Raw genomic sequence first — 105,723 nt, forward strand, 5'->3', positions numbered from 1 at the left:
CAGGCGAGCTGCCCGGCCCGCTCCCGCCACATCGCCTCCTCGGCGGGCGTGGACGCCCCGGCCGCCGCGTCCGACAGCGCGGCCGCCGCGTCCTCGCGCCGGCCACGGTCCCGGTAGACGCCGGCGGCCCGCCCCAGCACCGCGGATCCGGAGCGCAGCCGCAGCATCCGGCCCAGGGCGGCCTGGGCCTTCTTGTACTCGCCGAGCCCGGTGTAGGCGTCGATGAGCTGCGCGTACGTCGTCCACCGCTTCGGCGCCAGCTTGCGCGCGGCCTCCCCCCGGGCCCGGGCCGCCCGGAAGTCCCGGCGGGCGTTGGCGAGGGCGGCCATGCCGTCGAGGGCCTCGACGTTGCGCCGGGGACGCACTTCGAGGGAGGTGCGCAGCGCCCGCTCGGCCTTGGGGTAGGAGGCGGCGTCGGCGGTGCGCCGGCCCCGCTCGACGTAGGCGGCCCCGAGGACCGCCCAGGCCCGGGCGTCCCGGGGACTTTCGCGGACATGGCCTTCGTGCTGGTGGATCAGCCGGGCCAGTTCGGGCAGCGCGACCGCCACCCCGGTGGTGACCGCCGTGCGCGCCGGCGACCCCGGCAGCGGTCCGGGCGGCCGCTTCTCGGGCAGTAGCACCAGCACCCCGCCCAGCACCAGGCATCCGGCGGCCAGCGAACCGCCGAGCACCCGGAGGCGGCGTCGGCCACGGGCCGGGCGGGCCCCGTCCCGGAGGCCGGACGTCCCCGGCTGCCCGCCGTCGTCTTCGGTCTTCGTGGCGCTGTCCATGGCGCTCACTGTGCGCCAGTGCGCCGAGCGGGCACCGGCATTCCGCCGGGTGCCGCAGACGGGGTTCACACCGATGGCCCCGGGTGCGACGCTGTGATCATGAGCCGTATCGAAGCTCCTCGGGACGAAGCGACCGGCAACCTCCTGGACCGCCTCCTCGACGGCCTGCCCGCCGACGCGGTCCTCACCGACCCCGACGTCACGGCCTCGTACGCCAACGACATGGCGAGCTTCTGCCCGGCCGGCTCCCCGGCCGTGGTCGTGCTGCCGCGCACGGTCGAACAGGTCCAGCACGTCATGCGCACCGCCACCGCGCTGCGCGTCCCGGTCGTCCCCCAGGGCGCCCGCACCGGCCTGTCGGGCGCCGCCAACGCCTCCGACGGCTGCGTCGTGCTGTCCCTGACGAAGATGGACCGGATCCTGGAGATCAACCCGGTCGACCGCATCGCCGTCGTCGAGCCGGGTGTCGTCAACGCGGTGCTCTCCCGCGCGGTGGGCGAGCACGGCCTGTACTACCCTCCGGACCCCTCCAGCTGGGAGATGTGCACGATCGGCGGCAACATCGGCACCGCCTCCGGCGGCCTGTGCTGCGTGAAGTACGGCGTGACGGCCGAGTACGTCCTCGGCCTCGACGTCGTCCTCGCCGACGGGCGTCTGATGTCCACCGGCCGCCGCACCGCCAAGGGCGTCGCCGGATACGACCTCACCCGCCTCTTCGTCGGCTCCGAGGGATCGCTCGGCATCGTCGTACGGGCCGTCCTCGCGCTGAAGCCGCAGCCGCCCGCCCAGCTGGTCCTGGCCGCCGAGTTCGCGTCGGGCGCCGCCGCCTGCGACGCGGTCTGCCGGATCATGGCCGGCGGCCATGTGCCGTCCCTGCTCGAACTGATGGACCGTACGACGGTGAAGGCCGTCAACGACCTCACCCACATGGGCCTGCCCGAGACCACCGAGGCCCTGCTGCTCGCCGCCTTCGACACCACCGACCCGGCCGCCGACCTCGCCGCCGTCGGCGCGCTGTGCGAGGCGGCCGGCGCCACCCAGGTCGTCCCGGCCGAGGACGCGGCCGAGTCCGAACTGCTCCTGCAGGCACGGCGGTCGTCGCTCGTCGCGCTGGAGGCCGTCAAGGGCACGACGATGATCGACGACGTGTGCGTGCCCCGCTCGCGGCTCGGGGACATGCTCGACGGCGTCGAGCGCATCGCCGAGAAGCACCGGCTCACCATCGGGATCGTCGCCCACGCGGGCGACGGCAACACCCACCCGACGGTCTGCTTCGACGCGACGGACCCCGACGAGTGCCGGCGCGCCCGCGAGTCCTTCGACGCGATCATGGCCCTCGGCCTGGAACTAGGCGGCACGATCACCGGCGAGCACGGCGTGGGCGTCCTGAAGAAGGAGTGGCTGGCGCGCGAGATCGGGCCGGTGGGCCTGGAGATGCAGCGGGCGGTCAAGGCGGCCTTCGACCCGCTGGGCATCCTCAACCCGGGCAAGCTCTTCTGACCCGCCGCGCCGGCTCACTCCCCGTCCGTGGGCTCCTCCGCCGGCCGCGGGTCGCACAGCCACAGGTCGTCCGCCGGGGTCGGGGCGAGCAGGTCGGCCAGGGCGCCCTCGATGCCGAGCCGGTCGCCCTCGGTCCCCGGGGGCACCACCCGCAGCGTCCGCTCCACCCACGCCGAGACCTGGGCGGCGGGCGCCTCCAGCAGCGCGTCACCGTCGGGTGAACTCAGCGCCATCAGCACGACACCGCGCCCGTTCGCCTTCGCCGGCCACACCCGCACGTCCCCGTGCCCGCACGGCCGGAACACCCCCTCCACCAGGAGTTCCCGGGCGAAGGTCCAGTCGACGGGGTGCTCGGAGTTGATGTGGAAGGTGACGTGCACGGCGAAGGGGTCGTCGCTGCGGTAGCCGAGCCGGGCCGGGACGGGGATCGCGCGTTCCGGCGACAGGATGAGCCTGAGCTCGAGCTCGCGCTCCACCACGGTGGGGTTCATGTCCGTTTCTCCTCTCGGGACGGGTCCGTACGCGTCCGTACGGAAGGGAGAGCGGGCGCGGGCCGGAGCATTACGCGGGTTCGGAGAACTTTCTTCGCCCGGCGGTCCGAACGTGTGAAGGGCGTGCACGCGGTTGCCCGGAAAGGGGTGGGTACGGCGGGACAGGCGGTGGGGGTTGCGCTCGTCTGATAGATGTGGAGGCCCCCATCCCACCCCCGAGCAGATACGGGACGACGGACATGAGCGCCCCAACTCCGGCCCCCGGCGACGACAGGCCCCGCGAAGGGTATTACCCGGACCCGTCCATCCCTGGATACGTCCGGTACTGGAACGGCGCCTCCTGGGTGCCCGGAACCAGCCGTCCGGCGCCGTCCGACGGCGAGCCGCTCACGCCCCCGGCCGGCGCGCAGCCGGCGCCTTCCCCGGCGTCTCCGGCCCCTGTGGCCCCCGCCGCCTCGGTCGAGGAGACCGGCCCGCACTTCTTCGACGAGGACCCGGAACCCGCCGGGCAGTACGGCAGCACGCCGGAACCGGCGTCCGCGTGGGGCGCCGACCGCTCCCAGCAGTCCGGCTTCGGCGGCGACCAGGACCGCAGGGTGTCCTGGGGCGGTCCGCAGGGCCAGGACCCGCGGGTGGACGCGGCCCCGCAGGACGGACGTCCGGCGAGCGCCGAGGGCGCGGCCCCGATCCCTGCGGCGGGGCAGGATCCCGATGCCGGCGCGGGCGACGTCGGTTCCCCGGGCACGTTCGTCTTCCGCCGCCCGACGGCCGGATCCGCTCCCGCCGGCTCCCCGCCGGCGGCGTCCGGCCCCGGAGGTCCCGCCGCCGACGACGGCACCATGACCTTCCGCGCGGCCGTCCCGCGCCCGGGGGCGCAGCCCGGAGGCACGGGCGCACCCGCAGGGGCGGGACAGGCGGCGCCGGGGACACCGCAGGCCCGGGCGGCCACCGGGTTCGGCGCGCCGGACTCCGCCGGTCCGGGCGGGTCGGCGCAGGGCACGGCCGGGGCCGGTGGCGGTCCCGGTGCGGCGGGTGCGGGCGGTCCGGCCGCGGCCGGTTTCGCCGCTCAGGGTCCGGTCGGCGCGTCGGGCTCAGCGGGCGCCGGTGCCGCCGGCGGTGGTCACGGTGCTCCGGGTGCCGGTTTCGCCGCTCAGGGTCCGGTCGGCGCGGCGGGCCCCGGCGGTGCCCCTGCCTCCGGCCCCGGCCCCGGTTTCGGCGCCCAGGGGCCCGTCGGCGCGCCGGGTGCCGGTGCGGCCGCGGCTTCCGGTGCCGGTCTCGGCGCCCAGGCCTCCGCCGGCACGGCCGCCCCGGCCGCGAAGCCCGGCTTCGGTGCGGGCAAGGCCGCGGCCGAGCGGACCGCGGCGGCCCAGGCGGCCGCCCAGGCCCCGCAGAGCCCCGCGGGACTGCAGACGGCCCCGCCCGTCGCCCAGCCCGCGGCCCAGGGGCCCGCACCCGGCTCGGCCGGCCCCCAGCCCGCCCCGGTCGTCCCCCAGCAGCCCGCCGGCCCGCAGCCGGCCGCGGCCCCCGTGCAGGCCGCCACGCCCATGAGTGCCGGGCCCGGCGGGGGCCAGCCCTCCTGGGCGCAGCAGGTGCACCGGCTGGCGGGGTCCGGGGACGACCAGCCGGTCGCCCCGTGGAAGCCGCCGGTCGACGACCCCTTCCAGGCGGCCGCCCGCCGTCAGGCGGCGGCCCGTCCGGCGGGCCTCGGCAAGCGGCTGGCCGCGCGCCTCGTCGACACGCTCGTCCTCGGCGCCGTCACCGCGGCCGCCGCCGTCCCGCTCGGCACGAAGGCCGTCGAGCACGTCAACGGCAAGATCGACGCGGCCAAGCTCAGCGGGGAGACCGTCACCGTCTGGCTGCTGGACGGCACGACGTCCGCGTACCTCGGCATCGTCCTCGCCGTCCTGCTGGTCTTCGGGATCGTGTACGAGGCGCTGCCGACCGCCAAGTGGGGGCGCACGCTGGGCAAGAAGCTGCTCGGCCTGGAGGTGCGCGACATCGAGGGCCACGAGCCGCCGTCCTTCGGCGCGAGTCTGCGCCGCTGGCTCGTCTACAGCGTGCCGGGTCTGCTGGCCGTCGGTGTCGTCGGCGTCCTGTGGTGCCTGTTCGACCGGCCGTGGCGGCAGTGCTGGCACGACAAGGCGGCGCACACGTTCGTGGCGGGCTGACCGGCCAGCGCGCCCTACCGCGGGCGGCGCAGGGAATCTCGTACCCCGGACGGCCGCTCGCCGGATGCGGAGCCGCGGGGTTCGCGGTCGACTCGGGCCATGACGACCGAACCGCCCCACGGTTCCGGCGGCGAGCCGCCGGAGGACGACCCGTTCCGGAAGCAGCCCCCGCAGCAGCCCCCGTACGGTCAGGGGCAGGGCCCGCAGGGCTCGCCGTACGACAGCCCGTACGGCGGTGCGGGGCAGCCGCCGCCCCCCGGCGGGCAGCAGCCCCCGCCTCCGTACGGCGGCGGTCCCTACGGCGGCGACCCGTACGGCGGCTACCCGGCCGATCCGCTCGCGGGGATGCCCCCGTTGGCCGACAGCGGCAAGCGGACGCTTGCGCGGATCATCGACATGGTGCTGGTGGCGGTCGTCGTCTGGCTGCTGACGTGGGCGCTGCGGGTCAACGAGTACACGATGGACGGCGACCGCGTCGAGGTCGGCAAGTCGCTCGCGCAGTCCCTCGTGGCCGCCGTGCTCTACATCGCCTACGACACCGTCCTGATCGCGCGGACCGGGCAGACGCTGGGCAAGAAGTGGCTGGGCATGCGGGTGGCCAACCTGGACGACGGCTCGACGCCCTCCGTGCAGACCTCGCTGGTCCGGGCACTGGTGCTGTGGGTGCCGTTCGCGTTCTGCTGCGCCTGTCTGTGGACGGTGATCTGCGGCGGCTGGAGCTTCTTCGACAAGCCCTACAAGCAGGGCCTGCACGACAAGGCAGCCAAGACGGTGGTGGTCAGCACCACCTGACGGGAAGACAGCACGACCGAGGGCCCGCGCCGGTGCAGGCGCGGGCCCTCGGTCGTGGAGTTCAGCGTGCCGACGGCTCCCGGACGGGCTCGGGCACCGAGGCGACGGCGGCGACCGAGGGGACCGGGGCGGTCGAGGCGGGTACGGGCTCGTCCACGGTGGAGCGTGCCACGACGACGGGGATCCGCCGGGGGACCGGGACCGTCATGGCGACGAGTACGCCGAGGGCGACCGCGGTGATGGAGATGACCGCGATGAGGGAGCCCGAACTCGTCTGTGACAGCGCCAGCATGGCGAGCGCCGAGAGGATCACGGTGCAGGAACCGTACGTGAGCTGTGCGACAGTCGGACGAGGCATGGCAATCGTGTCCTCGGAAACGGGGGCGGTCTCGACTCTATTCGCCTGCATGCCCGAACGGAACGGGCGGTAAGCGTGACCTGACCCACGGTGCCGGTGCACAGGGGGCGCACGGAGTCATGACGTCCAGTCAACGGACGGGCACGCGCGCCCGTCCCGTCGCGGTCATGTGTCCGCAATGCGAACGTCGCCTCCCAATAATGCAGTTGACCTGTCCAAGTCAAGGTCTGTCTTTTCTGCAGAACCAGTAGTCAAATGACGGCACTTGGCTACACGCGTATAACCGCGCGCGGACTTCCCTTGACATGGATCCCCCTTCCGCGCTGCCGGCACGCGTTAGGGGAGGCTTCAAGTGACCAGTAGATCCTGGACGTTCAGGACGGCCGCCACGGTCGTCGCCCTCGCGGCGGCCTCGGCGACGTTCTCGACGTTCGCCGTGGCTCAGGCGGCCGACGACGCGCCGGTGAAGGCCCCGGCGGTGGACCGGCAGGACCCGCAGCCGGCCGAGGCCCACGAACACGACTTCGACGGGCCGCTCAGCAAGACGCAGGAGGCCCAGCGCGAGGAGGCCCTCAAGCAGGTCATATCCGGCGAGGCCACGGTGAAGGAGAAGGACGGCTCCAAGGTCGTCCAGCTCGACAGCCGCAAGGGCGAGAGCAAGTACGTCGAACTCGGCCGCGAGAAGACCGACAAGATCTTCACGATCCTCGTCGAGTTCGGCGACCAGGTCGACCCCCGCTACGGCGGCACCCCCGGCCCGCTGCACAACCAGATAGCCGAGCCGGACCGCACCCAGAACAACAGCACGGCCTGGCAGGCGGACTACGACCGGAAGCACTTCGAGGACCTGTACTTCGGCACCGGACCGGGCGTCCAGTCGCTGAAGAAGTACTACGAGAAGCAGTCCTCGGGCCGCTACTCGGTCGACGGCGAGGTGACCGACTGGGTCAAGGTCCCCTACAACGAGGCCCGTTACGGCTCCAACGACGCCCCCACCGGCGCCTGGTACGCGGTGCAGGACGGCGTCAACGCCTGGGTCGCCGAGCGCAAGGCGGCCGGCGCGACCACCGCCGAGATCAAGGCGGAGCTCGCCGAGTTCGACCAGTGGGACCGCTACGACTTCGACGGCGACGGCGACTTCAACGAGGCCGACGGCTACATCGACCACTTCCAGATCGTGCACGCCGGTGAGGACGAGTCCGCCGGCGGCGGCGCCCAGGGCGCGGACGCCATCTGGGCCCACCGCTGGTACGCCTTCGGCACCGACGCCGGCTCCACCGGCCCCGACACCAACAAGCTCGGCGGCACCCAGATCGGCGACACCGGCATCTGGGTCGGCGACTACACCATCCAGCCGGAGAACGGCGGACTCGGCGTCTTCGCCCACGAGTACGGCCACGACCTCGGCCTGCCCGACGAGTACGACACCTCCGGCGGCGGCGAGAACTCCACCGGCTTCTGGACCCTGATGTCCTCCGGCTCCTGGCTCGGCACCGGCAAGGACTCCATCGGCGACCTGCCCGGCGACATGAACTCCTGGGACAAGCTCCAGCTCGGCTGGCTCGACTACGAGGTCGCCAAGGCGGGCGTGAAGTCCACCCACAAGCTCGGCGTGGCGGAGTACAACACCGAGAACGCGCAGGCCCTCATCGTCGAACTGCCGAACAAGACGGTCACCACCGAGGTGGTCACCCCCGCCGAGGGCGCCACGCAGTGGTACTCCGGCAGCGGCGACGACCTGCGCAACACCCTGACCCGCTCGGTCGACCTGACCGGCAAGTCGTCGGCGAGCCTCTCCCTCGACGGCTGGTGGGACATCGAGACCGACTACGACTACCTCTACACCGAGGTCTCCACCGACGGCGGCGCCAGCTTCACGCCCGTCGACGGCACCCTGGCCGACGGCACGGCCATCCCGCGCGACGGCAGCGGCAAGCCCGCCCTCACCGGCACGGTCGACGCCCACCAGAAGCTGACGTTCCCGCTGGACGCCTACGCGGGCAAGAAGATCGACCTGCGCTTCCGCTACGCCACCGACGGCGGCGTGGCCCAGAAGGGCTTCGCGGCCGACCGGATCACGGTGACCGCCGACGGCGCCACCCTCTTCGCCGACAACGCGGAGACCGCGGACGCGGCCTGGACGGCCAAGGGCTTCTCCCGCATCGGCGCGGCCATCACGGACGACTACGAGCAGTTCTACATCGCCGAGAACCGCCAGTACGTCTCGTACGACCGGACCCTGAAGGTCGGCCCGTACAACTACGGCTTCTCCACGACCCGTCCGGACTGGGTGGAGCACTACCCGTACCAGAACGGTCTGCTGATCTGGAAGTGGGACACCTCGCAGGCGGACGACAACACCAGCCAGCACCACGGTGAGGGCCTGATCCTTCCGGTCGACGCCCACCCCGCCCCGCTGAAGTGGTCCGACGGCACCCTGATGCGCAACCGCATCCAGTCCTTCGACTCGACCTTCAGCCGGTACCCGACCGACGCGATCACGCTGCACAACGCCGACGTCGCCACGAAGATCAAGTCCCGTCCGGGCGTCCCGGTCTTCGACGACGGCCGGTCCGACTACTACGACGAGTCGAACCCGCTGGCCGGCGTCAAGGTCACTGACACCAACACCTCGATCAAGATCGTCAGTGAGCCGCTGAGCGGCTCGACGATCACGGTGAAGGTCGGACCGTCGATGAAGTAGTCGACGTTTCCCCAGGTCAAACGCGTATCGGCGGCGTCCCTCTGGCGGGTCGCCGCCGATCGTGTTTAGGTGCCTCCTGTGCTCTTCTTATTGACACCTGGACCGACACCGACACGCACGGGGGTGTGACCGCATGGCCGCAGGAGGCTTCTGCAAGCTGCCGGACGGCATGGTCGTGGTGGCGCTGAACCTGCCCAGCCCCATCGCCGACGCCGTCACGGGAGTGCGCGTCCTCGTCCTCGCCCAGAACCGCGCCCGAGCCCTGACCAGGCTCCGCAACCTGGGTCTGCGCGCTGTCTACCTGCGCGGCAACGCGGCCCCGCCCACCCCGGACGAGATCACGGCGGTCCTGCACCACCCCGACGGCCTGATATGGCGCACGGCCCCGGACTCCGGCGTCGTCGCGACGGTGCCGGAGCTGTGGCGCCCGATCAGGTCGCTGCTGCGGAGGCCGGCGGCACAGGCGTAGGAGGGGGCGGACGGTGCCGGGCGCCTACTGCACGACCGGCTTGCCGGACAGCTCCACGCCCGCCGCTCTCATCTCCTCGATCGCCCGCTCGGTGGTCTCCTGGGCCACGCCGGCGGTCAGGTCGAGCAGCACCTGGGTGCGGAAGCCCTCACGGGCCGCGTCCAGCGCGGTCGCGCGGACACAGTGGTCGGTGGCGATGCCGACGACGTCCACCTCGTCGATCTCCCGCGCCCGCAGCCAGTCTCCCAGCGTCACGCCGTTCTCGTCGGCTCCCTCGAAGCCGCTGTACGCGGCGGCGTAGGCGCCCTTGTCGAAGACGGCGTCGATGGAGCCCGAGGCGACCGCCGGGGCGAAGTTCGGGTGGAAGCCCACGCCCTCGGTGCCCGCGACGCAGTGCGCGGGCCACGAGTGGACGTAGTCGGGGTTGTCGGCGAAGTGGCCGCCGGGCGCGATGTGGTGGTCGCGGGTGGCCACGACATGCCGGTACCCGGCGGGGGCCTGCCCGATCAGCTCGGTGATCGCGGCGGCCACGTCGGCGCCCCCGGCCACCGCGAGGCTGCCCCCCTCGCAGAAGTCGTTCTGCACGTCTACGACGATCAAGGCGCGGCGCATGGTGGGTGTCCTTCGACTATGGGTGAAGTTACGAGCCTAGAGACTTCGGCGGCGGTGCGGGAAGGGGCGGGGCGCGGAGTGGGGGTCCGCACGGCCTCTAGCTACCCGAGCGCTCGTGTACGTACTCCGTCGGAAGGACGGGTTCCCCGCGCGAGAGCTGCGTAGCGGACAACGGCAGGGCGGCCCGGGCGGCGATGTGGCGGTCGCGGACCACGTCCAGCGGCTCGCGGGCGACCACCTCGCCGCCCTTGACCAGTTCGACGAGGAGCTGGCGGTCGGTCAGCCCGGCGGGGACCGGGCCGGTGCCGACGACCTCGGCCTCCGCCACCCCGTGCTCGTCCAGGCGGCGCGCGGCCCACTTGCGGCCGCCGATGGAGGTCTTGCCGCCGGTCGACCTCTTCGCCACCGGCACCAGCGGCGCCCGCGGGTCGGTGGACTCGGCGCGGGCCACCAGCTTGTAGACCATGGAGGCCGTCGGGTGCCCGGAGCCGGTGACGAGCTGGGTGCCGACGCCGTACGCGTCCACGGGTGCCGCGGCCAGCGAGGCGATGGCGTACTCGTCGAGGTCGGACGTGACGATGATCCGCGTGCCGGTCGCGCCCAGCTCGTCCAGCTGCTGGCGCACGCGGTGGGCGACGAGCAGCAGGTCGCCGGAGTCGATGCGCACCGCGCCCAGCTCGGGCCCGGCGACCTCCACCGCCGTACGGACGGCCTCGGCGACGTCGTAGGTGTCCACGAGCAGGGTGGTGCCGCGGCCCAGCGAGTCGACCTGGGCCCGGAAGGCGTCGCGCTCGGTGTCGTGCAGCAGGGTGAAGGCGTGGGCGGAGGTGCCGACGGTCGGGATGCCGTAGCGGAAGCCCGCGGCCAGGTCGGAGGTGGTGGTGAAGCCGCCGATGTACGCGGCGCGGGAGGCGGCTACGGCGGCCAGCTCGTGGGTGCGCCGGGCGCCCATCTCGATCAGCGGGCGCTGCCCGGCCGCCGAGGCCATCCGGGAGGCGGCCGCGGCGATCGCGGAGTCGTGGTTGAGGATCGACAGGATCACGGTCTCCAGGAGCACGCACTCGGCGAAGGTGCCCTCGACCCGCATGATCGGCGAGCCCGGGAAGTACACCTCGCCCTCCGGATAACCCCAGATGTCACCCGAGAAGCGGTACGAGCCCAGCCATTCCAGGGTCTCCTCGTCGACTATCTTCCGCCCGCGCAGGAAGCCCAGCACCCCCTCGTCGAAACGGAAGTTCTCGACGGCGTCCAGGACCCGGCCGGTGCCCGCCACCACGCCGTAGCGCCGTCCCTCCGGCAGCCGCCGCGTGAATACCTCGAACACGCTGCGCCGCCCGGCGGTCCCCGCCTTCAGTGCGGCCTGCAGCATCGTCAGCTCGTACTGGTCCGTGAAGAGCGCCGTGGAGGGGACGTCCACCGGCAGCCCAAGATCCGCTACATCCACGAAAGCTCTCCTAGCCATGACTCTCCGGGACCCCGGCGCGTCGGCCGGGGGGCCGGGGGCTGTCCCCCGGCGTATGCGGCATGACGGCGATGGTACCCCCTTTTCGTCGGTGTGACGATTTCTGTCGGGCATGGCAGCATGGTTCGTGTGACGTCACCCGCTCCCCTTGAGATCGAACGCACCGAGTCGGCGGAGGAGGTCTTCGCCGTACCGGAGCCGGACGTCCCCTGGGTCACGATCGTTCACAACGACCCGGTCAACCTCATGAGCTATGTGACGTACGTCTTCCAGACGTACTTCGGCTACCCGAAGGACAAGGCCACCAAGCTCATGCTCGATGTCCACCACAAGGGCCGGGCGGTCGTCTCCAGCGGTACCCGCGAGGAGATGGAACGCGACGTGCAGGCGATGCACGGCTACGGTCTGTGGGCCACCCTCCAGCAGGACCGGAAGTAGTCACCTCACTGATGCCAGGACACTTCGAACCGCTTTCCGGCGGCGGCGCGGCCGTCGCACTCGACGACGTCGAGATCTCCATCATCCGGTCGCTGGCCGTGCAGCTCCTGGAGCTCATCGGCCCCGGCCCCGCGGAGGACGCCCCCGACGACCCGCTCGCCGAACTGTTCGCCGAGGGGCCCAGCGAGCCCCCGGCCGACCCGGTCCTCAGACGGCTCTTCCCCGACGCGTACACCGACCCCGAGGCCACGCCCGGCCCCCGGGAGGCGGAGGAGCAGCGGGCGTACTCCTCGGAGTTCCGCCGCTACACCGAGAACGACCTCCGGGCGGGCAAGCGGGACAACGCCCTCGCGGTGGTGCGCTCCCTGGACGCGCTCGCGGTCGAGGAGGAGGGCGCGGCGGTGCTGAAGCTGTCGCCCGAGGAGTCCCGGAAGTGGCTCGGTGCCCTCAACGACCTGAGGCTGGCGATCGGCTCCCGCCTGGAGATCGCCGACGAGGAGGACACCGACCTCCTCTACCGGCTGCCGGACGACGACCCGCGCAAGCCGATGGTGATGGCCTACCTGTGGCTGGGCGGCCTCCAGGAGACGCTCGTCTCGACCCTGATGCCCTGACACCCGGCTCCCGGGCCCGGACGGTCGGCTCCCGGGCCCGGACGGTCGGCTCCCGGGCCCGGACGGTCGGCTCCCAGCCCTGACGCCCGGCTTCCGGGCCCTGGCACCCGGCTTTCCGGGCCGGACGGTCGGCTTCCGGGCCCTGACTCTCCACCTTTATGCCGGACTTGTGGCGATCCTGTGTTCGCTCAGAGGACGCTCAAATCCGAATAACGATCGCGTCACCATGTCGGCCAACTTTGTCCCGCACGCGCGCTCTTTGTCCGCTTCTTCCTGTGCTGTGCGCCACATGTCTCACCGGCGATCAGTGTTGCGGCCGTGATAAATCTTCACGACCACCCGGCGAACACCACCCGAATGTTCGTCCGGGGGCGCCACCGAGCCGGCGGATCGCCGGCCAGGCACGGGCGGATCCGCGAGGCCCGCCCAGCTCCATCAATCCGGGGGGATCGAGACCCGATCCGAGGCCGACGAGAGGCCGCGGGTCGGCATGGAGAAAGGCGCACCACAACATGACCTCCGCTCAGGTCGACACGGAGAAGACCTCCGAAGAGGGGTACGAGCGCGGCCTCGGCAGCCGCCAGGTCCAGATGATCGCCATCGGCGGCGCCATCGGCGTCGGCCTGTTCCTGGGCGCCGGGGCGAACATCGCCAAGGCCGGCCCCAGCCTCATCTTCATGTACGCCCTCGCGGGCGTGATCATCTTCTTCATCATGCGGGCGCTCGGCGAGCTCCTGCTCTACCGCCCGGTCTCGGGCTCCTTCGCGGAGTACTCCCGCGAGTTCCTCGGCCCGTTCTTCGGCTATTTCACCGGCTGGACGTACTGGCTGATGTGGGTCGTCACCGGCATGGCCGAGCTGACGGCCGCCGCGATCTACGTCAACTACTGGTTCCCGTCCATTCCCCAGTGGGTGACGGCACTCGTCTTCCTGGTGATCCTCTTCGGCGTCAACCTGATCTCCGTGAAGCTCTTCGGTGAGCTGGAGTTCTGGTTCTCGATGGTCAAGGTCACCGCGCTCATCGGCATGATCGTCATCGGCCTCGGTGTCCTCACCTTCGGCTTCAGCTCCGCCGGCGACACCGCCGCGGTCTCCAACCTGTGGGCCTTCGACGGCTTCTTCCCCAAGGGCATCGGCTCGTCCCTGATGACCCTGCAGGGCGTCATGTTCGCCTACCTCGCCGTCGAGCTGGTCGGTGTCACGGCCGGCGAGTCCGAGGACCCGGAGAAGACCCTCCCCAAGGCCATCAACACGCTCCCGTGGCGCATCGCCCTCTTCTACGTCGGCGCGCTCACGGTCATCCTGTGCGTGGTGAAGTGGACCGAGTTCGCGCCCGGCGTGAGCCCCTTCGTCGCCGCCTTCGCCAAGATCGGCATCCCGGCCGGCGCCGCCATCGTCAACTTCGTCGTGCTCACCGCCGCCCTGTCCTCCTGCAACTCCGGCATGTACTCCACGGGCCGCATGCTGCGGAACCTCGCCGAGAGCGGCGAGGCCCCGGCGGCCTTCAAGAAGCTGTCGTCGACCAAGACGCCCGCCTTCGGCATCTTCGTCTCCGTGCTCTTCATGGGCATCGGCGTCGTCCTGAACTACGTCGTTCCGGAGAAGGCCTTCGGCTACGTCACCTCCGTCGCCACCGCGGCCGGCATCTGGACCTGGCTGATGATCCTGGTCAGCCACGTCCTCTACCGCCGCGCGGTCGACGCGGGCCGCCTGCCCGCCTCCTCCTTCCCGGCGCCGGGCGGCGCGGTGTGCTCCTACATCGCCATCGCGTTCCTGCTCTTCGTCACGGGCCTCATCGCCTACGACGCCGACTCCCGCGTCTGCCTGTACGTGATGGCCGGCTGGGCCGCCGCCCTCGCCATCGGCTGGGCCGTGCTGAAGTCCCGCAACCCCGAGGTCACCCAGCGCCGCGAGACGGAGCTGGAGAAGGTGGGCTGACCACCCCGTAAGGACGTCCGGCCGGAGGGAGCTCTCGTGGCGCCCCCTCCGGCTGCCGCTCAGGACGTCCGCCATGTGGGCAGCCCCGTACCGTCCTTCGGTACGGGGCTGCCCCTCTGCTTATCCTGACCAGCATGCTGACCATCACCCAGGACCTCGTCGACAAGATCGTCGCGCACGCGCGCAAGGACCACCCCGACGAGGCGTGCGGCGTCGTCGCGGGCCCGGCCGGCTCGGACCGCCCGGAGCGTTTCATCCCGATGCTGAACGCGGCCATGTCGCCCACCTTCTACGAGTTCGACTCCGGCGACCTGCTCAAGCTCTACCGCGAGATGGACGACCGCGACGAGGAACCGGTGGTCATCTACCACTCCCACACCGCCACCGAGGCCTACCCCTCCCGCACCGACATCTCCTACGCCAACGAGCCGGGCGCCCACTACGTCCTCGTCTCCACCGCCGACACCGACGGCGCCGGTGACTTCCAGTTCCGCTCCTTCCGTATCGTCGAGGGCGAGGTCACCGAGGAGGAGGTCAGGATCCTCGAGGCGTACTGAGCTCGAGTCGGCAACTCCCGCGCCCGGAGCAGGCGTTGACCCGGCACGCGAACGGACGGCGGCCCGCCCTCGAAGACGTCGCACGCCGGTCGGGCGGGTCGAGATCCACCGTGTCGCGCGTGGTGAACGGCGAGGCACGGGTGAGCACCGAGGCCGTCGAGAAGGTCCGCGGATGATCGCCGAGCCGGGCTACGTCCCCGACCGGGCGGCCCGGCAACTGGTCACCCACCGCGCCGCCCGGCACCCCCCACCTGGCCGGGAGACCCGACCGCGCCCGGGGGGCGACGCCGACGCCGCGGCCGCGCCGCTGGGCCGCCACCGCGACCTGGACGCCGTCTTCGCCGCCTCCGACCCGGTGGCCTCCGGCGCGCGCTCCAGGCGCTGCGCGAGCACGGCCGCCGCGTGCCCGATGACGTGGCCCCGTCGGCTTCGACGACCTGGCGTCCATCGCCGGGACCACCGATCCGCCCCTGACCACCGTCCACCCGGACGTGGAGGAGATGGGCCGCCGGACGGTGCGGCTGCTGTTCGACCGCAACCGGGCAGGTGCGCTCCGAGGTCCGGCCGACCCGGCCGATGCGACACGGTCCGCGTGACCAGCGCGGCAGCCCGCCCCCGGAACCGGGCCTCATCCTCCGGCGTCTCACCTCTCGACCTGAAACCGTCCATCATGTGGGATCACACTCGGGAAGCCCGACCGGGAATCGATACGATGAGCCCATGGTTTTGAACGACGTGAGCGAGAAGACGCCGGGCGCCCTGCTCGTGGCGCGGCTGCACGTCGACCTGTGCAGGCTCGCCAGCGCCATCTGTTGACGCTGCCCCTGCCGCCGTACGGCCCGTGAGCCGCGGCGCGACGCTCGACCCTGCATGCATGTGGCGCTGCCGCGCGCTTACCGACCTGACCACTCCCGACAGGAGCCCTGAGCCATGGCCATCGAGGTCCGCATCCCCACCATCCTCCGCCAGTACACCGACGGTCAGAAGGCGGTGGAGGGCAACGGCGACACCCTCGCCGACCTGTTCGCCGACCTCGAGACCCGGCACGCGGGCATCCAGGCCCGCATCGTGGACGACGGCCAGCTGCGCCGCTTCGTCAACGTCTACCTGAACGACGAGGACGTCCGGTTCGTCGACGGCATCAACACCAAGCTGACCGACGGCGACACCGTGACGATCCTGCCGGCCGTGGCCGGCGGCATGGCCTGATCGGCCGCTGACACCCATGCGTTACGACTCCCCGCTGGCCGCGGTGGGCAACACCCCTCTGGTGCGCCTGCCGCGGCTGTCGCCGTCCGCCGAGGTCCGCATCTGGGCGAAGCTGGAGGACCGCAACCCCACCGGCTCGGTCAAGGACCGCCCCGCCCTGCACATGATCGAGCAGGCGGAGAAGGACGGCCGCCTGACCCCCGGGTGCACCATCCTCGAGCCCACCAGCGGCAACACCGGCATCTCCCTCGCCATGGCGGCGAAGCTCAAGGGCTACCGCATGGTGTGCGTGATGCCCGAGAACACCTCGCAGGAACGCCGCGACCTGCTCGGCATGTGGGGCGCGGAGATCATCTCCTCCCCGGCCGCGGGCGGCTCCAACACCGCCGTGCGCGTCGCCAAGGAGCTGGCCGCCGAGCACCCCGACTGGGTGATGCTCTACCAGTACGGCAACCCGGACAACGCGGGCGCCCACTACGCCACGACGGGCCCGGAGATCCTCGCCGACCTCCCCTCCGTCACCCACTTCGTGGCCGGCCTCGGCACCACCGGCACCCTCATGGGCGTCGGCCGCTACCTGCGCGAACACAAGCCGGACGTCAAGATCGTCGCCGCCGAGCCGCGCTACGACGACCTGGTCTACGGCCTGCGCAACCTCGACGAGGGCTTCGTCCCCGAGCTGTACGACGCCTCCGTCCTCACCACCCGCTTCTCCGTCGGCTCCGCGGACGCGGTCACCCGCACCCGCGAGCTGCTCCAGCAGGAGGGCATCTTCGCGGGCGTCTCCACCGGCGCCGCGCTGCACGCCGCGATCGGCGTCGGCAAGAAGGCCGTGAAGGCGGGCGAGAGCGCCGACATCGTCTTCGTCGTGGCCGACGGCGGCTGGAAGTACCTCTCGACGGGCGTCTACACCGCCGCGACGACCGAGGAAGCCATCAAAACCCTCCAGGGCCAGCTCTGGGCGTGAGCCGCGGGCGGACCTACCTCGTCAGGTGACGGACCTGGTCCCACAGGACCGGGTCCACCACACCCACCCGGCGGCGGAACTCGCCCACCGGGACCTGCCGCAGCTCGTCCGTCTCCAGGAAGCTCGGACGCCCCTGCGCATCCCCGACCGCGCCCGGCGGCAACGGGATCACCCCCGACCGCTCGTCCCGGTACCGGCTGGTGATCTTCGCGACGGTCACCCGGTCCCCGCGCACCACCAGCACCAGACACGGCCGGTCCTTCGCGCCCGGCCCGTCCTCGTAGGGCACGCTCGCCCACCAGATCTCCGCCGGCTGCGGCCGCCCCGCCACACCGTGACCCCGCGTCGGCCGGCCCGGCGGCCGCGTCCTGCGCCCCTGCGGACGCCGGCCCCGGCCCCAGCCGTCGACGAGCGTGGCGACGAGCGCGAGCAGCACCACCGCCGCGAGCGCCAGCCACCAGGACGTGTCCATGGGCACGACGTTACCGGCGCCCGTCCGACGGCGCGCGCCCTTCCGTGCGCCTCACGCTCCCCCACAGACCGAAAGGCGTGGAGGTACCCCCGCCGCGTCCAGCCGAATCGGTGACAGCGCAGGTGAGTTCGCCCACAACAGCCCCTGGTGGAGGAGCGACCCGCTGTTTTGCGCCTTACGCTCGACGGACCGCACGACCCCCCTCGCCCTTGCACGACCGTTTGTTTCGCGATCCATCCCGGTATTCGGTATTACCTAGGTCCCCGCCAGCGGAGGTTTCACTTCATGAAGCTCACCGTCGTCGGCTGCTCGGGGTCGTTCCCGTCCGCGGAATCGGCCTGCTCGAGCTACCTCGTCGAGGCCGACGGCTTCCGGCTGCTCCTCGACATGGGCAACGGCGCCCTGGGCGAGCTGCAGCGCCACTGCGGTCTCTACGACCTCGACGCGATCTTCCTGAGCCATCTGCACGCCGACCACTGCATCGACATGTGCGCGTACTTCGTCGCACGCTACTACCGGCACGACGGCGGACGCTGCGACCCCATCCCGGTCTACGGACCCGAGGGCACCGAGCACCGCCTCACCACGGCCTACGCCGACACCCCCTCGGCCTCCTCCATGAGCGAGGTCTTCGACTTCCACACGGTCAAGCCCTCCACCTTCGACATCGGACCCTTCACGGTCCACACCGAGCGCGTGGCCCACCCGGTGGAGGCGTACGGCATCCGCATCGAGCACGGCGGGAAGTCGCTGACCTACTCCGGCGACACGGGCGTGAGCGCCGCCCTCGACGAACTCGCCCGCGACGCCGACCTGTTCCTGTGCGAGGCCGCCTTCACGCACGGCAAGGAGAACATCCCCGACCTGCACCTCAACGGCCGCGAGGCGGGCGAGACGGCGGCCCGCGCGGGCGCCCGCCGCCTCGTCCTCACCCACATCCCGCCGTGGACCGACCCGCAGGTCAACCTCGCGGACGCGCGGGCGGTGTTCGACGGCCCCGTGGAGCTGGCGGTGCCGCGGGTGGCGTACGAGGTCTGACCCCACGAACGTGACGAAGGCCCCCGGAGCGGTTCAGGGCTCCGGGGGCCTTCGTCGTGCCGCGCGTGTGCGTACCGCGCGAAGGGCCTACGCCTTGGTGAGGTCCTCGACCTCCTCCTCGGGCTCGCGACCCGGGGTGGGCAGGTTGAACTTCGTGATGGCGAAGCGGAAGACGACGTAGTAGACGACGGCGAAGACCAGGCCGATCGGGATGATCAACCATGGCTTGGTGGCGAGGTTCCAGTTCAGCCCGTAGTCGATGACGCCCGCGGAGAAGGTGAAGCCCGCGTGGACGCCGAGCGCCCAGGTGACCGCCATGGAGACGGCGGTGAGGACCGCGTGGATCGCGTACAGCACCGGCGCGATGAACATGAACGAGAACTCGATCGGCTCGGTCACACCGGTCACGAAGGAGGTGAGCGCCAGCGAGATCATCATGCCCATCACGGCCTTGCGGCGCTCGGGGCGAGCGGCGTGGGCGATCGCGATCGCGGCGGCCGGCAGACCGAACATCATGATCGGGAAGAAGCCGGACATGAACTGACCGGCGGTCGGGTCACCGGCGAAGAAGCGGTTCAGGTCACCGTGCACGATCTCGCCCGCCGCGTCCTTGAACTCGCCGAGCTGGAACCAGGAGACGGTGTTGACGAACTGGTGCATGCCGATCGGGATGAGCGCGCGGTTGATGAGGCCGAAGAGCGCCGCGCCGAAGGCGCCGAGGCCGGTCATCCACTCGCCGAAGTCGGAGATGACCTCACCGATCGGCTCCCAGACCAGGCCGAAGAAGACGCCCATGAGCGTGCCGACGAACGCCATGATGATCGGCACCAGACGGCGCCCGTTGAAGAAGCCGAGCCAGTCCACCAGCTTGGTGCGGTGGAAGCGCTGCCACAGCACGGCGGACAGCAGACCCATGATGATGCCGCCGAGGACACCGGGGTTGTTGTAGGTCGCGGCGACGTCCGCGCCGGCCTGGACCTTGGCCTCGGTGACCGGGAAGGCCTTCAGGACGTTGCTGTACACCAGGAAGCCGACCAGGGCGGCCAGCGCGGTGGAGCCGTCCGCCTTCTTGGCGAAGCCGATGGCGACACCGATGCAGAACAGCATCGGCAGGTTGTCGAAGATGGCGCCACCCGCGGTGGCGAACACGGCCGCGACCTTGTCCCAGCCGAGGCCGTCCTTGCCGAAGACGTCGGCTTGCCCGAACCGCAGCAGCAGACCCGCCGCCGGCAGCACGGCAATGGGCAGCTGAAGGCTGCGGCCGACCTTCTGCAGGCCCTGGAAAAGGCCGGATCCCCACTTCTTCGTGGGGGCCGCCGTTGGCGAGGTGGCGGTGCTCATAGACTTCCTCCATCGGGTGGTGGTCTACACCACTCAGTGGTGTAGACCATGTTGTAGCACGATGAAGGCGATATAAGGAACCCGTCAGAACTGCAACCGGAACACTACGCTCAGCGTCTTTTTTCGATCTTTTCCAGCCGCCCTTCAGGCCTTCGTGACGTCCTCCCGCTGCTCCTCCGGCTCCCGCCCCGGCGTCCTGAGATCGAACCTGGTGATCGCGAAGCGGAAGACCACGTAATAGAGGAGTGCGAAGCACAGCCCGATCGGGATGATCGCCCACGGTCTCGTCGCCAGATTCCAGTTGATGACGTAGTCGATGAGCCCCGCGGAGAAGCTGAAGCCGTCGTGCACCCCCAGCCCCCACGTCACCGCCATCGACACACCCGTCAGCACCGCGTGCACCGCGTACAGCACCGGCGCCACGAACAGGAACGAGTACTCGATCGGCTCCGTGATCCCCGTGACGAACGACGTCAGCGCCACCGACAGCATCAGGCCGCCCACCTCCTTGCGGCGCTCCGGACGCGCACAGTGCGTGATCGCGAGCGCCGCCGCCGGCAGCGCGAACATCATGATCGGGAAGAAGCCCGAGGTGAACTGGCCCGCGTCCGGGTCGCCCGCCAGGAACATGTTGATGTCGCCGTGCACCACCTGACCGTCCGGCCTGGTGTAGCTGCCGAACTGGAACCAGATGGGCACGTTCAGGAACTGGTGCAGGCCGATCACCAGCAGCGCGCGGTTGGCGACACCGAAGATGCCCGCACCCCAGGCGTCCAGCCCGTCGAGCCAGTCACTGAAACTCTCGAGGCCCTCCCCGACGGGCGGCCAGACCCACAGGCACAGCGCCGCGAAGACGATGGCCACGAACGCCATGATGATCGGCACCAGCCGTCGCCCGTTGAAGAAGCCCAGCCAGTCCACCAGCCGCGTGCGGTGGAACCGCTGCCAGAAATAGGCCGACAGCAGGCCCATCACGATCCCGCCGAAGACGCCCGGGTTCTGGAAGGTGAACGCCGTCACCGTGCCGTCCACCGTCGCCTGGCAGCCGATGTTCGGAATGGCCTTCGCCCCTTCGGGGCAGTCGTCTGGGAACTGGAGCAGCACGGTGTAGTAGACGAGGAAACCCGTCACCGCCGCGAGGGCCGTCGAGCCGTCCGCCTTCTTCGCCATCCCGATGGCCACGCCGACGCAGAACAGCAGGGGCAGCCCCAACTGGCCGTTGAGCAGAGCGCCTCCGGCACCCGTCATCACCTTCGAGACGTTCGTCCAGCCCAGCCCGTCGTCCCCGAACACGTCCGGCTGACCGAGCCGGTTGAGGATGCCGGCGGCCGGCAGCACCGCGATCGGCAGCTGCAGACTGCGACCCATCTTCTGCAGCCCCTGGAACAGGTCGTTCCACCGGGCGCGCGCGGGAGTGCTCTCGGGGGCGGCGCTTCCGGAACTCATCGGCGTCCTCCACGAGGCCGGGCTTGGCGACCGCCCGGCCGGTGGTGTAGACCAGTCGGGGACGGTTCCGCTGTCGTGACGCCATCATTCGGGACGCACAGCACGACCGCTCGCGAAGATGCGCCAACTGTGGGTTACTGCGACAAAGCGGTTCGCACCAGGGAATTCAGGAGACCGAACATGGCCAGCAAGCTCTCCGGCAAGGCCGAGAAGATCGTCGCCGGACTCGGTGGCATCGACAACATCGAGGAGATCGAGGGCTGCATCACCCGGCTCCGCACCGAGGTCTCCGACCCCTCGCTGGTCGACGACGCCGCCCTGAAGGCCGCCGGCGCCCACGGCGTCGTCAAGATGGGCACCGCCGTCCAGGTCGTCATCGGCACCGACGCCGACCCGATCGCCGCCGAGATCGAGGACATGATGTGAGCGGCTGACCCCGCCCACGGACGAGAAGGAGCCCCACCCCACCGCGGGAGGGGCCCCTTCCGCACGTACGGCTAGGCTCGGCCCCATGTCTCGAATCGACGGCCGCACCCCCGAACAGCTCCGCCCGGTCACCCTCGAACGCGGCTGGAGCAAGCACGCAGAAGGCTCCGTCCTCGTCTCCTTCGGCGACACCAAGGTCTTCTGCACCGCCTCCGTCACCGAAGGCGTCCCCCGCTGGCGCAAGGGCAGCGGCGAGGGCTGGGTCACCGCGGAGTACTCCATGCTGCCCCGCGCCACCAACACCCGCGGCGACCGCGAATCCGTCAAGGGCAAGATCGGCGGCCGTACCCACGAGATCTCCCGTCTCATCGGCCGCTCCCTGCGCGCCGTCATCGACTACAAGGCCCTCGGCGAGAACACCATCGTCCTCGACTGCGACGTCCTCCAGGCCGACGGCGGCACCCGCACAGCAGCCATCACCGGCGCCTACGTCGCCCTCGCCGACGCGGTCGCCTGGGCCCAGCGCAAGAAGCTGATCAAAGCCGGCCGCCAGCCCCTGACCGGCACCGTCTCCGCCGTCTCCGTCGGCATCGTGGGCGGCGTCCCCCTCCTCGACCTCTGCTACCACGAGGACGTCCGCGCCGAGACCGACATGAACGTCGTCTGCACCGGAGACGGCCGCTTCGTCGAGGTCCAGGGCACCGCCGAGGCCCAGCCGTTCGCCCGCGCCGAACTCGACGCCCTCCTCGACCTGGCCGTCACCGGCTGCGCGGAACTCACTGTCCTTCAGCGGACGGCCCTTGATACCGTCCTCGAAAAGTAAAGGACATGCCAAGAAGGGCGGCGGGCACGGGCAACCGGACCGCCCGCCCCCGCGTCCCTACGAGTACGGGCGTACGGTTCACCGCCGTACGCCCGGCCACGTCAGCACACGGGGGCCCTTGGGGCTGAGCAAGGGGAGGACCACCACCATGGCCGAGAGCCGACGCCGCCGTCGCCGTACCGCCATAGCCGCAGCGGTCGCGGCCGTCGGACTGACGGCCGGACTCACCACCGGCTGCGACGCCGTCAACAAGGCACTGGACTGCGTCCAGACCGCCGACGCCATCGCCGACAGCGTCACCGAACTCCAGCAGGCCGTGGAGAGCGCCTCGAACGACCCCACCCAGCTCGAGGAGTCCCTCGACTCCATCGACAAGAACCTCGACAAGATCGGCGACAAGACGGACAACGCCGACGTCGACAAGGCCGTGGACGACCTCACCACAGCCGTCGACAACGTCCGTACGGCCGTGAAGAACGGCGACGAGACCCCCGACCTCACCCCCGTCGTCGACGCCGCGGGCGAGCTGACCAAGGTCTGCACCCCGTAGCGCACGACAGGCACCGGCCCCCGCGATACTGGGGGCCATGACCCGCCTGATCCTCGCCACCCGCAACGCCGGAAAGATCACCGAACTGAGGTCGATCCTCGCCGACGCAGGCCTGCCCCACGACCTCGTCGGCGCGGACACCTACCCCGACGTCCCCGACGTCAAGGAAACCGGCGTCACCTTCGCCGAGAACGCCCTGCTCAAGGCCCACGCCCTCGCCCAGGCCACCGGCCTGCCCGCCGTGGCCGACGACTCCGGCCTCTGCGTCGACGTCCTGAACGGCGCCCCCGGCATCTTCTCCGCCCGCTGGGCAGGCCGCCACGGCGACGACCAGGCCAACCTGGACCTGCTGCTCGCCCAGCTCTCGGACATCGCCGACGAACACCGCGGCGCCCACTTCGCCTGCGCGGCGGCCCTCGCCCTCCCCGACGGCACGGAGCGTGTGGTCGAAGGCCGGTTGAGGGGCGTCCTGCGCCACACCCCCGCCGGCACCAACGGCTTCGGCTACGACCCGATCCTCCAGCCGGACGGCGAAACCCGCACCTGCGCGGAGCTGACCCCCGAGGAGAAGAACGCGATCAGCCACCGCGGCAAGGCGTTCCGCGAGTTGGTACCGGTGGTGCGGGAGCTGTTGGGCTGAGCTGTGCGAAGGGGCCGCCCATTCGGGCGGCCCCTTCGCGCATGTGCGGCCGGTGGGACTCGAACCCACACGGGTGTTAACCCACTGGTACCTAAAACCAGCATGACTGCCAAATTCCATCACGGCCGCTCAAAAACGGTCATCACGCTCGACCGGCGGCACTAAGTGTACGGGGCGGTCGTGTCACCCGGCGAGGGGCGCTCTGATCTTCTGGCGACACCACGTGTCTGTCAGCGCATGGCAGTTGGGGCAGAGGTATCGCAGGTTCCCTGGGCGATTGTCCCGCCAGTTCCCGTTGACATGGTCGATCTGCAAGGTGATCCGGCGGCCCCGCCACTCGCCGGTGTTACCGCACTCCGAACACGCGTAGTGCACCCCGATCTCGGACAGAGCCTGGTGTAGTCGGGTCCTGTTCGTCCGTCCTGCTTGCTCTGGCAGGACGACCAGCACGCGATGCGCGATCGGCGGCGGTGCGGGGCGCTCCGGTCGTCCCCAGGACCGGCGCTTGAAGTGGCTGGTGTCCAGATCGAGGCGGTAGGCGGCGCGCCGTACGCGTCGGTGATTGGTGTCGTTCACGTCCATGCCAAGGCCGCGCATGACGTCGGCGTAACTGGTGGAACTCCGTACGAGACTCCGCAGCTTGTCCTCGGGAATCGATGTGCGCCGATGGGAGAAGTGGCTGATGTCGACGTCCTGGGTGGTCAGCATCCGGCCGAGTGCCGTCCGCGACCGGCTGTCATCGGGAACGCCCAGTGCGCGTGCCACGCCACGCACACTCGTGGCGGTGGCTGCTGCCGCACGGAGTTCCTCCCGGGTGAAGGGCAGGTCCAGGTCGGGGCGATCAACACCGGGGAAGTGGCTGATGTCGATGCCTGCCGCAGCGATACGGCGTCGGATGTGCGAGAGAGTCCCTGTGGCTGGGGTGGCACCCAGCTTCAGGGCCACTTCCCGGAGTGAGGACGACGAGACGGCGGCCTCGGCAATGGCGGCATCGGAGTACTTGCGCCAGGCGCTGCGCTTGACGAAGTGGCTGGTGTCGAGTCCATGGCGCGTCACTTTCTCCTGCAGAACTCGCCGCTGCCCGCCACTCGGCTTGAGGCCGAGGCGTCGCATGAGGTCACTCCAGTTACGAGCTCCTGCAACCTCTCGCGCCAGCCGTTCCCTGCTGTACATGTCCGCTCGTGCTGCTGCTCCCCGCACGCCCATATGCCCCCCTCCGGTTCGAGTGTCCGTTCGTAGCCCTCGCACGGAGTAACGAATCGTTTACCGGGCGGTCACGCGCGAAACGTGAAGCGGCCCCTCGCCGGGGTCACCCGGCGGGGGCCGCTTGCCGGTCGGTGGAGCCGGGACCTCAGATGCCCAGGTCCTTGATGATCTTCGCCACGTGGCCGGTCGCGCGGACGTTGTACAGGGCGCGTTCGACCTTGCCCTCCTCGTCGACGACGATCGTGGAGCGGATGACGCCCAGGTAGGTCTTGCCGTAGTTCTTCTTCTCGCCGAAGGCGCCGTACGCGTCGAGGACCTTCTTGTCGGGGTCGGCCAGCAGGGTGACCCGAAGGGACTCCTGGTCGCGGAACTTGCCCAGCTTCTCGGGGCTGTCGGGGGAGATGCCGATGACGTCGTACCCGGCGCCGGCCAGCACCTCGAGGTTGTCGGTGAAGTCACAGGCCTGCTTCGTGCAGCCGGGGGTCAGGGCGGCCGGGTAGAAGTAGACGATGACCTTGCGGCCCTTGTGGTCGGACAGGGACACCTCGTTGCCGTCGGCGTCGGGGAGGGTGAAGGCGGGGGCCACGTCCCCGGGCTGGAGTCGCTCGCTCATCGGACCAGCGTAACCGGGGGTCCTGACGGTCCGGGCGGGTGTGGAGCTGACAGACTGTCCAGGACAGCATCGGCAACAGCAACAGGCATCGGCTTACTTCGGAGGCCCTACCGTGGCGGACACGTCGGACACCAGAACCCCGGCGCAGATCGAGGCGGACATCAGGCGCCGCCGTGAAGTGCTGGCCGAGACGCTCGACGAGATCGGGGTGCGCGTGCACCCGAAGACGATCGTCGGGGACGCCAAGGCCAAGGTCGTCGCCAACGTCGATCACACCCTCGGGAAGGCCTATGTCCAGGTCAACCGGGTCGTGACCGATGTGAGGGCGCAGTTCGTGAACGAGGAGGGCGCGCCCCGGCTGGAGCGGGTCCTGCCGGTCGCCCTGGTGGTGGTCGGGGTGGTGGGTCTGCTGGCCCTGGGCACCCGGCGTCGTAAGGGCTGACCCGCAGGAGTCCCCGTCCGGCCGAGGCAGGTAGGTTCAACAACGTGAGCGGTAAGAGAGACGAGCACAGCAGTCACCACGACAAGCTGCCCATCCGTATGCTGCACGACCGTGTTCTCGTGCGGCAGGACACCAGTGAGGGCGAGCGGCGTTCCGGTGGCGGGATCCTGATCCCGGCCACGGCGGCCGTCGGCCGTCGGCTGGCGTGGGCCGAGGTGGTCGCGGTGGGTCAGAACGTACGGACCGTGGAGCCGGGCGACCGGGTCCTGTTCGACCCGGAGGACCGGGCCGAGGTGGAGGTGCGGGGCATCGCGTACGTGCTGATGCGCGAGCGTGACCTGCACGCCGTGGCCGCGGACCGGTTCGAGGGGTCGGAGGACTCGACCGGGCTGTACCTGTAGTCGGGCGGGCGGGTCCGGACCTGTCCTCAGGCGGGTTGTGCCTGTAGGCAGGCGGTTCGTGGAGGCCTGTAGGGGCTGGTGACCATGGTCACCAGCCCCTTTCGCCTTTCTTTGCTAGCTTGGGGAGCAAGCCCGACGAGACGCGCCGTACCGGGATCGCAGGCAAAGACGACGCACCCCGTTTCCGAAGAAGCTCGTGTCCCGGAGGTGCTCCCATGGCCTGGGTTCTGCTCGTCGTCGCCGGTCTGCTCGAGGTCGGCTGGTCGGTCGGCATGAAGTACACGGACGGTTTCACCCGGCTCGTGCCCAGTCTGTTCACCGGCGCCGGCATCGTCGGCAGCATGCTGCTGCTGTCGTATGCGGCCCGCTCCCTGCCCATCGGTACCGCCTACGGCGTGTGGGTGGGGATCGGGGCGGCCGGGGCGGCGGTCTACGGCATGGCGGTGCTGGGGGAGCCGGCCACCACCGCCCGGATCTTCTTCGTGTGTCTGCTGCTGGTCGCGGTCGTGGGGCTGAAGGCGACCTCCGGGCACTGAGCCCGGGGTTACTGCTCCGCGGGCCTGCGGGTCGTGAGCTGCGGGGTGGTGCCGGTCGGTGTTCCGGTCGTGCCTCCGTCGGCGGTGCCGCCGTCCGTCGCCGTGCCGCCGTCGGTCGGGTCTCCCGTGCCGCCGTCGGTGGTCCCGCCGGTCGACGTCCCGCCGTCGGTGGTGCCCGAGGTGGTGCCGCCGGTGGTCGTGCCGCCGCCGGTGGCGCCCCCGGTCGGCGTGGCGCCGCCGGTGGCCGTGCCGCCGTCGGTCTGGCCCTGCGTCCGTCCCGGGGTTGCGGTGTCCTGGCCGCCGGGGGTGGCCGTGTCCTGGTCCCGGTCCTCGGTGGGTTCGTCCTGCGGGGGCTCGGAGGAGGGGTAGGCGGTCTCCTCGGAGCCTTCCTGGAGCTGGAGGCTGAAGTCGGTGACCGGGGTGCCCTTCAGGGCGTCCTTCATGAACTGCGCCCAGATCTGCGTGGGCGCTCCGCCGCCGTTGATGCGGTCCAGGCCCATCGCGCCGTAGAGCGACTTGTGGGCGGCGGTGACGGGGTCCTGGCCCATCACGGCGACGACCGTGGCGAGGTCGGGGGTGTAGCCGGCGAACCAGGCGGCGGTGTCCTCCTCGGCGGTGCCGGTCTTGCCGGCGGCGGGGCGGCCGATGGCCAGGGCCTCGGTGGCGGTGCCGTTCTGGACGACGCTGCGCAGGACGGAGGTGGTGGTGTCGGCGGCTTCGCGGGTGATGACCTGGGAGGACTTCCGCTCGGGCAGCTCGATGACGTCCGAGCCGTCCTTGGTGATCTTCTCGATCATGGTGTACGTGCCGTGCCGGCCGTGGTTGGCGAGGGTCGCGTACGCCTCGGCCATGTCCAGGACGCTCGCGGTGGCCACGCCCAGCGCGACCGACGGGTACGGGTGGAGTTCGGGGGTGTCGGCGGGCAGGCCGAGTTCGATCGCGGTCTCCTTGACCTTGGCGGGGCCGACGTCGACGGCCATCTGCGCGTACACCGAGTTCACCGACTTGTCGGTGGCCTCGCGGACGGTGATGTCGCCGTAGGAGTAGTCGTCCTCGTTGGCCGGGTTGTAGGCGCTGCTCCAGCCCTGCACGGGGCGCTTGTTGGTGCCGTCGTAGATGGTGTTGGGGGTGATCCGCCGGCCGTCCTGGGTCTCGGAGCCGTTCTCGACGGCCGAGGTGAAGACGAACGGCTTGAAGGTGGAGCCGACCTGGAAGTCCCGCCGGGTGGCGTTGTTGGTGTACTGCTTCACGTAGTCGATGCCGCCGTACATGGCGAGGACCTTGCCGGTCTTGGGGTCGACGGCGGCGCCGCCCGCGCGGACGTAGGTGTCGACCTTGCGGTCCTTGTCGAGCTTCTTCATCAACTGGTCGTTGACGGCGTCGACGAAGGCGTCCTGCTTCTTCTTCTCCAGGGTGGTGGTGATGCGGTAGCCGCCGGAGTCGAGCTCGCTCTCGTCGACGACCTTGTTCCTGATGAGGTAGTCCTTGATCGCGCGGACGATGTAGCCGCGCTGGCCGGACATGCCGATGTCGGCGCCGCTGGTCTCCCGGGGGGTGGGGAAGGTCATGCCGGTGCGCTCGGACACCTTCAGCCACCCCTTGCCGACCATGCCGTCGAGGACGTAGTTCCAGCGGGCCTCGGCGGCCTTGTGGTTCTCGGGGTGGGCGATCACGTCGTACTCGCTGGGCGCGTTGACCAGCGCGGCGAGGTAGGCGCCCTGCGCGGCGGTGAGTTCGGCGGCGTCGATGCCGTAGTAGGCCTGGGCGGCGGCCTGGATGCCGTAGGCGTTGCGGCCGAAGTAGCTGGTGTTGAGGTAGCCCTCGAGGATGTCGTCCTTGGACTTCTCGCGGTCCAGCTTGATCGCGATGAAGAACTCCTTGACCTTGCGGGTGACGGTCTGTTCCTGCGCGAGGTAGTAGTTCTTGACGTACTGCTGGGTGATCGTGGAGCCGGACTGCTTGCCCTTGCCGGTGGCGGTGTTCCAGCCGGCGCGGAGCATGGCCTTGGGGTCGACGGCGGACTCGGTGTAGAAGTCGCGGTCCTCGGCGGCGAGGACGGCGTGCTGGGCGGCCTTGGAGATCTGGGCGAGGGTGACGTTCTCGCGGTTGACCTCGCCGTCGCGGGCGATCTCGGTGCCGTCGGCGTACAGGTAGACGTTGCTCTGCTTGGTGGCGAGCGCGTTGGCCGGGGGGATCTTGACCGTGGAGTAGCCGAGGTAGAACAGGCCGACGAGGAGCAGGGCGCCGAAGAGGAAGGTGCCGACCACCATGCGCCAGGTCGGCAGGAGGCGGCGCCAGCCGGTGCGCTTGGGACGCTTCGGCTTCTTGCCGTCTGCCGCAGGCTGGGCCGCCTCGGGCTCTCTGGATGCCGCCCAGCCCTCGGTCGGCTGCTTCGGCTGCGGCTCGTCGCTCATGTGCTGCTCGGACTCCTGTTTCGCGTCGTACGTTCCCGTACGCCTCGTACGCCTTCTGCGCCCCCTGATGAAGACTCTCGCACCGAGCGTTCCGTTCCCGGCAATGGGAGCGTGTTGCGTCACGTGGGGGCCGGAAAACGCGTGGCACGCGGTCGCGTGGGCGCACTAGGCTCCCGCGCTTCGGTGTCCGCGAGTGTGGGAGGACGGTTGCCGTGGGTTCGGCGCGGTTGTACGCGGCCGTCGCAGCGGGGGGTTTCCGAAGGTACGCGACCTATCGGGCGGCCACGGCCGCGGGGGTGTTCACCAACACGGTTTTCGGCCTGATCCTCGTCTCCACCTACCTGGCGTTGTGGGACGAGCGGCCGCAGCTCGGGGGCTACGACCAGGCGCAGGCGGTCACCTATGTGTGGCTGGGGCAGGCGTTGTTCGCGACGCTGGCGCTGCAGGGCGGTGGTTTCGAGAGCGAGTTGATGGAGCGGATCCGCACCGGTGCGGTGGCGATCGACCTGTACCGACCGGTCGACCTGCAGGTGTGGTGGCTCGCCGGTGACCTGGGGCGGTCGGTGTTCCAGTTGTTGGGGCGCGGGGTGGTGCCGTTCCTGTTCGGGATGCTGGTGTTCCCGATGGCCGTTCCGGGTGATCCGCTGGTGTGGCTGGCGTTCGTCGTCTCGGTGGTGCTCGCGATGGTGGTGAGCTTCGCGATCCGGTACCTGGTGGCGTTGAGCGGGTTCTGGCTGCTGGACGGGACGGGCGCGCTGCAGATGCTGATGGTGACGGGCATGTTCTGCACGGGGATGGTGCTGCCGCTGAACGTCTTCCCCGGGGCGCTCGGCGAGGTGGTGCGGGTGCTGCCGTGGGCGGCGTTGCTGCAGATGCCGGCGGACGTCCTGATGGGGGAGGCCGATCCGTGGGGCACGTACGCCTTTCAGGTGGTGTGGGCGGTGGTGTTGCTGACGGCGGGCCGGCTGGTGCAGGGGGCGGCGACGCGGCGGGTGGTGGTGCAGGGTGGGTGACGGGGGTGCGGGCGGCAGGGTGCTTCAGGGGCTGCGGGCCTACGGGCTGATCGCCGGGATGTGGATCCGCTCGACCATGGCGTACCCGCTGTCCTTCGTGATGACGGCGTTCGGCGGGCTGGTGGTGACCGGACTGGACTTCGTCGCGATCTTGCTGATGTTCTCGCGGGTGGACGTGCTGGGCGGCTACAGGCTGCCCGAGATCGCCTTCCTCTACGGTCTGGCCGCCCTGTCGTTCGGGTGCGCGGACCTGGCGATCGGTTCGGCCGGCCGGCTGGGGCAGCGGGTGCGCGACGGCACGCTCGACACGCTGCTGGTGCGGCCGGCGCCGGTGCTCGCCCAGGTGGCGGCGGACCGGTTCGCGCTGCGCCGCGTCGGCCGGATCACGCAGGGCGCGCTGGTGCTGGGGTACGCGCTGGCCGCGCTGGACGTGGACTGGACGCCGTCGAAGGTGCTGCTGCTGCCCGTGATGCTGGTCAGCGGGGCGGGGATCTTCTCCTCGCTGTTCGTGGCGGGCGCCGCGTTCCAGTTCGTGACGCAGGACGCGTCGGAGGCGCAGGCCGCGTTCACCTACGGCGGTCAGACGATGTTGCAGTACCCGCCGACCGTGTTCGGCAAGGACCTGGTGCGGGGGGTGACGTTCGTGCTGCCGCTGGCCTTCGTCAACTGGGTGCCCGCCGCGTATGTGCTGGGGCGGCCGTACCCGCTGGGGCTGCCGGAGTGGACGGCGTTCACCCCGCCGCTGGTGGCGGTGGCGTGCTGCGCGCTGGCGGGGCTGGCCTGGCGGGCGGGTCTGCGGTCGTATCGGAGCACGGGGAGTTGAGGCACGTGGACGAGGGTTTCATCGACGTCGACCGTGTGGAGAAGGTCTTCGAGGTGCGGACGAGGACGGGTTTCCTGAAGCGGGAGTCGCGGCGGGTGCGGGCGGTCGACGCGATCTCCTTCACCGTGGCGCGCGGCGAGATGGTCGGTTACATCGGCCCGAACGGCGCCGGCAAGTCGACGACGATCAAGATGCTGACCGGCATTCTCACGCCAAGTGGCGGGCGGCTGCGGGTGGCGGGCATCGACCCGTCCCGGGAGCGGACGCGCCTGGCGCACCGCATAGGGGTGGTGTTCGGGCAGCGTACGACGCTGTGGTGGGACCTGCCGCTGATCGACTCCTACCGGCTGATGCACCGCATGTACCGCGTCCCGGACGCCCGTTACCGGGAGAACCTCGACCGCCTGGTGGAACTGCTGGAGCTGGGCGCCCTGTTGGACGTGCCCGTGCGGCAACTGTCGCTGGGGCAGCGGATGCGCGGCGACATCGCGGCGGCCCTGCTGCACGATCCCGAGGTGCTCTACCTCGACGAGCCGACGATCGGCCTGGACGTCGTGTCCAAGGCGCGGGTGCGGGAGTTCCTGCGCGAGCTGAACGCCGAGCGCGGCACGACGGTGCTGCTGACCACCCACGACCTGCAGGACATCGAGCAGCTGTGCTCCCGTGTGATGGTCATCGACCACGGGCGGATGATGTACGACGGCCCGCTCGCCGGGCTGCACGAGGCGGGGGAGAGCGAGCGGACGCTGGTCGTGGACCTGGAGCGGGAGCTGCCGCCGATCGAGGCGGGTCCGTCCGCCCGGGTGGTACGGGTGGAGGGGCCGCGTCAGTGGCTGGCCTTCCCGGCGTCGGAGTCGGCGGCGCCGCTGGTGGCGCGGATCGCCGCAGAGTATCCGTTGGTGGACCTGTCGGTGCGGGAGCCGGACATCGAGGCGGTGATCGCCAGGATGCTGCGGTCGCTGGGGGATGCCCAAGAACCCCCGCGCGGGCGGGAGTCCGTAGTGCCGGGCGCCGGGAACTCGTAGGCTGCCGGGTATGACCGACGACGCACTCCCGGACCTCCGCGCCTCCGACGCCGACCGTGAGCGGGTCGCCGAGGTCCTGCGGGACGCCCTGGCCGAGGGCCGGCTCGACATGGCGGAGTTCGAGGAGCGGCTGGACGCGACGTACCGGGCGCGGACGTACGGCGAGCTGGCGCCGATCACCCGGGACCTGCCGGTCGCGGGCGTGACCCCGCCGCTGCCCGCCGTGTCCCTGCGGAAGGAGCCGCAGGCGGCCGGGAACTGGGCCGGGCGGATCGTGGGCGGCGAGGGCACGTCGACGTGGGCCGTGGCGGTGATGTCCGGCTTCCAGCGCAGGGGGCGCTGGACGGTGCCCCGGCGTTTCGGCTGCTTCGCCTTCTGGGGCGGCGGGGAGCTCGATCTGCGCGAGGCGGACTTCGCCGCCGAGGAGGTCGTGATCAACTGCGTCGCGATCATGGGCGGGGTGAACATCGTGGTGCCGCCGGGTGTCGAGGTCGTCGTGCGGGGTCTCGGCGTCATGGGCGGCTTCGACGACGGGGAGACGGGCGTCCCGGGGGATCCGGGGGCGCCGCGCGTGGTGGTGACCGGGTTCGCGTTCTGGGGCGGGGTCGGCATCGAGCGCAAGCTGACCCGTGAGGAGCGGCGGCAGGCGAAGCTGGAGCGTCGGCAGGCCCGCGAGGTGGAGCGGCGGGCGAGGCGGGAGTTGCACGGCGACTTCCGGCACGACAGGCGCCGCCACAAGGAGTAGCCGCCGCGGACCGCGGGCGTGCGTGCCGCCCGGGCGGCACGGGTGGGCGCGGGTGGTGTGCCGCCACGCCGGGTCGCGCCTCCCGCCCCTCGGCCGCACGGCACGTGACCGTGCGGCCGGCGTGCACTACAACCGGGCCGGTGCCGAGCCCTCCAGTTCGGCCAGGTCGACGGCCTCCGCCATCCTGCGGTACCCCCTGTCGCTGGGGTGGAGGCTGTCGCCCGAGTCGTAGTCCGACCGCAGCCGGCGCGGGTCGTACGGGTCGCGCAGGGCCTTGTCGAGGTCGGCGACCTCGTCGAAGACCGTGCCCGAGCGGATCGCCTCGTTGATCCGGCGGCGTACGTCCTCGCGGGGCTCGGTGTAGCCGCGGTGACCGCGGAAGGGCATGAGCGTGGCGCCGACGACCTTGACCCCGCGGGCGTGGGCGCGGTCGACGAGGGTGCGCAGGCCGGCGACGACGGCGTCGGGGTCGGCGAGGGCGCGGTTGCGCAGGATGTCGTTGACGCCGAGGGCGATGACGACGACCTTGACGTTCGGGCGGCCGAGGACGTCCCGCTCGAAGCGCTTGAGGCCGCTGGGGTTGTCCGCGGGCCGGCCGCGGCCGTCGGCGAGGACCTGGTTGCCGCTGATGCCCGCGTTGACGACGCCGTGGCGGGGCGCCTCCGCGCCGGAGGCGACGGCGGCGCGCAGCCGGTCGGCGAGCACGTCGGGCCAGCGGCGGTTGGCGCCCGGGGTGGAGGTGACGCCGTCGGTGAGGGAGTCGCCGAAGGCGACGACGGTGCCGTCGGCCTCGTTGCTGAGGACGTCGAGCGCGGTGAGGTAGCGCCAGGCCGTGCTGTGCCCGGTGTACGGGCCGCCCGTGAGGTCCTCGGTGTGCTCGCCGTCGGCGACGTAGCTGGTCTGGCGGGCGTGCCGGTGGTAGGTGACCGGTCCGGAGGAGTCCGGGGCGTAGGTGCTGACGAGGACGTCGGAGTCGGCCGGGACGGCGAGGGCGACGGCGTCGCTGACGGCCTGCCCGCCCGGGGGGACGGTGACGGCGGGCGTGCCGCCGAAGGTGAGCCGGCGCAGGGTGCCGGCCGCCGCGGCCGGGTTGTCGTCGCCGGCCGCGAGGGCGATCGTGGCGGCGGTGACGGTCAGCGGCCGGGTGCCGTAGAGGTTGGAGAGGGTGATGCGGGCGCTCGTGCCGCCGACGCTGGTGTGGACGACGTTGCGGACCGTGCGTCCCGCCATGCCGTCGCCGTCGGTGAGGGGCTCGCCGCCGACGGGGGCGGCGGCCCAGGTGCCGACCCAGACGCCGGTCGAGACGGGGGCGGCGGGGTTGTGGGCCGCTCGGGGCGCGGCGAGGGCGTCGTCGCCGCGGCCGTGTCCGGCGTCGACCCCGGTGTAGATGACCGCTGAGAGGGCCACGATCAGTAGGACGATCGCGGACAGAGTGGCGCGGTGCTGTGCGGGGGACATCCCCACGCCCCCGTCGTGACGCTCGGTCATGCGGGTGTGATTCTCCTCGGGCGAGGGAGCGGCGAGGCTCCGTACATCGTGCTAGGAGGTCACCGTTGATCTCCCCCACCTGACAGACGCCGGGAACTCTTGTTCCGTTCCAGGAGTCGGTCATGTAGGGACAATGTTTGCGTGGCGGACGCGGGGCATCCGGAACGGGTGGAGTGGATGGATCGGTCAAGAACGGAAGTATCGGAGAAAAGTGTCGCGCCCGCTGCGCGCGCCATGAACGTCTTCAGCGCCGCCGACGAGGAGCGCCGGCAGGGCGTGCGGCGCATGAAGCTCACCGCGACCGGACTGCTGCTGTTCGTGGCCGTGGTGTACGTCCTCGCCGAGTGGGCCTCCCACCAGGGCGCCGGCGCCTGGGCGGGGTATGTGGCGGCGGCCGCCGAGGCCGGCATGGTCGGCGCGCTCGCCGACTGGTTCGCCGTCACCGCCCTCTTCCGCCGTCCGCTGGGCCTGCCCATCCCGCACACCGCGATCATCCCCACCAAGAAGGACCAGCTCGGCGTCTCCCTCGGCGAGTTCGTCGGGGAGAACTTCCTCTCCGAGGACGTCGTACGGCAGCGGCTGCGCTCGGTCGGCATCGGCAGCCGGCTGGGCGTGTGGCTGGCCGAGCCGGGGAACGCCGACCGGGTGACGGCCGAGCTCGCGACGGCCCTGCGGGGCGCGTTGACCGTGCTGCGCGACTCGGACGTGCAGGCGGTGGTCGGCGAGGCGATCACGCGGCGGGCGGACGCCCAGGAGGTCGCGCCCGGCCTGGGGAAGATGCTGGAGGGGATCGTCGCGGACGGCGGCCACCGGCGGGCGGTGGACCTCGTCGTCACCCGGGCGCACGACTGGCTGGTGCTGCACGCGGACTCCGTGATGGACGCGGTGCAGGGCGGCGCGCCCGGCTGGACGCCGAAGTTCGTCGACCGGAAGGTCGGAGAGCGGGTCTACAAGGAGCTGCTGCGGTTCTGCGCGGAGATGCGCGACATGCCGTCCCACCCGGCCCGCACCGCCCTCGACCGTTTCCTCGGCGACTTCGCCGCCGACCTGCAGTCCGACACGGACACGCGGGCGCGGGTCGAGCGGCTCAAGGGCGAGGTGCTGGGCCGCGGCGAGGTCCAGGACCTCATCGCCTCCGCCTGGACCGCCGTCCGCTCCATGATGGTCGCGGCGGCGGAGGACGAGCGCAGCGAGCTGCGGCTGCGGGTGCGGGCCGCCCTGCTCTCCCTCGGCACCCGCATGGCCACCGAGCCGAAGGTCCAGGAGAAGGTCGACAGCTGGGTCGAGGGTGCGGCGGTCCACGTCGTGACGACCTACCGCAAGGAGATCACGTCCCTCATCACCGACACCGTGGCCGGCTGGGACGCCGAGCACACCACCCGCAAGATCGAGGCCCACATCGGCCGTGACCTGCAGTTCATCCGGATCAACGGCACGGTGGTCGGGTCGTTGGCGGGGCTGTTGATCTACACGGTGGCGAGAGGGCTGGGGGCGTAGCCGGTCCTCCTCGGGGAACCCGACCGGGGTTCCGCTCGACGAGGAGGGAGCCCATGACCACCGCACAGGCCGAGACCGGCCGAACCCTGACGACCGACATCCCCGCCCGCCTCGACCGCCTCCCATGGTCCCGCTGGCACTGGACGATCGTGATCGGTCTCGGCACCGTGTGGATCCTCGACGGCCTCGAAGTCACGGTCGTCGGCAACATCGCCAGCCGCCTGTCGGAGCCCGGAAGCGGGCTGCCGATCTCCTCCGGGCAGGTCACCGGCATCGCGGCGGCCCTGTATGTGGCGGGCGCCTGCATCGGCGCCCTCTTCTGGGGCCGGCTCACCGACCGCTGGGGGCGCAAAAAACTCTTCATGATCACCCTCGCGGTGTACCTGGCGGCCACCGCCCTCACCGCGTTCTCCTTCGAGACCTGGTGGTTCCTCCTCTTCCGCTTCCTCACCGGCTTCGGCATCGGCGGCGAGTACGCGGCGATCAACTCCGCGATCGACGAACTGATCCCGGCGGAGTACCGGGGCCGCGTCGACCTGATGATCAACGGCAGCTTCTGGCTGGGCGCGGTCGGCGGTTCCCTGCTGTCGATCGTCGCGCTGGACACCGACGTGTTCGCGGCGGACGTGGGCTGGCGGCTGACGTTCGCGCTCGGCGCCGTCCTCGCCCTGGTGATCCTCCTCGTACGGCGGCACGTGCCCGAGAGTCCGCGCTGGCTGCTGATCCACGGCCGCGACGACGAGGCCGAACGGATCGTCTCCTCCATCGAACGGCAGATCGAGGCCGAGAGGGGCGAGCCGCTGCCGCCGGCCGAGGGCGAGCTCACCATCCACCAGCGCCGCAGCGTCTCCTTCGTCGAGATCGGCCGCACGGTCTTCTCCGACTACCGTCGGCGCGCGGTCCTCGGCTTCTCCCTCTTCATCGGCCAGGCCTTCCTCTACAACGCCATCACCTTCGGCTTCGGCGCGATCCTCACCACGTTCTTCGACGTGCCGAGCGGCAACACCGGCTACTACTTCGCCGTCATCGCGCTCGGCAACTTCTTCGGCCCGCTGCTGCTCGGCAAGCTGTTCGACACGGTCGGCCGCCGGGTGATGATCTCGTCGACGTACCTGCTCTCCGGCCTGCTGCTGTTCGGCACGGCCTGGCTGTTCGACCGCGGCTCGCTGAGCGCGTCCACCCTGACGGCCTGCTGGTGCGCCGTCCTCTTCTTCGCCTCGGCGGGCGCCTCCAGCGCCTACCTCACGGTCTCCGAGATCTTCCCCATGGAGACGCGCGCGATGTCCATCGCCTTCTTCTACGCCCTCGGCACCGCCGCCGGCGGCATCAGCGGCCCCCTGCTGTTCGCCGACCTCACCGGCACGGGCAAGGTCGGCGACACGGTCCTCGCCTTCCAGATCGGCGCCGCGCTGATGTGCGCGGCGGGCCTGGTGGCCGCGTTCCTCGCCGTACGGGCGGAGCGGCGCTCCCTGGAGGACATCGCCAAGCCGCTGACCGCAGCGGCGACGAAGGCCCGCACCAAGGTCACGTCCGGCGGCACACGGGCCCCCCAGGACCCCAACGACCCGGGCAACCCACAAGGCCCCCAGGGCCCGAAGCCGGCGACGGCGTGAGGGGGGTCGGAGCAGCGCTGCGGTCGGCTCGGAGGGGCGCGAGTCTGGCCCTGACGCCGGCGACGGCGTGAGGGGGCTGGAGCAGCGCTGCGGTCGGCTCGGAGCGGGCGTGGCGCGAGCTCGGCCTGACGCCGGCTTGGGCGTGGCGGGGCTCGCGCAGCGCGGCCCTTGGCCCGATGGCGGCCCGGCGTGGCGGTTCGGGCAGCGCCCATAGTGGGCTTGCCGGCGTGCGGGAGCGCACCAAGGCAGGGGCGCAGCGGCGGCGGCAGCCCCGCGAGGGGTGCGGGGGCGCAGCCCCGCCGGGGGTTCAGGGGGCGGAGCCCTCTGGCGGGGTCGAAGGGGGCTCCGCCCCTGGGGACGGGAAGGCGGAGCGAAGTGAGCGTCGCCGACCAGGCGTTGAGGATCGAGACGGCCGTGTCGGCGTGGGCGGTGTCGCAGCCGACGTTGGTAGCGCAGGACGTTCTGGTGGGCGACGTGCACGTCGTTGTAGAGGGTCCGGTAGTTCTGCGGGCTTCCCGAGCCCCGGTACACGGTCGCCTGCGGGTTAACCGTCCAGCCGCTCCGCGCGTGGCGGTTGGCGGTCAGCTTGGCGTACCCGGCGGCGTAAGGCGCGGCGCCGGCCTTCACCTTGGCGGCCATACGGTCCAGGTAGGCGCGGGGTGTGCAGCATCCCGGGGTGCGCGTAGCCGCCGGCGGTCCCGGCGCCCGCGTCCGCCGCGGTGGAGCCGGGCCCACGGCGGCGGCCCCGGCGGCCGCGCCCGCGGCCTTCAGCAGGCTCCGGCGGCCGAACGGTCGTGTCTGTGGAGTTCGCGTCACGTGCATGCGGGGGAGACGTGCCGGAGCCCGGCGCGGTAACGAAAACCCGTCGGCAGCCCCCGGCGCCGGGCACCGGAGGGCGCCGGCTAAGCCCCCGTCGTCGACCCCGGCCGTACGATCATCAGGACCGTCACCACCGCCCACAGCAGGTTGAACACCCCGGTGAACATGGCGAGTCGCACGGTCGCCTCGCGGGTCCCGGTGCCCCCGACGAGGATCTCCTGGCGGGGCAGGACGAGGACGACCAGGACGATCGCCGCCAGGACGGTCAGCACGGTCGACGCGATCAGCCAGGCGTCGCCCATCACCCCCATCGCGCTCGCCGTGAAGAACCCGAAGACGGGCACGGCGATGCCGACGGCGGCGTACACCCGGCAGATGCGGTGCAGCAGCCGTACCGTCTCGGCCGCGCGGGTGTCGTCGGGGGCGGCCAGGGCGCGGCGGGCGGCGGGCGGGAACATGCTGGCCGCGACGGTGACGGGACCGATGGCGACGATCGCGGCGAGCACGTGGACGGCGAGGAGGAACTTGGTCACGGGGTGACGGTAGGCGGGCGGCGGAGCGTGCAGAAGTGGCGGGAATGCCAGAGGCCGACGGATTCTCGCCAGCGCCATCCACGCGGCACGGAAGGCGTACGGCCCCGATGGCCGGGGTTGGCCGCAATCCGTCGTACGCCTACGCTCTCGCCATGCACACCGTCGCCGTACTGGCCCTCGACCGGGTCGTGCCCTTCGACCTGTCCGCCCCGATCGACGCCTTCGGCTGGGCGCGGCTGCCCGACGGCCGGGAGGCGTACCGGGTGCGGGTCTGCTCGCCGTCGCGCGAGGTGAGCGCGGGGGCGTTCACGGTGCGAACGCCGTACGGCCTCGAGGCCCTCGCGGAGGCGGACACGATCGTCCTGCCCGGCGTCGAGGAACCGCCCGACCCGCTGCCGGACGGCGTCACCGAGGCGCTGCGCGAGGCGGCGGCGAACGGCACGCGCATCGCCTCCATCTGCGTCGGAGCCTTCCTGTTCGCCGCGACGGGCCTGCTGGACGGCCTGCGCGCGACGACCCACTGGATCGCGGCGCGCGACCTGGCCGAGCGGTACCCGAAGGTGACGGTCGACCCGAACGTCCTCTACGTCGACAACGGCCAGTTCCTCACCTCGGCCGGGGCGGCCGCGGCCCTCGACATGTGCCTGCACATGATCCGCAGGGACCACGGCTCGGCCGTCGCCGCCCAGGCCGCCCGCATGTCCGTCATGCCCCTCGAACGGGAGGGCGGACAGGCCCAGTTCATCGTCCACGACCTGCCGCCCGCGCCCGCCGGAGCCACCCTCGAACCGGTGCTGCGCTGGCTGGAGGAGCACTGCGACCGCGACCTCACCCTGGACGAGATCGCCGCCCACGCCGGCATGAGCACCCGCACCCTCAACCGCCGCTTCCGCGAACAGGCCGGGACGACACCGCTGCAGTGGCTGCACCGGGCGCGGGTGCGGCGGGCGCAGTACCTGCTGGAGACGACGGCCTATCCGGTCGAACGGATCGCCGCGCAGACCGGGTTCGGCTCGCCCACGGCCTTCCGGGAGCGGTTCCGCCGGGTGGTGGGGACGAGCCCGCAGGGGTATCGGCGGGCTTTCCGGTCGGGGCTGCCCGGAGCATGAGCGCTACCGGGGTGACGATCGGATGCCCCTTCCCACGCGGCAGGCCTCAGCCCCGCCGGTCGGCCACCGCCCACGAGGCCAGCGCGACGGCGCCCGCGACCCCGAAGACCGACGGCCAGGCGCCCACCTTCTTGGCCAGCGGATGCGACCCGGCGAACGCGGCGACGTACGCCGCGGTCAGCGCCCCCGCCGCCTTCCCGCCCGCCCGCTGCCGCCACTGCTGCGCGGCAGCGGCTCCCGCGGCGGCCAGCACGACCCCGCCGAGCTGCCGCTTCCTCGTCCACCGGGCCACGCCGTACCCGCCGACGAGCCCGCCCGCTGCGATCACCGAACTGGGAACCTTCGCCATTGCTGCCTCCTCGAAGTCGCCCCGAAGTCGTGACGAGGCTATGCCCGGACCAGGCATTCCACTGAACCTGAGTCGGGGCTTGTCAAGTTTCCTCCCCCCGAGCTATATAAGTAGCCGTAGGGCATCGCACAGACAACGTCCGACGAGAGGAGTGGACTGTGATGCTCATGCGAACCGACCCGTTCCGCGAATTCGACCGACTCGCGCAGCAGGTCCTCGGTGCCACGACCGACCGCCCCGCCGCGATGGCGATGGACGCCTACCGGTCCGGACACGACTTCCTCGTCCACTTCGACATCCCCGGCATCGACCCCGAGACGATCGAGCTGGACGTGGAACGCAACGTCCTCAACGTCCGCGCCGAGCGCCGTTCCCCCGCCCCCGAGGACGCGGAGGTCCTGGTCGCCGAGCGCCCGACGGGTACCTTCACCCGCCAGCTCTTCCTCGGCGACACCCTCGACACCGAACGCATCGACGCCTCGTACGAGGCGGGCGTCCTGACGCTGCGCATCCCCGTGGCCGAACAGGCCAAGCCGCGCCGCATCCAGATCTCGGGCGGCGGCGAAGGGCGCAAGCAGCTGAGCGGCTGACGCCCCGTGCGGCGCGTCCCGCGGTCCCGCCGTCCCCCCGGGGCCGCGGGACGCGCCGAATCCTGCCCGCGTGCTGCGCGCCCGTCCGCGTGCCTGCGCTCCCACCCGCCGGCCAGAAGCCCACCACCGGCGCACCGGATCCAGAGGAGGAACACCAAGCATGACCGCGACGACGATCACGACCATGCCGAGGGCGGCGGCCCCCGCGCCGGCGAGGGCGGTGATCCCCACCCCGCAGCGCAACCGGCTGGGCTCCGCCGTACGCGACGACGCCCGACCGGGCGCCCGCGGCGACGGCTGGAGCCAACTGATCGCGTCGGTGAGGGAAGCCGGCCAGTACCCGACCACCGCGGAGGCCGAACGCGTCACCCGCATCGTCCTGTCCGCCCTGGGCGGCCAGGTGACCGGCGAGGAACGCGTCGACCTCGCCCGCGCGCTTCCCACCGAGGCGGCCGCAGTGATCGCGTCCCAGATCCCGCTGACCCGCCCGCAGCCGGCACCGGAGTTCGTCGACACGATCGCCGCCCGCATCGAGGGATCGACCCCCGCCACGGCCCGCTGGGACGTCAGCTCGGTCCTCAGCGTCCTGCCCGAGCGGGCCGGCGCGGACCTGATCGACCGGATCCTCGCCCAACTCCCGCCCGGCTACGCCCTGCTGTTCGGCAGGGCGGAACTGACCCCGGCCGTCCCGCCCCAGCGCTCCTGAGTCACGCACGCCGTCCCCCACCGCCACCGTCGCCGTACGAAACGCAATCCACTGGCGGTGCCGGTGGGGGAGCGGGGAAGCTGTCGGAGCCCCATCTCCCCGAGTGACCAGGACTGGCAGCCGAGTTGACCGAGCCGACCGCGTACCTCACGACCCCCGACGGCATCCGCCTCGCCTACCGCGACGACACCCCGCCGCACGCGCACCCGACGGCACCTCCCGTCCTCCTCCTCCACGGCCTGGCCGGCCACCTCGGCGAGTGGGACGACCTGACCGCCCGCCTCCTGGCCGACGGCCACCGCGTGGTGCGCTACGACGCCCGCGGCCACGGCGCGAGCACCCGCACCCCGGCCGACATGACCCGGGCGGCGGCGGTACGGGACGCCGTGACCGTGCTGGAGGAGCTGTCCCTGTCACCCGCGATGCTGCTGGGCCAGTCCCTGGGCGGCCTGACGGCGATGCTGACGGCGGCGGCCCACCCGGCCCTGGTCACGGCTGTGATCCTGGTGGAGGCGGGCCCGGCGGGGGGAAACGCGGGGCTGCCGACGCAGATAGGGGAGTGGCTGGACAGCTGGCCGACCCCCTTCCCCTCCCACCGCGAGGCGGCGGCCTTCCTCGGCCACGAGGCCTGGGCCGACGGCCTGGACTGGCGCGAGGACGGCGGCCACGCCCGCGTGGACCGCGACACGATGGTCGCGGCGGTCGAGGAACTCGCCACGGAGGACTACTGGGAGCAGTGGTCGCGGGTGCCCTGCCCGACCCTCGTCCTGCGGGGCGAGAAGGGGACGATGCCGGCGGAGGAGGCGACCGGGATGCGGGCGCGCCGCCCCGCCGACACACACCTCAGGGTCGTACCGGACGCGGGCCACGACGTACACCTGGACGAGCCGCGGGCTCTGTACGAGGCGGTCGCGTCGTTCGTACGGCGGTAACCGGCCGCATCCGGATGCCCATGAGAGGCGGGTTCTCATCCGCTCGTGATCGAGGCGTACGAGCTCACATCGGCAGGAAGCTCGTGGTGCAGATTCCAGGTGATCGCCATGGGTTTGCTGCCGGTGTGCCCCGCATAGGTCGCCGGTCCGAGAAGGAGCCACGGCTCGGCCTTGCCGATGCCGTTGCGCTTGTAGCGGCGCAGGAACAGAAGGACGTGGCTCCCCTGCTGGGCGTGCCGCTGGTAGCGCAGGCCGGTTGCGGAGTTCTCCGGTGTGGTGCTCTGGGATTCCCAGTGGAAGAGGGTGGGGCTGAGCGCGTAGTCCTTGTAGCGGACCGTGGGGGAGAAGTCCCGCTCGTCTTTCTCCAGGGTGATGAGGAGGGCGTCGGTCCTGTGTTCCTCTATCCAACGCACCCCTTGCCCGAAGTCCCTCGGCATCTGTCCCCCCAGACGCGCCACTCCGAGGGCCGAAAGGATCTCGGAGCGGTTGTAGGAGCTGTGGATTTTCAAGGGGATGTGGGCGAGTGAGCCTTCCAGCGGGAGCGGGAAGTGGGCAGCCTCTTCGAGGGCGTACGACAGGACCTGCCGGAGCTCGTCACGCAGCACGCGTTGGGAGCGCAGTGACTCAAGGCCCTGGCGGTAGCTGGAGAAACCGCCGGCGTTGTCCCACAGGTTGAAGAAGAGCATGCGGGCGTATGCCTGCTCCTCCGCGGACAGGGAGTCGTAGTCGGGGGCGTCGTCTTCGAGCAGCCGTAGATACGCGTGGATGCGGTCCGGGTCGTCTACGTGCAGGAAGGCGTGGACGCGCTTGAGGAGCTCGGCTTCGCCCTGCGGTGCCTCCTCGCGGATGAAGCCCGCCTTACGCAACACCTTGGTCCAGGAGTTATCGCTCTTGTAGAGCTCCTGGATGTCGCGTCGGCTCTCGCGTAGGTAGTCCGCCAGCCGCGGTGTGCTGTAGTCCCTGACTTCCTTGGCCATTGTCGTGATGGTGGCCTTGAGCTGTGTCCGGATGTTATCGAGGACCAGGTCCTTGGATTTGCCTTCCAGGATGATCTGGCAGCCGGACGGCAAATGAGGGAAGTCGTGCTCGATGCTGTCGACCAGGCGGTTTCTGGAGAGGTTGGTCAGAGCCCGGAACTGCTCCTCGAAGCGGAACTCGGCGCGATGCTGGCCGATGAAGTCGAGCACCGTCAGGACGGGCTTGTTCGGCGTGCGGCGCAGACCGCGCCCGAGTTGCTGGAGGAAGACGGTCGCGCTGTTGGTGGGGCGCAGAAGCAGGAGCGTGTCGACGTCTGGGATGTCCAGTCCCTCATTGAACAGGTCGACGGAGAAGATGACTTGGATGCGACCCGCCTTGAGGTCCTCCAGCGTCCGCTCGCGCACCTCGGGCTTGGAGTCACTGTCGAGAGCCGCTGCTTGGAACCCGGCTCGACGGAAGCACTCCGCCATGAAGTGTGCGTGCTTCTTGGTCACGCAGAATCCCAGCGCCCGCATCGCTGCTGGGGCGGAGATCTTGTCCTTTACCTGCTTGATGACGATGCGGGCCCTGGCCTCGTCCCCCGTGTAGAGATGGCCGAGCTGGTCCCGGTCGTAGGTGCCCGAACGCCAGTCGAGACGGGTCAGATCCGAGCCGTCCGGAAGCCCGAAGTAGTGGAAGGGGCAGAGCAAGTCGTTTTCCAGGGCTTCCCAGAGTCGCAGCTCCGCGGCGATCCGTCCGTTGAAGTACTCGTCCTGCACGTTGCGCCCGTCCATCCGTTCCGGCGTCGCTGTCAGGCCGAGCAGTTCGGTTGGTTTGAAGTGTTCGAGGACGCGGCGGTACGTGTCAGCGGTGGCGTGGTGGAACTCGTCGATGACGATGACGTCGAAGTGCTCGGGATCGAGCTGTTCCAGCCGTTGGAGGTTGAGGGATTGGACGCTCGCGAAGACGTGTGTCCAGCCCCGCGGTTCCTTTCCGCTGTGGAGTAGTTCACCGAAGGAGGCGTTGTCCAGTACCTCTTGGTAGGTCCGTAGGGACTGCTTCAGGAGTTCCTTACGGTGGGCCACGAAGAGGAGCCGTGGGAGCGCCCCGCCGAGCGAGTCACGCATGTTCCGGTAGTCCAGGGCGGCCATGACGGTCTTACCGGTTCCGGTCGCCGCGACCAGGAGGTTGTGGTGGCGGTCGCGGATCTCCCGTTCGACGCGCAGGCGCTCCAACATGTCCTTCTGGTGGGGGAGCGGGTGTACCTCGAGACCGGAGAGACTGATCTTGAGGTCACGGGCAGATCCGGTGCCGCCTGCCCGGGCTAGTGCGTCGTCCAGCCGCTCTCCGTCCAGCTCGGGGTCGTACGTCTCGAACGCCGAGTCGGCCCAGTAAGCGTCGAAGGTCGCCTCGAACTTGTCGAGCACCCTAGGGGTGGCCACCGACGACAACCGTACGTTCCACTCCAGGCCGTCGAGCAGCGCGGCTTTCGACAGGTTGGAGCTGCCAACGTATGCCGTGTCGAATCCGGTCTTGCGTCGGAAGAGCCAAGCCTTGGCATGCAGACGCGTGGACCTGATCTCGTAGTTGACCTTCACCTCGGCGCCGAACTCGCGGACCAGCCGGTCCAGGGCGAGTCGATCGGTGGCGCCGATATAGGTGGTCGTGATGACACGGATCGGTACGCCCCGTTCCCTCGCTGCACGGAGGGAGTCCTCGAGGACCCGTATCCCATACCACTTCACGAATGCGCAGAGCAGGTCGATGCGGTCAGCGGTGGCGAGCTCGGCCCGCAGCTCCGCCCCCAGACTAGGGTCGTCCGGTGCGTTGGTGATCAGTGCCGTTTCAGAGAGGGGCGTCAGAGGGCGGATCGCATAGACGCCCGGGGCCTCCTGCTCGGCTAGGGCCAGCAGTTGCCGGGGACCGTCAGCGATCGTGCTCGAGTCCTCGTCCGGATCGGGGGCGCTGGCAGCCAGTGACCGCATGATCTGATTGGCGGCGGCGACCTGTTCGCTGTGCGGCAGCCGACTCAACCTGCGCCCCACGGCCTCGCCGATGTATCGGGCCAGGACATGCGGCGTGGCCCCCTCGCTGACCTCTGCGTCGATGGCCTTCCACCCGGCGGCTTCGAGCCCTTCGAGCTGATGCCGCAGGTCATGCGTGATGAGCTCCTCGTAGACGCCCGCGACCGGCTGCGTCATGTCCCCCGAGTCCGTCACGGCCGCCCCTTCGATCAGTCGCGTCGATATCGATCTGTTCTAGCAGCAGCGACTGACAATCGAAGGCCCGGGTTGAGAGAGGGGTCTGTTCCGCGAACCCGCCAGACGGTCACACCAGGCTCCACACCCCCAACCCCACCCCGAAAAACACAACGCCACCCCGCACACCAGGTAGGTATAAGGACTGAAGGACGCCTGAGTGCGCTCCACGACCACCCGGCGCGGATCCGCAGGGTCGTACCGCACCACCACCGCGTACCCGGCCCGAAGTACATGCCGGTCCGCGTTCAGGGGTGCTCGTCGGTACGTCTGCTCCTGGGGGCCCGCCCGATAGCGGACCTGGGCAGAGTGGAGCACATCGCCCTCGCGGCGTGGGCCTCGGACGACCTCGCCCTCCGTGCGCGTCCCCCGGACGCCGAGCCGGCGAAGGCCTTCGCGGCCCCGGAGGGCACCCAGGGTGACTCGGACGCCGTAGCCCAGCCCCACCCCGCGGCGAAGATCAGAGCGAAGGTGAGCCATGTCTGGGTCATCGTGGCCCGCCCAGGGCGGTGCGGTCTGCCCGTTGAGCCTGCCCGGCGGCTTCCTCGCTCGTGTTTGCGGGTTGTGCAGGCAGCCGGGGTCCGATCACGGTCGGCGTCCCGCCGACCGAGCAGCGGGTGAACTCGCGGCTGGACGCGCCACGCATGCAGGTGACCGCCTCTCTTCGAGCGACTCGCAGAAGTCTACGGGGGAGAGGCCGGGCACAGCAGGACGGGAACAGGCCGCACCGGACCGGGTGCGCCTCACATCGGGCGGGCGGCGGCGCTGAATGTGACAGGCAGTTGCATGGGTCCGCGCAGCGCGCCGGGCCGCCACCGCAGCTCGCCAGGCGGCACGGCCAGGGCGAGGCCGGGCAGGCGCTGCAGAGCCGTCCCGATGGCGATCTGGCCCTCCAGCCTGGCCAGCGGTGCCCCCAGGCAGTAGTGGATGCCGTGCCCGAACGCGAGATGGGGGTTGTCCCGCCGGGTGATGTCCAGCCGGTCGGGGTCGGTGAACCGCGCCGGATCGCGGTCGGCGATCGCGGAGGCGATCAGCACCGTCGCACCGCGTGGAATGGCCACGCCGGCGATCTCGACGTCCTCTCGCGCGAACCGCGCGATGCCGGGGCTCACCGGTCCGTCGTAGCGGAGGAACTCCTCGATCGCGCCGGGCAGCAGCTCCGGATCGTTTCGCAGCAGCTCCAGCTGGCGCGGATGGGCGAGCAGCGCGGCGATGCCGCCACCGATGAGGCTGACCGTGGTGATGTATCCGGCCACCAGCAGCAGGAACATCATGGCGATCAGTTCGTCCTCGCTCAACCGCTGCTCCTCGTCACGGGCGATGATCAGCGCGCTGAGAAGGTCGCCTCCGGGCCGGACCCGCTTGGTCTCCAGCAGCTCGGCCAGATAGGCGCGCATGTGCTGCCAGGCCTCGTTCACCACGGCCGGGTCCGGCATCTTCTCCCCGCGCATGAGCATGTCGTCGGTCCACCGCTGGAACTCGTACCGGTCGTCCACCGGCACGCCGAGCAGTTCACTGATCACGGTGACCGGCAGGGGCAGCGCGAAGTCCGCGACGAGTTCGGCGCGGCCGGTGGGGACGACCGCGTCGAGCAGGCGGTCGGTGATCTCTTGGATACGGGGCCGCAGCTCGGCCACCCTGCGCGCGGTGAACGCCTTCGAGACCAGCCGGCGCAGGCGCGTGTGGTCGGGCGGGTCGGAGCGCAGCATGTTGCTCATCATCGATTCGCGCTCGGTCTCGGGCAGCTGCTCCATGAGGCGGGGGTCCGAGGCGTCACGGACGTCGCTGCTCAGCCTCGGGTCGGACAGGGCCGCGAGACCGTCCTCGTACCGTGTGACCAGCCAGGCGTCCAGGCCGCCCGCGATGACGGCGCGCCGGACCGGGCCGTCCTGTCGTAGCTGTCGGTAGAGCGGGAAGGGATCTGCCACGAAGGCCGGGTCGGCATAGGGGAGAAGGACAGGCTGCTGGCTCATCATGCCTCCCAAGGCAGATAGCACCCATTTATGGCAGATTGCTGTTGTTTGAGGGTATGGCCCAGTGTGACGGATGCGGTGCCCTACCGAAGGGAGGGGGAGCGATGGTCGCGCAGGACACCATGGCCGAACCGGAGCGCACTACATGCTGCGTGGTGGGCGGGGGCCCCGCGGGGATGGTCCTCGCCCTGCTGCTTGCCCGCGCCGGAGTCGAGGTGACGGTCCTGGAGAAGCACGGCGACTTTCTGCGCGACTTCCGCGGAGACACCGTGCACCCGACCACCCTGGCGCTTCTGGACGAGCTCGGCCTGGACGAACGCTTCGCCCGGCTGCCGCAACGGCGGGTGACGACGGTCCAGCTGCCGCTCGGCCCCGACCGGTCGCTGGTCACCGTGGGAAACATCGGGGCGCTGCGGGGCAAGTACAACTACATCGCGATGGTGCCCCAGTGGGACCTGCTCAACCTGCTCGCCGAGGAGGCCGGACGCGAACCCTCCTTTTCGCTGCGCATGCGTACGGAGGCGATCTCCTTCCTCGTGGAGGGCGGTCGGGTCACCGGCGTGTCCTACCGTACGGCCGACGGCCGCACCGGTGAGCTGCGAGCCGACCTCACCGTGGCGTGCGACGGCCGGGGCTCGCTGGCCCGATCCCGGCCCGAACTGGGGCTGCGGAGCTTCAGCTGCCCCATGGACGCCTGGTGGTTCCGGCTGCCGCGGCGCGAGGGAGACCCGCACGGGCTCGTGGGCGGCGTCGGCGAGCGCTTCCTGAGCGCCATGATCGACCGCGGGGACTACTGGCAGTGTGCAGCACTGATCCCCAAGGGCAGCGACTCCCTCCGTCGCGCCGCCGGTCTCGACCGGTTCCGCGACGCATACCGGGCCGCCGTCCCGTGGATTTCGGACCGCATGGACACCCTCATGTCGTGGGACCAGGTGAAGCTCCTCGACGTACGCCTCGACCGGCTCCGGCGCTGGCACCGGCCGGGTCTGCTGTGCATCGGTGACGCTGCCCACGCCATGTCGCCGGTCTTCGGTATCGGCATCAACCTCGCCGTCCAGGACGCCGTGGCCGCCGCCCGCCATCTCGTCGGACCGCTGTCCGACGGCACGGTCGGCCTGCGGGACGTACGCCGGGTCCAGCGCCGCCGCCGGCCGACGACGGCCGCGGCCCAGGGCCTCCAGCGCTTCGCCCACGCCCGCGTCATCCAACCGGTCCTGTCGGGTCTCCCGCCCTTCGGGAACCCCAGGCGCGCCCAGCGGATGACCGAGCTCGTCACCACCTCGCGTTGGGTGAACCGGGTCCCGGCGTACTTCCTCGCCTACGGGGCACTGCGGGAGCGGCCGCCGACGGCGTCGCTGCGGTGACGAGATACCTGGTCGAGGGCGAACCGGTCGGCATGTGGCGCGGTATGCCCGGGGCCGTGACCTCCGCCGAGGGCCGAGCTGGGGACGGTGACGATCACACGACGTGGCCCCCGGGGTGACGCGGACGCCGTAGGCCAGTCACCCCGACGGCGAAAATCAAGGCACGGCAGCCATGGTGGGTCGCCGTGGCCTGCCCTGGGCCCCTGAGTCCGCTTCACGCCTCCGTGTTCATGCCTCCGTGCTGCCGTGGCACCCCTCATAAGCCCGCCCCGACCCGCACCAGCAACCAGCCCCCCTCTGCGGCGGCCAGGCCACCGCTCGTCCCCGCGCCGCTAGCGTCGTCGCGTACTGCGGCAGCAGATCGGTGTCCCCCGGCGAAGCGCCCTCCGAGGCCGCGAACGCCTCGTACGACGGCACGGTCCCCGTGACGATCCCCAGATTCGGCGTCCCCGAAGCCGACAGCTCCCGCAGCGCGCCCTCTATCCCGGCCAGGTGCTCCCCATGGGACGGGTACTCCTCCGCCAGCGACGGGTAGGCGGTCACCAGCTCCGCCAGCTCCCCCGCAGGCCAGTGCAGCACCGCCACCGGGAAGGGGCGGGACAGGGCCTCCCGGTACGCCCCCAGCTCCGCCCTCAGTCGCCAGATCTCCGCCTCCAGCTCCAGGGGGTTGTCGGAGCCGAGGGACCACACCCGCTTCGGGTCGTGCAGTTCGTCCAGCGAGACCGGCGACGAGTGCAGGGCGTCCGCCAGGGCATCCCATTCGTCGTGGCCGGCGCCCAGCATCCGCCGTACCCGATGGCGTCCGAAGAGCAGGGGATGCGTGGAGTACGGGGGTTCCGTCACGTCCGTCAGGAGCAGCCGCACGCCCTCCGTGAACGTCTCCTGGGCCGCCTCCAGCTCGTCGTGGGATTCCAGCGCCTCCGCGACGATCACCCAGGGGGCCGGGTCACGGGGAGCCGCCGTGCGGATGCCCTCGATGATGGCCCTGGCCTCCGCCTCATGGCCGTACTCCCAGAGGTTCGACGCCTTGAGGGCCCGCACCAGGTGCGAGTTCTCCAGAGCGTCCGGGGAGGACAGCAGGCGGTCGTAGAGGGTCGTCGCGGCGGGGCGGTCGCCGGACAGTTCCAGGTGGGCCGCGGCCTGGAGGAGCAGGGCCTCGGCGTCCTCGGGATACAGGCCGGCGGTCCGCTCCAGGCGTGCCGCTTCGGCGGTGTGGTCGACGTTCTCGGCAGGCGTGTCGGGGCGCATGAGGGACACCGTACTGCCGCCCAGTGACAAAGGGAGGGGATCCGCAGGCCAGGCCGCCCGCCCCTCACCCCGGACCCGTCCCTCCTCTCCGGATGCGCCCGGCATGTCCAGGGGCCGTTCCGGATGTGCCCGCCGTGTCACAACCCGTTCCGGATGTGCCCGGCATGCCCGTTGCGCCGTTCGCCGATCGACGCGGTCACTCGTCATGAACCGTCATGAACCACCATGAACCGGTTCCAGGGGCTGCGTCGTGAGCCGCATCACGGTCGCCGCGCAGGGCCATCTCACCCGGCCGCAGGGCGGTCAGCCGTCGGTCGCGCGTCGTGCGAGGCCGGAAGCTCCCGTCCCAGGCGGGCGAGCGGGGACAGAGCCATCACCAGCGGGGACAGCATCATGCCCGCGGCCGTCACCAGGAGGCTGGTGCGCAGGCCCCACTCCTCCGCGAGGAACCCTCCGAGCAGAGAACCGAGCGGGGTCACCCCCATGCCGGCGAACGTGATCGTCGCGGCCGTGCGGCCCTGCATCCCGTCCGGAGTGAGGGCCTGGCGGACGGCCATGACGGTGACGTTCACCAACTGGCCGCCGGCCCCGAACACGAAGCCGGCCGCGAGGAGCGCCGCAACCGTCACCGCGGAGGAGCCGTGCAGCGCGGGCACACACAGGAACACGCCGTCGCCGAGTGCCGCCGCGCACACGAGCACCGCGCCATGACCGAACCGGCTCGGCAGGCGGGCGGCCAGCACCGAGCCCAGGAGCGCGCCCGGTCCCGCCGCCGCGAGTGCCAGCCCTACGACGGTGCCCGACAGGTGCAGTTCCCGGGGCAGGAAGAGGAGGTAGACGGTCATCACGGCCGCGAAGGAGAACTGGAAGACGGCCGAGGCGAGGCACACGGTCCGAAGCGCGGTGTCGCCGGCGACGAATCGCAGTCCCTCCAGAATCCGCCGCCAGAGCCGACGATGGTCTTCGGGGCGCTTCGGGAGCGATTCGGTTCGGCGGATGCGCCGGATCGACAGGAAGGACAACGCGAAGAACAGCGCGCTGGAGGCGGCAGCGATCGGCGCCGACAGCAGGGACACCAGCGCACCGCCGAGGGCGGGACCTCCGATCTGCGCCGCGGACCGGCTGCCTTCCAACGCACTGTTGCCCCGCACCAGTTGGTCGCGTTCCACCAGCCGTACGAGAGACGCCTGGTAGGCCACGTCGAAGAACACGGACAGGGCTCCGACCGCGAAGGCGAGCGCGAGCAGGCCGGGCAGACCGAGCCAGCCGACGAGGCCGGCCACGGCGGCGGCGCCCAGGGCGAGCGCCCGGCCGAGGTCCGTGAGCACCATCGTCGTGCGGGTCCGCCACCTGTCCACCCACGCGCCGACGAAGAGCGAGAGCAACAGGATCGGCGCCTGCCCCACCGCACGGAGGACGCCCAGTTCGCCGGCGCCGGCGTGGAGCGTCAGGACGGCGAAGAGCGGCAGAACCACCAGACTTGCGTGTTCACCGAGTTGGGAGGCTGTCTGCCCCATCCAGAGACTGCGGAAATCGGCGTCCCGCCACAGGCTTGACGGAACAGGGCGACCGGAAACGGATACAGCAGGGGAAGCAGAAGAGGAAGCCGACGACTCAGAGGAGGCGGAGGAAGCAGGGGAAGCGGACGGCACGGGAATCCCTTGGGTTGCCGACGACGAGGCCCGCCACCGAGCACACGAAAGGTGCACCGGCGGTTCGGGCAGGGAAAGGCTCGCTGTGCCGCAACATCAAGGGCAGCACGCGATGACGGGCCGGTCACGGCCTACGACGTCAACGCGCGCTCGGAAGACCGACCATGTCTCAGCTCCTCCTGGGTGACTCGCCGCGCCCAACCTAGCCGTCGGCGGCCCGGCGCGAAAGGCGGCCTCGCCCGTCTCTCCGCGGTCCGCGGTCCGCGGTGGCCGGGCCCGGGCCCGCGAACCGAGCGGCTGCCCGGTACTGCGGGAGCTCGGCCCCGGCAGCCCCTACCGCTGCCGGGGCCGAGGGATCACGCGCCTAGATCGTCACCCCGTCGATCTGCAGCGTCTGCACCGCCTTCGCCGCGAACGGCACCGCCACCGACTTACCGCTCAGGAACGTGTTCGCGTACGCCCGGTACTGGTCCCCGCCCGTCGTGACCGTGTTCCAGCGGGGGACCAGGCCGCCCGAGCCGCCGCTCACGGTGGAGAAGCGGGACAGGTCGAAGGTGAGGGTCTGGGCGGAGGTGGAGGTGTTCAGCGCGACGATCACCAGGCGGCGGGCCGTCGCGTCGTAGGCGGCGGCCGCGTAGCTCACGCCCGTGTCGAGGATCCGCATGCCGGGGCGGATGTGGCGGCTGAACTGGGCCATCACGTAGTGCTTGGTCTGGACGGTCGTCGGCTGGAGCGTGTTCGCGTCGTACGCGATCATCGCCCAGCCCGTCGACGGGTCCATGACCTGCCAGTAGCACCAGGCCGTGGGGTGCAGCCAGCGGAAGTCGTAGAGCAGGTTGAAGGCCATGGTGTAGCCGGTGCCGTCGCTGTCGCCCGTCTCCGAGTTCCACAGCTTCTTGCCGGACGTCGTCACCACGTCCGTGTAGAGCAGGTCCCGGCGGCCGCCCGAGCCCTGGTAGCCGTGTACGTTCACCTGGCTGACCAGGGCCTTCGTCGAGGAGCCGAACGACGCCCATGTCGAGCGGGCGGTGTCGTAGTTCGTCTCGTCGGAGGCCGCGACGCGGATGCCCGTCAGACCGCGCTTGTCCAGCTCGCTGCGCATGTAGGGGAGTACGGCCGCCTGGACCGCCGGGTCCATGTGGCAGCCCTCCTGCGTCCCGGTGGCCGTCCACCAGGACGAGGCCGGCTCGTTGAACGGGTCGACCGTCGCGAAGTTCACGCCCCAGTTGTTCCTGGCGTACAGGGCCGTCGCCGCCAGGTGGGAGGCGTGCTGGCGGTAGTTCCAGGACTGGAGGTTGTTGCCGCCGTTCGCGGCGCCCGACGGGTTGTGGTTCAGGCACATCCACCACATGGGGGAGTTGGCGAACAGCTCCGTCGTCGCGCCCCGCTGCACCGCCTTCTGCAGCATCGCCCGCTGGTTGGCGTCCGCCGTCCAGTCCCAGGCCGAGGAGGTGGGGTCCTCGTTGTTCCAGTCCTGCCAGAAGCCCTCGATCTGCTTGAAGCCGGGGATGTTCGGCGACTCGACCATCGCCTGCCCGTCGACCGTGTTCCAGCTGCACGCGCCGAGGTTGTAGCGGGCGATGGTGAGACCCAGGCCGGGCAGCGCCGTGCCGTTGTACGTCACCGAGTTGGTGGTGAAGAAGAGGTCGGCGAAGTCGTTGCGGGAGCCGAAGACGTTGGCCCACCAGGCGAGGGAGGTGCCCCAGCCCTCCCATGTTCCGTACGACGTCGACGGGTTGACGGCGATCGTCGCGTCGGCGTGGGCGGTACCCGTCGCCATCGCGCTCCCGAGGAGCGCGCCGCCCGTGGCCGCCAGCAGGGTTCTGCGTCGGATCATGACTTCTCCGCTTCACTCGACAGAGAACGGGCCCGGCCGTCCCGACCGGTCCGCGCTCGTGCGGGGGTACATGAGTGCTGCAGCGCGTCACGAAGCATCGGGTGTGGCGCGTGCTGTTGTCGAGGGTTCCGACAGCCCTTTCTCAAACCTGTGGAGGAAGGTTCGAGGGGACGAACGGCGGCGCCTCTCTGGAGACCTCGTCTCCCGGGCCCTATCGTGCGGGCGGCCCCGTAGGCGCCCGGCGCAGGAGGTGTCCGCGTGCGCGTCCCCGTCGTACACCACCGCATCCGGCGGCGGCGTGCCCGGCGCCGGCGCATCCTGTGGAGTGGGGGCGAACTGCTCGTCACGGCCGGGGTGTTGGGGCTGCTCCTCGTCGCCCACCAGTTGTGGTGGACCAACCGTGAGGCGCGCGAGGGCGCCGAGCGGAGGGTGGATGCCCTGGAGCGGGAGTGGAGGGACGGTTCCGGGTACGGGGGGCAGGCCGCCCCCGGTTCCGGCTCCGCCCCCGGGTCCGACTCCGGCTCCGGCTCGGAGGCCGCCGTCGGCCCGGGGGCCGACTCCGGCTCCGAGCGGGGGAGCGGCACCGGGCGGCGGTCCGGCACGACGACGCCTCCGCCCTCCCCCTCCCAGGCCTACGCCATCCTCACCATCCCCCGCCTCGGTCTCCGCGCCCCCGTCGCCGAGGGCACCAGCAAGCGGAACGTCCTCAACAAGGGGTACGTCGGCCACTACGCCGGCACCCAGCAGCCGGGCCAGAACGGCAACTTCGCCCTCGCCGGGCACCGCAACACCCACGGCGAGCCGTTCCGGTACCTGAACCGGCTGCGCAAGGGCGACGAGATCGAGGTGACCACCAGGACCGCCGTCCACACATACGCCGTCGACGCGGTCCTGTCGCGGACCTCGCCCCGCGACTCGGGCGTCCTGCGCCCCGTACCGCGCTCGCTCGTCCACCCCTCCCGCGGCTACGACGCCCCCGGCCGCTACCTCACCCTCACCACCTGCACGCCCGAGTACAGCTCCCAGTACCGACTGGTGGTGTGGGGCAAGCTGGTGTCCACGCGCGTCCGTTCCTAGGGACCCCGGGGCCGTCCCACAGGGAAAGGCTCGCCGCCCTGGCGAAGGGCGTGGGGTTTCGGCCGGGGTCGACGCCTTCCGCCGACACCGCGGGGAACCGTCACACCGGTCCCGTACGTCCTCATGGTGTCGGGGCCGGAAGCCCGGCCGGAGACAGCGAGGCGAAGGAGGGGGAGCACGGGTGATCAGCGACTGCTCCACCGCCCCGCATCCCGCCGCCCCTCGCTCCGCCGCCCCACGGCTCACAGCCCTGAGGCCCACCGCCCCGCGGCTCACAGCGCTGAGGCTCACCACCCTGCGTCCCCTCGCCGTCCTCCTCTTCTTCCTCCTCGACTTCGCCCTCTTCGACGCCGGCGGGCTCTCCGCCACCGTCGCCCTCGCCGCGACCGCCGCCGCCGGTGCCGCGCTCGCCGTCTGCTCTCTCGTCGCCGCGCGCTGCGCCCCCGCCGTGCCGCCCACCCGGGTGCGTACGGCCATCCGCGACCGGGACCGGCGTACGGCCTTCCTGCCCCAGCGCGACCCCGACGCCTCGGGCCGGCCACGGCCCAGGGCACCCGGGCACGCCCTCCCGACGGCCGTCGCGTAGGGCACCCCGGCACCCCTCAGCACTCACCCGTGGGTGACCCCGCGCGGGTCGTCATGCCGCCAGCCACACCTGTTCCGGCACGACGAGACCCCCGGAGGGCTCCTCACCCATGTCCGTGTTCCTGTCCGCCTTCGTCCACCTCGTCGAGCGGTTCGCCGACCTGCTCGAACCCCTCTTCCACGCCACCGCGGCCGCCGCCGCGATCGTCCTGTTCACCGCGCTGGTACGGCTGCTCGTCCACCCCCTGTCCCGGGCCGCGGCGCGCGGGCAGAAGGCCCGGGCCGCCCTCCAGCCGAGGATCGCCGAGCTGCGCAAGAAGCACGCGCGGAACCCCGAGCGGCTCCAGCGGGCGGTCCTGGAGCTGCACGCCAAGGAGCAGGTGTCCCCGCTGTCGGGCTGCCTGCCGAGCCTGCTCCAGGCGCCCGCGTTCCTCCTCCTCTACTACGTCTTCTCGCACGCGTCGATCGGCGGCGAGTCCAACGACCTGCTCACCCACCGGCTCCTCGACGCACCCCTGGGGGACCGCTGGACCGACGCCCTCACCGCCGGCGGGGCGTTCGGCGGCGCCGGGCTCGTCTACCTCGGGCTGTTCGCCGTCGTCACGGCGATCGCGACTTTCAACTACCGCCTGTCCCTGCGACTGACGGCGACCAACCCGGCGATGGCCGCGGCCGCCGGCGGCGAGGAGGTGCCCGGGATGGGCGCCGTCACCAAGGTCATGCCGTTCCTGTCCTTCCTCACCCTCGTCACGGTGGCGGTGGTGCCGCTGGCCGCCGCCCTGTACGTCGTCACCAGCACCGCCTGGAGCGCGGCCGAGCGAGCCGTGCTGTACCGGCCGGAGAGTGAGTGACCGGCCGGTGAGGGGCCGGTGACGGTCCAGTAGGTGAACCGGGTCTTGCGGAGTGGACGCCCAGCTTGGACGATCGACCAGTCCTCCGATGGCTGCACACATCGGCGGGCGCCCCCGCGATCGAGGGAGATTGTGATCATGAAGCTGCTGCGAGTCGGTACGGCGGGCGCGGAGCGCCCGGCGCTGCTCGACGCCGAGGGAACCCTGCGGGACCTCTCGGGCGTCGTGGACGACATCGACGGCGCGCTGCTCGCCGACGACGCGGCGCTCGGCCGCGTCCGGGCCGCCGCCGAGTCCGGCGGGCTGCCCGCGCTGGACGCGACCGGGCTGCGGATCGGCCCGCCGGTCGGCCGGATCGGCAAGGTCGTGTGCATCGGGCTCAACTACCACGATCACGCCCGCGAGACGGGCGCCGAGCCGCCCGCCGAGCCCGTCGTCTTCTTCAAGGCGGCGGACACGGTCGTCGGGCCGTACGACACCGTGCTCGTGCCGCGAGGCTCCACGAAGACCGACTGGGAGGTGGAGCTGGCGGTCGTCATCGGGCGCACGGCCCGTTACCTGGAGTCGGCCGAGGAGGGGCTCGCCCATGTCGCCGGGTACGCCGTCGCGCACGACGTGTCCGAGCGGGAGTTCCAGATGGACCGCGGCGGCACCTGGGACAAGGGCAAGAACTGCGAGACGTTCAACCCGCTGGGTCCGTGGCTGGTGACGGCCGACGAGGTGCCCGACCCGCAGGCGCTGTCGCTGCGGTTGTGGGTCAACGAGGAGCTGAAGCAGGACGGGACGACCGCCGAGCAGATCTTCCCGGTCGGGGAGGTCGTGCGGTACGTCAGTCGGTTCATGACCCTCTACCCCGGTGACGTCGTCAACACGGGGACGCCGGCCGGGGTGGCCTTCGGGCAGCCCGAGCCCAAGCCGTACCTGCGGGCCGGGGACGTCGTCGAGCTGGAGATCTCCGGGCTCGGCCGTCAGCGGCAGGAGCTCAAGGACGCGTAGGCGCTCCGCCGGGGGGCGCGGGGGACCGGGGTTGTTCGTTGGGCGCGGCCGGCCATGGCCGGCCGCGCCCAACGCGGCGGAGCCGCATGTCGGTACAGCCCCGCGCCCCTTCAGGGCCGGGCTCAGCCCAGGTACTTCTCCAGGAACTCCTCCAGCGCCTCCACCACGAAGCGGTGGTCCTCCAGTTGCGGCAGGCCCGACACCGTCACCGCGCCGATCACGCCGACGCCCTCGACGTTGATCGGGAAGGAGCCGCCGTGCGCCGCGTACTCGTCGAGGTCGAGGCGGGAGGACTCCTCGAACGTGGTGCCCTTGGCGCGGTAGCGGGAGCCCACCAGATAGGAGGAGGAGCCGTAGCGCTCCACCACCCGGCGCTTGCGGGCGATCCAGGCGTCGTTGTCCGGGGTGGAGCCGGGCAGGGCCGCGTGGAAGAGCTGCTGGCCGGCGCGGTGGATGTCGATGGCGACCGGGGCCTGGCGCTCACGGGCCAGCTCCACCAGGAGCGAACCGAGCGCCCAGGCGTCCTCGTGGGTGAACCGGCGGAAGACCAGACGCCGTTCCTGGGCTTGGAGCTCCTCCAGGGTCGGGGTGATCTCCGGGGTGAACTTGGGGGTGATCTCGTGGGTCACAGCGTCACCGTCACTCCGTCTCGTGCCGAACGGCGGGCCGCCTCGAGTACGTCGAGGGCGGCGGCCGCCTCCAGGGCGGTCACCGGGTTGGGGCCGCCGTCGGTCAGTGCCTTGGCCACCGCAGCGTAATAGGCGGGGTAGTCCCCGGGCAGGGTCTCTACCGGGCTTCCGCCGCCGGTCAGCGGGGACTCGCCGGCGCCGACACGGCCCCAGAGGGACTCCGGCTCCGTGCCCCAGGCGGGGCCGGGACGCAGGCCCTCCCGGAGGGCGGCCTCCTGCGGGTCCAGGCCGTACTTCACGTAGCCCGCCTGCGAGCCCAGCACCCGGAAGCGGGGGCCGAGCTGTGCGGTCGTCGCGGAGACGTGGAGGTGGGAGCGGACTCCGTTCGCGTGCGTGAGCGCGATGAAGGTGTCGTCGTCCGTCTCGGCGCCGGGCCGGCGGACGTCCGCCTCGGCGTGGACGCGCGTCACGGGGCCGAAGAGGACCAGCGCCTGGTCGACGACATGGCTGCCGAGGTCGTACAGCAGACCTCCGATCTCTGCGGGGTCGCCCGACTCCCGCCAGCCGCCCTTCAGCTGCGGGCGCCACCGCTCGAAGCGGGACTCGAAGCGGTACACGTCGCCCAGCCGGCCCTCGGCGAGCAGCTTGCGCAGGGTGAGGAAGTCGTTGTCCCAGCGGCGGTTCTGGAAGACGGAGAGGAACAGGCCGCGCTTCTCGGCGAGGGCGGCGAGCTCACGCGCCTCCGCCGCCGTACCCGCGATCGGCTTGTCCACGACGACCGGGACGCCGGCCTGCAGGGCGGCCGTGGCGAGCGGGACGTGCGTCTTGTTCGGGGAGGCGATGACGATCAGATCCAGGTCGCCGGCCCGGGCGAGGAGCTCCTCGGGGGTGGCGCTGACGCGTACGTCCGGGAACTCGGCGCGGGCCTGCTCCTGCCGCTCCGGGTTCGAGGTCACCACCGTGTCCAGGGCGAGCCTCTCGGTGGCGGCGATCAGCGGGGCGTGGAAGACGGAGCCCGCGAGGCCGTAGCCGATCAGGCCCACGCGGAGGGGAGTACCAGTCATGGCCCCCACTTTCGCAACGCTGTTGCCAAAGTGCAAGCGCGGGGGAGAATGGGCGTGTGAACAGGACGAACGGCGGCCCGGGCCAGGGGCGCGGCATGGCGGGCGGCACGGCGGGCGCGAACCTCCTCGCGGTGCGCAGTCACAACACCGCGCTCGTGCTCGACCTGCTGCGTACGGCAGGCCCGGACGGCATCAGCCGGCTAGAGCTCGCCGAGCGCACCGGGCTCACCCCGCAGGCGGTCAGCAAGATCACCGCACGGCTGCGGGAGGAGGGGTTCGCGGCGGAGGCGGGCCGCCGCGCCTCCACGGGCGGCAAGCCGCGCACGGTCCTGCGGCTCGTCCCGGGCGCCGCGCACGCCCTCGGCGTCCACCTCGACCGCGACGAACTGCGGGTGGTCCTCGTCGAGCTGGACGGACGGGTGGTGGCGGAGCGGCGCGTACCGCTCGACCTGGGAGCGGGCGCGGAGGCCGTGGTGGGTGCGGTGGCGCGGGAGACGGAGGAACTGGCCGGCGCGGTGCTGAACGGCCCCCTCGGCGGGGTGCCGAGGGGGTCGGGTGATGGAGCGCCGGGGGCTTCCGACGACGGTCTGCTCGGGGCTTCGGGGGGTGGGGTTTCTCGGGATCCCGGCGACGGTCTGCTCAGTGCTTCGAGCGGTGGGGTCTCGGGGGATCCCGATGACGGTTCGCTCAGGGCTACGGGTGGCGGGGTGGCGGGGGATCGCGGCGACGGTCCGCTGACGGGCTCGGGCGGCGGCCTGCCCGGGGCTTCGGGTAGCGGGGTGGCGGGGGATCCCGGCGACGGTCCGCTGACAGTCTCGGGCGCCGAGGCGCCAGGGCATTCCGGCGGCGACTCGCCGAAGGAATCCGGCGGCGGGGTGCCCGAGGAATCCGGCGACGGCGTACTGAGGGGTTTCCACACGCTCCTCGGCGTCGGCGTCGCCCTCCCCGGCCCCCTCGACCACGTCCACGGCGTCCTGCACCGCGTCACCGGCTTCCCCGAGTGGGACGGTTTCCCCCTGCGGGACGCGCTCGCGCGGCGGCTCGGGGTGCCGGTCGTCGTCGACAAGGACACCAACGCGGCCGCCCTCGGCCTCGCCGTCGGCGGCGAGCGGGGCTCCTTCGCCTACCTCCACCTCGGTACGGGGCTCGGTGCCGGCCTGGTGATCGGCGGGAGCGTGCACCGGGGGGCCCGCACCGGCGCGGGCGAGTTCGGACACCAGGTCCTCCAGCTCGACGGACCGCCCTGCCCCTGCGGCAACCGCGGCTGCGTCGAGGCGCTGTGCCTGGCCGCCATCGCACGCGGTGACGTGGCCGAGGCGGCCCGCGTCCTCGGCACGGCCGCCGCCAACCTGGCCGGCCTCCTCGACATCGACCTGCTCCTGCTGGGCGGCCGCACGGTCACGGCCACGCCCGCCCCCTTCGTCCACGGAGTCACCGCCGTGCTCACCGCCCGCGCCCACCGCGAGGGCGCCCCGGAGCGCGCGGTACCGGTACGGCTCGCCCCGGGAGGCGCCCGCGCCGTGGCGGAGGGCGCGGCCCAGTTGCTGCTGGGGCCGGTGTTCGGACGGGGGCCCGGCTGACGGGCACCCCGGGGGGACGGGCGCGTCCGCCGATCGAATGGATGCGCACGACCGTACGGAGCGCCGACGCCCCCGGCCCCGCCTCCTCCGGCAGGCTCACGTGTTCATGCGACTGTGCACGCCCGTCTCCCTCTGCCTCGCCGCAGCCGCCGCCCTTCTGCCCGCGTCCGCGCACGCGGAGTCCGGCCCGAGCTGCGGCGGTCCGGACACCGGCGACTTCCCGCTGACCACCCGCCTCCACGGCGGCCCCGGCTCCTACCGGGCCGGCGGCGGATACGGCACCTGGTACCTGGACCTCACCAACACCACCGGCCGCACCTGCGCCGGCGTCCACCCGGTCGTCGTCCTCGTCGATGCCGAACGCGCTCTGCAGCCGTCCCAGCCCCACCTGGAGTTCTACGCCGACGGCCGGCCCCACCCCGTCCACTTCGAGACGACCGACGAGGACGAACTCGTCGGGGCGCTGACCGGCCGTCCCGCCGAGGAACCCCGGACCGCCGGCGCGACCCCGCCCGCCGCCTTCGCCGGCTTCACGGTCCCCCCGGGCGAAACCCTCACCGTCAGGCTGCGCCTCGCCCTCACCTCGGACGCCGTGCCCAACGAGATCACCGCCAACGCGGCGGTCGTCCAGCGGCACGGCGACGACGGCGAGTGGGTCGGGCAGTCGAACGACTACCGCTTCACCGTCGAGGCCGGCCCCCGCCCCGCCAGACCCGAGCCCGAGGCGTCGACCACCGCCTCCGCCTCGGCCACCGCTTCCACCTCGATCACCGCTTCCGCCTCCGCCACCGCTCCGGCGACCGGCCTGCCGTACCTCGCCGAGGAGGCCAAGGAACTCGCCCGCACCGGGCTGACCTCCCCCGCCGGGGTCCTCGCCGGCACCGTCTGTCTCATCGCCGTGGGCGCCGCCCTGCTGGTGGCGCGCAAACGGCGCTGAACGCCGGGCGGCGAGGCCCGCCGGGGTCTCCGAGCGCGGGGAAACCGGCCATTCCCTCATGATCGGGCCTGTGATTAGGCTGGGGCGCACGCAGCACCGCCTCGCGTACGGCAGGAGATCCCGCACATGGCAGACCGCAAGCCCATCGAGTCGTGGCTCACCGACATGGACGGTGTGCTCATCCACGAGGGCGTTCCGATCCCCGGCGCCGATTCCTTCCTGAAGAAGCTGCGTGAGTCGGGCAAGCCGTTCCTCGTCCTCACCAACAACTCGATCTACACCCCGCGTGACCTGCACGCGAGGCTGCGCCGCATGGGCCTGGACGTGCCGATCGAGAACATCTGGACGTCGGCGCTGGCCACCGCCAAGTTCCTGGACGACCAGCGGCCGAACGGCTCGGCGTACGTCATCGGCGAGGCCGGACTGACCACCGCGCTGCACGACATCGGCTACATCCTCACCGACCACGAGCCGGACTACGTCGTGCTGGGCGAGACCCGCACGTACTCCTTCGAGGCCATGACCAAGGCGGTCCGGCTGATCAACGCCGGCGCCCGTTTCATCTGCACCAACCCGGACGAGACCGGCCCCTCCACCGAGGGTCCGCTGCCCGCGACCGGCGCGGTGGCCGCCCTGATCACCAAGGCGACCGGCAAGAACCCGTACTTCGCGGGCAAGCCGAACCCGCTGATGATGCGCACCGGGCTGAACGCGATCGGTGCCCACTCCGAGAGCAGCGCGATGATCGGCGACCGCATGGACACCGACGTGCTGGCCGGCATCGAGGCCGGGATGCAGACGTTCCTGGTGCTCACCGGCCTGACCCGGCCCGAGCAGGTCGAGGACTTCCCGTACCGCCCGTCGAAGGTCGTCGACTCGATCGCGGACCTGGTGGAAAGGATCTGAGCGATCGCGTGGACGGGGTCGCGGACGCGTCGGAGACGGACTTCAAACATCTCCCGGGAAAGCTGACCCGTTCGGAGCAGCGGGACCCGCTCCGGAGATGCGGGACGCGCCCGTCGGGGGGAGCCTCCAGATAGCTGGAGGTTCACGATGAGTTCAGTCAAAGCAACTCTCTGTGCCGGAGTGGCGATCGTCGCCACGTCGCTCGTCCCGACGGCATACGCGGCGGACGGCGGAAGCGGGGGCGGCGAGGTCTCGGTGACCCCGTCCACCCCTTCCCCGGGCGACGAGGTCTCCCTACGGGTCAAGGGCTGCTCCGGGATGACGGCCACCGCCGCGTCGGCGGCGTTCGTCTCGGACGCCCGGCTCGTGGGCGCCGGCGGCACCCTCGCCGGCGAGACCCGGGTCCGCTCCTCGATCGGCCCCGGTTCCTACGCCGTGACGATCACCTGCGCCGACTTCCGGGTCAAGGGCACGCTCAAGGTCGTGCCGGGGTCGGCGGCCGCCTCCGCGTACGCCTCTCCCGTCGCCCCGGTCCGTGCGGGCGGCGGCGGCGCCGCACCGCTCGCCGCCGCGGAGGAGGCCCGGTCGGACGTACCCGGTACCGCCCACGCCGTCGTCGGACTGGTGCTGGCGGGCGTCGCCGCCGTCGTCGTGGCGCTCCGGACGGTCCGCCGGAGCCGCGGAACGGACTGACCATGTCCGATCAAGAGCGCTCCTCCGGGCGCCTGCTGACCGGGGTGGCCTGGGCGCTGCTCCTGCTCGGGCTGTGGCTCTGGGGGCGCGAGGTGACCGATGTGCACTCCGGGACGTCCGCGGCGACCACCGGTGACATCGCCGCCGTGGGCCGGCCCGGGGGCGCCGAGCTGCCGCCCGCCGCCGAGCCGCTGCGCGCGGCGCTGCCGCGGCGCGTCGACATCCCCGAGCTGGGCGTGCAGGCGCCGGTCGTGGCCCGCGGCCTGGACGCGCGGGGCGCGATCGATCCGCCGCCCTACGACCAGGCGGGCGTCGTGGGCTGGTACGCGGCGGGCGCGAAACCCGGTGCGGCCGGCACCGCGCTGATGGTGGGGCACGTCGACACCGAGACCCGGCCCGCCGTCTTCTACAAGCTGAGCACCCTCGAGGCGGGAGAGACGATCAGGGTGGTCCGGGACGACGGGAAGGTAGCGGAGTTCACCATCGACGAGGTGGAGGTGGTCCAGCGCGACCGCTTCGACGCCCGCCGGGCCTACGGCACCCGCGCCTCGGGCCGCGCCGAGCTGCGGCTGATCACCTGCGGCGGCACCTTCGACCGGGCGAGCCGCAGCTACACGGCGAACGTGATCGTGTCGGCCTACCTGACCGGGACCGTCGTGTGACGGGGAGAGCCCTGTCCTACCCGATCGGGACCGTCGTGGGACGACGGGGACGCCCGGCGCAGAGGCGACCGGCACGCACAGCCCCGCGTACGCGGCCCGCGCTCACGGCCGTCGCGAGCGGCACAGAGCCCGAGCAGCAGAAAGCCCCCCGCTCACGCAAGGGGCTTTCTCGTCGGTGCGCCGCCAGGGACTCGAACCCCGGACCCGCTGATTAAGAGTCAGCTGCTCTAACCAACTGAGCTAGCGGCGCCTGCTGACATCGTTAACTCTACATGACGTCCGGGGGTGCTCCCGACCGCCTTCCCGGGGGCGACCCGCCCTTCCGACCCCCTGGGAGGGGTCCGGGTACATCATTCGGACCGTCAGCTTGCGCGCCGGAAAGACAGTTGGGAAAGACTGGCGAACGTGCACAGGCGCGGACATTTCCATCTGGAGTGTGAGGGGAATCGCATGGAGTCTCCGGTATTCGAGGAATTCGATCCCGGGGGTGCCTGCGACTGCCCCGGATGCGTTCACTGGAGGCGGGTGAGTCCGCGTTCCCTGCCCGCCGGACTCGGCGGTCACCCGGCCGCCCACCGCACCGTCGTCGTGGCGACCGCGGCCGCCGCGGCGCTCGGCGCCGGGCACGCCGTGCCCGCTCTGGCCGCCTCGCATGCGCCGGAGCGGCCCGGTGTTCCCGCAGGTGACGAGCCTCTGACCCCGCAGGGCCGCAAGGCGCCGCTGCACGGTCCGGGCGGCAGGCCGGCGAAACCGGAGGGCAAGATCGTGACGCCGCGGACGACTCGGGCGGACATCATCAGGCGGGCCAGGACCTGGGTCGCGGCGAAGGTGCCGTACAGCATGAACGGGTTCTGGTCGGACGGTTACCGGCAGGACTGCTCGGGTTACGTCTCCATGGCCTGGAAACTGCCGGGGAACGAGTGGACGGGCAGTCTGCACCAGTTCGCGACCCGGATCACCAAGGCGGAACTCCAGCCGGGCGACATACTGCTCTTCCACAATCCGTCCGATCCGGAGAACGGCTCGCACGTGGTCCTTTTCGGCGGCTGGACGGACTACACGCACACCCACTACATCGCCTATGAACAGACCCGGCCGACCACCCGCCGTCTGGCGACCCCCTACGCCTACTGGGCCTATTCCGACCACTACGTCCCCTACCGCTACGACGGCCTCGAAGCCGAGGACACGGACCATGCGGAGGAGGGCAAGGAGGGGGGCGCGGGCGGCGGGAGCGCCGCGGGGGGCGGCTCCGTCGGGGCGGGCACCACGGCGGTGCCGTACCCCGGACGGGCGGCCTTCGGGCCGGGCGCCGACAACCGGTACGTGACCCTGCTCGGCCGGCTCCTCATCCAGCGCGGCGCCGGGCGCTTCTACACCTCGGGGCCCGGTCCCCGCTGGTCGGAGGCCGACCGACGGGCCACCCGGGCGTTCCAGCGGGCCCAGGGCTGGCGCGGCGCGGACGCCGACGGGCTGCCCGGTCCCCGGACCTGGTCGCTGCTGACCACCGGCCGGGGCAAGGACATCCCCGGCGCCGGTGCCGGAACGGCCCGCCCGCCCGCAGCGTCCGGGTCCTCCCGCGTCCCCGCCTACCCGGGCCGCGGCATGTTCCGGCCCGGCGCCAGCAACGTCCACGTCACCCGGCTGGGGAAGCAGCTGGTGAAGAAAGGGTTCGGCAAGTACTACACGACGGGACCGGGACCGCGCTGGGGCGAGGCGGACCGGCGGGGCGTCGAGGCCTTCCAGCGAGCCCAGGGCTGGCGGGGTGGCGCGGCCGACGGCTACCCGGGGCCGGAGACCTGGCGGCGGCTGTTCTCGTAGACCGTCCCTTCCCGTACGGGCTGATCCGCGGCCCGGCCGGCTCGCCACCCGGCTGGTCCCGAGTCCGCCCGGTCCCGAGTCCGCCCGGTCCTGGAGTTTGTCCGCTCCCGTGGTCCGTCCGCCCCGGAGCCCCGCCGGTCTCGCCGCCCGGCTCCGGAGCCCGGCCCACACGGACGGGCGCTCCCGCAGTCCCCGCGGTTCCCGCGGTTCCCGTTCCTTTCACTGTCATGGCGTATCTGGCGCGGAGGCTGGAGGCACGCAATGAACACGACCACTTCACAGACGCCCGAGCCAGAGGGGCCGGCCCGGCCGCCCATCCGGCTGATCCAGAACGAGGCGACCACCGAGATCCCCGTCCACCTGCTCTTCCGGGACGAGCCGGACCCGCGGCCGGTACCGCTCGGTCCCGCCGTCGTGGGAAGCCGGCAGGGCACCGGGGAGCAGCCGCGCTTCCGGCGGCCCGAGCCGGCCAAGCCCCGGCCGATCGCGGAGGTCGACCCCGCCCTCGTGGAGCAGCCCGGCCGGGTGCTGCCCGGCGTGGCGGGCGTGACCGCCGGGACCTGCGGGGCGGTCGGCTGCGTGGCCACGTCCTGGTGGGCCGGGGTCCTGCCGCCGCTCGTGGCGGAGGCGCTGCGGCTGCCCGTGTACGGCGGTGCCGGACTCGGCCCGGCGCAGTGGGCGGCGTACACGGGGGCGGTCGCGCTGGGGATGTTCGGCTTCGGCGGACTGGCCCGGGGCAAGACCGGACAGGCCTGGGTGCTCGACATGTTCGGCCGCTACCGGGGGACGGTCCGGCGCACCGGCCTGCTGTGGGTGAACCCGCTGCTGCTGCGCCGCCGGGTGGACGTGCGGCTGCGGCACTGGCGCAGCGAGCCGATGCCCGCCGCCGACGGCAACGGGGTCGCGCTGCGGGTGGTGGCGCTGGTGGTGTGGCGGGTGCGGGACACCGCGCGGGCCACGCTCGGCGTCGAGGACCACGAGACCTATCTGCGCGAGTGCGTGGAGGCGGCCCTCGCCCGGATCCCGGTGGAGGCGCCCGGCTCGGGGCGAGGCTCGGTCGAGGCGACGGGGGAGGCGCTGACCCGGCGGGTCGCGCGGGACGCCGGGGCGATCGGCCTGGAGGTGTTCGCGGTGCAGCCGGTGCGCGTCGAGTACGCCCCGGAGGTGGCCGCCGCGATGCACCGCCGCCGGATCGCCGCGCTGGACGCCCAGCACCGGGCGTCCGTGCTCACCTCGGTCGTGGACTCCGTGGAGGACACGGTGACCCGGCTGACCATGCGCGGGCTCGTGGAACTGGACGACTACGAGCGCAAGGCGCTGGTGAAGGACCTGACGGTGGCGTTCTGCGCGGGGCGTGGCGAGCAGACCCCCTGACGGCCCTTCGAACACGGACCGCGGTTGGTATGGACATGTTCAACAGACCGCAATAATCTCAGACTTGGTCTAGACCTGCACGCACAGCTCACTGAACTCCCCACGTTCTCCAGGAGCGGCAGCATGCGCAAAAAGACCAAGTGGTACGCCGCCGCGCTCGGGCTCACCACGGCGGGAGCCTTCGTGCTCTCCGCCGGCGGCGCGAGCAGCCACGGCTACACCGACCTCCCCATCAGCCGGCAGAAGCTCTGCCAGAACGGCAGCGTGACGGGCTGCGGCGACATCCAGTGGGAGCCGCAGAGCGTCGAGGGCCCGAAGGGCTTCCCGGCCGCCGGACCCGCCGACGGGCAGATATGCTCCGCCGGTCACAGCCGGTTCAACCAGCTCAACTCGCCCACGAAACCGGGCGGCGGCGCCTGGCCGACGACCAGGGTGACCGGCGGCCAGAACTACACGTTCCGGTGGCAGTTCACCGCCATGCACGCCACCACCGACTTCCGGTACTACGTCACCAAGCAGGGCTGGAACCAGAATCACGCCCTGGCCCGCTCGGACCTCAACCTCACCCCGTTCTTCACCGTCCCGTACAACGGCCAGCGTCCGCCCGCCACGCTCTCCCACACCGGACGGCTGCCGTCCGGTCTGAGCGGTCACCACGTCATCCTCGCGGTGTGGACGGTCGCGGACACCGGTAACGCGTTCTACGCCTGCTCGGACGTCACGTTCTGACCGCCCCCGGCCGGCATCCGTGTGCGTCACGACCACCTTCCGGAGTCCTCCGGTCGTGTCGTGACGCACGTGGAGGCCGCTTGGCGTCCCGGGACCGGCGGCCTCATGCCGTGACCATCCACATCTGAGGCGCCGTCAGCTACCGTGCGCCCCCATGGACCCCACGCACGCCACCGTCGCCGAACTCGTCCACGCCCGGTGGGGCGACCACCGGCCGGGGCTGTGGTGCGGGGAGGACACCCTCACCCACCACGAGGTCGCGGCAGGCGCCGCCGCCCGGGCCGCGCTGCTGACCGACCTGCTCCCGCAGGGCGCGCCACCCCACGTCGGCGTGCTGCTGCACAACACCCCGGAGTTCCCGCTGTGGCTGAGCGCGGCGGCGCTCGCGGGCGCGGCCGTCGCCGGGATCAACCCCACGCGACGCGGCCCGGAACTGGCCCGGGACATCCTGCACACCGAGTGCCGCCTGCTGGTCACCGAGCCGACCCACCTGCCGCTGCTCCAGGGCCTCGACCTGCCCGGCGTCCGCCTCCTGGTGACCGGCACCGACGAGTACGACGCCCTCCTCGCCCCCTTCTCCGACGCCCGCCCGGACTGCTCCCGGGCCGCCCCCGCCGACCGGCTGCTCCTCTGCTTCACCTCCGGTTCCACCGGCGCCCCCAAGGCCGCGGTCTGCTCCCAGGGCCGGCTGGTCGCCGCCGGACGGTCGCTCGCCGAACAGTTCGCCGTCACGCCGGACGACGTGCACTACGTCTGCATGCCGATGTTCCACGGCAACGCGGTGATCGCCGACTGGGCCCCCGCCCTGGTCGCCGGGGCGGGCGTGGCGTTGCGGCGCCGGTTCTCGGCCTCCGGCTTCCTGACGGACGTACGGCGCTACCGGGCGACGTACTTCACCTATGTGGGCCGGGCGATCCAGTACGTCCTGGCGACCGAGCCGTCCGCCGGCGACCGGGACCACCGCCTGCGGCTCGGCTTCGGCACGGAGGCGGGGACGGCGGACGCGGCGGCCTTCGAGCGGCGGTTCGGGGTGCGGCTGGTGGAGGGGTACGGTTCGTCGGAGGGCGGTGCGGCGGTCCGGTGGTCGCCGGGGACTCCGGCGGGCGCGGTCGGCCGGGCGGGACCCGGACTCGCCGTCCTGGACCCGCGGACGCACGCGGAGTGCCCACCGGCCCGCTTCGACGCCGCCGGGCGGCTGCTGAACGGCGACGAGGCGATCGGCGAGCTCGTGAACCGGGGCCCGAACCTGTTCGAAGGGTACTGGCGCAACCCGCAGGCCGAGGCGGAGCGGCGGGGCTCCCCCCGTCCGGGCGAGGCCGGGGACGGGGATGGGGAAGGCTGGTACTGGACCGGCGACCTCTTCTGCCGGGACGCCGACGGCTTCCTCTACTTCGCGGGCCGCACCGACGACCGGCTGCGGGTCGACGGCGAGAACCTGGCGGCCGCGATGATCGAGAACATCCTCGCCCGGTACGAGGGCGCCGACGCCGTCGCCGTGTACGCGGTGCCGGACCCGGTCACCGGGGACCAGGTGATGGCGACGCTCGCCGGTGACTTCCAGCCGGCGTCCTTCGCCGGGTTCCTGCGCGCCCAGGCGGACCTGGGGACGAAGATGGCGCCCCGGTTCGTGCGGGTGGTGGAGCGGATGCCGGTCACGGCCACGAACAAGATCCACCGGGCGCTGCTCAGGAGGGAGGGCCTGCGGTGCGCCGATCCGGTGTGGTGGAGGCCCACGGCCGAGCTCGCCTACCGGCGGCTGGCGCCGGGCGAAGCCGAAGGGATGCCGGCTCCGACGAGAGGCCCTGTCTGAGGGGGCGGGCGTCCGGCGGAACCCTCGCCACGAACGGTGAACCCGCGCGAACACGACGATGGCGGTTTGTGTTCGCGCGTTCCGCGAACACAAACCGCCATCGTGATGGTGCGCCGCCAGGGACTCGAACCCCGGACCCGCTGATTAAGAGTCAGCTGCTCTAACCAACTGAGCTAGCGGCGCATGACTCCCGCCTCCGCCTCTCGGCGGCCGACGACAGAGAAAATACTACCTGGTCCGCGGGGGTGCTTCCGACCACCGGCCGGGGTCCCGGCCGGTGTGATCGCCGGAGGGTCCTAGATGGCCAGCGACAGCAGCACCGGCGCCGCGTTCCGGTTCAGGGTGTCGGCGGCCTGGCGGAGCCGGTGGGCGTGCTCGACGGGCAGGGAGAGCGCCAGGCAGCCCGCGGTGGAGCCGGCGGTGATCGGGACGGCCGCGCAGACCGTGCCGACGGCGTACTCCTGGAGGTCGAGGTGGGGCACGGTGGGCGGCTGGGACTCCAGCCGGGACAGGAGCAGCTTGTCGCTGGTGATGGTGCGCGAGGTGAGGCGGGCCATCTTGTGCCGGGAGAGGTGGTCGCGCCGGCCGTTGTGGTCGAGCTGGCCCAGCAGGCTCTTGCCGAGCGCGGTGGCGTGCGCGGAGGAGCGGAAGTCGAACCACTCGTTGACCGCGGGCGTGGCCGGGCTGTCGGCGTACTGGGTGATGGTGACCTCGCCGTCGACGTACCGGCTGATGTAGACGGCGGCGCCGACGGAGTCGCGCAGCCGGTCCAGGGTGTGCTGGAGCTTTTCGCGGAGGGCCTCCTCGCGGTGGTGCGCGGACCCCAGTCGGGCCAGGGCGTCACCCGTGACGTACGCCCCGTCGGCGATCTGCTCGACGTATCCCTCGCGGCGCAGCATCCGCAGGAGCGGGGTCAGTCGCTCCGTGCCGAGGCCGGTCTGGCGGGCGAGGTCGGTGTCGGTGACACCGGTGCTGTGCCGGGCCACTGTCTCCAGGACGCGCAGGGCGTCCTGGGCCGAGTGGTTAGGAGTGGTCGGCTCGTGCTTCAGCGCCACGGTCTTCCCCCTGCGGTCGCTTTCTGGCCGTGATCCGGACGGCGAGTCACCTCCACGATAACGGCCAAGCGTGCGGTACGGAGGGGGTGTTGGCGAGATTCTGCGCGGCCCTCGGTTCTCCGAACTGCGGTCCTGATCCGGCGGCATATGCCAAAGGCATGAGCCGCCGTCGAGACCTGGGGTGATCGGTTGATCACCCGGCGTAGTCACAGTACGGCGCTGAGGAATTCCCGTGTCCGTTCCTGCTCGGGCGAGCTGAAGATCTTCTCCGGCGGGCCCGACTCGATCACGCGGCCGGAGTCGAACATCAGGACCTGGTCCGAGATGTCCCGGGCGAAGTTCATCTCGTGGGTCACGCAGAGCATGGTGATGTCGGTGGTGCGGGCGATGTCCCGCAGGACGTCCAGGACGCCCGCGACCAGCTCGGGGTCGAGCGCCGAGGTCACCTCGTCGAGCAGCAGCACCCGCGGCCGCATCGCGAGCGCCCGGGCGATCGCCACCCGCTGCTGCTGGCCGCCGGACAGCCGGGACGGCCTGGCGTCGCACTTGTCGGCGAGGCCCACCAGGTCCAGCAGCTCGCGCGCCCGCTCCTCCGCCTCGTCCCTGGACAGACCGAGCACGCTGACCGGCGCCTCGGTGACGTTTCTCAGCACGCTCATGTTCGGGAACAGGTTGAACTGCTGGAACACCATCCCGATCTTCTTGCGGACCTCGCGGACCTGCTTCTCCGGCGCCGGGAAGAGCCGCTGCCCGTCGACGGTGATCGTGCCCTCGTCGGGCTTGGTCAGGGTCATCAGCAGCCGCAGGATCGTGGTCTTGCCGGAGCCGGACGGCCCGATGAGGGTGACGTGCTGGCCGGGCTTCACACAGAAGTCCAGGTGGTCGAGGACGGTGTTGTCCCCGAACCGCTTGGTGACCCCGTCCAGGCGGATCAGCTCGGCGCTCGCGGGGGTGCTGTCGACGGTGGTCTTGCTGGTCTCAACGGACAAGGCGTCGCTCCAGGGTGCGCAGGAGGAGGGAGGCGAGGTAGGAGATCACGATGAAGGCCACGCCGATCACCGTGACGGGTTCGGTGAACTGGAAGTGCTCCTGGGAGAAGAGCCGCGCCCGGCCCAGCAGGTCCAGGACGGTGATCGTCATCAGCAAGGGCGTGTCCTTGAGCATCGCGATGACGTAGTTGCCGAGCGCCGGCACGACCCGGCGGACCGCCTGCGGCAGGATCACCGCGCGCCAGGTCCGGGTCCTCGACAGGTTCAGCGCGGTCGCCGCCTCCCACTGGCCGGCGGGCACCGCGTCGATGCCGGCCCGGTAGACCTGCATCGTGTACGTCGAGTAGTGCAGGCCGATCGCGAGGACGCCGGTGGTCATCGCGGAGAGGGTCAGGCCCCACTCGGGCAGCACGTAGAAGAGGAAGAACAGCTGCACCAGCAGCGGGGTGTCCCGGACGAACTCGGTGACGATCCCCACCGGCCACTGCACCCACCGGGTCGGCGTCCGCATCAGCAGCGCCCACACCAGCCCCAGCGTGAACGAGATCAGCGAGCCGAGGGCCAGCGCCTGCAGGGTGACGAGCAGGCCGTCCCGGAAGAGCGGCATGAAGTCGCCGACGGCGCTCCAGTCCCAGTTCATCGGACACCTGCCTTCAGACGGTGCTCGAGCCCTCGCATCACCCGGGTGAGCAGGAAGGCGATCACGAAGTAGATGAGGAGGACGTACGTGTAGATCTCGGCGCTCTCCTGGAGTGCCAGGCGCACCAGGTTGCCGCTGAAGGCGAGGTCGCCCATGCCCATGACCGACACCAGTGCGGTGCCCTTCAGCAGCTCGATCAGCAGGTTGGAGAACGGCGGGATCATCTCCGGCACGGCCTGCGGCAGCAGGATCTTGCGCAGGCGCTGGGCGGGTGTGAAGCCGAGGGCGATGCCGCCCTCCTTCTGTGCGGGGTCGACCGCGTTCAGCGCGCCGCGCACGATCTCCGAGCCGTACGCGCCGTAGGTCAGGCCGAGGGCGAGCGTGCCCGCCCACAGGGGCACGAGCTGCCAGCCGAAGGCGAGCGGCAGCACGAAGAACACCCAGAAGATCATCACGAGGGCCGAGGTCCCGCGGAACACCTCGGTGTAGAAGCCCGCGAGGAAGCGGACGATCCACCGCCGGTGGGTGCGGGCGATCCCGACGGTGAAGGAGACGGCCGCCGCCAGCAGGGAGCTGAGCACGAGCAGTTGGATCGTCGTCCAGATCCCCTCGAGGACGAGTTCCCAGAGTCCTGAGGTCATCCGCCGCAGAGCTCCTTCGCCGTCAGGTCGGTCATCTCGGCCCGGGTGAACCCGAAGGGCTCCAGGATCCGGAACAGCTCGCCGCTCTTCTTCAGCTTGCGCAGCTCGGCGTTGAAGGCGTCCCGCAGCCTCGTCTCCGTCGGCCGGAACGCGAACGCGCCGCCGTCGACGTGCGGTTCACCGCCGACGAGCGGGGCGAACGGCTTGGTCGCCTCCGCCCTGCCCGACTTCTTCACCACCTCGCGGATGGTCAGGGCCGTCCCCGCGAACACGTCGACGCGGCCCGCCTCGACGGCGTTCAGCCCGGCGACCTGGTCGGGGACCACGAGGATGTCGCTCTCCTCGTAGCCCGCCTCGACGGCGTACTGGATCTCGGCGTATCCGGTCCCGGTCGCGAAGCGCGCCTTCTTCTCCACGACGTCCTGATAGTTGTGAAGGTTTTTGGGATTGCCCTTCCGGACGATGAAGGAATCCAGCATTTGGTAGTCGGGATCGGCGAATATCACCTGTTCGCAACGCTCGGGGTTGACGTACATCCCGGCGGCCACGACGTCGAACTGCTGGGAATTCAGACCGGGAATGAGCGACCCGAACTCGGTGGGCACGGGCTGCACCCTGCCGATCCCGAGCCGCCCGAATATCACCTTCGCCAACTCGGGTGCCTCACCGGTGAGTCGCCCGTCCTTGTCGATGTACCCGAACGGAATCTCACCGGCGATCCCGAGCCGTACCACACCCTGTGCGCGCAGCCGGTCCAGCAGGTCACCGCCCGGTGCGGAGGAGGCCGTGGCCACGCGGGTGCAGCCCGCCGCGCCCAGCGCGCCGAGCGCCGCCACCCCCGCGAGCAGCGACCGGCGCGTGGGTTCCGCCGTGAATTCGTGTTGTCTGACATGCCTGTTCGGTGGAGCCATGGCGGCGCGGCTACCCGAGACCGCACGGGTTATGCACCACGGAAGTCATGGCTGACCGCTGCATCGACGTGTCGTCGGTCCACAATGACATCTACGTCCTGCTCCCGCCGTTCACGGAACAGGAACCATCCCTGGAAAACGCGACAGTCACCCCGATCCCCGGAGATTTCTGCTGTTCCTCCTCGCCGGAACCGAGTCGGGCACGGTGACACCCAGCCTCCGGAGGGGATGACACGGCGCCGGGGCGAGGAGGCTACGTCGGCCCGTACAGCGCGTGCGCCGCCCGCGGGACGAGGTCGTCATGCACTCTCCAGGACGTCAGTGTCCGGGCACGTACCCACGCTGCTTGTCGACCACGTTCCTCAGGGGCCGGCCGGCCGCCCACCGCTCGAACAACTCCACGAACTGCGCGCCGAGTTCGTCCCGCCAGCCGACCGTGTCGCCGCTCATGTGCGGCGACACCAACAGCCCCGGCACCCGCCACAACGGGCTGTCCGGGGGGAGGGGCTCGGTCGCGAAGACGTCCAGGGCGGCGCCCGCGATCCACCGCCGCTCCAGCGCCTGGACGAGCGCCTCCTCGACGACGAGCTGCCCCCGGCCGACGTTCAGGAACCGGGCGGAGGGCTGCATCACGCCGAAGCGGCGCAGGTCGAACATGCCGTGCGTCTGCTCGGTGAGCGGGGCCGCCGCGACCACCCAGTCCGCGCGGGCGAGGAGGCGGTCCAGGTCCTCGGGGCCGTGGATGCCGGTGCGCGGGACGCGGCCGACGACCGCCGTGGTCACGCCGAGCGCCTTCAGCGTGCGGGCGATCGCCCGGCCGATCGGCCCCGAGCCGACGACGACCGCGTGCGTGCCCGCGACCCGCAGGCCCTCGCGGTGCCGCCACTCGTGCCGCCCCTGGAGCTCCCAGGTCAGCGGCAGGTCCTTCGCCAGGGCCAGGACCAGCGCGGCCACGTACTCGGCGATCGGCTCGTCGAAGACGCCGCGCGCGTTCGTCACCACCGTGTCCGAGGCGGCCAGCTCCGGGCACATCAGATGGTCGACGCCGGCGCTCGCCGTGTGCACCCAGCGGGGGCGCGGTCCCCCGCCCGGCCAGGCGGCCCGCACCGCCTGCGAGGTGAAGTCCCACACCAGCAGCACGTCCGCCTGCGGGAGGCGGCCGGCGAGCGTGGTCTCGTCGGCGTGCACCACCCGGGCCCGCCCGGTGAGCCGGCCGAGCCGGGGGAGGGGGTCGGCGTCGAGGACGAGGACCGTGGGAACGGCGGACATCCGGTTGCACCTTCCTCGGACGGGACGTGCGGGGCCAGGGCCCGGCGGCGGGCCGGACGTCCGTGACCAAGGGCCTGACGTGCACGGATTGACCACGTTCGCACCCGAACCCACCGTCGTCAACACGACAGTCGCCACGGTTCGTTGCCCCCTCCCGCCTCCCCGCGGGGGGTCGTGGCCACCACGGGCGTCATCCTTCTCGGCGGCCCCGGCGCCCGGCGCGGTCTCGGCGCCGTCGCCCCCTTCGACCCCGCGCTCGACCGCGCCTCCGGCAGCCTCGTGGGCGAGCTCGCCGGGGAGCGCGCGATGTGCGAGGGGAACTGTGTTCGCGATACGCGAGGGAAACTGCGCATACCGGTGATCTCGGTCAACCGGGTGACGATGTGGGCGGCGCTGCGCCGAATGGGTACCCGAGCCATGGGGCCCACCAGGCCCTGCTGGACGAGGGGGCGCGGCACCGGCCTCCCGTACTGCCGGAAGAACAGCAGGAAGGCTGGACATGACCGCACTCGGATTCCTCTACCCGGGCCACTCGGCCGAGGACGACTACCCCCGTATCGAGCAGCTCCTGGGCAGTGACATCCGGGTGGACCTGGTCCACACGGACATCGGCGAGGACGCGCACCGCGTCGACGCGCTGCGGCAGATGGGCACGCCCGAGCGGCTCGCGTCCGGCATCGAGCAGCTGCGGCTGTCCGGTGCGGAGGCCGTCGTGTGGGCCTGCACCAGCGGGGGGTTCGTGCACGGCTGGGAGGGCGCCCAGGAGCAGGTGCGCAGCCTGGCCCGCACCGCCGGCATGCCGGCCTCCTCGACCTCCTTCGCCTTCGTGCACGCCGCTCAGGAGATCGGCGCGGGCCGGGTCGCCGTCGGCGCCACCTACCCGGACGACGTGGCACAGCTCTTCGCGGAGTTCCTGCGGGCCGGCGGCCTGACGGTGACCGGCGTCCACAGCTCGGGGATCGTCACGGCCGAGGAGGTCGGCCGGTGGGGTGAGGCCGAGGTCGTCGCGCTCGCCCGCGCGGCGGACGAGCCCGGCGCCGAGGCGGTCCTGCTGCCCGACACCGCCCTGCACACGGCCGCCCACCTCCCCGCCCTGGAGAAGGAGCTCGGCAAGCCGGTCCTCACCGCCAACCAGGTCACCGTCTGGGAGGCGCTGCGCCTGACGGACCGGCGGGTGAACGCGCCCGGCCTCGGGACGCTGTTCACCCGCGAGCCGATCGTGCAGGTCTGACCCGCTCGCCGCGCGAGGGCGTGGCAGCGGGAGGGCACGGGAATAAGCGGGGACTGCCTCCTGTTAGCCGTGCGAGGACAGCGCGCGCCGAGACGCAGGAGGAACAGTGGCGGCAGACGAGACGGCGGCAGGCGACAGGCCGACGGGCGGGGCACCGGAAGCCGGGGTGCCGGCAGGCGGGACGCCGGACGGGATCCGAGGCGTGGTGCACGGCACCGCCCCCGTCCCCCTCTCCGTGCTGGACCTGGTCACCGTCGGGTCCGGCCGCACCGCCACCGACGCCCTGCGCACCAGCGTCGACCTCGCCCGGTTCACCGAGGCGCGCGGCTTCCACCGGTACTGGGTCGCCGAGCACCACTCCATGCCGGGCGTCGCCTCCTCCTCGCCCGCGGTGATCCTCGCCCACCTCGCCGCCCACACCGACCGCATCCGGCTCGGCTCGGGCGGCGTCATGCTGCCCAACCACGCGCCGCTGGTGATCGCCGAGCAGTTCGGCACGCTGGAGGCCCTCGCTCCCGGGCGCGTCGACCTCGGACTGGGCCGCGCCCCCGGCACCGACGGCGCCACCGCCGCCGCCCTGCGCCGCACCGACCGGCTGAACGAGGGCGCCGACGACTTCCCCGAGCAGCTCGCCGAGCTGACCCGCTTCCTGGACGACGACTTCCCCGACGGCCACCCCTACCGCCGTATCCACGCGGTCCCCGGCCCGATCCAGGCCACGTCTCCGGGTGGTGTCCAGTCCCGGCACCGCCCGCCGATCTGGCTGCTGGGCTCCTCCGGGTTCAGCGCCCGGCTGGCCGCCCTGCTCGGCCTGCCCTTCGCCTTCGCGCACCACTTCTCCGCGCAGAACACGATCCCGGCCCTCGACCTGTACCGGGAGCACTTCCGGCCGTCGGCGGTCCTCGACGAGCCGTACGCCCTCATCGGGGTCTCCGTGCTCGCCGCCGACGACGAGCGCGAGGCCCGCCGCCAGGTCCTGGCCACCGGCGTGAACATGGTCCGCCTGCGCACCGGCCGCCCCGGCCTGTTCCCCTCCCCCGAGGAGGCGGAGGCCTATCAGCTCAGCTCGCTGGAGCGGGAGTTCGTCGACTCCTGGACCGCGAACATCGTCCACGGCACGGCGGACGAGGTCCGCTCCGGCCTCGACGACCTCCACAAGCGCACCGGCGCCGACGAGTTGATGCTCACCAGCCACGCCCACCGCGGCGAGCTGCGCCTGCGCTCCTACGAACTCGTCGCCGACGCCTACGGGTTGCCGACGGCGTAGGAAGCGGAGTCCAGCAGCTCGGAGATACGATCCGGCGTGACCGGGCGGGAGTACAGCCAGCCCTGCCCGGTGTCGCAGCCGATGCTGCGCAGCCGGGTCGCCTGCGCGGACGTCTCCACGCACTCGGCGGTGACGGTCAGCCCGAGCCGGTGCGCCAGGTCGATCATCGCCTCGACGACGACCTGGTCGGCCGGGTTCGGCGGCGCGCCCGCACCCTCGTACTGGAAACCGCGCACGAACGCCCCGTCCAGCTTCAGCACCGACACCGGCAGCCGGCTCAGGTACGCGAGGTTGGAGTAGCCGGTGCCGAAGTCGTCGATGGCGATGTTCACGCCCATGTCGCTGAGCGCCTGCAGGGCCTGCAGGGGCCGCCCGGCGGAGCCCATCACCGCGGACTCCGTCAGCTCCAACTGGAGCAGATGCGGATCCAGGCCGGTCTCGGCGAGGATCTCCGCCACGTCCGCCACCAGGTCGGAGTCCCACACCTGACGGACCGCCACGTTGACGCTCACGAACAGCGGCGGCTCGTCGGGACGCTCCACCTGCCAGCGGCGGGCCTGCCGGCAGGCGGTGGCCAGCACCCAGCGGCCGAGCGGCACGATCGAGCCGTCCTCCTCGGCCAGTGCGACGAACCGATTCGGCGGCAACAGCCCGAATCGGGGGTGGTCCCAGCGCACCAGCGCCTCCACCCCCCGCAGCCGGCCGTCCGCCATCCCGACCAGCGGCTGGTACTCCAGACGGAACTCGCCCCGCTCGATGGCGGGGCGCAGCGTGGAGGCCAGGGCCTGGCGGGTCATCAGGTGGGCGTTGCGCTCGGGGTCGAACAGCGTCCAGCGGTCCTTGCCGTCCACCTTCGCCCAGTACAGCGTGGTGTCGGCGGCCTGCATCAGCCCGGTGGCGGTGGTGCCGGCCGCGAGCCGCTCCACGACCCCGATCGACGCGGAGACGTTCAGCCGGTGCCCCGCGAGGTCGAACGGCGCCTGGAGCGCCTTCAGTACGGACTCGGCGAGGTCCGCGAGCTGCTCGGTGCCGGTGGAGTCCTCCACCAGCAGCGCGAACTCGTCACCGCCGAGCCGCGCCACCAGGGGAACGCCCGGCCGGTTCCGCCCGGCCTCCTGCGCACACGCCGTCAGCCGTTCGGCGACGGCGGCGAGCAGGCGGTCGCCGACCCGGTGCCCGAGGGTGTCGTTGACCGCCTTGAACCCGTCGATGTCCAGGTAGCACAAGCCGATCCGGCCGGTTCCGCTCTCCTCGTACGACTCCGCCTCCAGGGCGGCCGACACCCGTTCGAAGAACAGGGTGCGGTTGGGCAGCCGGGTCACCGGGTCGTGCATCTGGAGGTGGCGCAGCCGGGCCTGGAGGTCACGGTGGGCGCTGATGTCGGCGACGGAGAGCAGGACGCCGGACGGATCCCCGTCCAGGGGTGCCACGGTGACCTGCGTCCACAGCGAGCGGCCGTCGGGCTGTTTCAGCCGCCGGGTGCAGCGCAGTCTGGCCTGGCGGCCGCGGAGCACCTCGCGGTAGGCGTGCCAGGTGCGGGCGTCGGAGGCAAGGTCCAGCAGGTCGGCGGCCACCCGGCCGATCAGGTCCTCGGATCCGCCGCCCAGTAGTGTGCCGAGCGCGTCGTTGGCGTCGGTGACCAGGCCCTCACGGTCGACGACCGCCATGGCCAGGGGCGCGGACGCGAAGACGGAGCGGTAGGCGGAGGGACCGCCGCCGATGCCGTCGGGTCCCTGCGCGCCTTCTGTGCCGAGGGGGTCTTCCAGGTACTCCAGGTGTTCCAGGGCGTCCCTACGAACAGGCGCCTGATTGTCACTCTCTGTGACGGCTGACCGGTCGAGGTCTGCCGCGGGCGTCGACCCTTCGGACGTTCCGCTCACCGCTCTCTCCCGCAGTGCACTCGATCTCAGTCCGCGCAGCAAAGTGTCCCGATCATAGAGGCTGGGCGGGACTCGCGCAGCCACTGCCCAGTGTTCCGGAACACCCCGCCCTTCTGGCAGATCGTTTCTGCCCTCACGTGGGCGGTCTGCGGGTGGCCAGGCGCTTGTGACGTTCCGTGAGTGTTTCCGGGGGTGTCGGCAGCGGAGCCCAACGTTCCGGCCCCTCACTCGTCTGGTGGAGGTAAACAGGGCGCAGTACGACAAATCTGCACAGGCTGGGTGCGGTGTCCCGTGAACCGCTCCCGGAGGTCTCCGTGCCGCGACTGCTCCCGCGCCCCCGACTGCGCAGCACAGCGGCCGTGTTCACCACCCTCTCGGCGCTGGCGGCGACCTCCCTCATCACCGGCCCCTCGGTCGCCGAGCCCTTCTCGACCCATCCGTGCGCCCTCAAGCGCACCGACGCCCACCACTCGGAGGGCCTGCACACCTGGAACACCGCCTATCCGCGGCCGGCCGACACCCTCGACGCGGTGATGGTGTTCCTGTCGTTCCCGGACTGGGTCCCGATGATCTCCCCCGCCGAACTCGCCGCCGACCACTTCCCGTCCACCGGCGAGTACTTCCGCCGGGCCTCCTACGGCCGGTTCACCCTGCGCGCGCATCCGGTCAAGCGGTGGATCCGCATGCCGAGACCGTCCACCGCGTACGCCATGAAGCGCGACTGGAGCGCCGAGCACCGCGCCGCCTATCTGCGCGACGCGCTGGCCGCCGCCGACGGCAAGGTCGACTTCTCCCGGTACGACGTCGTCTACTTCGTCGCCGACCCGGACGCTCCCGGTGTGGACTCCGACGCCACCAAGGTCGTCAACATGGACGAACCGCTGCGGGCCGACGGCAAGGACATCCGCAGGATCGTCACGGTCTTCGAGCGGCACCCGCCGGACCGGCTCGTCCTCGCCCACGAGACGGGCCACGTCTTCGACCTGCCGGACCTCTACCACCGCCCCACGGACGGCAAGGGCGACTGGGACACGTACGTCGGCGACTGGGACCTCATGGGCAGCCAGTTCGGGCTGGCGCCGGATCTGTTCGCCTGGCACAAGTGGAAGCTGGGATGGCTGGATCCGCGCCAGGTGGTGTGCGTGTCCGCCGACAGGCCGAAGCGGCTCACTCTGGAGCCCCTGAGTGCCGGGCCCGGCGTCGCGGTGCCCGGGGCCGCCGGGTCGCCGCTCTTCGCGCTGGGCAACGGCACCAAGCTCGCCGTCGTGCGCACCGGCGCCCACAGCGCCCTCGCCTTCGAGGCGCGCGCCCCGGTCGGCAACGATCACTCCGCCTGCCGCGGGGGGATCCTCGTCTACCGCGTCCACAGCGGCGAGCAGTCCGGTCACGGCCCCGTCGAGGTGATCGACGCCCACCCGCACACCGAGGCCTGCTGGGCCGACTCCGTCTACCCGCCCCTCGCGGACGCCCCGGTCGCCCTCGGCGAGAGGTTCACGGTGCCGGGGGAGAAGGTGCGGGTGGAAGCGGAGGGGCGGACGATGACGGGGGCGTGGACGGTGAAGATCACCGTCGGCTGACCACAAGACGATGGCGGGGTGGTTCGCGTTTCCGCGAACCACCCCGCCATCGACGTCGTGCGCCGCCAGGGACTCGAACCCCGGACCCGCTGATTAAGAGTCAGCTGCTCTAACCAACTGAGCTAGCGGCGCCTGCTGACGTCGTAGACCTTAGCACCCTGGTCGGCGGGGTGAGAAATCGATATCCGCACGGCGGTCCGGGCCGCCCGCACGGCCGCCCAGAGCAGGATCTCGGGGCCCGGCAGCCAGGGGTGCCGGGTGTCGGGGGCCACCATCCAGCGGGTGGCGGCGTCCTGCGGGGAGGTGAGCGGGGGCGGCACGGTCACCGCGTCGCCGGTGCCGTGGCAGAGCAGCGGCGGGATGGTGCTCGTACGGCCGTCCGCGCGGCCCTCGGAGCTCCACTCCTCCCACTCCAGCAGCGAGGGCAGGCGCTGGGCCGTCCCCGGCGCGGCGAACAGCAGCGTCCGCCCGCGGAACGCGGCCACCGGGCCGGAGCCCGGCCCCTCACCCCACAGCCGGTCGAGCATCAGCCGCCCGAACAGGGCGGGTGCGCTCACGACGTCGAAGACGGAGCCGCAGGGCAGGACGACCGGGGCGTGCGGCCGCTCCTCCCAGAGGGCGAGCGTGCTGCGGGGGTAGGCGCCGGCGGAGGCCAGCCATGCGGCGCCGTCCGCGGTGACTCCGGCGGCGTCGGAGTGGTCGGTGAGATGGGCGTCCCATGCGCTGCTCATGCCGCCAAGATCTACCGGGCGTGAGCGGGTGTTTCCCCAGGGTTGCGGGAAATCGGGACGACGGGGGGTGGGAGGCGGTATGTTACGCGGCTGGCATATGCCAGAACGTGACGGTGGGTGACCGGTAGGGCACGTCGGCCGTCCTGACCGGCCTGATCGCCGTGACGGTGCGGCGGTGCGAGCGGTGAGGCGTGAGGCGTGACGGCAGACGTCGTGACCCGGTGACGTCGCGGCGTCGTGATCTACACCGGGTCGACGTGTCCCCGGCCCTCGACGTCGCCCCGCAGCAGATCGCGGCCGAACTCGACCATCCGCTTCGCGTAGTCCTCGGTCCACTCGGCCCGCTGGGCGATGTCCGCGGGCGTGAGCCGGTCGAACCGGCGCGGGTCGGCGAGCTGGGCCGCCGCCATGGCCTGGAACTCCATCGCCCGGTCGGCCGCCGCACGGAACGCCTGCGTCAGCTCCGTGGCACGCGCCAGCAGCGCCCGCGGGTCGTCGATCGACTCCAGATCGAAGAAGTGCTCCGGATCACCGGCGGCCTCCGCCGGCTCGAAGAGCAGGGGCGCGGGGCGTAGCCGCGGTTCGTTCCGACGCGGCGTGGGCTCCGCCATGTCTTCTCCTCCTCGTACGGTCGGGATGGCACCACTGGTGAGCGGACCACCCTCCATTGTCCTCCGACGACGCAAGGGGGCCCGGGACCCCGCACTCTCAAGGCTTCCGGGACCCGCGATGTTCCCCGGCCACAGCGGTGACGACCGCCGGCTCATCCCGGGCGCGGCCCGGGCGTGGTCGCCGGCAGACCGGTGTTCGGTCAGGTGGGCGGGGACCGCGTGGTGGGCCTGCCGGCCGTCCGGGCTTTTGCCGTCGGCCGGCTCCGGCGGCGTGCCGGGCTCCGTCCGGCCGGTGGGGCGTGGGCCGGCCGGTGTCGGGTGGGTGCCGTGGGACGGTCATGGCCGGAGACTCACCCGGTGTTCGGCCAGGTGGGCCAGGACCGCGTGGTTGGCCTCCCAGCCGTCCGGGAACTTCACCACCGTTCCCAGCTGGACCGGCTCCGTCGACGGATAGTCGTCGAGCAGGTCGCCCACGCCCGCCCGGCACACCACGATGCAGGCGTGCCGGTGGCGGGAGGCGAGGACGCAGAGACGGCCCGTCTCCAGGTGGAAGGCGGTGGCGTCGGGGCGGCCGGAGAGAGGGTGGAGGATCACCGTGACGTCGAACTCCCGGCCCTGGAGCCGGTTCGCCGTGTCGACGGTGACGTCCGCGACGCCCAGGTCGGCGAGGGCCGCCCGGATCGCCGCGGCCTGGTCGCGGTGCGCCGTGCCGACGGCGACCCGCTCGGGGGTCAGCGGGGTGGGGTCCGGGGATCGCTCGGAGAGGGCGGCGCCGCCCCGGTCCAGGAGACGGCGGACCACCGCCGCCACCGCCCGCACCGCCTCCGGGTCCGTGCGGGGCGTGTGCCGGGCGGGCAGCTCCAGCAGGCCCCAGCCCGACTCCGCCGCCTCGTCGATCACCCGGTCCGGGCCGGAGCCGTCCGACGGGACGGCGAAGGACAGACGCCGGTCACCGGGGCCGGTGCCGCTGCGGAACGGGGTGTACGGGTAGAAGGCGTCCGAGACCAGGGGAGCCGCCGACGCCGGCAGGCGCCAGGACACCGGCAGCCGGTGCTGCGGCAGGTCCGGGTTGTGGGCCAGCAGCGTCGACACCGCCGAGGCCGACGGGTCGTACGACAGGCCCGCCCACTGCTCGCTGCCCACGATCGCGAACGGGTCCAGCTGCCCCGGGTCGCCCACGAACAACGCCCGCTCGAACAGCCCGGCCACGGCCAGCAGACCGTCCGACCGCATCTGGTACGCCTCGTCCACGATCGCGTGCCGCCACGGCTCGTCGACCTTCACATGCGCCCACTTCGCCGCCGTGGAGATGACGACGGGCAGACCGGTGAGGTCGGCCGCCTTCGCTGACTTCCGCACGTTCGGCAGGTCGTCCAGCGCCTTGTCGTACGCGTCGGCGTCGCTGCTGTGCAGGCGGCCCACCGGCAGCTCGGGGCTCTTCTCGGCGAGCCGCACGACCAGGTCGTCGACCTGGGCGTTGGTCTGCGCGACCACCATCAACGGGCGCCCCGCGTCGGCGAGTTCCAGCGCGGCGCGCACCACCAGGGTGGACTTGCCGGCGCCGGGCGGGGAGTCGACGACCACACCGCGCGCCACGCCGTGCAGGGTGTCGCGGAGGATCGCGTCGGTGGCGCGGGCGGCGGCCGTACCGGGGTCGATGGCGGCCTCGGTGGTCACAGACTGTCCTCCTCGGTGACGGGGTCGGCGGCCTCGGAGAACCGCTCCCCGGGCGGCCCGCCGTGTGTCCAGGGTGTCTCCTCCGGGTCCGGCAGCTTCGCGCCGCCGCGCTGCTCGTGCTCGAAGAGGGTGAAGCACACCCGGTCGCCCTTCTCGGGGACCGACCCCTCCTCCGGCTCCTTGCCCCGGCCCATCCTGTCGACGATCCGCAGCACCAGCAGGCCCGCCCCGTCCTCGCCCTCCCAGCCGACGAACTCCGCCGCCTGCGGCTTCCCACCCAGCGAGCGGAACACCTTCGCCCGCTCCCCGAGGTGCGGCCGGTCCTCCGTGCGCACCGTGACCAGCGGGCGGGGGCTCGGCCGCCTGCCCTCGCTGTAGGCCATGGCGACCTCGACGACCTCGCCGGCGAACGCCTCCCCGGCCAGCCGCCGCCCCGCCATCACCAGCGGGTCGTCGAGGGCCTCCTGCGCCTCCAGACGGGCCTGTTCGCGCTCGCGCGTGGCGAGCTTGTTGGCGGCGGTGACCGCGTCGTCGCGCCGGGGCTGCGGCGGCTCGCCCGCGACGACCCGGTCGCGGTGGCCGGTGAACGACCAGCGGTCGCGCGTCCACCGCTCCTCGACGTGCGCCCCCTCGGGCAGCGCGCGCAGCAGGTCCAGCCCGCGCCACACCGCGCGCCAGGTGGGCAGCGTCCGGCTCCGCACCAGGTCGCGGATGTACTGCTCGGCGGCGGTCAGCTCACCGAGCCGGTCGTCGGCCTGCAGACCGTCCTCGGCGGCGGCCAGGGCGGTGCGCGCGCGGTCGTAGCGCTCGATGGCGGGGGCGAGCAGCTTGTTGTCGAACGCCGGGTCGGTCGCCGGACCGGCCGGCGGGCACAGCAGCTGGCCCTCGGCGTCACGCGCCAGTTCGGCGTGGAGCGCGGCCTCCGCGCCCGTCGCACCCTCGGGCGGGTCGATCCAGGCGAGCAGCGCCCCCAGGTGCTGGTCCTCCAGGCTGGACTGCCCGGTCGCCCAGTGCCGGCCCAGCACCTCCGTCAGCGCCAGCAGCAGCGAGGAGCCGGGAACCCGGGACCGCTCCCCGAAGTGGGTCAGCCATCGCCCGAGCAGCGGCACGCGCGGCGGCGCCGGATAAGGGCTCTCCGGGTCCTGCTCCGCCGTACGCCGAAAGCGCATCGAGCGGCCCAGCAGACGGACGAAGTCGACGCCCGCGCGGCTCGGCACGACCAGCTGCGGCGCGTCGGAGCACAGCTCGACCTCGACCTTGACGCGCTTGCCGGTCTCCGGATCGGTCTCGTTGCGCTCGGCGGTCTCGACGGCGTCGGCGTAGGAGTCGATGTACGGCAGCACCACGTCGGCCAGTTCGGCGAGGAACGCGAACCTGAGGTCGCGGTCGCGTGGCTGCGGGACGACGAGCAGGCGGGGGGCGTCCCGGTCGGTGCCGACCAGCGCGCCCAGCGGAGCACCGGCCTCACCGGCGGTGGTCAGCGGCACGAAGACCAGCGGCCGCTCGGAGAGGTGCCGGTGCCGGACGGTGGCGGCGGGCTGGGCCCGGCCGGTGGTGACGGCCTCGAGGCGGGCGAGGGTGGCGATCAGCGACACATCGCCCCCAGGGCCTCGTCCCGCAGCTGTGCCGCCCTGCGCAGGGCCGCCACCGTCGGGTCGTCGGGATCGCCGGCCTCCCCGCGCGCGGCCGCCAGCACGTCCTCGACCGTCGTCAGCCCGCCCAGCTCGGCGCGGACCGGGCGGCCCAGGGTCGTCACCGCGCCGGCCGCCCGGGAGCGGTCGCGGCAGTGGAACGCCAGCTCGCAGGCGGCCAGGCACTCGGGCGCGTACGTCGCCGGGACCGACTCGACGGCCGCGGTGAGCTGCTCGGCGGGCAGCTCGGGGGAGAAGCACGTGCCCTCCGGGAGGGCGTCGGCGATGTCCTGGATGCGGGTGAGCCGGGCCAGTTGGCGGCTGGTGACCGCGCGCTGCTTGCGGACGTCCACGGCGGACGCGGTCGGCAGGTTGGAGAAGTCCTTCGGGCAGACGAGGAGGACGCGGTGGCGCACGGTCGGCGGGGTGGCGAGGCGGGCGGCGACCTCCTCCAGCGCCAGCACGTACACCGCGGCCTGGCGGGCGGCCGCGCCGACCTTCGCCGGGTCCGCCGCCCCGTCCAGCATCGGGAACGACTTGATCTCCACGACCGTCCAGCTGCCGTCCGGGTGCACGACGACCGCGTCCGGCTCCAGGAAGGCGGGGGAGCCGGCGACGTCGAGCGCGAGCATCGGATGGTCGAGCAGCGTCCAGGTGCCGGCGGCCTCGGTGGCCTCCCGCAGCGCCAGCGCCGTCCGCGCGGTACGGCCCTCGGGACCGATCGCCGACAGGTCCGGGACGCTCGCCCCGGCGGGCGCCGCCGCACGCGGGTCCAGCCTCTCGTGCACCAGACGCAGCAACTCCGCGCCGCCGTCCGCCTTCACCTTCGCCTCGAAGGCGTTCCCCCGGGTGAGGGCGAACTGCGACTGCCCGAAGGCCGACGGCGAGCCCAGCGCGCTCGCCAGCGCCGCCTTGTTCACCCCGGCGCCGTCGAGGATCGCGCGCCGCCTGCAGCCAGGGTTCGCGGCCAGCGCCGCGAGGGCCCGGGCGTCCAGCGCCTTCGCGGGGACGTCCGGACCGCGCAGGTCAGCGAGCCGCTGCCGGAGCGCCGTCCCCCGCGTCCGAGGGGGAGGCACTCGGCTCGGCTTCGGGCCCGAACCGTGACTCGCGCTGCCGTGGAATTCGCTCACCCGCGGAAGTCTGGCATCCGCCACTGACAATCGGGGTGTCAGCGCTCACAGAGGCCGCCGGGAGGGACGGGACACGCGCCGTGAGGACCGGGGCGCGGCCCGCGGACCAGACCCGGATCCGGTCCATGCGGCGCATCACCAGCGGTGCCAGCAGCAGGCCGACCCCCATCACGGCCGCGCCCGCGACCGCGTCGAGGAAGTAGTGGTTCGCGGTGCCCATCACCACGATCGTCGTCACCAGCGGGTAGACGACACCCGCCGTCTTCGCCGCACGCGTGCCTCCGTGGCGCCAGAGCATCACCCCGCACCACAGGGCCCAGCCGACGTGCAGACTCGGCATGGCCGCGTACTGGTTGGTCATGCCGCCCAGTCCGCGCGGCGCGCTCGCCTCGCCGCCCCACCAGCCCCACGAGCTGTACTGGGCCATCGTGTCCACGAAGCCGTGCTCCGCCGCCAGCAGGCGGGGCGGACAGGTCGGCAGCAGGGTGAAGCCGATCAGACCTATGAAGGTCGACGTCATCAACCAGGTGCGGGCCGCCCGGTAGTGCAGGGCGCGCGAGCGGAACAGCCAGACCAGCAGTACCGGTGTCACCAGGTAGTGCAGCGACGCGTACCAGAAGTCCGCCGGGACGCCGATCCACGCCTCGGTTCTGAAAAGGCGGTTCAGCGGGTGCTCGGCGTTGATGCGCAGCACCTTCTCGATCCGCAGGATCGCCAGGCCGTGGTCGACGGCTGTGCCGACGTCGCCCCGGGCTAGCAGCCGGCCCGCCGAGTAGCAGGCGTACACCAGCAGAATCAGCGGCAACTCGGTCCACCAGCGCAGCCGGCTCGTCGGGACCGCCTCGGTGCCCGGTGACTCGGTCTGCGGCATCCGATCGCCTCCCCCTTCTTGTCGCTGCGGCGCCGATGGCACGGAGGTGCCACTTTACGGCGTGTGCACGCGCCCGTCTCCGGACGCCCCCGGCCCTCATAGACGCAGAGATCGCCCGGCGGGTTGCCCCTGTTCAGGGTGAGCGATGATGGAGGGGTTCCGCCGCTGATCTGTCCCCCGCTTCTCTCAGGGTTTCCCCCGGAAAGGTCCCCCATGGCACCGCGCATCCTGCTGGCCCGGCACGGACAGACGGAGTGGTCGCTGTCCGGCAAGCACACCGGCAGGACCGACGTGCCCCTGCTGGAGGAGGGCCGCCGCGGCGCCAAGCTGCTCGGTGAGCGGCTGCACCGGGCGCCGTTCGACGGGCTCCCCGGCGTCGAGGTGCGCACCAGCCCGCTGGCACGCGCGCGCGAGACGTGCGAACTCGCCGGCTTCGGCGAGCGGGCCACCGCCTGGGACACGCTCATGGAGTGGGACTACGGCGCCTACGAGGGACTGACCCCCGCCGACATCCAGACGCTCCGCCCGGGTTGGCTCATCTGGCGCGACGGCGTGCCCGAGGGCGAGAGCCTCACCGAGGTCGCCGCGCGCGCGGACGAGGTGGTCGCCTGGGCGCGGGCCGAGGACCGGGACGTTCTGGTCTTCGCCCACGGGCACATCCTCCGGTCGATCGGGGCGCGGTGGCTGGGACTGCCACTGGACTTCGCGGCCCGGATACGGCTGAACCCGACGTCGCTGTCGGTCCTGGGCTGGGCCTACGGGGAGCCTGCGATCGAGAGCTGGAACGACCTGGGGCACCTCACGGGGTGACAGACCGGTCTGCGGCGCTCGCCGGCGGGTGGAGTCGCACTCCCGCGCCGGCGGGGTGCCGCCGCGCCACCCTCCCGCGCTCCCGGCTTCGCTCGAGGGAGTTGCACCCCGTCGCCCCGGCGTGAGACCGCCCTGGCGTGAGATCGCCCCGGCGTGGGACCGCCCCGGCGTGGGACCACCCCGGGCCGTGCCGTCACACCACCCGTGGCGCCGAGGCGTGCCTCTCCAGGAAGTCCGACACCCCCGAGGCCCGCCGGTGCGGCAGCAGTACCCGTGCCGTCCCCGCCAGCATCGTCTGGATCCGCGACGACTGGACCTGCCCCAGCAGGTCCAGCACCTTCATTCCCGCCGTCGCGGCCTCGTCCGGCCGCCCCCCGCGCGCGAGGTCGTCCGCCAGTTCGGCTGTGTACAGCGCGATGTTCCGGGTGAAGTGGGGGTCCTGCAGCTGGGCCGCCCGCCGGGCGTGCCGGGCGGCGCGCGGCCAGTCGCCCAGGGTGGACCAGCACTGCGCCTCCAGGCCCTCCAGTTCGGCCTCGCCGTAGAAGCTCATCCACTCGAAGTCGGCGTCCGAGGAGCCCCGCTCGTAGAGGGCCTGGGCGCGCACGAGCGCCTGTTCGCAGCCGGTGCGGTCGGCGAGTCCGGCCCAGCCGCCCGCCTCGCGCAGCGCGAGCAGCGACATCAGGCGGGCGGAGCCGAGGGGGCGTGCGACGCGCTGGGCCGCCTGGGCGGCGCGCACGGCCTCGCGCGGCCGGCCCGCGTCGCGTGCGAGGAAGGCCGTGTTGCAGAAGGCGTGCGCCTCCAGGGCCGGGTCGCCGGCCATCCGGGCCGTTGCGAGGGCCTCCGCGTAATGGGAGCGCGCGTCGTCGAACCGGCCCGAGTCGTGCGCCAGCCAGCCCACCGAGATGGCGAGCTCCCCGGCGCCCGAGTGGAGCCGGTCGGCGGTCGCCTGCCGGGTCGTGCCGGCGTCCAGCAGCGCGTACGCGGCACGCAGCGGGGTCGCCGCGCGCCGGTAGAGGCCGTCGGCGCCGTGCCGGTCGTCCAGCAGCCGGATTCTTCGGACCGCTTCTTCGAGGGCGCTCGCCTGCCCCGCCCCGGCGCGGCGCACGGGACGTTCCGCCGCCGATGCCTCCAGGGCGAGCCCCAAGGGGCCCAACGAGGCGGCGGCCACCGTGGCGCCTCCGCCGGTCATGAATGCGCGACGCAGCACGTCGCTCTCCTCGTGGTTGTGGTGCGTGTCGTTCGGGTCCTGCGTGTCATACGGCTCGTACGCCCCGCCGGTCTCATCCGTGCCCGGAGCGTCCCCGGTGGCGCGCGCCCCCCGCCCCCGTACGGACGAGCGGGGCGCGAACCCCAGGTCGGTGAGCGTGCGGCCGGGGAACATGTGCAGGAACACCCGCTCGTACGCGTAGTTGGGGCAGCGGATCTCCCCCGCCTCGACCCGGCCGATGTAGCGCGCGTCACAGCTGACCCGCTCGCCGATCTCGCGTGCGGCCCGCCGTACCAGTGCCGCGAACTCGGCCGGCGAGCGCTGCCCGCGCAGCTGCCGGAAGGCGAGGTTGGGCCGGTTGGGCCGGGGTGGGGTCACCGTTGACGACGCCATGGCCGGGTCCTCTCGTGCGAACCGTCGAACCATGCCGGATTCCGAGTGCGTCGCCCGCTTCCGCCGAGGCGCTCACCCCGGTCTCCGGCGGGGAAGAACGTACCTGCTGTGGTCGGCCCGCCACGCAGTGTTTGGCTACAAACCGGATATCTCATCCCCGATCTGCCATGAACTGCCATCCTTTGCGGCGGACTTCCGCCGTAGCCGTTGACGGCGTGACGCGTTGACCCCTGTGGACTGCAAGGGGGCTGCGTGGTGGAGGCCGGTATGGAGACCAGCCAGAGCAACGATCCTTGTGCGCCGTCGGCGACGGGCTGCGACCTCGTGACGGTGCCGACCCGGCACGGGCTGGAGGCGGTCGACATCCTGCTCCGCGGAGCCGGGGACGTGGTGGGGCCCGTGCTGCACGACGACGGGGGCGGCACCCTCGCCTTCCTCGTGCCGCCCGGGACCGCGGCAGCCTGGGACCTCCCCGGAAGCACGTGCACGGAGACCGACGGGCGAGGACTGAGACCCGACCCCGGGCCCCCGGTCGAGGGCTCGGACTGGCTGGTCCCGCCCGGCGAGGTGGACCTCGCGACGGATCCGGCGGTGCTGCGGCGGGCGCTGGGAGAAGCGGCGCGGACCATCGAGGCCGCCGACAACTGCCGGTAGACGGCGAACTGCCGCCGGCGGGCGGTGACCCGGGCGACGCCCGGCCGCCGTTTCGGCGCGGCGCCGTCCCGCCTGCGAAAATGCCCGCATGGGAAAGTCGAGGAACGCCCGGCACACCCGGCGCGAGCGGGACGCCGGCACCGTCGTCGCCGAACAGGTCGACGGCGGGCTCGCTCAGCTCATACCCGACCGCGACCGGACGCGGGCCTGGACGCTGCTCATCGACGGCGCGCCCCAGTCGCACGTGGACCTCGACGACCCGGCCTTCCTCTCCTTCGAGTACCAGCGGCGCCTCGGCCACGTCATCGACCTCGCCGCGCCGCCCGGCAGGCCCCTGCACGTCGTGCACCTCGGCGGCGGCGCCTTCACCCTCGCCCGGTACGTCGCCGCCACCCGCCCCCGCTCCACCCAGCAGGTCGTCGAGCGGGACGCGAGCCTCGTCCAACTCGTCCGCCGGGAGCTCCCCTTGGACCCCGGCGCCCGCATCCGGGTCAGATCGGTCGACGCCCGGGAGGGGCTCGTCAAGGTGCCCGACGGGTGGGCCGACCTCGTCATCGTCGATGTGTTCAGCGGGGCCCGGACGCCGGCGCACCTGACCTCGACCGAGTTCCTCGACGAGATCCGCAGGGCGCTCAGGCCCGGCGGGCTCTACGCCGCGAACCTCGCCGACGGCCCGCCGCTCGCCCATCTGCGCGGCCAGATCGCCACCGCCGCCGCCCGCTTCCCGGAGCTCGCCCTCGTCGCCGACCCGACCGTGCTGCGCGGCAAGCGGTTCGGCAACGTCGTCCTCGTCGGCTGCGACCTGCCCCTGCCGGTCGCCGAGCTGACCCGCCGGGCGGCCTCCGACCCGCACCCCGGCCGGGTCGAGCACGGCAGGGCGCTCACCGACTTCACCGGCGGAGCCGTACCGGTCGTGGACTCCTCCGCGGTGGCCTCACCGGCCCCGCCGCCCTCCGTCTTCCGGTAGAGCACAGGCCTCCGTCCTCCGGTAGGGCACAGGCCTGTCTTCCGGTAATGCACAGGCCTCCGTCCTCCGGTAGGGCGTCGGCCTCAGTAGGTGCCGACCTCCACCCGCGGCGGACCGTCGTGCCAGGTGCAGAACACCGACACGCGGTCCGCGCCCGAGGCGAACTCCACCCGGATCCACGTCTCCGTCTTCCACACCTGCATCGACCAGCCCGCGCCCGGCGTGGCCGAGACGAGCGTCGCGGAGGTCTTCCCGAGGTCGAACACCACCCGGCCGCCGTCGGTGTCGTAGCTCTTGACCTGCCCGGACGTGACCTGCCCGGACGGGCTCGGGGGAGCGGCCGTCGCCGGTGCCGAACCGGAGGGCGAAGGCGAGCCAGGTGGCCGGCTCGGCGTCGGGGACGCGCTCTTCGACGGGCGCCCGGAAGGAGCCGGAGGGCTGGTGGCCGACGACCGCGGCTCGGACTCCTGCGTGGCCGTGTCGCCCGCCGTCAGAGGCAGGGCGCGCGGCGGGTCGTACGCCGTCCCCGCCATGACCGTGTGGACACCCCACCACGACAGCGTGACCGCCGCGCCCGTGGCGAGCGACCAGGCCAGTACGTGTACGAGTCCTCTGCGCATCGCGGCCATCTTGCCCCACGGGCCCCACGGGTGTCGCACGGACGGCCCACCGGCCGTCCACAGGCGGCGAGTTGTCCACAGGCCCGAATGCCCCACGTCCGCATGGCGTACGGTGCGGCGCATGGCAAGTGTGCTCGTGGTCGAGGACGACCAGTTCGTACGCTCGGCGCTCATCCGGCACCTGACCGACGCCTCACACACCGTGCGCAGCGTCGGGACGGCACTGGAGGCGCTGCGCGAGGTCGCCCATTTCCGCTTCGACCTGGTCGTCCTGGACCTCGGACTGCCGGACCTGGACGGCTCCGAGGCCCTGAAGATGCTGCGCGGCATCACCGACGTGCCCGTCATCATCGCCACCGCCCGCGACGACGAGACGGAGATCGTCCGGCTGCTGAACGCCGGGGCGGACGACTACCTGACCAAGCCCTTCTCGGTGGAGCACCTTTCGGCGCGCATGGCGGCCGTCCTGCGCCGCTCCCGCGCCGGCGCCGGGGACGCCCCGCCGTCCACCGTCCTGCGCGTCGGCGGCCTCACCGTCGACCCGCTGCGCCGCCAGGCCGAACTGGACGGCGTCCGGCTCGACCTCACCCGTCGTGAGTTCGACCTGCTCGCCTTCCTCGCAGGCCGGCCCGGTGTCGTCGTCCCGCGCAGGGAGCTGCTCGCCGAGGTCTGGCAGCAGTCCTACGGCGACGACCAGACCATCGACGTCCACCTCTCCTGGCTGCGCCGCAAGTTGGGGGAGACCGCGGCCCGCCCGCGCTATCTGCACACCCTGCGGGGCGTCGGCGTGAAGCTGGAGCCGCCCGCCCCGGAGTCGCCCGGGGAGCCGCCGCGATGAGATGGGCACTGGTCAAGGTCTGTCTGGCCGTCACCACCATGGTCGTGATCGCCTTCGCGGTCCCGCTCGGTCTGGTCATCAAGGAGATGGCCCGCGACCGCGCCTTCTCCAACGCCGAGCGGGAGGCCGCCGTCGTGGTCCCCGCGCTCTCCATCACCACCGACCGCGACCAGTTGGAGCGGGTCGTCGCCTCCGCCGGCTCCGACGACGGAATGGCGGTCCACATCCCCGCGAGCGACGGCCGCACCGGCGTCGACCTCGGCCGGCAGCGTGCCGCCGACGCCGACATCGCCGCCGTCCGCAAGCTCGGCCGCGCCTCCACCGCGGAGGTGCCCGGCGGCTCCGCCCTGCTCCAGCCCGTCGCGCTCAGCTTCGGGACCGTGGTGATCGAGGTGTACGTCCCCGAGTCCGAGGTCAGCAACGGTGTCGGGACGGCCTGGGGGGTGCTCGCGGCGGTCGGCGCCGCGCTGGTCGTCGGTTCCGTCGCCGTCGCCGACCGGCTGGGCGTACGGATGGTGCGGCCCGCCCAGCGGCTGGTCGAGGGCGCGCACGAGCTGGGTGAGGGCAAGCTGGGCGCACGCGTGCCGGAGGAGGGGCCGAACGAACTGCGGCTCGCGGCCGTCGCGTTCAACTCCATGGCCGACCAGGTCGTCCAACTCCTCGCGAACGAGAGAGAGCTGGCCGCCGACCTCTCCCACCGGCTGCGCACACCCCTGACCGTGCTGCGGCTCAACGCGGCCTCCCTCGGCGACTCCCCGGCCGCCGAACAGACCCGTGCCGCGGTCGCCCAGCTCGAGCGCGAGGTCGACACCATCATCCGGACCGCCCGCGAGGCCAAGCCGCAGACCGCCGCGGCGGGTCCGGGCGCCGGATGCGACGCGGCCGAGGTCGTACGGGAGCGGATGGCGTTCTGGTCGGCGCTCGCGGAGGACGAGGGCCGCAAGGTGCGGGTGGCCGGCGTGGACCGTCCGGTGCGCATACCCGTGGCCCGTGCCGAACTCGCGGCCGCGCTGGACGCCCTGCTCGGCAACGTCTTCCGGCACACGCCCGAGGGCACGGCCTTCGCGGTCGACGTGCACAACGGCGAGGACGCGGTGATCGTCCTCGTGTCGGACGCGGGACCCGGCATACCCGACCCCGAGGCGGCGATGGCCCGCGGCCGGGGTTCGGGGAGCGCCGGGTCGACCGGGCTCGGGCTGGACATCGTGCGCCGGCTGGCGGAGTCGACCGGTGGGGACGTACGGATCGGGTCGTCGGTGCTGGGCGGGACCGAGGTGCGGATATGGATCCAGGTCAGCGGGCGGGCCGGCGGGGAGTCGGCGCGCAGGGGGCACCGGGGGTCCGTGCGCAGGCGCCGGCCGGGCCGGCCGGTCTCCACCTTTAACCGGCCCCGATCCCTCCCTTAAGCGCGCCCTAAGATCGCCGAGACCCGCCCCGATCAGGCGCTTTGCCCGTTTCGGGATCGCTAGCGTGCTGCCGCGTCCCAGGCCCGGGACCGTCCACGACCCCCCGTGAATCGCGAAGGCAGGCACGCCATGAGCACACACCGGCGCAAGATCAGTGGCAGGAACAAGGCGATCGGTGGTGTGGTCGCCGCGGCCGTCGTCGGCGGTGGCGCCGTCCTCCTCACGGGTACCGCGCAGGCGGCCGGTGTCGGCGCCGCGTACACCAGGACCAGTGACTGGTCGACCGGGTACACCGCACAGTACGTCGTGACGAACAACAGCGGCGGGGCGAAGGCCGACTGGAGGCTGGAGTTCGACCTGCCGGCCGGGGCCAGGCTCGGTTCCCTGTGGAACGCGGAGGCCGACGTCAGTGCGCAGCACGTCACCGTGACGCCCCCGAAGTGGGACACCGACGGTCTCGCCGCCGGCGAGTCGGTCACCGTCGGCTTCGTCGTCAACGGCACCGGGGACCCCGCCGGTTGCCGTATCGACGGCGCCACCTGCTCGGCGGACGGGGGCGCGACGCCGGAGCCGAGCGGCCGTCCGACGCAGACCGCGACCCCCGCCCCGTCGTCCACCCCGACGCCCTCCGCCACCCCCACGCGCACGGCGACCGCCTCCCCCTCGCAGAGCACCGGCACCGGCACCCCCGCCTCCGCGGCCTTCGCCCCCTACGTCGACACCTCCCTCTACCCCGCCTTCGACCTCCTCGCGAGCGCCGAGGCGACCGGGGTGAAGCACTACAACCTCGCCTTCGTCACCGACGGCGGCGGCTGCACGCCCAAGTGGGGAGGGGTCACCGACCTCGCGAGCGACGGCGTGGCCTCCCAGATCGGAGCCCTGCGGGCCAAGGGCGGTGACGTCCGGGTCTCCTTCGGCGGCGCGGCCGGTTCCGAACTGGCCACGTCCTGCTCGTCGGTGGACGCGCTGGCGGCGGCCTACGGCAAGGTCGTGGACACGTACGGGCTCACCAAGGCCGACTTCGACGTCGAAGGCGGCGCGCTGCCGAACACGGCCGCCAACACGCGGCGCGCGCAGGCCATAGCGAGGCTTCAGCAGCAGCACCCGGACCTGGACGTCTCCTTCACGCTTCCCGTCATGCCGGAGGGCCTGACCCAGGACGGCGTGAACCTGCTGGCCGACGCCAAGGCCAACGGCGTGAGGATCTCCACCGTCAACATCATGGCCATGGACTACGGCCCGGCCTACAGCGGCGACATGGGCACCTATGCCGAGCAGGCGGCCACCGCCACCCAGGCACAGATCAAGAGCGTTCTGGGGCTGAGCGAGTCCGCCGCCTGGAAGGCCGTCGCCGTCACGCCGATGATCGGTGTGAACGACGTCACCACCGAGATCTTCAAGGTCGAGGACGCGACCCAGCTCGTCGCCTTCGCGAAGGCCAAGGGGCTCGGCTGGCTGTCGATGTGGTCCGCGACCCGCGACAAGCAGTGCCCGGGCGGCGCCAAGCCCGCCGCGGACGCGACGTGCAGCTCGATCGTGCAGGAAGCGAACGCGTTCTCGAAGGCGTTCGCCACCATCGGCTGATCGCCTTCGGAGCCCCGGCGGCACGTGCGCGCCGCGAGCTGACGCAACGCGGCATAGTCCTGGCGCATAGTGACCCGAACGGCTGAACGGGGCCTGCTCCACCACCCACCGCCCCGAACCGCCACTACGTTCCGTCACATGGTCAGCTCAGCGCACGAGGCGATGCACCAGATCTTCAGGGAGGACCCGGGCCTCTTCGCCCGGGCCCTCCCCAAGGCGGGCATCGCCTTCCCCGAGCCCACGGCGATCCAGCACCTGGACACGGATTTCACCGAGATCAGGCCGCTGGCGCGCCGTGTGGACACCCTGTTCCGGGTCGACACCGCGGACGACGGTGGCTTCCTGCTCGCCGTCGAGGCCCAGGGCACACCGGACCCGGCCAAGCCGAACAGCTGGACGTACTACTTGGCGCATCTGTACGCCAAGTACCAGCTGCCTCCGATCCTGCTGGTGGTCTGCCGGGACAAGGCCACCGCCACCTGGGCGGCGGAGCCCGTCCGGGTCGGCCTGCCCGTCCACACCAGCATCGCGGTGTTCCCACTCGTCCTGGGCCCGGGCAACGTCCCCGCGATCACCGACCCGGAGGAGGCGGCGGAGGACCTCGCTCTCGCCGTCTTCGCCGCACTCGCCCACGCCAAGGATCCGGGCCTGCCTGCGATACTGGACGCGCTGGCGACGGCAGTGGCCAACACCGGCGGCGAGACCGCGAAGCGTTGGGCCGAATTCACCGAAGTGGGCCTGGACGACACCCCGGCCCGTGCACTGTGGAGGCATCTGATGGCCACGTACACTCCCCGTTTCCCCGGCAGCGGCACTCTCATCGAGGAAGCCCTCATCGAGGGCGAGACCAAGGGACGTGCCGAGGACATTCTCCGTATCCTCGACCGGCGTGGTGTCGAGGTGTCCGAGGCGGCGCGGGAGCGGATCGCGTCCTGTGGTGATCTGGAACTGTTGGGGACGTGGCTCGACCGGTCTCTGACCGCGATGAACGCCGAGGACCTGTTCGGCCCGTGAGTGCTGGAGGCGTCTGATGGCCACGTACACTCCCCGTTTCCCCGGCAGCGGCACTCTCATCGAGGAAGCCCTGCTCGAGGGCGAGACCAAGGGCCGCGCCGAGGGACGTGCCGAGGACATTCTCCGTATCCTCGACCGGCGTGGTGTCGAGATGTCCGAGGCGGCGCGGGAGCGGATCGCGTCCTGCTCCGATCTTGAGGTCCTCGGCGTCTGGCTCGACCGGTCCCTCACCGCCTCGACGGCCGAGGACCTGTTCGGTCCGTGAGGGAGTCCTGGCCGGCGCCCGGCGAGCAGAGGGGCGCGGCACGCCCCCACGGCGTGCCGCGCCCCGTCCCCCGCTCCCCCGGGAGGGTCAGGCGGTCTCGAGCGCCGGCAAGGTCCCGGTCCGTGCCGCCTTGCCGTACCACAGCGCGCTCGACTTCGGTGTGCGGGCGAGCGTCGCGTAGTCCACGTACACCGCGCCGAACCGCTTCTCGTAGCCGTACGCCCACTCGAAGTTGTCCATCAGGGACCACAGGAAGTAGCCCCGGACGTCCGCGCCCTCGGCGATGGCGCGGCGGACGGCCCTGAGGTGGCCGTGCAGGTAGGCGATCCGCTCCGGGTCGTGGACGCGGCCGTCGCCGTCGGGCTTGTCGTCGTAGGCCGCGCCGTTCTCCGTGATGTACAGCGGGATGCCCGGCGCCTCCTTCGTGTAGCGCATGATCAGCTCGTGCAGGCCCGTCGGGTCGATCGTCCAGCCCATCTCCGTGCGCTCGCCCGGCGTCTGGTGGAAGGCGACGTCGTCCGCGCCCGGCCAGGGGGAGTGGTTGCTGGCGCCGTGGCCGTCGGCCCGCGGGCCCTTCGGGTCGGCGTCGGCGGCCGAGACGAGGGTGGGCGTGTAGTAGTTGAGGCCCAGCGCGTCCAACGGCTGGTTGATGGTGCGCAGATCCCCGTCGAGGACGTAGGACCAGTCCGTCAGCGACGACGTCGCGGACAGCAGCGTCTCCGGGTACGCGCCGCGCAGCAGCGGGCCGTGGAAGACGCCGTTGGCCAGATCGTCGATCGTGCGGACCGCCGCCAGGTCCGCCGCCGTCGGGGAAAGGGGCCGCACCACGGAGGAGTTGAGGCTGATCGCGACCGAGTTGCGGGCCGGCATCACCGAGCGGAGCGCCGACGCGCCCAGGCCGTGCGCCAGGTTCAGGTGGTGCGCCGCGCGCAGGGAGGCCACCGGGTCCGTACGGCCCGGCGCGTGCACTCCGGAGGCGTAGCCCAGGAACGCGCTGCACCACGGCTCGTTGAGCGTGATCCAGTGCTCCACCCGGTCGCCGAGGGCCTCCCCGACGATCTGCGCGTACTCGGCGAACCGGTACGCCGTGTCCCGCTCCGGCCAGCCGCCCGCGTCCTCCAGCTCCTGCGGGAGGTCCCAGTGGTAGAGGGTGATCGCCGGCTTGATGCCCTTGGACAGCAGCTCGTCGACCAGGTGCCGGTAGAAGTCCAGGCCCTTCTGGACCGCCGGGCCGCGGCCGGTCGGCTGGACCCGCGACCAGGAGATGGAGAAGCGGTAGGCCGACAGGCCCAGCTCCGCCATCAGCGCCACGTCGTCGCGGTAGCGGTGGTAGTGGTCGACAGCGATGTCACCGGTCTCACCACCGGCGGTCTTGCCCGGCGTATGGCTGAAGGTGTCCCAGATCGACGGCGTACGGCCGTCCTCCCGCACCGCCCCCTCGATCTGGTACGCGGACGTCGCGGCGCCCCAGAGGAAGGCGGGAGGAAAGGTGACCGGGTTCACCGGCTGTGCGGACTCAGGCATGGAAGCGCTCCCATGAATGGTCGTCGAGGTCATCGGGACCGACGAAGGACGGGGGGAAGAGTGCGGGTGGGAAAGGGGCCGAGGCGGCGGTGACCCGGCCCCTGAAAGCGGAAGGACGGTCGGACGTCGGGACGGCCGGACGTCAGCCCTTCACCGCGCCCTGCATGATGCCGCCCACGATCTGCTTGCCGAAGATCGCGAAGACCAGCAACAGCGGCAGCGTGCCCAGCAGCGCGCCTGCCATGATCAGGGACTGGTCGGGGGTGTATCCGCGGCCGAGGCCCGCGACCGCCACCTGCACGGTCGGGTTGCCGGTCTGGCTCAGCACCAGGAACGGCCACAGGAAGTCGTTCCACGTCTGGACGAACATCAGCATGCCGAGCACGGCCATCGCGGGGCGCGCCGCGGGGAACACCACGTGCCACACCACGCGCCAGCTGCTCGCGCCGTCCACCCGGGCCGCCTCGATGATCTCGTCCGGCAGCGCCTGGATCAGGTACTGCCGCATGAAGAACACACCGAAGGCGCTCACCAGCGACGGCAGGATCACCGCCTGGAGCTGGTCGGTCCACTCCAGTTTGGCGACCATCATGTACAGCGGGATCACGCTCAGCTGCGGCGGCACCATCATCGTGCCGATGACGATCAGCATCATCGCGCCGCGGCCCTTGAACCGCAGCTTGGCGAAGGCGAACCCGGCGATCGTGGAGAGGAAGACGATCGTCGCGGCCGACGTCCCGGCCACGATCGTCGTGTTGACGAAGGCCGTGCCCAGGTTGGCGTCGTTCCAGGCCACGTCCAGGTTGTGGAAGAGGTTCGAGCCGAACCAGAACGGCGGCGGCGTCTGCGCCAGCCGGTTGTTGTCGCGGGATGCGGCGATCGCCGTCCACACCAGCGGGAACAGCGAGCCGATGGTGAACAGGGCCAGGATCACGTACGCGATCGGCCCGGCGTGCATCTGGCCGCCGGCCCGCGCGGACTTCGGGCGGCGCACCCGGCGGGCCGCCGGGACCGTGTCCTGGGGCTCGGGCTTTGTCACAGTCGTCGTCGTCACGGCTGCTCCTCCTTAACTACTGGCGCGCAGCCGGCGCGAGATGACGTAGTTGACGATGCCGATCACGATCAGGATCAGGAACATCGTCCAGGCGATCGCGGAGGCCCGGCCCAGGTGCTGGTTCACCCAGCCCTGCTCGTACAGGTACAGGCCCAGCGTCTGGAACTGGTGCTCCGCACCGCCCGAGGCGCCCTTGTTGGCGTCGAACAGCAGCGGCTCGCCGAACACCTGGCTCGCGCCGATCGTCGAGACGACGACCGTGAACAGGATCGTCGGCCGCAGCGACGGCAGCGTCACGTGGAAGAACTGCTGCCAGCGGCTCGCGCCGTCCAGCGCCGCCGACTCGTACAGGTCCTGCGGGATCGCCTGCATCGCCGCCAGGTAGATCAGCGCGTTGTAGCCGGTCCACCGCCAGATGATGATCGAGGACACCGCGATCTGGGACGGCCACTTGTCGTTCTGCCAGTCGACCGGGTCGATCCCGATCATGTCCAGCGCCCAGTTGATCATGCCGTAGTCGCGCCCGAAGAGCAGGACGAAGACGAGCGAGGCGGCCGCGATCGACGTCGCGTACGGGGCGAGCATCGCGACCCGGTAGAAGGTCGAGGCGCGCAGCTTGTAGTTGAGGATGTGGGCGAGCCCCATCGCCATCAGCAGCTGCGGCACCGTCGAGATGATGCCGATCGTCAGCGTGTTCTTCGCCGCGTTCCAGAAGAAGTCGTCGTCGAAGATCCGGGTGTAGTTGCGCAGCCCCACCCAGCTCATGTCGGTGGGCGCGGTCATCTCCACCTGGTGCAGCGACGCCCAGCCCGTGTAGAGCAGCGGGAACAGGCCGAACGCGAGGAACAGCAGGAAGAACGGCGAGACGAAGGCGTACGGGCTCCAGCGGATGTCCCGCTGCCAGCGCCGGGAGAGCCGGGCCCGGCGCCGCTGTTCCGCCTCCGTGGAGACGGCCGGCGGGCGGCCCGGGGCCGCGCCCCCCTCCTTCACGGGGGGCGCGGCGGTGTCGTGGCGGGTGGCCATACGGGTCACTTGTCCAGGTTGTTGTCGATGGTCTTGGTCGCCGTCTTCCAGGCCTCCTCCGGCGACTTGCCCTTCGTCACGAGGATGACGCCGTTGTCCGTCAGACCCTGCTGGATGATCTGGTCCTTCGCACCGATCACCTGGACCGGGGCGGCCTTGGCGGCCTCCGCGAAGATCGCGCCGATGTTCTGGTCACCGGTCATCTCGTTCTTCGCGCCGGTGACGTCCGGCGACGTGTACGTGCTCGGCGCGCTCGGGAAGGAGCCCTGCACCTTGAACAGCTTCACCTGCTGCTCGGGCGCGGTCAGCCAGGCGACCAGCTTCTCGGCCTCCTTCACGTTCTTGCCGCTGGAGGGCACGGTGAGGAAGGAACCGCCCCAGTTGGCGGACTTCGGCGCCACCGCGACGGCCCACTTGCCGAACGCCTCGGGCTTCGACTTGCCCTTCAGGGTGCCGAGCATCCACGGCGGGCAGGCGATGGTGGCGAACTTGTTGTTCGCGATCGTCTGGTCCCAGGACGGCTGGAACTGCGTCTGCGCCTGCACCAGGCCCTTCTCCGCGGCCTCCGCGGTCAGGTCGAAGGCGGCCTTGACGGCGGGGTTCGACTTGTAGATGACCTCGCCGGAGGAGTCGTAGAACTTCTCCTCCTCACTGCCGAGGATCGCGTTGATCAGACCGCCGGGAGAGTCCATGAAGAAGGTGCCCTTGGGCGCCTTGGCCTTGTACTGCTCACCGACCGAGACGAACTTGTTCCAGTCGCCCGCCCACAGCTTGCCGACCTCCGTCGGGTCGGTGGGCAGACCGGCCTGCTGGAAGAGGTCGGTGCGGTAGCAGAGGGCCATCGGGCCGACGTCGGTGCCGAGACCGATCGTCTTGCCGTCCTTCGTCGTGGCCTGCGCCCACTTCCAGTCCAGCCAGTTGCTCTTGTTCACGCCCGAAACCTTGGACATGTCCTGGAGCTTGGCGCTCTGGGTGGCGGTCACCTCGGCGATGTTGGCGACCTCGACGGCCTGGATGTCCTGGAGACCGCTGTTGGTGGTGAGGTGGTTGACGAGCGCCGGGTAGTAGTTCTCGTTCCGCTCGATGACGTTCTCGGCGATCTTGATGTTCGGGTTGAGCTTCTCGTACTCGGCGTAGAGGCCGGCCTCCTTGAAGCCCATCGTGCCGAAAAGGCCCAGCGTGATCGTGGTCTTGCCCTTGCCGTCGCCGGACGACGAACCGTCGGAACCCTCGTTGCCGCCGTCGTCGGCACAGCCGGCCAGCAGCCCGGCGCCCAGCGTCGCGACGGTCGCCAGGACCACCACCCGACGGGAGGTTCGGGTACGTGCTCGCATTGCGTCCTCCTGTTGCCCTGACGTGCCGACCCCCCGGCCAACTGCATGGTTGGGCCCGTTAGTTTCTCGCTGCGGCTCGGGCGGGGAACGTGCGGGATGTGTATGTGTCAGGTACCGTGGGAGCGCTCCCACAAGTGATGTGTTGAAGAGTCGTCGGTTCGGGCGGGGGTGTCAAGGGTGGGGGCGCGGAGAGACGCGTTCAGTTATCCGGCTGTTAGCTAACTCCGGTGGGCGATGCTTTTCGGCCGACGGTGCGGCGACCGGTGCGCGATCGTACGACACCCGGTGTGCGGTCGTACCACCTCCGGTTACGGGTGGTGGGAACAGAAGGGACTGTTACATTCCAGGCCAGCGCGTGATGACGAACGGCGGGAAGGCGGAGCCCATGGCAAGCCACGGAGCGCGGGGCCGGAGCGGTGGCCGGCCGACCCTCGAAGAGGTGGCCGCACGCGCCGGCGTGGGCCGGGGCACGGTCTCCCGGGTGATCAACGGCTCGCCCAGGGTGAGCGACGCGACCCGCGCCGCCGTCGAGGCCGCGGTCGCCGAGCTCGGTTACGTCCCCAACACCGCGGCCCGTGCCCTCGCCGCCAACCGTACGGACGCGATCGCCCTCGTCGTCCCCGAGCCGGAGACCCGCTTCTTCGCCGAGCCGTACTTCTCGGACATACTGCGCGGTGTCGGCGCCGAACTCGCCGACACCGAGATGCAGTTGCTCCTGATCTTCGCGGGCAGCGACCGCGAGCGGCGCCGGCTCGCCCAGTACCTGGCGGCGCACCGGGTGGACGGCGTCCTGCTGGTCTCGGTGCACGCGGACGACCCGCTGCCGGACCTCCTCGCCCAGTTGGAGATCCCGGCCGTGATCAGCGGCCCCCGCTCCGCAGCGGAGACGCTCCCCTCGGTCGACTCCGACAACTACGGCGGCGCCCGCTCCGCAGTGGAGCACCTGCTGGCCCGGGGCCGCCGCCGCATCGCCCACATCACCGGCCGCCTCGACGTCTACGGCGCCCAGCGCCGCGTCGACGGCTACCGCGACGCGCTGCGCGACGCCGGGTGCGAGGTGGAGGAAGGCCTCATCGAGCCGGGTGACTTCACCGAGGAGGGCGGCCGTCGCGCGATGGCCGACCTGCTCGCCCGCACCCCCTCCCTGGACGCGGTCTTCGCCGGCTCCGACGTCATGGCGGCCGGCGCCCGCCAGGCCCTGCGTGAGGCGGGCCGCCGCATCCCGGAGGACGTGGCGCTGGTCGGCTACGACGACTCCGCCATCGCCCGCCACATGGACCCGCCCCTGACCAGCGTCCGCCAGCCCATCGAGGAGATGGGCCGCAGGATGCTGGACCTCCTCCTCACGGAGATCGCCGATCGCCGCCCGGCGGTGTCGCGGGGGCTGGAGCGCCGGCAGGTGGTGCTCGCCACGGAACTGGTGGGTCGGGCCTCGTCGTAGGCGGGCCCGGAGGCCTCCGGAGGGCGAGCCGGAGCGGCGGCGGGGTCGAAGCCGAGGACCGCCCGGGTCAGGGGCTGTCCGGCGGTCCGCCCGTCAGCCGCCACCGCTGTTCGCCGTCCTGCTCCTCACCGGTCGGCGCCAGTCCCGCGGCCGTGGCGACCGCGGCCGATGCCGTGTGGTCCGGGTGGATGTGGGCGAGAACCGTACGGACGCCGTGCTCCCGCAGCCATCCGGCGAGGCCCCGGGCCGCCTCGGAGGCGAGGCCTCGCCCCTGCCAGGGGGTGCCGACGACCCAGGCGATCTCCGCGGCGGCGCCCCGGTCGGTGACCGTGGCCTGCACGGTGCCGGTGAGCGGGGCAAACTCCTTGCCGCCGAGCGGGGCGGATTCCTCGCGCAGCCGCAGGACCCAGTTGCACCAGGAGACGGCCGGGTCGGGGGAGCCGGCGACGAGCCGCTCGTAGCGGGCGCGCAGGGCCGCGGCGTCGAGCGGGGAGCCCCCGATGAACGTGTGCAGCGCGGGGTCGGACAGGACGACGGCCATCTCCTCGGCGTGGTCGACGCGGAGGGGGAGCAGGTCGAGGCGTGCCGTGCGGATCGGTTCGGCGTGCGGGAGTGCGGAGACGGGAACCTCCTGGAATCCGGGCGGCCCCGGTGTGCCCGGGAAACGCATCAGCCGGTGGCCTCTCGCGAGGCCACCGGCTGATTACTCAGGGTGAGTGACGGGACTCGAACCCGCGGCATCCTGGACCACAACCAGGTGCTCTACCAGCTGAGCTACACCCACCATGACCGGCGGTTCACTGGGTGGTTTCCCCGACCGGCCGAGAAAAAGTGTACAGGGTCCGAAGGGGTGCTCGCGCACGGCTTTCCGCGGGCGCCGCGCGGCGCCTCACGCGGGCGCCGCTACCGGGCGGGCAGGACGTGCTTGGCGGCGATCGTCTTCGCCGTGTCGGAGTCCGGGCCGGGCTGCGGTACGAAGATGGCCTCGCGGTAGTAGCGCAGCTCGGCGATGGATTCGCGGATGTCGGCGAGGGCGCGGTGGTTGCCGTTCTTCTCGGGGCTGTTGAAGTACGCCCTCGGGTACCAGCGGCGGGCGAGCTCCTTGATGCTGGAGACGTCGACGATGCGGTAGTGGAGGTAGTCCTCCAGGGTCGGCATGTCGCGGAGGAGGAAGCCGCGGTCGGTGCCGACGGAGTTCCCGCACAGGGGGGCCTTGCCCGGCTCCTTCACGTGCTCGCGGACGTACGCCAGGACCTGCTCCTCGGCGTCGGCGAGCGTCGTGCCGCCCGGGAGCTCGTCCAGCAGGCCCGACGCGGTGTGCATCTGACGTACCACCTCCGGCATCGTCTCCAGCGCCGAGTCCGGCGGCCGGATGACGATGTCCACACCCTCGCCGAGGACGTTCAGCTCGGAGTCGGTGACGAGGGCGGCAACCTCGATGAGAGCGTCGTCGGACAGCGAGAGGCCGGTCATCTCGCAGTCGATCCACACCATGCGATCGTTCATGCGACCACCCTACGGCTGACGTCCGCCGATGGGATGCCCCCGGTCGGTGCGGACGGCCACTGGGGCTTCGCCCCGGGCCCACGGCCTGTGCCCACCCATCCGCACCGGGGCGGGCCGTGCGTCGGGCCCGCGCGACGGCCCCCGACGAGCGCCGGTCGGGGCGTCCGAGCGGAGCCCCCGGGAGAGGGGATGAGCAGGGGCGGGGGGGGGGGGGGACCCCCCCCCCCCCCCCCCCCCCCCCCCCACAAACCCCCACCCCCCCCCCCCCCCCCCCGAGGGGCAAACGGGCACCGCGTGCTCCGCGTGGAGGGCGCGGAGTGCCTGGACGAAG

102 protein-coding genes, 5 tRNA genes, 1 pseudogene and 1 riboswitch (1 of these 109 running past the window's edge) are annotated in these 105,723 nt (G+C 71.8%); of the genes and pseudogenes, 60 read left to right on the forward strand and 48 right to left on the reverse strand.

The genetic code is table 11. The features are described 5' to 3' along the window. Nucleotides 1-770, reverse strand: the 5' end (the start) of a protein-coding gene (locus ACIHAR_RS21045) for a tetratricopeptide repeat protein (RefSeq protein WP_400020972.1). The gene continues 922 nt to the left of window position 1, outside the view; the window shows 770 of its 1,692 coding nt (coding positions 1-770); it begins with the start codon at nucleotides 768-770; the stop codon falls past the left edge of the window. Nucleotides 771-863: 93 nt separating this feature from the next. Here ACIHAR_RS21045 and ACIHAR_RS21050 point away from each other — a divergent pair, with 93 nt between their 5' ends. Beyond that, nucleotides 864-2,270, forward strand: coding sequence for an FAD-linked oxidase C-terminal domain-containing protein (locus tag ACIHAR_RS21050; RefSeq protein ID WP_365462026.1), 1,407 nt, complete (start codon nucleotides 864-866; stop codon nucleotides 2,268-2,270). A gap of 14 nt (nucleotides 2,271-2,284) precedes the next feature. Here the strand turns inward: ACIHAR_RS21050 and ACIHAR_RS21055 are convergent, their stop codons facing one another. After that, nucleotides 2,285-2,761 (reverse strand): SsgA family sporulation/cell division regulator, encoded by a 477-nt coding sequence (locus ACIHAR_RS21055; protein ID WP_365462024.1) that lies wholly within the window; start codon nucleotides 2,759-2,761, stop codon nucleotides 2,285-2,287. A 239-nt stretch (nucleotides 2,762-3,000) separates the two neighbouring features. On the opposite strand from ACIHAR_RS21055, the gene ACIHAR_RS21060 reads away from it, so the two are divergent. Together ACIHAR_RS21060 and ACIHAR_RS21065 are read left to right on the forward strand one after the other, a co-directional pair. Further along, a complete protein-coding gene (locus tag ACIHAR_RS21060; RefSeq protein ID WP_400020975.1) occupies nucleotides 3,001-4,929 on the forward strand; it encodes an RDD family protein in 1,929 nt (642 codons plus the stop codon). Between the two features lie 99 nt (nucleotides 4,930-5,028). Then, nucleotides 5,029-5,721, forward strand: a complete 693-nt coding sequence (locus ACIHAR_RS21065) for an RDD family protein (protein WP_365462020.1) — start codon at nucleotides 5,029-5,031, stop codon at nucleotides 5,719-5,721. Nucleotides 5,722-5,782: 61 nt separating this feature from the next. Here the strand turns inward: ACIHAR_RS21065 and ACIHAR_RS21070 are convergent, their stop codons facing one another. After that, nucleotides 5,783-6,079, reverse strand: coding sequence for a hypothetical protein (locus tag ACIHAR_RS21070; protein ID WP_365462018.1), 297 nt, complete (start codon nucleotides 6,077-6,079; stop codon nucleotides 5,783-5,785). A gap of 352 nt (nucleotides 6,080-6,431) precedes the next feature. Between ACIHAR_RS21070 and ACIHAR_RS21075 the strand changes: the two genes are divergently transcribed. After that, entirely contained in the window at nucleotides 6,432-8,783 is a 2,352-nt protein-coding gene (locus tag ACIHAR_RS21075; RefSeq protein ID WP_365462016.1) for an immune inhibitor A domain-containing protein, read from the forward strand. 133 nt (nucleotides 8,784-8,916) lie between these two features. Continuing rightward, complete coding sequence (locus ACIHAR_RS21080) at nucleotides 8,917-9,252, forward strand: hypothetical protein (protein WP_365462014.1); 336 nt, start codon at nucleotides 8,917-8,919, stop codon at nucleotides 9,250-9,252. A gap of 24 nt (nucleotides 9,253-9,276) precedes the next feature. On the opposite strand, the gene ACIHAR_RS21085 is transcribed toward ACIHAR_RS21080, so the two are convergent. Both ACIHAR_RS21085 and ACIHAR_RS21090 read right to left on the reverse strand, forming a co-directional pair. Then, entirely contained in the window at nucleotides 9,277-9,864 is a 588-nt protein-coding gene (locus ACIHAR_RS21085; RefSeq protein WP_365462012.1) for an isochorismatase family protein, read from the reverse strand. A 97-nt stretch (nucleotides 9,865-9,961) separates the two neighbouring features. Next, on the reverse strand, nucleotides 9,962-11,308 hold the full coding sequence (locus tag ACIHAR_RS21090) for a nicotinate phosphoribosyltransferase (protein ID WP_365462010.1): 1,347 nt from the start codon (nucleotides 11,306-11,308) through the stop codon (nucleotides 9,962-9,964). Nucleotides 11,309-11,446: 138 nt separating this feature from the next. On the opposite strand from ACIHAR_RS21090, the gene clpS reads away from it, so the two are divergent. From clpS to ACIHAR_RS21135, 9 genes are all read left to right on the forward strand, one after another. Beyond that, nucleotides 11,447-11,764: an ATP-dependent Clp protease adapter ClpS gene (clpS, locus tag ACIHAR_RS21095; protein ID WP_365462008.1), complete on the forward strand. Its 318-nt coding sequence runs from the start codon at nucleotides 11,447-11,449 to the stop codon at nucleotides 11,762-11,764. A gap of 11 nt (nucleotides 11,765-11,775) precedes the next feature. After that, complete coding sequence (locus ACIHAR_RS21100) at nucleotides 11,776-12,378, forward strand: DUF2017 domain-containing protein (RefSeq protein ID WP_365462006.1); 603 nt, start codon at nucleotides 11,776-11,778, stop codon at nucleotides 12,376-12,378. A 512-nt stretch (nucleotides 12,379-12,890) separates the two neighbouring features. Beyond that, nucleotides 12,891-14,315: an amino acid permease gene (locus ACIHAR_RS21105; RefSeq protein ID WP_365462004.1), complete on the forward strand. Its 1,425-nt coding sequence runs from the start codon at nucleotides 12,891-12,893 to the stop codon at nucleotides 14,313-14,315. Between the two features lie 134 nt (nucleotides 14,316-14,449). Then, complete coding sequence (locus ACIHAR_RS21110) at nucleotides 14,450-14,872, forward strand: M67 family metallopeptidase (RefSeq protein ID WP_365462002.1); 423 nt, start codon at nucleotides 14,450-14,452, stop codon at nucleotides 14,870-14,872. A 35-nt stretch (nucleotides 14,873-14,907) separates the two neighbouring features. Next, nucleotides 14,908-15,048 (forward strand): LacI family DNA-binding transcriptional regulator, encoded by a 141-nt coding sequence (locus ACIHAR_RS21115; protein WP_400020980.1) that lies wholly within the window; start codon nucleotides 14,908-14,910, stop codon nucleotides 15,046-15,048. A gap of 294 nt (nucleotides 15,049-15,342) precedes the next feature. Further along, nucleotides 15,343-15,468 carry a hypothetical protein gene (locus ACIHAR_RS21120; protein WP_400021082.1) on the forward strand — a complete coding sequence of 42 codons (126 nt, stop codon included), beginning with the start codon at nucleotides 15,343-15,345 and terminating at the stop codon, nucleotides 15,466-15,468. Between the two features lie 124 nt (nucleotides 15,469-15,592). After that, nucleotides 15,593-15,688, forward strand: a complete 96-nt coding sequence (locus ACIHAR_RS21125; protein WP_020132206.1) for a putative leader peptide — start codon at nucleotides 15,593-15,595, stop codon at nucleotides 15,686-15,688. A 114-nt stretch (nucleotides 15,689-15,802) separates the two neighbouring features. Then, a complete protein-coding gene (locus ACIHAR_RS21130; protein WP_365462000.1) occupies nucleotides 15,803-16,081 on the forward strand; it encodes a MoaD/ThiS family protein in 279 nt (92 codons plus the stop codon). Between the two features lie 16 nt (nucleotides 16,082-16,097). Then, nucleotides 16,098-17,048, forward strand: coding sequence for a cysteine synthase (locus ACIHAR_RS21135; protein ID WP_365461998.1), 951 nt, complete (start codon nucleotides 16,098-16,100; stop codon nucleotides 17,046-17,048). 13 nt (nucleotides 17,049-17,061) lie between these two features. Here ACIHAR_RS21135 and ACIHAR_RS21140 read toward each other — a convergent pair whose 3' ends face one another. Then, on the reverse strand, nucleotides 17,062-17,520 hold the full coding sequence (locus ACIHAR_RS21140; protein WP_388754721.1) for a type II toxin-antitoxin system PemK/MazF family toxin: 459 nt from the start codon (nucleotides 17,518-17,520) through the stop codon (nucleotides 17,062-17,064). Between the two features lie 285 nt (nucleotides 17,521-17,805). Between ACIHAR_RS21140 and ACIHAR_RS21145 the strand changes: the two genes are divergently transcribed. Continuing rightward, nucleotides 17,806-18,558, forward strand: coding sequence for an MBL fold metallo-hydrolase (locus tag ACIHAR_RS21145; protein WP_365461994.1), 753 nt, complete (start codon nucleotides 17,806-17,808; stop codon nucleotides 18,556-18,558). A gap of 87 nt (nucleotides 18,559-18,645) precedes the next feature. Here ACIHAR_RS21145 and ACIHAR_RS21150 read toward each other — a convergent pair whose 3' ends face one another. Both ACIHAR_RS21150 and ACIHAR_RS21155 read right to left on the reverse strand, forming a co-directional pair. Beyond that, the gene (locus tag ACIHAR_RS21150; RefSeq protein WP_400020984.1) at nucleotides 18,646-19,899 is read right to left on the reverse strand and encodes a PTS transporter subunit EIIC; all 1,254 of its coding nucleotides are present in this window, start codon (nucleotides 19,897-19,899) and stop codon (nucleotides 18,646-18,648) included. A 144-nt stretch (nucleotides 19,900-20,043) separates the two neighbouring features. Further along, on the reverse strand, nucleotides 20,044-21,345 hold the full coding sequence (locus ACIHAR_RS21155) for a PTS transporter subunit EIIC (protein ID WP_400020986.1): 1,302 nt from the start codon (nucleotides 21,343-21,345) through the stop codon (nucleotides 20,044-20,046). Nucleotides 21,346-21,525: 180 nt separating this feature from the next. Here ACIHAR_RS21155 and ACIHAR_RS21160 point away from each other — a divergent pair, with 180 nt between their 5' ends. The 4 genes from ACIHAR_RS21160 to rdgB all read left to right on the forward strand — a co-directional run bounded on the left by ACIHAR_RS21160 (nucleotide 21,526) and on the right by rdgB (nucleotide 23,784). Beyond that, nucleotides 21,526-21,771 carry a PTS glucose/sucrose transporter subunit IIB gene (locus tag ACIHAR_RS21160; protein WP_365461988.1) on the forward strand — a complete coding sequence of 82 codons (246 nt, stop codon included), beginning with the start codon at nucleotides 21,526-21,528 and terminating at the stop codon, nucleotides 21,769-21,771. Between the two features lie 85 nt (nucleotides 21,772-21,856). Beyond that, on the forward strand, nucleotides 21,857-22,594 hold the full coding sequence (gene rph / locus ACIHAR_RS21165) for a ribonuclease PH (RefSeq protein WP_365461986.1): 738 nt from the start codon (nucleotides 21,857-21,859) through the stop codon (nucleotides 22,592-22,594). Nucleotides 22,595-22,742: 148 nt separating this feature from the next. Continuing rightward, nucleotides 22,743-23,144 (forward strand): hypothetical protein, encoded by a 402-nt coding sequence (locus ACIHAR_RS21170; RefSeq protein ID WP_400020988.1) that lies wholly within the window; start codon nucleotides 22,743-22,745, stop codon nucleotides 23,142-23,144. Between the two features lie 37 nt (nucleotides 23,145-23,181). Then, nucleotides 23,182-23,784 (forward strand): RdgB/HAM1 family non-canonical purine NTP pyrophosphatase, encoded by a 603-nt coding sequence (gene rdgB, locus ACIHAR_RS21175; protein ID WP_365461982.1) that lies wholly within the window; start codon nucleotides 23,182-23,184, stop codon nucleotides 23,782-23,784. Between the two features lie 44 nt (nucleotides 23,785-23,828). Here the strand turns inward: rdgB and ACIHAR_RS21180 are convergent. From ACIHAR_RS21180 to bcp, 3 genes are all read right to left on the reverse strand, one after another. Continuing rightward, nucleotides 23,829-23,913 (reverse strand) — tRNA-Leu (locus ACIHAR_RS21180). A gap of 54 nt (nucleotides 23,914-23,967) precedes the next feature. Next, nucleotides 23,968-24,897 carry an HNH endonuclease signature motif containing protein gene (locus ACIHAR_RS21185; RefSeq protein ID WP_365461980.1) on the reverse strand — a complete coding sequence of 310 codons (930 nt, stop codon included), beginning with the start codon at nucleotides 24,895-24,897 and terminating at the stop codon, nucleotides 23,968-23,970. Nucleotides 24,898-25,135: 238 nt separating this feature from the next. Continuing rightward, complete coding sequence (bcp, locus tag ACIHAR_RS21190) at nucleotides 25,136-25,603, reverse strand: thioredoxin-dependent thiol peroxidase (RefSeq protein ID WP_365461978.1); 468 nt, start codon at nucleotides 25,601-25,603, stop codon at nucleotides 25,136-25,138. A 112-nt stretch (nucleotides 25,604-25,715) separates the two neighbouring features. Here bcp and ACIHAR_RS21195 point away from each other — a divergent pair, with 112 nt between their 5' ends. The 3 genes from ACIHAR_RS21195 to ACIHAR_RS21205 all read left to right on the forward strand — a co-directional run bounded on the left by ACIHAR_RS21195 (nucleotide 25,716) and on the right by ACIHAR_RS21205 (nucleotide 26,982). After that, nucleotides 25,716-26,045 carry a DUF3618 domain-containing protein gene (locus ACIHAR_RS21195; protein WP_365461976.1) on the forward strand — a complete coding sequence of 110 codons (330 nt, stop codon included), beginning with the start codon at nucleotides 25,716-25,718 and terminating at the stop codon, nucleotides 26,043-26,045. Nucleotides 26,046-26,089: 44 nt separating this feature from the next. Next, entirely contained in the window at nucleotides 26,090-26,446 is a 357-nt protein-coding gene (locus ACIHAR_RS21200; RefSeq protein WP_365461974.1) for a co-chaperone GroES, read from the forward strand. A gap of 112 nt (nucleotides 26,447-26,558) precedes the next feature. After that, nucleotides 26,559-26,624, forward strand: a riboswitch (guanidine-III (ykkC-III) riboswitch). 37 nt (nucleotides 26,625-26,661) lie between these two features. Continuing rightward, nucleotides 26,662-26,982 (forward strand): DMT family transporter, encoded by a 321-nt coding sequence (locus tag ACIHAR_RS21205; RefSeq protein ID WP_400020990.1) that lies wholly within the window; start codon nucleotides 26,662-26,664, stop codon nucleotides 26,980-26,982. 8 nt (nucleotides 26,983-26,990) lie between these two features. Here ACIHAR_RS21205 and ACIHAR_RS21210 read toward each other — a convergent pair whose 3' ends face one another. Further along, entirely contained in the window at nucleotides 26,991-29,396 is a 2,406-nt protein-coding gene (locus ACIHAR_RS21210; protein ID WP_365461970.1) for a transglycosylase domain-containing protein, read from the reverse strand. A gap of 212 nt (nucleotides 29,397-29,608) precedes the next feature. Here ACIHAR_RS21210 and ACIHAR_RS21215 point away from each other — a divergent pair, with 212 nt between their 5' ends. Genes ACIHAR_RS21215 through ACIHAR_RS21230 form a run of 4 tightly spaced genes read left to right on the forward strand, consistent with a single transcriptional unit; the run spans nucleotide 29,609 to nucleotide 33,002 of the window. After that, complete coding sequence (locus ACIHAR_RS21215; RefSeq protein WP_365461968.1) at nucleotides 29,609-30,409, forward strand: ABC-2 family transporter protein; 801 nt, start codon at nucleotides 29,609-29,611, stop codon at nucleotides 30,407-30,409. A gap of 58 nt (nucleotides 30,410-30,467) precedes the next feature. Next, nucleotides 30,468-31,232, forward strand: coding sequence for an ABC transporter permease (locus ACIHAR_RS21220; RefSeq protein ID WP_365462140.1), 765 nt, complete (start codon nucleotides 30,468-30,470; stop codon nucleotides 31,230-31,232). 5 nt (nucleotides 31,233-31,237) lie between these two features. Next, nucleotides 31,238-32,257, forward strand: a complete 1,020-nt coding sequence (locus ACIHAR_RS21225; protein WP_365461966.1) for an ABC transporter ATP-binding protein — start codon at nucleotides 31,238-31,240, stop codon at nucleotides 32,255-32,257. Nucleotides 32,258-32,267: 10 nt separating this feature from the next. Further along, complete coding sequence (locus ACIHAR_RS21230; RefSeq protein ID WP_400020994.1) at nucleotides 32,268-33,002, forward strand: DUF1707 domain-containing protein; 735 nt, start codon at nucleotides 32,268-32,270, stop codon at nucleotides 33,000-33,002. A 126-nt stretch (nucleotides 33,003-33,128) separates the two neighbouring features. On the opposite strand, the gene ACIHAR_RS21235 is transcribed toward ACIHAR_RS21230, so the two are convergent. Next, nucleotides 33,129-34,490 (reverse strand): SGNH/GDSL hydrolase family protein, encoded by a 1,362-nt coding sequence (locus tag ACIHAR_RS21235; protein ID WP_400020996.1) that lies wholly within the window; start codon nucleotides 34,488-34,490, stop codon nucleotides 33,129-33,131. 177 nt (nucleotides 34,491-34,667) lie between these two features. Here ACIHAR_RS21235 and ACIHAR_RS21240 point away from each other — a divergent pair, with 177 nt between their 5' ends. Continuing rightward, nucleotides 34,668-35,987 carry a DUF445 domain-containing protein gene (locus tag ACIHAR_RS21240; RefSeq protein WP_365461960.1) on the forward strand — a complete coding sequence of 440 codons (1,320 nt, stop codon included), beginning with the start codon at nucleotides 34,668-34,670 and terminating at the stop codon, nucleotides 35,985-35,987. A gap of 53 nt (nucleotides 35,988-36,040) precedes the next feature. After that, on the forward strand, nucleotides 36,041-37,600 hold the full coding sequence (locus tag ACIHAR_RS21245; RefSeq protein ID WP_365461958.1) for an MFS transporter: 1,560 nt from the start codon (nucleotides 36,041-36,043) through the stop codon (nucleotides 37,598-37,600). Nucleotides 37,601-38,502: 902 nt separating this feature from the next. On the opposite strand, the gene ACIHAR_RS21250 is transcribed toward ACIHAR_RS21245, so the two are convergent. Then, the gene (locus ACIHAR_RS21250) at nucleotides 38,503-38,952 is read right to left on the reverse strand and encodes a hypothetical protein (RefSeq protein WP_400020999.1); all 450 of its coding nucleotides are present in this window, start codon (nucleotides 38,950-38,952) and stop codon (nucleotides 38,503-38,505) included. Nucleotides 38,953-39,104: 152 nt separating this feature from the next. Between ACIHAR_RS21250 and ACIHAR_RS21255 the strand changes: the two genes are divergently transcribed. Beyond that, nucleotides 39,105-40,061 (forward strand): GlxA family transcriptional regulator, encoded by a 957-nt coding sequence (locus ACIHAR_RS21255; protein ID WP_400021084.1) that lies wholly within the window; start codon nucleotides 39,105-39,107, stop codon nucleotides 40,059-40,061. Nucleotides 40,062-40,107: 46 nt separating this feature from the next. On the opposite strand, the gene ACIHAR_RS21260 is transcribed toward ACIHAR_RS21255, so the two are convergent. After that, on the reverse strand, nucleotides 40,108-40,410 hold the full coding sequence (locus tag ACIHAR_RS21260) for a hypothetical protein (protein WP_365461954.1): 303 nt from the start codon (nucleotides 40,408-40,410) through the stop codon (nucleotides 40,108-40,110). Between the two features lie 161 nt (nucleotides 40,411-40,571). Here ACIHAR_RS21260 and ACIHAR_RS21265 point away from each other — a divergent pair, with 161 nt between their 5' ends. From ACIHAR_RS21265 to ACIHAR_RS21275, 3 genes are all read left to right on the forward strand, one after another. Further along, a complete protein-coding gene (locus ACIHAR_RS21265) occupies nucleotides 40,572-41,000 on the forward strand; it encodes an Hsp20/alpha crystallin family protein (protein WP_365461952.1) in 429 nt (142 codons plus the stop codon). Nucleotides 41,001-41,160: 160 nt separating this feature from the next. Further along, nucleotides 41,161-41,706 (forward strand): DUF2267 domain-containing protein, encoded by a 546-nt coding sequence (locus tag ACIHAR_RS21270; protein ID WP_400021002.1) that lies wholly within the window; start codon nucleotides 41,161-41,163, stop codon nucleotides 41,704-41,706. Nucleotides 41,707-41,831: 125 nt separating this feature from the next. Beyond that, nucleotides 41,832-42,638 carry an alpha/beta fold hydrolase gene (locus ACIHAR_RS21275; RefSeq protein ID WP_400021004.1) on the forward strand — a complete coding sequence of 269 codons (807 nt, stop codon included), beginning with the start codon at nucleotides 41,832-41,834 and terminating at the stop codon, nucleotides 42,636-42,638. Nucleotides 42,639-42,673: 35 nt separating this feature from the next. Here the strand turns inward: ACIHAR_RS21275 and ACIHAR_RS21280 are convergent, their stop codons facing one another. From ACIHAR_RS21280 to ACIHAR_RS21290, 3 genes are all read right to left on the reverse strand, one after another. Then, entirely contained in the window at nucleotides 42,674-45,796 is a 3,123-nt protein-coding gene (locus ACIHAR_RS21280; RefSeq protein ID WP_400021006.1) for a DUF3427 domain-containing protein, read from the reverse strand. 57 nt (nucleotides 45,797-45,853) lie between these two features. After that, complete coding sequence (locus ACIHAR_RS21285) at nucleotides 45,854-46,333, reverse strand: DUF3592 domain-containing protein (RefSeq protein WP_400021008.1); 480 nt, start codon at nucleotides 46,331-46,333, stop codon at nucleotides 45,854-45,856. 263 nt (nucleotides 46,334-46,596) lie between these two features. After that, nucleotides 46,597-47,826 (reverse strand): cytochrome P450, encoded by a 1,230-nt coding sequence (locus ACIHAR_RS21290; RefSeq protein WP_400021010.1) that lies wholly within the window; start codon nucleotides 47,824-47,826, stop codon nucleotides 46,597-46,599. A gap of 104 nt (nucleotides 47,827-47,930) precedes the next feature. Between ACIHAR_RS21290 and ACIHAR_RS21295 the strand changes: the two genes are divergently transcribed. Then, complete coding sequence (locus ACIHAR_RS21295; RefSeq protein WP_400021011.1) at nucleotides 47,931-49,190, forward strand: FAD-dependent oxidoreductase; 1,260 nt, start codon at nucleotides 47,931-47,933, stop codon at nucleotides 49,188-49,190. A gap of 228 nt (nucleotides 49,191-49,418) precedes the next feature. Here the strand turns inward: ACIHAR_RS21295 and ACIHAR_RS21300 are convergent, their stop codons facing one another. The 3 genes from ACIHAR_RS21300 to ACIHAR_RS21310 all read right to left on the reverse strand — a co-directional run bounded on the left by ACIHAR_RS21300 (nucleotide 49,419) and on the right by ACIHAR_RS21310 (nucleotide 53,927). Then, a complete protein-coding gene (locus ACIHAR_RS21300) occupies nucleotides 49,419-50,438 on the reverse strand; it encodes an SEC-C domain-containing protein (protein ID WP_400021013.1) in 1,020 nt (339 codons plus the stop codon). 284 nt (nucleotides 50,439-50,722) lie between these two features. Beyond that, nucleotides 50,723-51,988 (reverse strand): MFS transporter, encoded by a 1,266-nt coding sequence (locus tag ACIHAR_RS21305; protein ID WP_400021086.1) that lies wholly within the window; start codon nucleotides 51,986-51,988, stop codon nucleotides 50,723-50,725. Nucleotides 51,989-52,454: 466 nt separating this feature from the next. After that, nucleotides 52,455-53,927, reverse strand: a complete 1,473-nt coding sequence (locus ACIHAR_RS21310) for a glycoside hydrolase (RefSeq protein WP_400021015.1) — start codon at nucleotides 53,925-53,927, stop codon at nucleotides 52,455-52,457. Between the two features lie 258 nt (nucleotides 53,928-54,185). Here ACIHAR_RS21310 and ACIHAR_RS21315 point away from each other — a divergent pair, with 258 nt between their 5' ends. The 4 genes from ACIHAR_RS21315 (at nucleotide 54,186) to ACIHAR_RS21330 (ending at nucleotide 57,436) form a co-directional block, all read left to right on the forward strand. After that, nucleotides 54,186-55,004: a class E sortase gene (locus tag ACIHAR_RS21315; RefSeq protein ID WP_400021017.1), complete on the forward strand. Its 819-nt coding sequence runs from the start codon at nucleotides 54,186-54,188 to the stop codon at nucleotides 55,002-55,004. Nucleotides 55,005-55,284: 280 nt separating this feature from the next. Then, on the forward strand, nucleotides 55,285-55,590 hold the full coding sequence (locus ACIHAR_RS21320; RefSeq protein ID WP_400021088.1) for a DUF6412 domain-containing protein: 306 nt from the start codon (nucleotides 55,285-55,287) through the stop codon (nucleotides 55,588-55,590). 121 nt (nucleotides 55,591-55,711) lie between these two features. Then, a complete protein-coding gene (locus tag ACIHAR_RS21325) occupies nucleotides 55,712-56,440 on the forward strand; it encodes a YidC/Oxa1 family membrane protein insertase (RefSeq protein ID WP_400021090.1) in 729 nt (242 codons plus the stop codon). Nucleotides 56,441-56,578: 138 nt separating this feature from the next. Beyond that, on the forward strand, nucleotides 56,579-57,436 hold the full coding sequence (locus ACIHAR_RS21330; protein WP_400021019.1) for a fumarylacetoacetate hydrolase family protein: 858 nt from the start codon (nucleotides 56,579-56,581) through the stop codon (nucleotides 57,434-57,436). A gap of 122 nt (nucleotides 57,437-57,558) precedes the next feature. Here ACIHAR_RS21330 and ACIHAR_RS21335 read toward each other — a convergent pair whose 3' ends face one another. Then, nucleotides 57,559-58,065 (reverse strand): heme-degrading domain-containing protein, encoded by a 507-nt coding sequence (locus ACIHAR_RS21335; protein WP_365467257.1) that lies wholly within the window; start codon nucleotides 58,063-58,065, stop codon nucleotides 57,559-57,561. Continuing rightward, complete coding sequence (locus ACIHAR_RS21340) at nucleotides 58,062-59,129, reverse strand: Gfo/Idh/MocA family oxidoreductase (RefSeq protein WP_400021022.1); 1,068 nt, start codon at nucleotides 59,127-59,129, stop codon at nucleotides 58,062-58,064. Before ACIHAR_RS21340 ends, ACIHAR_RS21335 begins: the two co-directional genes overlap by 4 nt. Before the next feature lie 95 nt (nucleotides 59,130-59,224). Between ACIHAR_RS21340 and ACIHAR_RS21345 the strand changes: the two genes are divergently transcribed. The 5 genes from ACIHAR_RS21345 to ACIHAR_RS21365 all read left to right on the forward strand — a co-directional run bounded on the left by ACIHAR_RS21345 (nucleotide 59,225) and on the right by ACIHAR_RS21365 (nucleotide 63,907). Beyond that, on the forward strand, nucleotides 59,225-60,709 hold the full coding sequence (locus ACIHAR_RS21345) for an ROK family protein (protein WP_400021092.1): 1,485 nt from the start codon (nucleotides 59,225-59,227) through the stop codon (nucleotides 60,707-60,709). A gap of 106 nt (nucleotides 60,710-60,815) precedes the next feature. Further along, a complete protein-coding gene (locus ACIHAR_RS21350; RefSeq protein ID WP_400021024.1) occupies nucleotides 60,816-61,646 on the forward strand; it encodes a hypothetical protein in 831 nt (276 codons plus the stop codon). A 126-nt stretch (nucleotides 61,647-61,772) separates the two neighbouring features. After that, nucleotides 61,773-62,552 carry an HAD-IIA family hydrolase gene (locus ACIHAR_RS21355; protein ID WP_365467263.1) on the forward strand — a complete coding sequence of 260 codons (780 nt, stop codon included), beginning with the start codon at nucleotides 61,773-61,775 and terminating at the stop codon, nucleotides 62,550-62,552. Nucleotides 62,553-62,699: 147 nt separating this feature from the next. Beyond that, complete coding sequence (locus ACIHAR_RS21360) at nucleotides 62,700-63,245, forward strand: hypothetical protein (protein ID WP_400021027.1); 546 nt, start codon at nucleotides 62,700-62,702, stop codon at nucleotides 63,243-63,245. Between the two features lie 2 nt (nucleotides 63,246-63,247). Continuing rightward, nucleotides 63,248-63,907: a class F sortase gene (locus ACIHAR_RS21365; RefSeq protein ID WP_400021029.1), complete on the forward strand. Its 660-nt coding sequence runs from the start codon at nucleotides 63,248-63,250 to the stop codon at nucleotides 63,905-63,907. A gap of 176 nt (nucleotides 63,908-64,083) precedes the next feature. On the opposite strand, the gene ACIHAR_RS21370 is transcribed toward ACIHAR_RS21365, so the two are convergent. Then, a tRNA-Lys gene (locus ACIHAR_RS21370) sits at nucleotides 64,084-64,157 on the reverse strand. A gap of 200 nt (nucleotides 64,158-64,357) precedes the next feature. On the opposite strand from ACIHAR_RS21370, the gene ACIHAR_RS21375 reads away from it, so the two are divergent. The 4 genes from ACIHAR_RS21375 to ACIHAR_RS21390 all read left to right on the forward strand — a co-directional run bounded on the left by ACIHAR_RS21375 (nucleotide 64,358) and on the right by ACIHAR_RS21390 (nucleotide 69,641). After that, nucleotides 64,358-65,728, forward strand: a complete 1,371-nt coding sequence (locus ACIHAR_RS21375; RefSeq protein WP_400021031.1) for a peptidoglycan-binding protein — start codon at nucleotides 64,358-64,360, stop codon at nucleotides 65,726-65,728. Nucleotides 65,729-65,989: 261 nt separating this feature from the next. Next, nucleotides 65,990-67,102, forward strand: a complete 1,113-nt coding sequence (locus ACIHAR_RS21380; RefSeq protein WP_400021033.1) for an SPFH domain-containing protein — start codon at nucleotides 65,990-65,992, stop codon at nucleotides 67,100-67,102. A gap of 123 nt (nucleotides 67,103-67,225) precedes the next feature. Continuing rightward, a complete protein-coding gene (locus ACIHAR_RS21385) occupies nucleotides 67,226-67,831 on the forward strand; it encodes a lytic polysaccharide monooxygenase (protein ID WP_365467272.1) in 606 nt (201 codons plus the stop codon). Nucleotides 67,832-67,985: 154 nt separating this feature from the next. After that, entirely contained in the window at nucleotides 67,986-69,641 is a 1,656-nt protein-coding gene (locus ACIHAR_RS21390) for an AMP-binding protein (protein ID WP_400021036.1), read from the forward strand. 106 nt (nucleotides 69,642-69,747) lie between these two features. Here ACIHAR_RS21390 and ACIHAR_RS21395 read toward each other — a convergent pair. The 6 genes from ACIHAR_RS21395 to ehuB all read right to left on the reverse strand — a co-directional run bounded on the left by ACIHAR_RS21395 (nucleotide 69,748) and on the right by ehuB (nucleotide 73,877). After that, a tRNA-Lys gene (locus tag ACIHAR_RS21395) sits at nucleotides 69,748-69,824 on the reverse strand. A 113-nt stretch (nucleotides 69,825-69,937) separates the two neighbouring features. Then, the gene (locus tag ACIHAR_RS21400; RefSeq protein WP_365467276.1) at nucleotides 69,938-70,696 is read right to left on the reverse strand and encodes an IclR family transcriptional regulator C-terminal domain-containing protein; all 759 of its coding nucleotides are present in this window, start codon (nucleotides 70,694-70,696) and stop codon (nucleotides 69,938-69,940) included. Between the two features lie 206 nt (nucleotides 70,697-70,902). Then, nucleotides 70,903-71,685, reverse strand: a complete 783-nt coding sequence (gene ehuA / locus ACIHAR_RS21405; RefSeq protein ID WP_400021038.1) for an ectoine/hydroxyectoine ABC transporter ATP-binding protein EhuA — start codon at nucleotides 71,683-71,685, stop codon at nucleotides 70,903-70,905. Then, nucleotides 71,675-72,325 carry an ectoine/hydroxyectoine ABC transporter permease subunit EhuD gene (ehuD, locus tag ACIHAR_RS21410; RefSeq protein ID WP_365467280.1) on the reverse strand — a complete coding sequence of 217 codons (651 nt, stop codon included), beginning with the start codon at nucleotides 72,323-72,325 and terminating at the stop codon, nucleotides 71,675-71,677. Before ehuD ends, ehuA begins: the two co-directional genes overlap by 11 nt. Continuing rightward, a complete protein-coding gene (gene ehuC, locus ACIHAR_RS21415) occupies nucleotides 72,322-72,966 on the reverse strand; it encodes an ectoine/hydroxyectoine ABC transporter permease subunit EhuC (RefSeq protein WP_365467282.1) in 645 nt (214 codons plus the stop codon). The genes ehuD and ehuC overlap by 4 nt, the downstream gene beginning before the upstream one ends. After that, nucleotides 72,963-73,877, reverse strand: a complete 915-nt coding sequence (gene ehuB, locus ACIHAR_RS21420) for an ectoine/hydroxyectoine ABC transporter substrate-binding protein EhuB (RefSeq protein WP_365467284.1) — start codon at nucleotides 73,875-73,877, stop codon at nucleotides 72,963-72,965. Before ehuB ends, ehuC begins: the two co-directional genes overlap by 4 nt. Before the next feature lie 47 nt (nucleotides 73,878-73,924). Between ehuB and ACIHAR_RS21425 the strand changes: the two genes are divergently transcribed. Next, the gene (locus ACIHAR_RS21425; protein ID WP_400021042.1) at nucleotides 73,925-74,086 is read left to right on the forward strand and encodes a DUF3830 family protein; all 162 of its coding nucleotides are present in this window, start codon (nucleotides 73,925-73,927) and stop codon (nucleotides 74,084-74,086) included. Between the two features lie 109 nt (nucleotides 74,087-74,195). On the opposite strand, the gene ACIHAR_RS21430 is transcribed toward ACIHAR_RS21425, so the two are convergent. After that, a complete protein-coding gene (locus tag ACIHAR_RS21430; protein ID WP_400021044.1) occupies nucleotides 74,196-75,146 on the reverse strand; it encodes a D-2-hydroxyacid dehydrogenase in 951 nt (316 codons plus the stop codon). Nucleotides 75,147-75,488: 342 nt separating this feature from the next. Here ACIHAR_RS21430 and ACIHAR_RS21435 point away from each other — a divergent pair. The 3 genes and pseudogenes from ACIHAR_RS21435 to ACIHAR_RS21445 all read left to right on the forward strand — a co-directional run. Further along, nucleotides 75,489-75,649 (forward strand): annotated as a pseudogene (locus ACIHAR_RS21435) (decarboxylase); the annotation flags it as partial. Then, nucleotides 75,646-76,377 carry an aspartate/glutamate racemase family protein gene (locus ACIHAR_RS21440; protein ID WP_365467288.1) on the forward strand — a complete coding sequence of 244 codons (732 nt, stop codon included), beginning with the start codon at nucleotides 75,646-75,648 and terminating at the stop codon, nucleotides 76,375-76,377. The pseudogene ACIHAR_RS21435 and the gene ACIHAR_RS21440, both read left to right, overlap by 4 nt. A gap of 166 nt (nucleotides 76,378-76,543) precedes the next feature. Beyond that, on the forward strand, nucleotides 76,544-77,644 hold the full coding sequence (locus tag ACIHAR_RS21445; protein WP_365467356.1) for an LLM class flavin-dependent oxidoreductase: 1,101 nt from the start codon (nucleotides 76,544-76,546) through the stop codon (nucleotides 77,642-77,644). Here ACIHAR_RS21445 and ACIHAR_RS21450 read toward each other — a convergent pair. Beyond that, nucleotides 77,623-79,524, reverse strand: coding sequence for an EAL domain-containing protein (locus ACIHAR_RS21450; RefSeq protein ID WP_365467290.1), 1,902 nt, complete (start codon nucleotides 79,522-79,524; stop codon nucleotides 77,623-77,625). The two genes, ACIHAR_RS21445 and ACIHAR_RS21450, sit on opposite strands and share 22 nt — an antisense overlap. A gap of 284 nt (nucleotides 79,525-79,808) precedes the next feature. On the opposite strand from ACIHAR_RS21450, the gene ACIHAR_RS21455 reads away from it, so the two are divergent. Further along, nucleotides 79,809-81,101, forward strand: a complete 1,293-nt coding sequence (locus tag ACIHAR_RS21455; RefSeq protein ID WP_365467292.1) for a M6 family metalloprotease domain-containing protein — start codon at nucleotides 79,809-79,811, stop codon at nucleotides 81,099-81,101. A 58-nt stretch (nucleotides 81,102-81,159) separates the two neighbouring features. Here ACIHAR_RS21455 and ACIHAR_RS21460 read toward each other — a convergent pair. The 7 genes from ACIHAR_RS21460 to ACIHAR_RS21490 all read right to left on the reverse strand — a co-directional run bounded on the left by ACIHAR_RS21460 (nucleotide 81,160) and on the right by ACIHAR_RS21490 (nucleotide 87,752). Next, nucleotides 81,160-81,233 (reverse strand) — tRNA-Lys (locus tag ACIHAR_RS21460). After that, complete coding sequence (locus ACIHAR_RS21465) at nucleotides 81,224-81,832, reverse strand: bifunctional DNA primase/polymerase (protein WP_388754586.1); 609 nt, start codon at nucleotides 81,830-81,832, stop codon at nucleotides 81,224-81,226. The genes ACIHAR_RS21460 and ACIHAR_RS21465 overlap by 10 nt, the downstream gene beginning before the upstream one ends. Nucleotides 81,833-82,074: 242 nt before the next feature. Next, nucleotides 82,075-82,443, reverse strand: coding sequence for a hypothetical protein (locus tag ACIHAR_RS21470; protein ID WP_365467296.1), 369 nt, complete (start codon nucleotides 82,441-82,443; stop codon nucleotides 82,075-82,077). 336 nt (nucleotides 82,444-82,779) lie between these two features. After that, a complete protein-coding gene (locus ACIHAR_RS21475) occupies nucleotides 82,780-84,120 on the reverse strand; it encodes an AAA domain-containing protein (protein ID WP_365467298.1) in 1,341 nt (446 codons plus the stop codon). After that, nucleotides 84,117-85,715 carry a hypothetical protein gene (locus ACIHAR_RS21480; protein WP_400021048.1) on the reverse strand — a complete coding sequence of 533 codons (1,599 nt, stop codon included), beginning with the start codon at nucleotides 85,713-85,715 and terminating at the stop codon, nucleotides 84,117-84,119. Before ACIHAR_RS21480 ends, ACIHAR_RS21475 begins: the two co-directional genes overlap by 4 nt. Further along, on the reverse strand, nucleotides 85,706-86,827 hold the full coding sequence (locus ACIHAR_RS21485; protein WP_400021050.1) for a hypothetical protein: 1,122 nt from the start codon (nucleotides 86,825-86,827) through the stop codon (nucleotides 85,706-85,708). The genes ACIHAR_RS21480 and ACIHAR_RS21485 overlap by 10 nt, the downstream gene beginning before the upstream one ends. Next, the gene (locus tag ACIHAR_RS21490) at nucleotides 86,778-87,752 is read right to left on the reverse strand and encodes a phosphatase PAP2 family protein (RefSeq protein ID WP_400021052.1); all 975 of its coding nucleotides are present in this window, start codon (nucleotides 87,750-87,752) and stop codon (nucleotides 86,778-86,780) included. The genes ACIHAR_RS21485 and ACIHAR_RS21490 overlap by 50 nt, the downstream gene beginning before the upstream one ends. Before the next feature lie 213 nt (nucleotides 87,753-87,965). Between ACIHAR_RS21490 and ACIHAR_RS21495 the strand changes: the two genes are divergently transcribed. Further along, entirely contained in the window at nucleotides 87,966-88,562 is a 597-nt protein-coding gene (locus ACIHAR_RS21495; protein ID WP_365467306.1) for a histidine phosphatase family protein, read from the forward strand. Nucleotides 88,563-88,755: 193 nt separating this feature from the next. Here ACIHAR_RS21495 and ACIHAR_RS21500 read toward each other — a convergent pair whose 3' ends face one another. After that, entirely contained in the window at nucleotides 88,756-90,162 is a 1,407-nt protein-coding gene (locus tag ACIHAR_RS21500) for a hypothetical protein (protein WP_400021055.1), read from the reverse strand. A 267-nt stretch (nucleotides 90,163-90,429) separates the two neighbouring features. Between ACIHAR_RS21500 and ACIHAR_RS21505 the strand changes: the two genes are divergently transcribed. Continuing rightward, entirely contained in the window at nucleotides 90,430-90,816 is a 387-nt protein-coding gene (locus ACIHAR_RS21505; protein WP_400021057.1) for a hypothetical protein, read from the forward strand. Nucleotides 90,817-90,904: 88 nt separating this feature from the next. Beyond that, nucleotides 90,905-91,783, forward strand: a complete 879-nt coding sequence (locus ACIHAR_RS21510) for a spermidine synthase (RefSeq protein WP_400021059.1) — start codon at nucleotides 90,905-90,907, stop codon at nucleotides 91,781-91,783. An 83-nt stretch (nucleotides 91,784-91,866) separates the two neighbouring features. Here ACIHAR_RS21510 and ACIHAR_RS21515 read toward each other — a convergent pair whose 3' ends face one another. Then, nucleotides 91,867-92,403: a hypothetical protein gene (locus tag ACIHAR_RS21515; protein WP_400021060.1), complete on the reverse strand. Its 537-nt coding sequence runs from the start codon at nucleotides 92,401-92,403 to the stop codon at nucleotides 91,867-91,869. 121 nt (nucleotides 92,404-92,524) lie between these two features. Here ACIHAR_RS21515 and ACIHAR_RS21520 point away from each other — a divergent pair, with 121 nt between their 5' ends. From ACIHAR_RS21520 to ACIHAR_RS21540, 5 genes are all read left to right on the forward strand, one after another. Further along, nucleotides 92,525-93,241 (forward strand): response regulator transcription factor, encoded by a 717-nt coding sequence (locus tag ACIHAR_RS21520; RefSeq protein ID WP_365467316.1) that lies wholly within the window; start codon nucleotides 92,525-92,527, stop codon nucleotides 93,239-93,241. Beyond that, complete coding sequence (locus ACIHAR_RS21525) at nucleotides 93,238-94,647, forward strand: HAMP domain-containing sensor histidine kinase (protein WP_365467318.1); 1,410 nt, start codon at nucleotides 93,238-93,240, stop codon at nucleotides 94,645-94,647. The genes ACIHAR_RS21520 and ACIHAR_RS21525 overlap by 4 nt, the downstream gene beginning before the upstream one ends. Before the next feature lie 129 nt (nucleotides 94,648-94,776). After that, on the forward strand, nucleotides 94,777-96,231 hold the full coding sequence (locus ACIHAR_RS21530; protein ID WP_365467320.1) for a cellulose binding domain-containing protein: 1,455 nt from the start codon (nucleotides 94,777-94,779) through the stop codon (nucleotides 96,229-96,231). A gap of 138 nt (nucleotides 96,232-96,369) precedes the next feature. Next, nucleotides 96,370-97,245, forward strand: coding sequence for a hypothetical protein (locus tag ACIHAR_RS21535; protein WP_400021064.1), 876 nt, complete (start codon nucleotides 96,370-96,372; stop codon nucleotides 97,243-97,245). Nucleotides 97,246-97,261: 16 nt separating this feature from the next. Next, nucleotides 97,262-97,510 (forward strand): hypothetical protein, encoded by a 249-nt coding sequence (locus ACIHAR_RS21540; protein WP_400021066.1) that lies wholly within the window; start codon nucleotides 97,262-97,264, stop codon nucleotides 97,508-97,510. Nucleotides 97,511-97,597: 87 nt separating this feature from the next. Here the strand turns inward: ACIHAR_RS21540 and ACIHAR_RS21545 are convergent, their stop codons facing one another. The 4 genes from ACIHAR_RS21545 to ACIHAR_RS21560 form a co-directional block, all read right to left on the reverse strand. Beyond that, on the reverse strand, nucleotides 97,598-99,034 hold the full coding sequence (locus tag ACIHAR_RS21545; RefSeq protein WP_365467326.1) for a GH1 family beta-glucosidase: 1,437 nt from the start codon (nucleotides 99,032-99,034) through the stop codon (nucleotides 97,598-97,600). A 142-nt stretch (nucleotides 99,035-99,176) separates the two neighbouring features. Next, nucleotides 99,177-100,088 (reverse strand): carbohydrate ABC transporter permease, encoded by a 912-nt coding sequence (locus ACIHAR_RS21550; RefSeq protein WP_384659958.1) that lies wholly within the window; start codon nucleotides 100,086-100,088, stop codon nucleotides 99,177-99,179. A gap of 12 nt (nucleotides 100,089-100,100) precedes the next feature. Beyond that, on the reverse strand, nucleotides 100,101-101,111 hold the full coding sequence (locus ACIHAR_RS21555) for a sugar ABC transporter permease (protein ID WP_365467360.1): 1,011 nt from the start codon (nucleotides 101,109-101,111) through the stop codon (nucleotides 100,101-100,103). A gap of 5 nt (nucleotides 101,112-101,116) precedes the next feature. Beyond that, nucleotides 101,117-102,445, reverse strand: coding sequence for an ABC transporter substrate-binding protein (locus ACIHAR_RS21560; RefSeq protein ID WP_400021069.1), 1,329 nt, complete (start codon nucleotides 102,443-102,445; stop codon nucleotides 101,117-101,119). A gap of 385 nt (nucleotides 102,446-102,830) precedes the next feature. On the opposite strand from ACIHAR_RS21560, the gene ACIHAR_RS21565 reads away from it, so the two are divergent. Next, complete coding sequence (locus ACIHAR_RS21565; protein ID WP_365467330.1) at nucleotides 102,831-103,886, forward strand: LacI family DNA-binding transcriptional regulator; 1,056 nt, start codon at nucleotides 102,831-102,833, stop codon at nucleotides 103,884-103,886. 67 nt (nucleotides 103,887-103,953) lie between these two features. Here ACIHAR_RS21565 and ACIHAR_RS21570 read toward each other — a convergent pair whose 3' ends face one another. The 3 genes from ACIHAR_RS21570 to orn all read right to left on the reverse strand — a co-directional run bounded on the left by ACIHAR_RS21570 (nucleotide 103,954) and on the right by orn (nucleotide 105,392). Then, nucleotides 103,954-104,556 carry a GNAT family N-acetyltransferase gene (locus tag ACIHAR_RS21570; RefSeq protein WP_400021072.1) on the reverse strand — a complete coding sequence of 201 codons (603 nt, stop codon included), beginning with the start codon at nucleotides 104,554-104,556 and terminating at the stop codon, nucleotides 103,954-103,956. Nucleotides 104,557-104,597: 41 nt separating this feature from the next. Beyond that, nucleotides 104,598-104,670 (reverse strand) — tRNA-His (locus tag ACIHAR_RS21575). Between the two features lie 119 nt (nucleotides 104,671-104,789). After that, entirely contained in the window at nucleotides 104,790-105,392 is a 603-nt protein-coding gene (gene orn, locus ACIHAR_RS21580) for an oligoribonuclease (RefSeq protein ID WP_365467334.1), read from the reverse strand. Nucleotides 105,393-105,723: the final 331 nt, after the last annotated feature.

Origin of the sequence: Streptomyces sp. NPDC052016, assembly GCF_044548445.1 — a bacterium.
GTDB lineage: Bacteria > Actinomycetota > Actinomycetes > Streptomycetales > Streptomycetaceae > Streptomyces.

Coding starts and splice junctions, on each gene's coding strand:
- ACIHAR_RS21140 (WP_388754721.1), bottom strand. CDS start 17,520: ATGGACACGTCCTGGTGGCTGGCGCTCGCGGCGGTGGTGCTGCTCGCG.
- ACIHAR_RS21230 (WP_400020994.1), top strand. CDS start 32,268: ATGACCGACGACGCACTCCCGGACCTCCGCGCCTCCGACGCCGACCGT.
- ACIHAR_RS21290 (WP_400021010.1), bottom strand. CDS start 47,826: ATGAGCCAGCAGCCTGTCCTTCTCCCCTATGCCGACCCGGCCTTCGTG.
- ACIHAR_RS21270 (WP_400021002.1), top strand. CDS start 41,161: ATGACCGCGACGACGATCACGACCATGCCGAGGGCGGCGGCCCCCGCG.
- ACIHAR_RS21520 (WP_365467316.1), top strand. CDS start 92,525: ATGGCAAGTGTGCTCGTGGTCGAGGACGACCAGTTCGTACGCTCGGCG.
- ACIHAR_RS21160 (WP_365461988.1), top strand. CDS start 21,526: ATGGCCAGCAAGCTCTCCGGCAAGGCCGAGAAGATCGTCGCCGGACTC.
- ACIHAR_RS21280 (WP_400021006.1), bottom strand. CDS start 45,796: ATGACGCAGCCGGTCGCGGGCGTCTACGAGGAGCTCATCACGCATGAC.
- ACIHAR_RS21510 (WP_400021059.1), top strand. CDS start 90,905: ATGGGAAAGTCGAGGAACGCCCGGCACACCCGGCGCGAGCGGGACGCC.
- ACIHAR_RS21240 (WP_365461960.1), top strand. CDS start 34,668: ATGGATCGGTCAAGAACGGAAGTATCGGAGAAAAGTGTCGCGCCCGCT.
- ACIHAR_RS21390 (WP_400021036.1), top strand. CDS start 67,986: ATGGACCCCACGCACGCCACCGTCGCCGAACTCGTCCACGCCCGGTGG.
- ACIHAR_RS21210 (WP_365461970.1), bottom strand. CDS start 29,396: ATGAGCGACGAGCCGCAGCCGAAGCAGCCGACCGAGGGCTGGGCGGCA.
- ACIHAR_RS21470 (WP_365467296.1), bottom strand. CDS start 82,443: ATGGCGGAGCCCACGCCGCGTCGGAACGAACCGCGGCTACGCCCCGCG.
- clpS (WP_365462008.1), top strand. CDS start 11,447: ATGGTTCGTGTGACGTCACCCGCTCCCCTTGAGATCGAACGCACCGAG.
- ACIHAR_RS21205 (WP_400020990.1), top strand. CDS start 26,662: ATGGCCTGGGTTCTGCTCGTCGTCGCCGGTCTGCTCGAGGTCGGCTGG.
- ACIHAR_RS21065 (WP_365462020.1), top strand. CDS start 5,029: ATGACGACCGAACCGCCCCACGGTTCCGGCGGCGAGCCGCCGGAGGAC.
- ehuB (WP_365467284.1), bottom strand. CDS start 73,877: ATGGCTCCACCGAACAGGCATGTCAGACAACACGAATTCACGGCGGAA.
- ACIHAR_RS21105 (WP_365462004.1), top strand. CDS start 12,891: ATGACCTCCGCTCAGGTCGACACGGAGAAGACCTCCGAAGAGGGGTAC.
- ACIHAR_RS21530 (WP_365467320.1), top strand. CDS start 94,777: ATGAGCACACACCGGCGCAAGATCAGTGGCAGGAACAAGGCGATCGGT.
- ACIHAR_RS21185 (WP_365461980.1), bottom strand. CDS start 24,897: ATGCGACGCCTCGGCCTCAAGCCGAGTGGCGGGCAGCGGCGAGTTCTG.
- ACIHAR_RS21345 (WP_400021092.1), top strand. CDS start 59,225: ATGGCGGGCGGCACGGCGGGCGCGAACCTCCTCGCGGTGCGCAGTCAC.
- ACIHAR_RS21490 (WP_400021052.1), bottom strand. CDS start 87,752: ATGCCGCAGACCGAGTCACCGGGCACCGAGGCGGTCCCGACGAGCCGG.
- ACIHAR_RS21540 (WP_400021066.1), top strand. CDS start 97,262: ATGGCCACGTACACTCCCCGTTTCCCCGGCAGCGGCACTCTCATCGAG.
- bcp (WP_365461978.1), bottom strand. CDS start 25,603: ATGAGCGAGCGACTCCAGCCCGGGGACGTGGCCCCCGCCTTCACCCTC.
- ACIHAR_RS21565 (WP_365467330.1), top strand. CDS start 102,831: ATGGCAAGCCACGGAGCGCGGGGCCGGAGCGGTGGCCGGCCGACCCTC.
- ACIHAR_RS21130 (WP_365462000.1), top strand. CDS start 15,803: ATGGCCATCGAGGTCCGCATCCCCACCATCCTCCGCCAGTACACCGAC.
- ACIHAR_RS21310 (WP_400021015.1), bottom strand. CDS start 53,927: ATGATCCGACGCAGAACCCTGCTGGCGGCCACGGGCGGCGCGCTCCTC.
- ACIHAR_RS21330 (WP_400021019.1), top strand. CDS start 56,579: ATGAAGCTGCTGCGAGTCGGTACGGCGGGCGCGGAGCGCCCGGCGCTG.
- ACIHAR_RS21220 (WP_365462140.1), top strand. CDS start 30,468: ATGTGGATCCGCTCGACCATGGCGTACCCGCTGTCCTTCGTGATGACG.
- ACIHAR_RS21255 (WP_400021084.1), top strand. CDS start 39,105: ATGCACACCGTCGCCGTACTGGCCCTCGACCGGGTCGTGCCCTTCGAC.
- ACIHAR_RS21340 (WP_400021022.1), bottom strand. CDS start 59,129: ATGACTGGTACTCCCCTCCGCGTGGGCCTGATCGGCTACGGCCTCGCG.
- ACIHAR_RS21155 (WP_400020986.1), bottom strand. CDS start 21,345: ATGAGTTCCGGAAGCGCCGCCCCCGAGAGCACTCCCGCGCGCGCCCGG.
- ACIHAR_RS21355 (WP_365467263.1), top strand. CDS start 61,773: ATGGCAGACCGCAAGCCCATCGAGTCGTGGCTCACCGACATGGACGGT.
- ACIHAR_RS21265 (WP_365461952.1), top strand. CDS start 40,572: ATGCTCATGCGAACCGACCCGTTCCGCGAATTCGACCGACTCGCGCAG.
- ACIHAR_RS21080 (WP_365462014.1), top strand. CDS start 8,917: ATGGCCGCAGGAGGCTTCTGCAAGCTGCCGGACGGCATGGTCGTGGTG.
- ACIHAR_RS21235 (WP_400020996.1), bottom strand. CDS start 34,490: ATGACCGAGCGTCACGACGGGGGCGTGGGGATGTCCCCCGCACAGCAC.
- ACIHAR_RS21285 (WP_400021008.1), bottom strand. CDS start 46,333: ATGGCTCACCTTCGCTCTGATCTTCGCCGCGGGGTGGGGCTGGGCTAC.
- ACIHAR_RS21295 (WP_400021011.1), top strand. CDS start 47,931: ATGGTCGCGCAGGACACCATGGCCGAACCGGAGCGCACTACATGCTGC.
- ACIHAR_RS21245 (WP_365461958.1), top strand. CDS start 36,041: ATGACCACCGCACAGGCCGAGACCGGCCGAACCCTGACGACCGACATC.
- ACIHAR_RS21545 (WP_365467326.1), bottom strand. CDS start 99,034: ATGCCTGAGTCCGCACAGCCGGTGAACCCGGTCACCTTTCCTCCCGCC.
- ACIHAR_RS21385 (WP_365467272.1), top strand. CDS start 67,226: ATGCGCAAAAAGACCAAGTGGTACGCCGCCGCGCTCGGGCTCACCACG.
- ACIHAR_RS21560 (WP_400021069.1), bottom strand. CDS start 102,445: ATGCGAGCACGTACCCGAACCTCCCGTCGGGTGGTGGTCCTGGCGACC.
- ACIHAR_RS21300 (WP_400021013.1), bottom strand. CDS start 50,438: ATGCGCCCCGACACGCCTGCCGAGAACGTCGACCACACCGCCGAAGCG.
- rph (WP_365461986.1), top strand. CDS start 21,857: ATGTCTCGAATCGACGGCCGCACCCCCGAACAGCTCCGCCCGGTCACC.
- ACIHAR_RS21145 (WP_365461994.1), top strand. CDS start 17,806: ATGAAGCTCACCGTCGTCGGCTGCTCGGGGTCGTTCCCGTCCGCGGAA.
- ACIHAR_RS21060 (WP_400020975.1), top strand. CDS start 3,001: ATGAGCGCCCCAACTCCGGCCCCCGGCGACGACAGGCCCCGCGAAGGG.
- ACIHAR_RS21515 (WP_400021060.1), bottom strand. CDS start 92,403: ATGCGCAGAGGACTCGTACACGTACTGGCCTGGTCGCTCGCCACGGGC.
- ACIHAR_RS21170 (WP_400020988.1), top strand. CDS start 22,743: ATGGCCGAGAGCCGACGCCGCCGTCGCCGTACCGCCATAGCCGCAGCG.
- ACIHAR_RS21465 (WP_388754586.1), bottom strand. CDS start 81,832: ATGAGCAGCGCATGGGACGCCCATCTCACCGACCACTCCGACGCCGCC.
- ACIHAR_RS21440 (WP_365467288.1), top strand. CDS start 75,646: ATGACCGCACTCGGATTCCTCTACCCGGGCCACTCGGCCGAGGACGAC.
- ACIHAR_RS21375 (WP_400021031.1), top strand. CDS start 64,358: ATGGAGTCTCCGGTATTCGAGGAATTCGATCCCGGGGGTGCCTGCGAC.
- rdgB (WP_365461982.1), top strand. CDS start 23,182: ATGACCCGCCTGATCCTCGCCACCCGCAACGCCGGAAAGATCACCGAA.
- ACIHAR_RS21525 (WP_365467318.1), top strand. CDS start 93,238: ATGAGATGGGCACTGGTCAAGGTCTGTCTGGCCGTCACCACCATGGTC.
- ACIHAR_RS21150 (WP_400020984.1), bottom strand. CDS start 19,899: ATGAGCACCGCCACCTCGCCAACGGCGGCCCCCACGAAGAAGTGGGGA.
- ACIHAR_RS21365 (WP_400021029.1), top strand. CDS start 63,248: ATGTCCGATCAAGAGCGCTCCTCCGGGCGCCTGCTGACCGGGGTGGCC.
- ACIHAR_RS21495 (WP_365467306.1), top strand. CDS start 87,966: ATGGCACCGCGCATCCTGCTGGCCCGGCACGGACAGACGGAGTGGTCG.
- ACIHAR_RS21110 (WP_365462002.1), top strand. CDS start 14,450: ATGCTGACCATCACCCAGGACCTCGTCGACAAGATCGTCGCGCACGCG.
- ACIHAR_RS21125 (WP_020132206.1), top strand. CDS start 15,593: ATGGTTTTGAACGACGTGAGCGAGAAGACGCCGGGCGCCCTGCTCGTG.
- orn (WP_365467334.1), bottom strand. CDS start 105,392: ATGAACGATCGCATGGTGTGGATCGACTGCGAGATGACCGGCCTCTCG.
- ACIHAR_RS21555 (WP_365467360.1), bottom strand. CDS start 101,111: ATGGCCACCCGCCACGACACCGCCGCGCCCCCCGTGAAGGAGGGGGGC.
- ACIHAR_RS21055 (WP_365462024.1), bottom strand. CDS start 2,761: ATGAACCCCACCGTGGTGGAGCGCGAGCTCGAGCTCAGGCTCATCCTG.
- ehuC (WP_365467282.1), bottom strand. CDS start 72,966: ATGACCTCAGGACTCTGGGAACTCGTCCTCGAGGGGATCTGGACGACG.
- ACIHAR_RS21100 (WP_365462006.1), top strand. CDS start 11,776: ATGCCAGGACACTTCGAACCGCTTTCCGGCGGCGGCGCGGCCGTCGCA.
- ACIHAR_RS21505 (WP_400021057.1), top strand. CDS start 90,430: ATGGAGACCAGCCAGAGCAACGATCCTTGTGCGCCGTCGGCGACGGGC.
- ACIHAR_RS21135 (WP_365461998.1), top strand. CDS start 16,098: ATGCGTTACGACTCCCCGCTGGCCGCGGTGGGCAACACCCCTCTGGTG.
- ACIHAR_RS21360 (WP_400021027.1), top strand. CDS start 62,700: ATGAGTTCAGTCAAAGCAACTCTCTGTGCCGGAGTGGCGATCGTCGCC.
- ACIHAR_RS21070 (WP_365462018.1), bottom strand. CDS start 6,079: ATGCCTCGTCCGACTGTCGCACAGCTCACGTACGGTTCCTGCACCGTG.
- ACIHAR_RS21260 (WP_365461954.1), bottom strand. CDS start 40,410: ATGGCGAAGGTTCCCAGTTCGGTGATCGCAGCGGGCGGGCTCGTCGGC.
- ACIHAR_RS21570 (WP_400021072.1), bottom strand. CDS start 104,556: ATGCGTTTCCCGGGCACACCGGGGCCGCCCGGATTCCAGGAGGTTCCC.
- ACIHAR_RS21380 (WP_400021033.1), top strand. CDS start 65,990: ATGAACACGACCACTTCACAGACGCCCGAGCCAGAGGGGCCGGCCCGG.
- ACIHAR_RS21085 (WP_365462012.1), bottom strand. CDS start 9,864: ATGCGCCGCGCCTTGATCGTCGTAGACGTGCAGAACGACTTCTGCGAG.
- ACIHAR_RS21425 (WP_400021042.1), top strand. CDS start 73,925: ATGGCTGACCGCTGCATCGACGTGTCGTCGGTCCACAATGACATCTAC.
- ACIHAR_RS21350 (WP_400021024.1), top strand. CDS start 60,816: ATGCGACTGTGCACGCCCGTCTCCCTCTGCCTCGCCGCAGCCGCCGCC.
- ehuD (WP_365467280.1), bottom strand. CDS start 72,325: ATGAACTGGGACTGGAGCGCCGTCGGCGACTTCATGCCGCTCTTCCGG.
- ACIHAR_RS21535 (WP_400021064.1), top strand. CDS start 96,370: ATGGTCAGCTCAGCGCACGAGGCGATGCACCAGATCTTCAGGGAGGAC.
- ACIHAR_RS21500 (WP_400021055.1), bottom strand. CDS start 90,162: ATGGCGTCGTCAACGGTGACCCCACCCCGGCCCAACCGGCCCAACCTC.
- ACIHAR_RS21430 (WP_400021044.1), bottom strand. CDS start 75,146: ATGTCCGCCGTTCCCACGGTCCTCGTCCTCGACGCCGACCCCCTCCCC.